The sequence below is a fragment of the Croceifilum oryzae genome (assembly GCF_030814315.1).
Lineage (GTDB): Bacteria > Bacillota > Bacilli > Thermoactinomycetales > Thermoactinomycetaceae > Baia > Baia oryzae.
This window is the reverse complement of the sequence record NZ_JAUSUV010000004.1, coordinates 115,344-230,686: the sequence shown is the minus strand read 5'-3', so window position 1 is coordinate 230,686 and position 115,343 is coordinate 115,344. Positions and strand designations below refer to the sequence as shown.

Genomic DNA, 115,343 nt, shown 5'->3' with positions numbered 1-115,343 from the left:
TCATTGCTCACACGAAAAAATACGACAGGAACCTTTTTCTCCTCATAAACGATGACAATACCACAGTATAAATCCATATGATGCCGGTTCATTTCGATCATTTTAAAAAAATGGGACTGGAATGTATCACCCGATTGGCATACCACTAGCATATCTTGATCAGACAAACATGAACGGATTTTGTTCAGCTCTGTTCCATAATCTTTTTTTATCACACTAATTTGTATATCCAATGCATATCGTTTTATAGACTGAATGGTTAGATCTGTCGTCCATGATTCATGCTTTTCCAGTATGACGATATGCATTACATTCTTCCTTTCTATTTCGGATGGCTAAAATGAGTGTAAGGAGGAATTGAAGTGGCGATTCTAATATATCCCCCTACGATTGATTGGACATGGATGAAACAAAGACCACAACAAATCCTGTCTCAATTTGCTGCGGATGGACACACTGTCTACTACGCAAACCGAACTCAAACAACAGAACCTTTAACAGAAGTAAGACCTCGATTATATGTGGTATCAAACTGGGATGTATGGGTGAATGAGGAATTACCGATTATTCAAAAGGCGAGTCAGGAGCCTATCGGGATCTGGTGTAGCAACCCACTCTTAGCCAAGGATCTCCCTGATCATCTCGTTGACTGGGTTGTATATGATTGTTTGGATGATTTTGCACAGTGGCATCCTTATGAGCCAGAAATGCTTCAGAAAGCAGATGTTATTTTCTGTACCTCTGAGCGGATTTACAAGAGATTCAAGCGAATAAGTGACCTTCCAATCTATTTAGTTCGCAATGGATACGATCCCAGCATGGAACTACATTTACTCCCGGCTACGGCTCCATCATCAAAACCGATTCTAGGTTATATGGGTGCGTGGGCGCCTTGGGTTCATCTTTCGATCTTACAACGCTGTGCACAACTCCCAAATGCTACTGTACAAGTGATTGGACCTGAATTTGGATCCAAATTTGTCTCCCATCCTACTATTCAATTCCTGGATAACATCCCCCATCATCAGCTAAATCAACATATACAACATTTTTCAGTCTGTTTGATTCCTTTTCGGATCAATGCAATCACGTTAGCAACGAATCCCATCAAAGCGTATGAGTACCTAGCCAGTGGGAAACCCGTTATCTCCACCGCACTCCCAGAATGTAGAGGCATGAGTCCTTATATCGATATCGCTGAAAATATGCGGAATTTTGTTGAGTTGGTTGAATGGAGACTGAAGGAGCCCGGGGATGCAGAGTCTCGAATCCAGTATGCATTATCCAATACGTGGGAGCATCGATATTTTGAAATAAAGCAACATCTTCCTAACCATTTCTTATCCTAAATGGGATTGGATCGATTTTTTCAGTTCACTTACACACTTGTCACTCCAAGTTTCGCAGTCTTGTACTTGCTTTCGGATGGATTCCATTTTCTGTTTTCCTGTTTGCAAGAGGAATCGCATCTGCTTTCTTAGTTCAGAATCCGAAATGTCTGCATTGCAACCATATGCATCTAGATTGAAGTACTTTAATAAACTATGAACCTTGCTCATACTGCTTACACATAAAACCGGTACTAAGTTTCGAATGGCTACCAAAGATGGATGTAGTTTAAACGACAACAGAAAATCAAGGTTTTGGATATAAGAATAAGTCGTTTCTAAGTCATACTCTGGCTTTACAATCTCTACTTTACCGGCAGGAGCCAGATCTAAAATCGACTGGCACAATGTTTTGCACGCTTCTGTGTCTGCATAAAGATTATTGGACTGATTTACAACAGGAATACAAACGATTTCATAACCTTCAGTAGCAAGTTCAGCGAGTACAGTTGTTACTTGTTTCATAGGAAAGTTTTCGTAAGCGTGAATACACACACCAATACGATTCTTTGACTTCGATCTATTAATTGGATAGCTGGGCTGCTTATAAGAAAATACAACATCTGGCGCGTGTTGAACATGACGATGGAATTTTAATCTCTTAGCAATTTCAACTGAATTGGGGTCGCGAAAAAAAGTAGCTTTTGCTTTTTGTATGATTTGTCTATATTGCTCTACCTCGTCTGCACTCCACGACGACTCTGGATAGAAATCGACAATCCCGACACCGTATATCCATGTAGGAATTGTGCTTAATTGGGGAGGAAAATAATAGCTATTAAACTTATAGGGAGTAATTAAATCTCCCCCACCAATAATCACTGCATCTATCTGCTCGTGATCTATATACCCCTTATAGCCAAATACTCGGTGTTCATGAAACACCTGTTGAAATGTTTTTAAGAACAACTCATCTCCGAAGTTTCCCAGCCCATAATACCCGCAGATACCGATATTCATAATCTAATCCTCTCTCTACTTATTCAGTTGAAAACAAGTTAGACGAACTTGATCTAGCAACAACGCCTTTTTTGCTGTTGAGCGTAAGTGGAATCGGGTTAGACCATCTTCCATGACCTGCTTTGTCACATCAAAAGAAACCGTTGTCGAAAACGGCTGCGATATGAGAATCGAGGCAATTTCTTTTGTACTAGGACGAGTGTTGTATGTGATCGTATCATGTTGCCATCCTTCAATTGGAGCTGACAAAATGATTTGCCATTCCTCATGTGACTGCGGTTCCAGTGGGAGATCAAACTCCAGATATACTTGCATACTATCTGAAGGAATATGCTTTAATTGGCTTACTCGAAAATAACATTCGTAATGGGTCCCTTTACTTGGGGAGCCTACAAATGCAGGGTCTTTTGCTATATGCAGATTTTCATAATAGGAATTTACTGTATTATGCTGAAGAGGAATATGTGTGGAGGTAGTGTGGATTGATTGCATGATTTTCTGCAACTCATCTGATTTGGAGGAAATCTCTTTTCGTCGTGGAATTAGGATGTGTTCATTTATAACTTCAAATCTCTTTTCCCAGCTATGTTGCTTAGCAAAGCTCATTCTTTTTCTAGAATTTTTTTTCAAATTAACAAGTGCCGTCCGCACTGCTTTTACAAATTGATTGGGTTGATCGGCAATGAGCACATATGGCTTCATCTTTAGTACTTCTGGTAAGGGTGTGGACACAACAGGTTTCCCCGTTGCTAGATATTCATAGGCCTTAACTGGATTTGTACTGTGGGTAATCCGATTGATAGCAAACGGAATGATCCCAACATCGATATAACGCAGATAAAATGGTAACGATTCGTAGCTCTTATGCCCGAGAAAAAACACATTATCTCCTAATTCAGGCTGGTCCGACCGTAGGTTAGGTCCGATAATCACAATTTGTGCCTCAGGCATTTCTCTAGAGAGTGCCTGCATTATTTTTTTATTCACCCAAGGAGCCCATGCGCCTATATATCCAATTCGTGGTCCATCGTGTGGAGGTATTTCTGGTATCTCATGCAATCGAGATTGCTTCTTTACTTGAGCAAAGTGTTCAAATTCACATCCATTTGGCACTAAGTGAATGGGCTGCTTTTGAACCAGCTTTTTCATTTTCTCTTTTAGATGATCAGCGGTACAAACAATAGCATCTGCAAGAGGAGCGTACATTTGTTCTTCCTGCTCCCAATCTGGGAAATCATCCACACAGTCATAGATTAATGTATTGGTTTGAAATAAATTGGAATGTGGAATTTTACGACTCCAAGAAGTCCAGTAAATCGTATCTCTCTTTGAAGGAAGCTGGGGGAGGATTTCATTTAGAAAGAAGTTTGGGTGCTGAACGACAAAGAGGTTTTCTGTTACCTCTTGGACAACAGGACCTTCTACACTCGTTTTATTAAAAAACAAAACAGTATGTCCATTCTTTGCAAATTGCAACATCATATGCTGCGGACGTTGTCTCATATAGGACCAGTTTAACGTGGGAGGATAAATGACTAACCCCAAGTGAACCACCACTTCCTTCAACATTTCTATCAATATATGTATGGAAATAGAAAGTGTTTGTGATAATACACATCTAAACTCAATTTGATGACAAGCATTAGAAAGTGGTAGAATCTATATTTGAAACTCCTTGTAGAAAGAGGTCGACTTCCATGAGTACTTCAGAAACGTACCATGTACTCCTCTATTACAAATATGTAAAAGTGGAAGATCCGGTATCCGTAGCGGACGAGCACCGCGCTCTATGTCAACAATTAGGCTTAAAAGGCCGTATTTTAATCTCACCTGAAGGTATCAACGGGACATGTTCGGGCACCATTGAAGCAACAAACCAATATATAGAAGCCATGAACCAACATCCTCTCTTCTCTGGTATCTTTTTTAAGGCAGACGAGCATGAGGGACATGCCTTTAAGAAGCTATTCGTACGTGCCAAAAAAGAGTTGGTAACGTGGCGATTTGAAAATGATTTTGATCCAAACGAGTTGACCGGTAAGCACTTAAGTCCAGCTGAATTTAAAGAGCATCTCTTGCGTGATGATGTGATCGTCATTGATGGTCGAAATGACTATGAATATGACCTTGGACATTTTCGTGGTGCGATTCGGCCAGGGGTGGAAACCTCTCGTGACTTCCCAGAATGGATTCGTGAAAATCTAAGCCAGTTCAAAGATAAGAAGGTTATTAGCTATTGTACAGGTGGTATTCGCTGTGAGAAACTAACCGGCTTTCTGTTACAAGAAGGCTTCCAAGATGTCTCCCAGTTACATGGTGGTGTCGTGAACTATAGCCAAGACCCTGAGACCAAAGGCGAACTATGGGATGGACAGCTATACGTATTTGATGAGCGAATCTCGGTTCCTGTAAATCATGTAGATCCAACTGTGGTCGGAAAATGCCATCATTGTAAGATACCTGCTGAGACCTATATCAACTGCGAATACGACCTCTGCCATCATCAACACCTTGTCTGCCTGGATTGCGTAGAAACATATAACGGTTATTGCAAAAAGGAATGTGAAGAACAAGACTTGATTCGGAAAGAAGCATAGTTTCTATACCCTACCTAACATTTGACTCTTAGTCAGGTGTTAGGTTTTTTTGTTGCCTAACATTACACATTTGTAATCCGATCGTTATCCATGTGTAAGCCGTTTGTAACTACTTTCTATAGTTCGAACCCCCTTCACTTCAGTATTCTGTTAGAGGAAATTATATTCATATTCTTAACAAGGAGGAACAAGTTATGGAGGTTCTTAGAGTAGATAATCTTACCAAGCAAATTGGTAAAAAAACCATCGTAAATCGTGTACACATGCAGGTGAATGAAGGGGAAGTTTACGGATTTCTCGGGCCAAACGGTGCCGGGAAAACAACTACGATCCGAATGATCGTTGGACTCATTCAGGCTACTGAAGGGAGCGTTCGCATCTGTGGATACGATATTGGAACAGATCGCGAAAAAGCAATGAAGATGGTTGGGGCAATTGTTGAGAATCCAGAAACCTATTCGTATCTCAGTGGCTACAAGAACTTGATTCATTATGCACGACTAGCAGGAATTCCGAACAAAGAAAAACGGATTAAGGAAGTAGTTGAATTCGTCAAACTAACCGATCGCATTCATGACAAGGTGAAGACCTATTCCCTCGGCATGCGCCAACGTTTGGGTTTAGCTCAAGCATTACTCGGAAAGCCAAAGCTCTTAATCTTGGACGAGCCTACCAATGGTCTAGATCCTGAGGGGATTCGAGAATTTAGAGGTTTAGTACGCCAATTAGCTGATCAAGGAACAGCTGTATTTGTTTCTAGCCACATTTTAAAAGAGATGGAAGCAATCTGCGACCGAATCGCCATCATTAAAAATGGTCGAATCGTCACAGAGCAAAATGTCGCGAAGGTATTAGAAGGACAAGGACAAAAGGTCCGGATTAAAGTAGATGACATCAAGCAAGTAGAAACCTTTTTACAACAAAATGAAATTTCGTATCAAGTGGTAGATCACAACACCATGGACATCCCAATGGATGAAAGTGAAGTATCGGAGTTTGTTCGCTTCCTTGCGCTGCAAAATATAAACCTGAGAAGTATCGAAACCGTAAAAGATTCATTAGAAGAGTTGTTCTTTACCTTTACAACAGACGAAGAAGGAGAAAAGAAAAATGCGTGATATTGGAGTTGTTATCCTAAATGAATGTATGAAAATGAGACATCGGTTAAAGATTTGGTTGGTTTTTGGGATGGCTGTGTTGCTTGCAGTTGGCTTTTCATTTTTATCATCATTTGGAGATCAATATAAGGCAAAAGATATAGCTTCTATTCAAAAAGAGGAGCTAACTTATAAAACTAAGGAGCTCGAAAAAATCAAAAAAAACGGAGATTCTGAGGAAATAAAAGAGTTAGAGAAAGCGATCGAAAGAACAAAGCAAGGTATCAATTCTACAGATAATATTTTAAAAGGGAATTGGAAGTCTGCTTTAAAGCTTAAACTTGAGCAAGATAAAGCAGAGCTCAAAAATGCTAAACAAGACAAAAAAACAATACATTCAGCATCAACTAGTAATTTAGAGAAACAGATTGCCTTTAATGAGTATTACGTAAAGCAAGACAAACGACCTTTGCTAACTCATGATGGAGGGGGTTTTTCACTTACTGAGTCAACAGCTTACTCTGCAACAAAGAATACACTTGGTCTTGGATTAACCCTAATCCTACCATTGTTGGTAATTTTGATTATAGCTGATATCGTTTCAGACGAAACGACACGGGGTACGTTAAAGCTACTCTTGATCCGACCTATTTCAAGAACCAAAATCTTATTTGGCAAATGGACTGCAGGCATACTAGCGACCACATTGCTGGCTGTTATCTTTTTTACCGCCGTTCTTTTAACAAACTTTGCTCTATATGGAACATTTGGTGCTCACGCTCCTCAATTTATGGATGTTTCGTATGTAGAACATACTGTGGATCAATACCCATTCTTTGAACCACAGTACAGTCAAGCAACTCTTGTACCCATTTCAGAAGCTTTATTTTATGGCTTCGTGCATACATTGATTGCTTCAATTGCGATTGCGTCTCTGGCATTCTTATTTTCTACTATTTTTGCATCGTCTATGATTAGCACCGCCATCCCTATGGTTATCGTAGTAGCTGGATCTGTTTTACTTCAAATGTCTTTGAAAATCTCTTTCCTTAAATACTTTATCGGTACACACTTAAGTTTTAGTAGTACATGGTTAGAAAGTACCTATGCGAGTATGAGTGATTTTTATCTATTAACAAGATCTAACATAACGATGACCAGTAGCATCATTATTCTCTTGGGATGGACCATCGTCCCTGCTGTTATCGCATTCATCTGCTTCCGTAAAAAAGATATATTAAACGCTTAATCTTCATATAAGAGAAGCATTTCCTTTTACGAACTAGGAAATGCTTCTTTGTTCTTTTGCACAAAAAATGATCTACTTCTCCCCCTCAATTTCTGTTACGCTAAATACATCTATAAATAGTGACTCTATTTGTTGACCTAAACAGACCAACCATAGCATATCCATTTCTTATCCATAACCTAAGGTGATCATATGCCCCCTATCTTTCGTTCTCGAAAACTATCTGAAACAATAAACCAACGCATTTCTCGCTTTCCCGAAGATGTACAAGAATTCTTTCACGAAATGGTCAGCGCAGACCGCTCCCCTTTAACCATTGCTAACTATGCCTACGACTTCACTCTCTTTTTCGATTTCCTGAGCGAGCGAGACCTAGAACTAAAAGACGTGGACAGCCAAACCCTAAAAAGGTTCTTTCGTCACATCGAAAACGGCTACGAACGCAGCGTACTGATAAAAGTAAATGATGAATGGATCGAGCGAAAACATTATCGAGAGAACTCCCGCAGTGGAAAACAGCGCAAACGTGCTTCCCTTCGCTCCCTATTTCGTTATCTAGTAAGAGCTAAGCTACTAGAGCGGGATCCGATGGAAGAGTATGAAGATGCCTCACTCAAAGCTCGCTCAAAGCAAAAAGTACCTGTGTTTCTCACCCCAGAAGAAGCGCTTCGCCTTGTGAGGGCTGTTCAAAGCTATCATGCCAAGAAAAAGAAAAAGAATTGGATGGAACTGAGAGATACTGCTATCCTACTCTTGTTACTAAATACAGGGATGCGGGTATCAGAGCTCATCTCGCTCAACATGAATAGTGTACAGAGCCAAGGAAATCAATACCGTATCGTTGTAATAGGTAAAGGCGGCAAAGAGAGAATGCTGATGCTCAATCGAACCGCTACAGAGGCCCTTCTCGCCTATCTGAATCTACGACCTGTAGATCGAATCTCTACACTCCATGTAGAGGCACTCATCCTAAACAAGAACTTCACCCGAATCAGTCGAAAAGGGATCTCGGAAATATTAAAAAAGTATGTGAAAGAAGCAAAGCTCCCACCCAAAGCAGCAACCATCTCGCCACACAAACTAAGGCATACCTTAGCAACTCTTTTGCTCTCGAACGGGGAAAATCTCCGTGTTGTACAGGAGATTTTAGGACATTCCAATATTCAAACGACACAAATCTATACCCACGTGATTAATACTGAAAAAGATGAAGCATTAGAAAGGTTAGAGAATATGTTTTAATTTCAGATGAAAATAACGAACCTATGTTTGTTCTCATCCCTATTTTCATGTATACTATGGATAATGAAATCAGGAAAAACAAGGGGGACGAGAGTTTTGAACAAGTTATCCTCTCGCCAACAAGCTATTTTAGATTACATACAAAGAGAAGTTCGTGAAAAAGGATATCCACCCTCCGTACGGGAGATCGGTGAAGCTGTAGGACTTGCGTCTAGCTCCACTGTTCACGGTCACCTGTCTAGGCTGGAGAAAAAAGGATTCATACGGCGTGATCCCACAAAGCCACGTGCGATTGAGTTATTGGTGAAGGAAGAGACGGAAGCAATGTCTTCTACTCCCCTTCAGGATACGATTATGATTCCGATACTGGGGAAAGTTACAGCTGGTGACCCTATTACGGCTATCGAAAACATTGATGAATATTATCCATTACCCAAACGCCTAATGAAAAACGTGGATGATCCGTTATTCCTGCTATCCATTCAAGGAAATAGTATGATTAACGCAGGTATTCTCAATGGAGATTACGTGGTCGTGCGCCGGCAGCAAACGGCTAATAATGGTGAGATTGTTGTGGCCATGACGAATGAAGGTGAGGCAACCGTTAAAAGGTTTTACAAAGAATCTGATCACATTCGGCTACAACCCGAAAATGATGAGCTAGAACCGATTCGCCTCCCTCAGGTAACCGTACTCGGAAAAGTGATTAGCTTAATTCGCGAAGTTATGTAACAAACCACTGGTCATCTCTGACCAGTGGTTTGTTTGTTTGAGATATACTAATCTGATAAAACCCCGTGGAATACCACATCAAACTCTGCTTGATTTTTGCTATTTATTCGATAGTTGACAAAATAAGCTGTCACCGTTTTATAGCCACTCCAAGATTGGTTATTTAGATCGACTAGCATTTGATCCACTCGCTGATTCATTGCTGTCCAATCTTGAGATTTACCCTTGGTAGTAGATAACGTGTAGGCTCCACGAAGAGTAAATGTATTGAGATTATAAGACTGATTCGTACGGGTGACAACATTACTCAGATTTCCGATCGATTTGATTTTATTGAACACCTGATTCCGGTCCATATAGGGATGCTGTCTCAAATAGATATCGGATACATGCGGCGTAGGTAGTTGGTCTGTTTGATTGATTAGTTTTTGCATGTAATTTTGGTAGGCTGTATTTAGATTTGGGTCTTGGCTCATCTGATCAATATAACGATCGTATGCGCTTACATCTTTCCGGAAGATTGAATTGTTGAGGTAATCTAACATGGGTAAAAATGTGGTATACATATAGGATTGGAATGCAAAAGCATAGTTATAAAAATCCCACGATCCATACTTTGCATGCAAGGTTTGTGAAACGGTAAAGCGATCTGCTGGATTTTTAGCTAACTGTTTCACAATCGTTTTTCGTGGCTGAACTCCAGTGGTTCGGGTAGATCCTGCGAAAAACTCAGCGCTTCCCTCTTCAAACCAAGTCAACCGTTCTCCCTCGTAGAAAGGACCTTCGCCAAACATGCCAGGAATCGAATATCGCCCTTGAAAATAATGCGTTACTTCATGGCGAAACAATTCCTCTAGAGAATAAACACTTTGTGCGGGTGTTCGCTCATACGTGAAGAAAGTACCTTTTGATTCGATATAAATACCACCGTTATTTGTACTGTATCCATATAACAATCGATTCATTTTATACTCGTCCGGGCTACTATAGATCACAATGGTCAAAATATCATCCGGATTGCCCTTCTCTATCTCAGTGTCTCTTCCGAGTACCCGATGAAACTGCGACTTTACTTCTTTAGATGCCCAGTACAAGCGGAGTACTTTTTCTACCGTCACCTGTCCACCCGTCTTAAATACAACAGATCCATTATCAAATGTGTATGACTTTGGTAAATAATATTGTTTGGCGGTATTTAAAATTTGGTCCAAGTTGAGTTTCGTGCCATCTGCATCTACACTGTTATAAAGATTCTTAATCTGTACAGCGGCAGTTAGATAAGGCTCACTACTTTGTGGATATTTCTTCATGGATGCTGTAATGATCTGGTTTCCTCTGCTTGGTTGACTATGAAATTTTCCCAATCGGCTTACATAATAAATCCCGTTGTTAACCAACCAGGCATTGTCCTTATTAAGATTATTCAGTAGAGCAAACTGGCCCAATTCTTCGATAAACGGATTTATTTTTCCGAACCAAGGCGTTTGATTGGGTGGAACATTTTCTTCATACATGTAGGTGTCTAAATCAAAATCAATGTTGCTCATTAGATTGTAAACAGCATTTCCTTTGGAGTATTGAGGTAGATAGGCATTGATATTTGCTCGATATTGAGAGAGAATCGGAACAGCCATATTTACAGTCTCAACATCGCTTGATGCATTCCCAATCAACATTCCATATGAAGCAATAACCTGATCTTGTGCAGTTGCTCCGAGTGTAAAGTTGGAATTACGGGCGATTGATTTTAACGCTGGCAAGCAACGATCATGAAAAGCACGTTGATCCAAGTAGTTTAACTCTGTGTGGTAGAATCCTAAGAAAAAACCTGACCGTAGCACTTCTACCAAAGTAGGAATGCCGAGATGATTTCCGCTCGTAAACTGCGAGCCCTTTTGACCGAGCGCATCTATAATGGCTTGAACACGTTCTGAGTCGCGATAAAATTGGTACGAGTCTTGGTTAAACTCAAATAGGTCTGGAATTTGGTTCCAAGTTATGGTGCTTAGTAGGTTAATTAAATCATTGTGGTTCAGTGTGATGAGGTAAGACATCGGATAGTCAGCTTGAGCGCGGCTGGTTGGAGCAGTTGATTTTTGAGGTGGGCGTATCGATAAGTCTTGTGTTTTTTGTTGGTGAGTGGCTGTGTGGTCTAATGGTAATTCGGTTACCTCTGGGATCTTCTCCATAGGAGCCTTTTTTTGCGATTGGCTTACCTTTACCTTCCCACTTACAAACTGCCCCCAAGTGCAGTACACAGGAGCGATCATCAACATAAAGGCAATGAATAGTGAGACATAAGCGCGCTTTTTCATTTTAAGTCCCCCTAGAATGTATTAACCTCTATTTTCATTCTAATATTAATTTTCTGATAAGTATATATTATTTGTATATTAAGTTTTTTGTTACCATTAGCTCATCAATAAAAAGCCTTTAGTAAACTAAAGAAGTTTTCCATAATAGCATGATCAAGGCAATTCCCCTTGTGGGACATAATTTGTGTAATTCCTCTTTGTTTAGCTTTTCACCATGTAGGTGAAATTCTGTCATATCTGTAACCCATTTCTGATGGGGTTTAGATACTTTGAAATTACGTGCTAGGATATTAGGGGCAATTTCACCTACTTTTCCTCGATAGGAACAATATTTCTTCATGCGGACTAAACACTTCTCTTTATATTTATCGGGTCGGTTATTTGCTTGAGCCAATAGTAGTAAGTGCTACGAGTGATTCCAGCAATTTTCAACAGAGCTTTTACAGGGTAGTTGAGCCTTAATTCATAATTACTTGAGCTTTGTCTCTGTGATCAATTTTCGCTTGTGATACCTCTTCTGAACTCTGCGCTTGCTTCTGTTGTTCTTTCTTTTTCAAGATTGGACGCCCCCTAGGTTTTGTTTGGAAAGCGTCAATCCCTTGTATTTTGTACAAATGTCTCCATTTATGATTTATGAAACGCTTGGTATCCGTTCTCATTATATCTTGCTATCCACTCTTTAAGTTGAGTAATGTTTACCTGATACTTTTGAGCAACGTCCTTATACGACTCGACTCCGTCGAGATAGGCATGTATAGCTTCTAATATTGTCTCCACTGAATAGAAAAAAACACCTCCAACTGTTGTTTTTTTATCCAACAATTGGGGTGCAGTTCAAGGACAGGTGGTCTTGATTCGAATGGATGATTATCTTTTCATGACAACTTCTCGCTCAATAAACAAAGCTTCTTTATTGGTAGATGGGAAGAATCCTACTTTCACCCCGTAGTCCAGTAGTAAGTGAACGAAAAGTTCATTTGGTTTTGCACATTGAATCTCTGAATCGGCTAAAAAAGCTTGGGTTCGTTCACAATCGATGTAGACTTGTCCGCCGCCTCCTTTTCCGCCCTCCAATTGAGGCATCATGAGCTCGACGGCTTCTTGTTGCTCGGAAGTCAGGGACGAACGGAAGATCCGCTCAAAGAATCTCTCTGGTTCCACTGTTTGGATGTTGTATCCAAAAGATTGGAGGTCTTTGATATAGCTTTCCCCACTTGCTAGAGCCGGATTACATAGATGGAACGTTTCTCCGATGGTCTCCTTAAAGCGAGTTAAGTAAACCAATGCTTGGCTACAATAGTTAATCGGTGTCAAGTCGATATCACTTGTAATCGGTGGAATAGCTCCTAGTATCAGAGTCGCCTTGATAAAGCGATAAAAAGCATTTTGATGAATATTACGCTGGAATTGTCCGGTCTCGGAATGAGCGACGAGATTCCCGACGCGGTGGATCGTCACAGGCAATCCTTTATTACCTGCTTCTTTCACCAAGCGTTCCGCTTCAAATTTACTCTTCACATATACATTCTCAATGTTTTGTCCACGATCAAAATCATGCTCTGTAAAGGACCATTTCGCCGGATCACTTGCCTTATGTCCAACAATACTGAGCGTAGACACATAGTGAAAGCGTGCTTGCCATTGAGTACATAGTTTAATCAAGGATTCTGTGGAACTAACATTCACCGCTTGGAACTGCTGTTCTTCGCCGTAATGTCTGACATCCGCTCCACAATGAATGACGGTATCCACATGAGTTAAACGATGTTTGATCTCATCCGTTATCCCTAAGTCATCGAAACTAAGATCGCCCGACACAGCATGTACACGACTCCCAACTACAGAAGTATCTTGGTTACCAAAGTAAAACTCCATCGTAGATTTCAGTCTGTCCAAACCCTTCGCTTCGTCATCGGCTCGCACCAAGCAATAGACGGTTGCCTCCGTCGCTTGGATCAGGTCATGCAAGATATGAGCCCCTAAGAAGCCGGTCGCTCCAGTTAAGAATACAGCTTGAGGATCTTGTTTTTCTCGTAGCACGATAGAATCTAACTTAGGTCTCTCTATGACTCTTTCTTCCTGTTGATCCTTAGAAACTTCAATAGAAGCTTTAACGTCTACAATTGCTTTTTCAGATTGTTCCCGCTCGATATAGGCAGCCATTGCCTCGACTGTGCGGTAGAGGAAAAAGTCTTGAATAACCAGTATTGGATAGTGCGGTTTCAATTGTAGTAGCGCAGGCATAATTCGTAGAGAGTGCCCTCCAAGTTCAAAGAAATCATCATGGATCCCTACTTGTCCTACTTCTAATACTTCTGACCACACTTGGGCGATTCTCTTCTCAATCTCTGTCGATGGGTACACGATTTCTCGTTTTGATTCCGCTGGCTGATAGGAAAGTAGCTTTTTACGGTCTACTTTGCTACCCGCAGTAATCGGTAATTGATCTAGATGATAGAAATGACTAGGAATCATGTAGTTCGGTAATGTATTGGCAACATACTTCCGCAACTCATCTGCCACCACTACTTCCCCACTACCGGTTGTATAGTATGCAATCAGCTCTCGAACTTGTCCTTTATACGGCGCCAGAACAACTGCTTCTACAATCGAAGGGTGCTGGTGCAACGTAGACTCAATCTCACCTAATTCGATGCGATATCCCCGTACTTTCACCTGATCATCTTTTCGCCCCATATACTCGACGTTCCCACATGGCAGCCAACGCCCTAAGTCACCCGAGCGATATAATCTCGCTTCTGGATCATCAGAGAATGGATGAGGTACAAAAGCGGCTGCTGTTTTCTCTGGTTGATTCCAATAACCGACAGCCAGTCCAATACTCTCGATGTAGATCTCACCTCTTGTCCTAAATGGACAAGGCTGACCATACTGATTCAAAATATGAATCTTTGTATTGTGGATCGGCTTGCCAATCGGGATCACCCGAACATGATCGGCAATCTTACCTTGCACTTTATACCATGTAGCATCGACAGTCGCCTCTGTAGGACCATATGCATTCCAGAGCGTAAAACGGTCCTTCACTTTTTCTTGGAAAGAACGTGCTACCTCTACAGGGAGTGCTTCTCCACCGACCAAAATGTGTCGCATATGACTGAGTCGACAAACATTTTCCTCAGATAAGAAATACACAAACTGCTGAAAAGAGGCTGTTGGAATCGTACATTTACTCGCTTTTACTCGTTCAGAAACGTCAATAAATGCTTCTGGAGACGTTCTTTCCTCCTCTGTCAGCATATGCAATCTCGCACCTGTTAAGAGAGCCGGCAAGGTATCCTCTACCGAAGCATCAAAACTGTACGAAGAAAATTGTAGGCACGTGTCAGCCGAGCTCAAACTAAGAACCGTTTGGTGTTGCAAAATAAGGCTGATCACCCCACGATGTCGTAGAAGGGTCCCTTTTGGCTTTCCAGTTGATCCTGATGTATAGATCATGTAAGCCAAATCATCTGCTGATACCTTACAATCAACCGGCTCTGTGGATTGTCGATCAATCTCCATAATATCAATGATTTCAATGGTTGGCTTCTCAATGAGCGAGCGATAACGTTCACGCGTAATAATTGCTTGCGCCTGGCTATCCTCGATCATATATTTTACACGCTCTTCGGGATAAGCGGGGTCCACTGGGACATAAATCGCACCCGCTTTTAAGATCCCTAGTAGGGAAAGTACCGTATCGATACTGCGTTCTAACAAAATAACCACTTTTTGCTGACTTTGAACTCCTCTGGATTGAAGCAATTGCGCGATCTGATTGGTGCGTTGATCCAACTCCTGATAGGTAATCTCCACATCCCCCATGGATAGGGCAATCGAATCACCATGTTGTTTCACTTGCTCTGTAAACATCTCAGAGAGCGTGATATCCGGAACAACGGCTTGCGTTTGATTCACTTGCTGGAGCCATTTTTCTTCGAATTCCGGCAATAGATAGAGTTGCTCAAATGGAGTGTGACGCTGATCGACGAAACATCGTAACACTTGGAGGAAAGAATCAGTAAACCGTTCAATTGTATCTGCTTTGAAGATATTTGTATTATATTCAAACACAATTTTGAATCCAGTCTCTTCCTCAATTACCGATAGCGAAAGATCGAACTTACTGTTTTGATGATCCTCAAGCGGTACATCGGTATACCACTCTCCCCCGACCTTTTTCGCCTGATACGCAAACATCGTAGAGAAGATTGGAGTACGACTGGAATCCCGTTCCAAATCTAATTTCTCAATGAGCTGATCAAATGGATAGGCTTGGTGTTCAAACGCATCTAAGCATTGCTGTTTCACATACTGGAGCAATTGCTGTAAGTTCGTAATTCCTGCAAACTGAGTACGAATGGCTATCGTATTAACAAAGAATCCTTGAACATTTTCTAACTCTTCCTCATCACGTCCAGCAGTTGGTGTCCCGACAATAATATCGCTTTGTCCAGCTAGATAATGAAGCAACTTTTGATATCCCGTTAATAGCAGCATATACATCGAAACGTTCTCTTCTTGACACATTTCGGCTAATTGGTTAGCTAGTCCCGGTGAAATCTCTCGATGGATGATCGCTCCATCAAATGTTTGAATCTCTGGACGTGGATAATCAGTTGGCAGTTCTAATACAGGCAACGATCCACCTAATTGTTCCAACCAATACTGCTCCTCTTTCTCCCAGCCATGTTCCTTTGCCAGCGCTTGGTGTTCTGCATAATCAACATAGCGAATCGGAAGAGAATATAACTTCGCCGGACGATTTTCCAGCAATGCTTCGTACTGTTCTTTTAGCTCGTGTAAGAAGCGCTCAATACTCCAACCATCGGTAATAATATGATGGAAATTGAAATAAAGCTGATATTGGTTCGAAAGCTGGAACAAAATCACGCGCATAAGCGGACCTGTACTGAGATTAAATGGTTCTTGTTCACTCCAGCGAATATACTCTTTTACTTGCTCTTGTTGGCCTGCCTCATTTACATGTGTAAGATCTTTGACATCCCATGCAAATTGGCTCTGCTCCAAGATCTGCTGTCTTGGCTCTCCGTCTACTTCGACGAAAACCGTACGCAAGCTATCATGACGAATACATAATAACTCAATCGCTTGTTTTAGATATTCGTGATCAATCTTTTCTTGTGTTTGCAAAAGCATCGGAACGTCATAAACACGACTGGATGGATGATATTGATATAAGAACCATAGCCTTTTTTGAGCATGAGAAAGGGCATAAGTCTCTTTTTCTTCGACTCTCGTAATCTTATTTTCTCTTGGATTTGTTTGCGTCTCAATCTTCTGCTCGATGAGCTGTGCCATATCGCATAGAGTGGGCGACAAGAAGATTTCTTTAATCTCCAGCTTCACATCCCACACTCGTTTTATTTGATTCACCACTTGAATCGCAAGTAAGGAGTGTCCACCTAGAGAGAAAAAGTTTGAATCGATACTGATGCTACCCGAATCTCGATTCAATACCGCTCCCCAAATAGCTACTAACTCTTTCTCGATTGCTGTGCGTGGTTCTTTTATCTCTACCACATCTTCTTGAATCTCATAAGATAGAAGCTTTTTGCGATCTACCTTTCCTGTTGGTGATAGAGGCAACTCTTCTAGAGCGATGAAATATCCAGGAATCATATAGCTAGGGAAAGACTCCAACATTTCTTGACGTAATTCCTCTACCTCAACATCTGCTCCACTTACCATCGTATAGTAGGCGACTAATTCACGCACGCTTCCTCGATAGGGTGCAACCACTACCGCTTCCGAAATTGAGCTATGCTGGAGAAGAGCCGATTCAATCTCACCTAATTCAATCCGATAACCCCGTACTTTCACTTGATCGTCTTTCCGACCCATGTATTCGATGTTTCCATCTGTACGGAAGCGTGCTAAGTCACCGGAGCGGTAGATCGTTTTTTCAGGAAATAGAGGATGTGGAACGAAAGCTTCCGCCGTTTTTTCAGGCTGATTTAAGTAACCCGCCGCTAATCCTATACTCTCAATACAAATCTCACCAATAGCTCCAACCGGACAAGCTTGCCCCTGCTCATCTAACAGATAAATTTTTGTATTGTAGAGGGGTTTCCCAATCGGAATATTCGTCTCATGCTTTTCCACCGGCTGATCAATCAAATAAGAAGTAGCTGCGACCGTTGCTTCTGTCGGTCCATATACATTAAAGAGAAACGGACGATCATCCATTTGTTTCTGCCAAGCTCGAACGGCGTCAACTGGTAATGCCTCTCCCCCCACCAATAAATGCTTGAGACTCTTCAGTCCAGCTAACTGTTCCGAAGACAAGACATGCATCAACTGCTGAAACAATGCGGTTGGGAGTAGGACTAATGATGGGTGAATGCGTGTCACTAACTCTATCAAAGTCTCTGGTGAGCGTCGTTCTTCATCCGATAAGAAGTACAATTGTGCGCCATTGAGCAATGCACCAAATGTCTCTCCTACCGAAGCATCGAAGCTAAAGGATGCAAACTGCAACACGATTTCTCCAGCACGGATTCCATGCTCCTGACGATACCATTCCGCTAGATTGATAACCCCACGCTGACCTAGCTGAGTTCCTTTGGGTCTTCCCGTAGAACCTGATGTGTAAATCACATATGCGAAGTCATCTGGTGTAAGATCCAAAGCGAGCGGTTCTGTAGAAACTTCCTTCACCATCTCGATATTGATTGCTTGAATCGAAAGATCGCCGAGTAGAGAAACATACTGGGCATTTGTAATAACTGCGTTTGCTCCACTATCCTCCAACATATATTGAATCCGATCTTGCGGATATTCTGGATCAACAGGAACATAAACCGCTCCTGCTTTCAGAACTCCGAGAAGACTAACCACCGTCTCCATACTCCGATCCAATAAAATGGCTACTTTTTCTTGCATTCCAATACAACTTTTCTTTAATGTCTGAGCCACTTGATTGGAATACAGATCTAACTCTCGGTAGGTCAGCGATTTTTCGCCCATCTTTAAAGCAATCGCATCTGGAAAACGCTCTACTTGTTCTTGAAAGCGTTCCGCAATTGTTACCATCTGAACCTTTACATCCGTAGAGTTAACATGATGCTCTAACGCTTGTTCGAACGTCGTACGCAAGTCTAACATACGAAATGGTAATGATTTCATTTCGTCCCATGCCTTTAACACTTCAAGGAAATATCCCATAAAGCGAGTCATGGTTTCCTCTTTAAACAGACTTGTATTGTATTCAAATCCTACTTCGATTTCTTCTCCCTGCTCACTGACAAACAAGGTCAAGTCAAACTTACTGATATCGAAATCTTCCAGCGGTAATACCTTATACCAATCAGACAAGCGATTATACTGATTCACTTGATAGCTAAACATGACCGTAAAGATCGGCGTGCGACTCGGATCTCGATCAATGCTTAGTCTTTCTACCAAGCGATCAAATGGATAAGACTGATGGTCAAATGCGTCTAAGCACTGTTGCTTCACTTGTTGCAACAACTGTTGTAACGTTTCGATCCCTGCAAACGGAGTCCGAATAGCTAGTGTGTTTACAAAGAATCCCTGTACCACCTCTAACTCAGATCGATCTCTACCCGCAACCGGTGTCCCAACAATAATATCTTGTTGTGCCGATAGATCATGGAGCATCTTTTTATAACTAGCTAGAAAAAGCATGTACATCGATACATTTTCTTGACGACTAATCTCTTTTAGTCGACTTATCCATGTAGCTGGAATGATTTGCTTGACCATCGCACCATCAAATGTTTGAACTTCAGGACGAGGATAATCCATTGGTAGATCTAAGATAGGCAGGGTGCCTTGTAGCTGATCCAACCAATACTGTTCGTCTTCATCTCCATTGGCTTCGCTCATCTCGTGTAATTGCCACTCTGCGTAGTCTACATAACGAATTGATATTGGCTTCAGGTTAGCTGTCCGATTTTCTTTGATCGCGAAAACTTGCTCCTCTAATTCTTGCAAGAAGAGATCCATACTCCAGCCATCCGTAATAATATGATGGAGATTTAGATAGAGATACGCTTCATCTGAACTCAGTTGAAATAGTATGAAGCGAGCCAACGGACCTTCGCTTAAGTCAAATGGAGTTGCATCGTTATCAGCGATATGTGCTTTGATCTTTTGAATTTGCTCTTCACTCGCTAGACCCGTCATATCCTTTGCTTCCCACGCAAAATGACTTTGTGGCAAGATTTTCTGTTTTGGCTCTCCATCTACTTCAATAAACAAGGTGCGTAAACTTTCATGACGCTCGCTTAATGAATCGATAGCTAGTTTTACCGCCTCTGGATCCACAATCCCTTTTAGACGTAAGTGCATCGGAAGATCATACACTCGACTCGATAGATCAAATTTATGCAAGAACCACAGTCTTTTCTGAGCATGGGACAGCTCGTACCATTCCTTTTCGGGTGCTAGTGGGATCAACTTGATTTCATCGTTGCTTCGTTCTTCTTTTACTTTCAATTCTATAATCCTAGCTAAACCCTTCACCGTGGAATGGAGGAAGAATTCTTTCATCTCCACTTTCACAGACCAGCGTTGCCTAATTTGATTCACCACTTGAATAGCAAGTAAGGAATGCCCTCCGATTGAGAAGAAATCTGACTGGATGTGAATACTGTCTGCTTTTCTGGCTAGGACCGAAGCCCAGATTTCCACTAGCTTCTTTTCTACCTCTGTACGCGGCTTTTGAATCGATTCTAACTCTTGCTCCTGCTCTAATTCCAATGGATAAGAGAGTAGCTTCTTCCGATCCAATTTTCCCGTTGGAGAAAGAGGTAATTCAGCTAGAGCCACGAAATATCCTGGAACCATGTAGCTGGGGAGAGATTTCATCACATATTGACGAAGTTCTTCTGAGCTCACTTCAACGCCTGATTTTTTCGTATAGTAGGTAACCAACTCTCGAACATGTCCGTGATAAGGTGCTACAACTGCAGCTTCAGCAATGGCTGGGTGCTGTAACAAAGCTGATTCGATCTCACCAAGCTCAATACGGAATCCACGCACCTTCACTTGGTTATCTTTTCGTCCCATATACTCGATATTTCCGTCCGGTAGCCAGCGAACCAAATCCCCTGTCCGATATAAGACTTCCGAAGGGTCGATTGAAAACGGATGGGGCACAAACGCTTCGGAAGTCTTATCAAGTAGATTCCAGTAACCTACCGCCAGCCCCTTACCACCAATATATAGTTCACCCATTACGCCAATCGGACAAAGCTGTCCATATGCGTTTAAAATATACTTCTTGATATTATGAATAGGTTTTCCAATGGGAACACTTCGATCACTCGCGGCAATATCTTCACATATGTTAAATGCAGTCGTGGTAACAGTAGCTTCAGTCGGACCATAAGAGTTGATCAAGGTGATTCTATCCCCTACTCTTTTCCGAAAGTTACGTGCGACTTCAACAGGTAGTGCTTCTCCACCCACCCAAATTTGTTTCAACTGTAGCCGGTTTAACACTTCTTCCGTTAGATAATGAACAAACTGCTGGAAGAATGCAGTCGGAAAATGAATCTTTGTAGCTTCAAGTCGCTCTGCCACCTCTAAAAGTAACTCAGGAGAACGACGTTCTTCATCTGTCAATAGATGTAACCTTGCTCCATTCAAGAGAGCAGAGAACGTATCTTGCACTGATGTATCGAAGCTGTACGTGGCAAATTGCAATCTACATTGTGAAAGCTGAATATCATATACATTCCGTTCCCACTCGGCGAGATTTAAGACTCCACCGTGTCGTACAAGAACTCCTTTTGGCTTCCCTGTTGAACCAGATGTGTAAATCATATACGCTAAATCATCCGGCTGAGCACTGATCTGTACGGGCTCTACGGAAGCATTTGTGAATTCATTCACATCAATGAAGTGAATGCTCATCTCACCCAGTAATTCTCTATACTCGTTACGTGAAATGACAGCAACAGCCTCACTATTTTGGAGCATGTACTGTATCCGATCTTTGGGATATTCTGTATCAATAGGGACATAAACCGCTCCTGCTTTCAAAATCCCCAGCAAAGAAACAACCGTTTCGATACTGCGCTCTAATAAAATGGCCACTTTTTGACCTTGCGTAATTTTCTTCATCTGTAGGAACTGTGCTACCTGATTTGTCAATTGATCGAGCTGATTGTAAGTAAGTTGTTTTTCGCCCATAGATAAGGCAATGAAATCCCCATAGAGCTTTACTTGTTCACAGAATCGCTCAGGAATTGTCATCTGAGGGTACCAAGCATCTGTTGCATTGACTTGATTGATCAGCTCATGATCCTCTGTTAATAATAAATCGACTTTGGCTATTTCCTCTGCGGCATTCCCTATTAACACACGCAAAATGTGATGATATCGTCGTATCAAATTTTGTACGGAATCCTCCGAGTACAAGTCCTCTTTATAGCTAACTTCAAACCATACACGGTCCTCTTCTCGCAGAAGAAACCAGCTCATATCATTTGGACAGCGATCCTTAGCACCGGAAACCTCATCTACTTCTAAGCCTGATAACCGAACCTTAGGAATATGAACCATATTAAAGGAAGTTGAATAAATAAGGTTCGAAGCATTTCGATCCGGATTTAACTCCATAACTAGTTCATTAAAAGGATATTGCTTATAACGAATCGCATCCTTCACATTCTGGTCCACATGTGCTAGCAATTCCAAAAAAGTCTGCTGACGCGACATCTCCATTTTTACTGGCATGACGTTGACGAAATATCCAAATACATCTTTCATCTCATCCGAACGGAGATTCATCGGCATCCCTACAAAGATATCTTCTTGATTCGTAAATTGAGATAGCAGAACACCGTAGGCTGCTAGCATGACTCGATAAACTGAAGTATTATGATCTCTTGAAAACTCCCTCACCTGCATGAACAACTCAGAATCCATCGGTATCCTTATGTTCTTTCCTTTGTCACTTATCTTTTTCGTCATAAAATCAGCCGGAAAGGTTACATTCACTTCTGGCAAATGAATCTTATTTAGCCAGTATTTCTTAGCCTCTGCATAAAGAGTCGGATCACCTTCTATCTGCTCTACAACCTCTGTACATGAAACAGCTTCAGGTAAATTAATCTTCTTGTTACTGACTATCTGATCGTATATCCACCATAGTTCCCTTAATAGCAATGACATACTGGCACCATCGTAAATAATATGATGAATGACTAAATCGAATAAAAATTCCCGTTCTTCTATCTGGAAAAGCTGTATTCGAAACAAAGGGGGTTCTTGCAGATTCATACTAGCACGCAAAGAATCATCCAATTTCTGGTTTATAAAAACTTCCTTCGCCTCTGACTGATAAGAGCATAAATCGTGAAAAAGAAACGGAAGCTCGATCTCGGAACCAATCACCTGTTTTGGAATCAATCCCGCAGTAGTAAATTTTGCCCGTAGCGCAGAATGTCGTTTTACCACTTCATACAACGCTTTTTTTAATGTAGGTACATGAAGTTCACCATGAATCCGAAAACGAGTAAGTTCACGATAAGGATCTTCTTGTTTGTCTAACTCATGAATCATCCACAATCCCTTTTGGCCACTTGTAGTGGCACAACCACCTAATTCTGACATGGCACTTCTCTCCTTTTAATGTAAAAACATATTAAAATGTGATAAATGTATCCTATAAATAAATTTGCCAGGATACATTCTATCACATTTTAATTTTTTTGTTTGTTATAAAACTGTAAATACATTAAAAAACATAAGTGTTAATTAATAATTATAAATAAAAATTAATTTTTATTTATATAAAGCAGAAGATATGCAACAAATATGCAATAAATATGCAATAAATAGAGATGCTTTATGCCGTTTACTTTAAGGATAATAATTCCAAATCCTAATACAAAAAGGATAGACCTTTAAAATGGACTAGAGTAGTTACCCTGTCACTAGGCCGATAAAGATCATTCGTTCCTCAAATAGCAGCTACACCTGTATTGACACCAACAATCTATCGTGGTATTTTTGTTTTACAAAATTTAATTTTATAAAATATTGATTACAATCAGGAGAGATATCCATAATGAACTTAAAAGAAAAAATCCGCGTGATTCCAGATTTCCCTTCCGAGGGGATTCGTTTTAAGGATATTACTACGTTATTGAAAGATGGCGAAGCGTACCGAGCAGCTATTGAAGAGCTAGCGAAGCATTATAAAGGGATGGAAATCGATCTCGTATTAGGTCCTGAAGCTCGTGGATTCGTCGTTGGAGCCCCTCTTGCACTCGCGCTTGGAGCTGGGTTTGTGCCTGTTCGAAAAAAAGGCAAGCTTCCTGGTGAGATCATTGAGGCAAAATATGATCTGGAATATGGAAAAGATATTTTAACAATGCATAAAGATGCAATTCAGCCAGGCCAAAAGGTTTTGATTGCAGATGACTTGCTAGCTACAGGTGGAACGATTAGTGCAACGCTTGATCTCGTTCGCCAATTGGGCGGAGAGCCTGTTGGGATAGCATTTTGGATTGAGCTAATGTATCTAAATGGTCGTGAGAAGCTAGGGGATATAGCGGTTCATTCTCTTATTAAATATGATTAAAGTTGGCTAGTCAGGAGGACCACGATGAAAACATTATTCACAGAAGCCGTTATTATTGACATGGTAGATGGTACAAGAGCTATTCAAAATGGCAATTTAGCAATTGCAGATGGCGTTATCACATATGTAGGTCCTGCGTTGACAATAGAGGAACATGACCAATACGATGAAGTTGTATCGTGCAAAGGAAAGGCGATCCTACCTGGATTCGTGAATACACATGGTCACCTAGCCATGACGTTATTGCGCGGATATGCAGACGACCTTCCTCTACAACAATGGCTTCAAAATGAAATATGGCCGATAGAAGCAAAAATGAATACGGAACATATATCTGCAGGAACGAATTTAGCAGCACTTGAGATGATTCAAGGTGGAACGACTACCTGTTTAGATATGTACCATGACATGGATGCCGTTGCGAATGTAGTGGAGCAGAGTGGATTACGAGCACGTCTCACACGTAGTTGTTTTGGATTTGGCGATGATGCTCTTCGGAAAAGTAGCTTGGAAGAAGCCACTTCTTTTGCTAGACGATGGAATGGCGCTGCGGACGGTCGAATCACTACGATGATGGCACCCCATTCTCCTTATACATGTGGTCCTGAATTTATTCGCCAGTTTGTAGAAAAGGCAACAGAGCTGGGTATTCCGATTCATACCCATATGTCCGAAACAAAGGCAGAAGTAGAACTAAATATACGCGAGTACGGAGCAAGACCTGTGGAGCACTTAGATAAACTAGGCTTTTTTGATATCCCATCCCTCGTTGCACATGCTGTACATTTAACAGAAGAGGAAATAGCACTCCTTGCAGAAAAAAATGTTAAGATTGCCCATAATCCTGGGAGTAATCTGAAACTAGGTAGTGGCATTGCGCCTATTACTCAGATGATTGCTCACGGAATGCGGCCCAGCTTAGCTACAGATGGGGCAGCCAGTAATAATAATCTAGATTTGTTAGAAGAAATTCAACTAGCCGCACTGATTCATAAAGGACATCTTCAAGACCCGCTAGCTGTTCCTGCAAAAATGGCATTGGCTATGGGAACGGTATATGGCGCAGAAGCGCTATTTTTAGAAAAAGAAATCGGTACACTTGAGATTGGCAAACAAGCTGATTTCATTACTCTCGATCTCACGCAAGCACATATGCAACCTCAGACAGATGTCGTTTCACACATTGTCTACTCTGCTGCGAGATCTGATGTACAAGACGTATATGTTCAAGGAAAACCACTCATGAAGAACCGTGAAATGCTTACTATTGACTCAGAAAAAGTGATTTTCGAAGCGAACCAAGCTTTTGAAAATTTACGGGGATAATAGAAAAAAATCCGACTTTCCACTATGAGTAGTAGAAAGTCGGATTCTTCTTGTTATACTCGATAACCTCTGACTCAACTCTTTTCTCCTAAGAACACTACAAACTTAGGCTTTTCCTATAGGTGAATATGATAAGCATCTCGTATTCTTAGAGAATACAAATAAAGAAAACATTTTTCTATGATTTAGATAGATACTCATTTCTAACAAAAAAGGAAAGATGTTATGCTGTACTTGGAACATACCATTATCGATACTCAGGAAGGTCTTTGTAATCAGTTGATGTCAGTCTTTAGAACAATAGGGGAATCCTTATTTTATAGAGGTATAGGCTTTGATACTTGTGTTATTCTAGGGAAAGCCTACACTAGAACTTCCGTCAACTTTGATTCTCCGCCTTATTTTGCCGAGATTCCAATTGATTTATTTATTGATATGACAGATTTAACAAATGTGCTTAACTCTGTAAATATTCGTCTTATACGATCAAGGGCCGAGGTTATCTCTCCATGTCAAGGTATTATCGAGTGTTGGAGACCACCCTTGAGAGACATGTCTGAGGTAGAACACAGAATTTTAGGTCAGTTTATAGCGCATCATTTTCCTTTCGCCAAAAGAGCCCTTTCGTTAGCTCATTTTATTAGTCAAGTAGTATCTACTGTTCATCCCAAATGGGAAGCAATTCATTATAGAGTAGAAAAAGATCTACTGGTCATGATCCCTCCAGAAGTTTTAGATGTGCATAAAAATAATCAAATGGAAAGCGCTCTTTCCACCATCAGTAGTGTTCAGGATCTGTCTGCTATTTATCTTGCTTGTGGACTTCAAGACCAAGAGTACGATAACGTGGTAGATCAAATCAAACATCACTATCCCCATATAGAAGTATATAATAAAAAACATATTCTAAAGGGTTTCCCAGAAATAGAATTCCAATTTAATTTACTCACTTTAGAAGAACAAGCATTAGTAGATTGGTTGGTTTGTCAAGCAGCTCCCTCGTTTAGCGGATGGTATAATTCCTCGTTTTCGTATTTGGCTGCTTATATACGTCATTATCGCGGAATTTCCTCGACTAACACAAAGCTGGGTCCCGAAACGACTGGGATTTGGGATGTGTGGTTCCCTCGTATATGAATCGAATCTTGCTTCCGTAAAAATGCATCTCTAAGATAATGAAATATTTAGAGATGCATTTTTACGTTCATTCACCTATAATAGATGAAAAATAATCCGAACCATCGTACCCTCTCCAGCTATCGATTCTAACTCTACACCATGATGCAACTTCGTACATACCTCTTTTACTAAATAAAGCCCCATCCCTGTTGATTCGCGATATTTACGCCCATTTTCTCCAGTGAAATAGGGGTCAAATACTCTCTTCTGGTCCCTAATGGGAATTCCAATTCCGTAATCTCGCACCTCTAAGACTAGATTCTTCCCCCTGCGATAGGAAGAAAACTCGATTTTTTCCCCTGTCCCTGCGGAGTAACGAATGGCATTAATCGTTATCTGTCCGATCATGAATGAAAGCCATTTTGCATCTGATTCGACGACGATGCTCTCGTCTATGCTGTTGTTGGGATACACATCATTTCGAATAAAGGATCGTTTGTTATCATGAATCACACTACTTATTAACGAATGTAGAGGAACCTGCTCTACATGAAAATCCTGCTCAAATACATCTAATCGTGACGTATAGAGAATCGTTTCCAACCCTTTTTCCATGCGGTCTGTCTCTTCACGGATACTCTCAAAAATAGGGTCAATTTTCCCCTTCAGCGTTAAGTGAATAACCGATAACGGTGTCTTCATTTGGTGAACCCATTGATTGATAAAGGTAATGTGTTGTTCTTGTTTGCTTTCATATTGACGGATTTGTTCCTGATAAAAGCGATATTGAGTGCGGAGAAGTCTCTGGATTGCTTTTGCGAGTGGTGACCAATTTCGGGTTAAAACAAACTCATCCCAGTTATGAAAAGGACTAGATAGCCTACGATAAATGGATCGATTCGTTAGATAGCGAAAAAAGAGATAGATGGTTAATAGGAACATACCAAAAAAGATGGAATAGAGTGCTGTTAAGTGATTTCGGTACCCATCTAACCAGTAGATGGATAGAATCATAAAGAGCTGGATCGAGTTAAAAATGATGAGGGAGAGATGATCTCGTATAAAAAGTCTCATTGCTCCTGACCACTCTCCCATGTAACGATAATCCGGTACCCTGCCCCTCTTATGGTTTCGAGAGCATTCTCTGCCCCGATTTCCTGCAACTTCTTTCGGAGTCGGTTAATCCATACATTTAAGGTGTTTCCATCAACAAACTGGTGACTGTCCCAAACTGCATCCATCAAATGTTCTCTCCCTACTATCTGGTCTGGGTTCTCCAGAAAAATCTCCAACAAGGCGCCTTCTTTATGGCTTAAATCGATCTCCTGTTCTTTTAACTTCAACTTTAGTGTATCTGGATAATATACTAATCCGGCTAGTTTTAAAGCTCTTCTGTCTCTTTTTTCAGCAAGCCCCATCCGGCGAAAATGATTTTCGATCTTAGCAACAACAATTTCTGGATAAAAGGGCTTTGTGATATAGTCATCTGCCCCATTTTGTAGAGCCATTAGTTGATCCATCTTCTCTTCTCGCGCAGAAATAAAGAGAATAGGACAATTTGAGATAGCACGTATTTGACGACACCAATAAAAACCATCAAAACGTGGGAGGTTTACATCTAATAGGACCAGATCAGCTTCGGCTTCTTGAAACGATTCAAGGATTCGGTCGAAATCGGTTACCACTACTACACGGTAGCCATATTTTTCAATATAGGATTTTAATAATGAACTAATTTTAGGATCGTCTTCTACGATAAAGATGGTATGAATGGGGGATTCCTCCTAACGGGTAAAGCACCTCGGTATCTAGTTTGTACCGAGGTGCTCGCATTTATTTTTAGCGATTTCTGTAGTCTGTTTTTAAGAATGCATGGATTCAACCATCACTTTATCCACTTGTTTTAGATAGAGCATGCGAACGATTAAGAAGTAGATGAACTGTACAACTAGGAAGCCAACAATGGTTATCAGAGAAGCGGGAAGCATATTTTGGTCTTCGATGATATCAGCTATCTGTTTCTTCAGTATTTGCATAACGGATATCGTGATAATTCCTGCAATAACGGTTGGAATGAAGAACAGCATGGCAATCTGAATCGTACATGTTCGTCTCATCTCTCGTGCGCTTAGCCCAATCTTAGAAAGCATATAGTAGATCCGCTGATCCTGATTAAGATCTGTATATAGTTTGAAATAAAGGAAGCTAGCAGTAGCAATTGAGAATACAGCTACCATAAAGATTCCAACAAAACTAAACATGCTACGTGTCTCTTGAATTTTAAGATAAACGCCAGCCCTTGTTTCCGTAATGCCATTAATGCCACGATCCAACTGGAAGAGCTCCTCTAGCTTTTTACTCAGCTTCCCTTCCTTCGAACTGGTGCTAGGGAATCCTTGATTAGACCATTGTGGAATGGAATAGAACGCAGAAAGATGCTCCCTTCCCTCCCCTTTTTTCTTTTTAATTAGATTTCCTTGCAAGCGTTTAAAAGTTTCATCGCTCACAACAACTAATGAATAAACACTGTTCAATCTTTTATCGATTTGTTGTACGATCTTCAAATCGTATTGGGCTAATTCTTGTTCTAGAGATTTGAATTTGGATTGATCTAATTTCGAATCGATGAAGATAGCTTCTCCTGATTGGAGCCTAGTGGAAGCTTTCGCTCCAAATAATGTAGCTACCGCAAGATATTCGGATTCTTTGACTATTTCCAAGTCTAATATATTTAAGTCTTCCTTAGAAATGTAAGGAATAATCGACCGAAAGACTACTTTTTTGTATTTGAGTCCTGCTTTTTCTAGTTCTTGATCGATTTTCTTTGTATTTGATTCCCATTTCGTATACTCGCCTTCAGTGTAAATCTTAAAATCATCAGGTGGATTATTACTATGATTAATGGATAAAGGTGTTTCTTTATACCCATCGCGTGCTTCATAACCTAAAGCATAAACAAAAGTAGCAGCAATAGAAGCCACAGTGATCACAATTGTCACCATAAAGAACATCCTAGCATTATCTCTCAGCTTGAAAGCCATCTCGGAAATCCATAACATTCTTGTCCCTCTCCAGAAGAAGGAGCGACTTCTCTTTAGTAATCGTATTACGTATACACTTAATTGGGTGAAGAAGAAATATATACCTACAATTCCTAAAGACGCAGGCCATAGCAAAGCATCGAACGTATCTATTTTTTTTGTTAGCAAGTAAAAAGCAGTTGTGATGAGGCCGATTGATAATAAAACGAGTAGAATATGAGCTCTTGGTTCTTTTTTGGGTTTATTGGTTCCCATTAACAATTCCAGAGCTTTGGTCTGTCGGACGAAAAATAAAGTGAAGAAAGAAATAACAAGATATAGTAATAGAAAAACACCGACCGTAATTCCAATTGCTGTTATAGGAAAATAAAAGGGGAGTTTTACTTCTATAACCTCGGCTCCATAGAGAAGAAGCAACTTTGCACACGCAAGTCCACAAATAATTCCTGTGACAATAGCGCCCAGACCGATTAAGATATTTTCTAGAAAAATGAGCCGGTTAATCTGCTTCCGTTTTGCTCCTAGGATAGTCAAAGTCCCAAACTCTTTATTTCTCGATTTTAGAAAAGCGCTAATCGAGTAGAGAACGAATAAAAAGGAGAAAACAAATATTACATAAGCAGCGCCTTTCATCATGATTTGAGTTGTTTGACCAAGCTCAGATTTAGTTAGGTTAGGATGATAGATGAGCAAGGCATAGCTAAAGAAAATCATGACTGCAAACGCACTACTTAAGAAGTAAGCGGAGTATGCACGTAGGTTTCGTTTGACATTGTTAAACGCGAATTGACGAAAGTTCATGTGCATTTCCCCCTAACAACGACAACATATCAATGATTTCTTGGAAAAACGTTTGCCGATTCTCTCCTCGATTAATCTGATTAACTAGTTGCCCGTCTTTTATGAAGACTACACGGTGACAGTAACTGGCTGCTTGTGGATCGTGGGTAACGAGCATCGTAGTCGTTTGATCCGTTTGATTGATCGACTCCATCATTTCCATCACGGTACGAGCTGACTTCGAGTCTAGGTTTCCTGTTGGTTCATCGGCTAGTAATAAGGATGGAGAATGGATGATGGCTCTGGCTATGGCGGCACGTTGTCTTTGTCCTCCCGATACCTCATATGTTCGTTTTTTTAATATCTCGCTAATACCGAGCTTCTCTGCTACTTTCTGTAGCTTTTGATTCATTTCGCGAATCCCTCTGGTGTCTAGGGTAAGCGGTAGTACAATATTTTCTGCAATCGTTAAGGTATCTAATAGGTTGAAATCTTGAAAGACAAAACCTAACTCCCGGCGACGAAAGACCGCAAGATCATTTTTCTTCAGAGAAAGAGGATTTTTGGCGTTAATATAAATTTCTCCTGATGTCGGGGTATCAATCGTGGATACCATATTCAGCAAAGTGGTCTTCCCACTCCCGGACGGCCCCATGACTCCGACAAATTCCCCTTTTTCAATCGTTAAGTTAATCTCAGAAAGTGCTTTGTGTGTGACCTTTCCACCACTGTATACTTTGGTTAACCGCTCTACTTTCAATATATCCATTTGTTATGTCCCTTTCTGCTTGTATGTTATGAAAATTAGTCTAGCAGACGGGCTTGGGAGAACAAATTGAATTAGCTTACAAGAAACCTTACAATCGTGTAAGGTTTCTTGTAAGCATTTTACTTTTTATCCAACTTCTAATCGATCACGTGGTTTCAAGTCTTTCCATTTGAAGGAGCGACGTTGGATTAAAATGCTTCCGATTAATGTGAGTGCTAGGAAACCCAATATCGCTATAAAGTAACGAAGCATTTCTTCCGGACGATTGAGGGCGATAATATTACGCAGTCCATTTACTCCATGTGACATGGGAAGGAATCCTGAAATCTTTTGTAGTGGACCTGGGATTAGCTCCGTTGGAAATGTGCCCCCACTTGAGACTAATTGTAAAACCAAGACAACAATGGCTATCAGTCTTCCTGGTCCATCGCCAAATGTGCCAATGAAAAATCCAATAACGGTTATGGACATTAAGGAGATGCAGATTAAAAATAGATAGTACGAAATTCCAAGTTCAATTGGCAAACCAAGTCCATAATGAACAATACTTCCCGTTAAGAGTGCTTGAAAAATTCCGATTGGGTATAAGGATAGGAACTGTCCAAGAGGAACTAAGCCTAATCGATAAGGACCAAACTTCCATCTTTTTTCATTGATCGGGAGAACAAAAAACAGCATGATGGCACCGATCCATAAAGAAAGTGGTAAAAAATAAGGCGCAAGCCCGACTCCGTATTCCCCTACCTGATGAGTACTTTTATCTTCGGTGTCGATTGGATCTGATACGATTTCAGCTAATAGCTTGGAATCTGCCCCAGAGCCAGTTGTGGCTTCGCTAAGCTTTCGGGCTAGTTGTTGATTGCTTTCTGACACTTTCTTCATGTTATCTACAAACTCAGGTAGCTTTTGGTTCAGTTCGTCAAGCCCTTTGGTTAACTGAGAGATGGCATTCTCTAGATCGTTAGCCCCTTTGTGAAACTTTATTAATCCTTGGTATAACTTATCAGTTCCATCGGCTAACGCCCTGATTTTCTCTATATCTTGCTGTAGATCTTGAAATTTTTGAGATATCTTCCCAGCTTGTAGCGGAAATAATCTCTGTATTTCTTGTACACGGTAACCGATCTGTTCCACTTTATCTACTAGTTGCTTGGTTCCATCATTTACTTGTCTGGCACCATCTTCCAGTTGTCCAACGGATTGTTGCAGGGTTCGTGTGCCTGACAAAATTTTATTCGCTCCCGTTGATGCTTTTGCGATCGCCTCTTGAACACGATTGCTACTTTCGTACAGCTTTTTGGTTCCATCTGCAATTTTTTCTGCTGCATCAGCCGCTTTGGTAAGCCCTTCCTTTGATTCATTGATGAGGTCAAAGATGTTTGATATATATTCTTGCGTAAACTTCTTACCAATCCCCGTACTCAGCTCATTTTCAATCCTCATTGCGATCTGCCCAGCAACGTAGTTCTTTCCTTCATTTCGAATGAAGTCCAACTTTGCCTTTTTGGGATTTGAAGTGGAGATGGAGAGGGAGCGTTCTGTGAAATCAGAAGGAATGATAATCGCTAAGAAATATCTGTCTCCTTCCACTCCTTCTTTTGCTTCGCTTCGGTTCACCACATGCCAATTCACATCGATTTTTTCCTTTATTTCATCTACCAACTCATTACCGAGATTTTCCTTCTCTCCTTTGTAGACTCCACCTTGATCTTCGTTCACAAGTGCTACAGGGAGTTGATTTAACGAGCCATACGGATCCCAAAAAGCATATAAATACAGACCACAATAGAGAAGTGGAACGAATAAAATAGCTAGAATCGCTAGTCTCCCTAATCGATTCCTCCATATGCGCTTCCACTCCGCTTGAGCAATATACCAAGAGATCATAGCCGGTCGTCCTCCTTCCGAATGGAAAGGTCAATTTTCGTTTGATACTCGTTCCATACTTCCCGCCGCAATGTGGTCAGAATCAAAATAAGTTTGTCTCGCTGAACAATCGGTTGCAGAATCGAAGAAAATTGAGTCCATTCTTCATCGGTTAACCCAAGCTCGGGGTGGTCTAATAATAAAATCTGAGGCTGATGTACCAACGCCGCAGCGACGGACGCTTTTAATTGATTGACGGGGGATAGATCTACATATCGATCTTTTCGTACACTATCTAAATCCCAATCGTTCATCACTTTTTCGAGGAGCTCTTTTTTCTTCTTGACTCGAAATAAATTTGCTTGTAAAAGAAGCATCTCCTCTACTCGCAGATATGGAATGGGTTCGTAGATACGGTGAATGGAAGCAATCCCGATATGTGCAGGGGAGATTGGCTCTTTTTTATCCTCCTCTACCAGCCAAACAGCCCCTTGCTCAGGTTTTAGGTATCCACCTAACATCAATAGGATTGAAGTACTGGTGATCTGCTTTCCACTATAAATGCTAACGCTCTCTCCTTTTGTAAAAGAGGCGTTCCAGCTCGATATAATTTCGTCTCCATGATTATGCAAAGTTACTTCTTCTATTTGTAAGCTACACATGTCTCCAACACCTAAAGTTTTTTTTTAGTGTTTGTTAAAGACTTGTGAACCATACTCATAAAAAAGAAGCATTTCCTGTTTTCTTAGAACAAGGAAATGCTTCACGTGATTTATTATTTATTTTCTACTACAAAACGTTCAATTCGGTCTAAACCTTCTTGGAGTTGTTTTAGTGAAGTAGAATATGAAATTCGCATGTGATCGTCAGAGCCAAAGCCAGCTCCTGGAACAACTGCGACTAATTCTTTTTCCAATAATGCCGTTGCCCAATCATCCGCTGTTTGGTACATTCCGGATGAATCTAACGCTTGACGAATATTTACATAGGCATAGAATGCTCCTGGAGGTTTTTGGCAAACGAATCCAGGAATCTTGTTTAATCGATCGACTACATAATCTCTTCGCTCTTTAAACGCTTTTTTCATCTCTTCTACAGGCTCTAGAGATCCGTTAAATGCCGCAATCGCCGCATATTGAGCGATGGAAGTAGGGTTTGAGGTGCTATGACTTGCCAAATCGGTCATAGCCGTAATGATGTCTGATGGACCCGCCGCAAATCCGATCCGCCAACCGGTCATCGAGTATGTCTTGGAAACTCCGTTTATGATAACGGTTCGTTTATAAAACTCTTCTCCTAAACTAGCCATACTCACATGATGTAGACTCTCGTCATAAATGAGGTGTTCATAAATTTCATCGGAAACAATTAAGAAATCGTGTTCGATGGCCACTTCTCCGAGTCCGCGTAGCTCATCTGCCGAATACAGCATGCCAGTAGGATTGGAAGGACTATTAATGATAACAGCTTTGGTACGGGATGAGACTGCTTTTTGAAGTTGATCTGGTGTAATCTTAAATTGATTGGCTTCTTCTCCGACGATCACAACTGGTACTCCGCCTGCTAACTTGATTTGTTCAAGATAACTAACCCAATATGGGGATGGGACAATCACTTCATCACCTGGATCTAAAATCACTTGGAACAAATCATATAAAGCATTTTTCGCACCGACTGTAACCGTTACTTGGCTGGTAGTATATGTTAAGTTATTTTCTCGTTGTAACTTCTCTACGATGGCTTTTTTCAACTCAGGAATACCGCTAGAAGGCGTGTACTTTGTCAATCCTTGATCCATTGCTTCTTTTGCCGCATTAATAATATGTGTGGGGGTATTAAAATCTGGTTCTCCAGCCCCTAAACCAATGACATCATGACCTTGTTGCTTTAAAGCTTTTGCCGTTGCTGTGATGGCAAGTGTAGGGGATGGTTCAAGCTGTTGAACTCGTTTTGATAGTTTCATGTACAAACCCTTTCTATCTAGTAAGAATAGAACTACATCACTATCATCATAACATTGTCTAATGAGAAGAGACCAGATTTTTTGCATCCCGTGCAATCATTAATTCTTCGTTCGTAGGCACGACTAAAACATCTATTTTAGACTGTGGAGTACTAATTTTTCGCTCTTCCTTGCGACGAACTGAATTTTCTTCTAAGTTGATCTCAATACCGAGATAAGATAAGCCAGAACATACCTTTTCACGGATCAGAGAAGCATTTTCTCCTACTCCGGCTGTAAAAATAAGGGCATCTGCTCCGTTTATCGCCGCGAAATAACCACCAATCATCTTACGAAGACGATATACATACATCTCAATGGCTAGCTTTGCTTGTGGATTCCCATCAAACATCGCCTCTGTCACTTCCCTCATATCGCCAGACAAACCCGACACTCCTAAGAGACCACTATGTTTATTTAACATGGATTGAACTTCTCCGAGCGTGAGGTCCTCTTTGGCCATCACAAATGGAACAATGGCTGGATCAATATCCCCAGATCTCGTACCCATCATGAGCCCTTCTAGAGGTGTCATTCCCATACTGGTATCTACTGATTTTCCGTATTCAACAGCAGACAAGCTTGCCCCATTGCCGATATGCGCGATGATCAGTTTTAATTCGTCTAGTGGTCGCCCGAGAAATTCTGCTGCTTTTTGAGCTACATATTTATGTGATGTACCGTGAAATCCATAGCGACGTATCCGATGTTTTTGATATAGGACACGTGGGATTGGGTACATAAATGCATAATCAGGCATCGTTTGATGAAATGCAGTATCGAAAACAGCGACGTGGACTGCGTTTGATAATTGAGCTTGAGCCGCATCGATCCCTAATAAATTAGGAGGATTATGTAACGGTGCTAGATCAATTGTTTTTCGAATCGCTTGACGGACCTCGCTTGTAATGACGACAGATTCAGAGAAAAACTCCCCACCGTGAACCACTCGGTGACCGACAGCCGATATTTCATCCGCGCTTTGAATCACTCCATGCTCTTTCGACATGAGTAACGATAATACTTTGTTTAAACCATCGCGATGGTCTAATATCTCAGATGTTAGAACTAATTCCTCTCGATCAGGCGTTTCTTGTTTAATAATCGCGGCATCGGTTCCAATTTTCTCTACGAGACCCGAAGCCAATACTGACTCGTCAGTCATCTCAAACAATTGATATTTTATCGATGAACTTCCACAGTTAATAACGAGTACCTTCATGATACAGAGCCCTCCCCTTCACTCATTCGAATCCCCTCTTGGTCATAACGGAAAAAACCTTCTCCTGTTTTAACACCAAGTTGTTTGGCTCGTACCATTTTCTTTAGTAAAGGAGCTGGGCGAAACTTAGCTTCCCCAAATTCGCGAAATAATTGTTCTAACGCGGCTAATACAGAATCTAATCCAAAGCGATCCGCCATTTCAAAAGGTCCTGCATGGAATTGATAGCCAAGCTTCATGGCACGATCAATTTCTTCTACTGTCGCTACCCCTTCCATTAAGATATTAGTTGCTTCGTTAATCATGAGGACAATCATACGTGTCGTCACAAAACCAGGTGATTCAAATACTTCAACTGCAGACAAGCCCCATTCTGGAAGTAATTTGCGAACAATATTTACTGTTTGGTCGGAAGTTTTAAGTCCTCGAACCACTTCTACAACGGGTATCGTAGGAACGGGATAAACAAAATGTAAACCGATTACCTTATCGGGATGTTGTGTCATGGCAGCAATCTCTGTCAAACTCAATGTGGATGTATTGCTTGCGAACACCACTTCAGGTCTACATTTTTGATCACAAAGGTGATAAATTTCCTTTTTGATTTGGATGTCTTCGTCCACAGACTCGATTACAAAATCTGCGTCTTTTAGAACACTTGGGTCAGTTGAAAAATGCAGATTAGATAAGATAATTTTCTTCTCAGCCTCTGTAATCCCCCACTTAGCTAACTTACGATCAAGACTATGAACCACAGAACGTTTCGCTTGTTCTGCCGCTTGTGGGTCTTTTTCTAAAATAGTAGTCTCAAACCTCTTGGAGGCTAATAATTCTGCGATTCCAGCACCCATCACTCCTCCACCGACTACGACTACTTGTTGAATTTGATCCACGCCATTCCACGCCCTTTCCTATAAAACCGTGTTTTATTGTACCAGCTTTTTTTCCTTCTGGGATAATAATCCTCGAAATTCATCTCCTGATAATGTTTCTTCTTGTAAAAGGATGCGCAAGAACTGTGGGAATAATGAGCGGTATTGTAGTAAATGACTCGTACATTTCTGTTCTAGTTCCTGTAGAATTTGACTAATCTTCGTTTGCAATTGTTCCTTAGGAAGCAGGTTCATGTCGACAATACCTAGATCCGTGAAGCCTGATTCAACAATCGCTTTCGCATATCGATTACATTGTTCATAATCATTTCGAGCTCCTGTTGATTTGTGTCCTAATACAATGGACTCCGCTACTGCGCCAGCTAACCCAATTAAAATCTGGTGCTCTAAATGCTCCTGGGTATACAGATGGCGATCTTCTCCAGGATGATGCCTGACATATCCTAATGCTTGCCCTCTTGGGGACAATGCTACATGAGCAACCGATCCAGGATTGACTACTTCTGCCATTATGGCGTGGCCTAATTCATGAATCGCTACTCTTTCCTTCTCTTCTTCACTGGTTTCACGATCGATCCTCTCACCCATCATCACCTTGTCGATTGCTAACATCAGGTGTTTTTGTGTAACCTCTTTGCTTTTTTCTCGCATTGCATAGATTGCCGCTTCGTTACTCAAACTCTCCAATTGAGCTCCAGAAAAACCGAACGTCTCCTCAGCTACTTTTTCGAGCTGAACATCGTTAGCTAGTGGTTTCGGGTGAGTGTGAAGCTCCAATATTTTCAAACGAGCTGATCGATCTGGTAGATCAACCGTAATAAGACGATCAAATCGTCCAGGGCGCAGTAATGCATCGTCCAATAAATCCTTTCGGTTGGTAGCAGCCATGACTAAGATCTGCACCTCTACATTCGTTGTAATCCCATCCATTTCCGTCAATAACTGATTTAACGTTTGATCGTATTCTCGTTGTTGGGACCCATCTCGTTTTCCACCAATCACATCTATTTCATCTATAAAAAGAATCGCACTCGAAACTCGCGCCTTTTTCGCTGCTTTTTTGGCTCGTTCGAATAATTCTCTGACCCTTTTTGCTCCGACTCCCACATATCGCTCCACAAATTCAGAGCCAGAAGCATGGATGAAAACAGAGTGAGTATAATGTGCTGCCGCTTTAGCGAGAAGGGTTTTACCTGTTCCGGGAGGACCGGATAACAAAATTCCCTTTAAAGGGCGAATCCCGTAATGCTCGGTTTGCTTAGGTTCGATTAAAAAATCGAGCGCTTCTTGAAGCTCTTTTTTGGCATGTGATTGTCCACCGATGTCTTCAAAGCGAGTTTTAGGGATATCTAACGATTGATCCTGTGAATGACTTTGACTCCCTATCCAGGATTGGAGCCAATTCTTTTCTTTAAACAATGGTGCCAATAGAATTCCCAGAAGAACGGTGCCTAAAATCACTAATACAGGAAGTTCTACTCCCAAGTAAGCTAAGAAAAAAAGGACGGCAAAACCAGAACCAAATAGCCATGCTTTGGTGTTAGTCAAGTTTCTTTCCCTCCGGCTGGATTGGAACCATTTCAACAGTAAAACGTTTTCCATCCATAAACGATATATACAAATAGTCTTCGTCAATTCGCGACAAACTATCTATGCCTTTTTCGTGTGCTTCTTTTTCTGTTACCGCTGGGATCTCTCCATATTTCTTATAAGCGATGGCTTCTTGTATATGAAAACGACTTACTTCCCAAGCTTCTTTGGTCAATGCGTTTGGTTGGTTTTTCCAACTTACCTTTAATTTTTTATCGCCGACTATCTTCTGTAATGTACGATTTATTTCTGGATATTTTTGCACGAAAATATCCGCATCTATTATTTTTAATTGGATGGAAACCACATTAGGTTGTACATCGATATCTGTCACTGTTACGAAATTCTCACCCGACTCAAGTACACTATAAATCGGTTTTTGAAGCGTAAGCCAAGTACTAAGTTTCCAAGCTCCAAATAAAACAAAAAGCGTAGCAACACAACTGATCAAAATGGTTTTCCATTGCTTCCTTGGCATCTTTACGCCTCCTTTGTATATCAATATCACATACGAAAGTATATCATATTATTATACAAACCTAAGTATGGAAAGATTGGTAAAGAAAAAGAAAAAGCCCATCATCTGGGCTTTTTACATAAAATGTGTTAATCATAGAGCCTAGCCATCTGGTGATACTACTAGTACATCGCAAGGGAGGTGAAGCAGTGAACGTAAGACAAAGCTCGGACTGGCTTACTGATTTACTGCAAGTTCATCTGTCACCCGATGAACTACAACAAGTAAATACCTTTTTACATGCTGAAACATGGGCATCCCCCTCAGCCCTTCAGCGAAACTGGTGTGACCAAAGGGAAGAACTTCCTTTGCGTTTTCACCTAGAAATCGATATGAAAGTATAAGTTGGTATTATTTTAACAATACATCTCCTGCCTATACCTACCCACCCAAGCAATTCTCCTGCCATCTTCTGGCAGGTTCTTTATCCCCGTAAATTTTCAAAAGCTTGATTCGCTTCAAAAATCACTTTTTCTGAGTCAATTGTAAGCATTTCACGATTTTTCATGAGTGGTTTCCCTTGAACATATACGTCCTGTACATCGGATCTGGTTGCAGAATAGACAATGTGTGAAACGACATCTGTTTGAGGTTGCATATGTGCTTGCGTTAAATCGAGAGTAATAAAATCAGCTTGTTTACCAATCTCAAGTGTCCCGATTTCTTTTTCTAAAAATAGAGCCTCTGCGCCATATACCGTTCCCATTGCTAATGCCGTTTTTGCAGGAACAGCTAGTGGGTCTTGAAGATGTCCTTTATGAATCAGTGCGGCTAGTTGAATTTCTTCTAACAAATCCAGATTATTATTACTGGCCGCCCCATCTGTAGCTAAGCTCGGTCGCATTCCGTGAGCAATCATCTGAGAAATCGGCGCAATGCCGCTACCTAGTTTCAGGTTACTTCCAGGATTGTGAGCAATCTTAACATTCTTTTTCGCAAGGAGTGCTATTTCCTCTTCTGTTAAATGTACAGCATGCGCAACTAAGGATGGGATATCAAAGAAGCCCAGTTTATCTAAATGTTCCACAGGTCTTGCTCCGTACTCGCGGACATTTAGTTCTACTTCTGCCTTTGTTTCGGACATATGAGTATGAATCGGCAGGCCCAGCTCTGTTGCTTTTTCTACAAACTGGCGAATGAAATCAGGACCACATGTATAAGGAGAATGGGGTGCCAACATCGTGGTGATTCGACCGTCCGCAGCACCATTCCAGCGTTTAGCAAACGAAGCCGCTTCCTCTAGTTTACTTTTTCGAAGAGCATCATCACCAAATCCTATACATCCGCGTGTGAGACGTGCCCGTAATCCACTGTGCTCCACTACATTCGCAACGGCATCCATGTTATCGTACATGTCTAAAAAGGTAGTCGTTCCGCCTTGAATCATCTCAAGTGCCGCTAAATGTGCTCCTGCGGATACATGTTCTGCATTCATTTTCCCTTCCATGGGCCATATTTCATTTTCGAGCCATTGTTGCAGAGGAAGGTCGTCTGCATACCCACGTAATAATGTCATGGCCAAGTGACCATGTGTATTCACGAATCCAGGTAGGATCGCCTTCCCTTTGCACGATACAATTTCATCGTATTGGTCATGTTCTTCTAATGATAACGCAGAACCTACATATGTAATAATTCCATCTTCAATTGCCAAGTTGCCATTTTGGATAGGTCTTGCGCCATCCTCCATGGAAATAACAACGGCTTCTGTAAATAATGTTTTCATCATGGTCCCCCTGTGAATTTATATGGATTATTGTCTTTCTACAAAACTTAGTATATCATCCAAACTTTCTCTAGGTCCTTGAACCATAGTTGCAAATAAGTCCCCTTTTTGTTGAATTCGTTCGATCATCATAGGAAGTGTAAATTCTGTCGGTGATGATAAATGGGCTAACTCATCCCATTCTAACGGAGTTGATACGGTTGCGGAAGATCTGGCCCTTGGGGAATAAGGGGCGATCAATGTCTTTTTTGTCCAATGTTGTAGATAATCAACATACACTTTATTCCCGCGATCCTTTACCAATCGCTCTACCGTAATTAAGTTGGGATATCGCTCTGCTAAATATCGTGCAATGAATTGGGTTATTTTCCGAGTCTGATCAAACGTATATCGATTTTCAATAGGAATATAAACTTGGAGTCCAGTAGCTCCCGATGTTTTCGGAAATGCATGTAGTCCTAGTGACTGTAAAATCTGATGAAGTTGTAATGCTGTTTCTTGTACAGGACCAAATTCAGATGTACTCGGGTCTAGGTCAAATACTACTTCTGTTGGTGCATTCATATTCGTAGCATAATGAAAGGATACATGAAATTCCAGACACGCCAAATTGGCTAGCCATGCTAGAGTAGGAAGATTATTTAGGAGAATGTATTCTGTCTCGTCGACCCTCACCGTCTCTACAAAATCAGGCCTCTTTTTGGGGCAATTCTTTTGATAAAAATGCTCTCCATTCACTCCATCCGGATATCGAATAGTAGTTAACAAACGATTTTGTGTATAGGGTAGCAGGTACGGTCCAATTTGTGTGAGATAAAGAAGATAATCCCACTTCGTAATTCCGGCTTGTGGAAACAAAAGTTTATCTGGATTTGAGATATCAATTTCATATCCGTCTATTTGAATCGTTTGTTTGACCTTTTTACCCATAAACGCCTCCACGCATGCCCATTTATCACCGGATTACGTACCAGATTTAGACTCTTGTCATAGTGTAAAACAAGACATCAAACTTAAATGACAAGGAGGTAGTCATATGCCACCACGTCCTCCGTATGCACCTTATCCTCATCCTCATCAACCATTTCGCCCAGGTCCCTATCGTCCAGGTCCGTTTCCCTATCCTCCGGTTCCATTCGCACCTTATCCATTACCTATCCCACCCTTGTTACCACCATTTGTTCCCCCTTATGCCCCATTTTTGCCTCCTATAGTTGTCTTTTAATCTTTTTCTTGGCTTCAAATAGCGAACTTATCGGTTCTGCTATTTGAAGCCAAGACATTTTGCTGAACGCATGGTGCCATCTGGTGTCCATTCTAGAAATTCAATCTCCACTTGCAATACAGGCGGGGTCCATATGACCTCTTCCTGTATTTGCGGAGGTTTCGCTAAAATCGATTTAGGAATAGCGATCTCCCTTGCCCAGTTGGTAATTAACTGCTTTTCTTCTACAGATAATCCGGATGACACTTTTCCGATATAACGGTACTCATTCTCTTTTTTTATCACGATTAATATAGAATATGCTAAATCGGATTTAATACTTACCCCAATGACCGTTCCCGTAATGTATTTCCAGTTTTTATATTTCAACCAAGACGGATGTTTTTCTTCAAGGTGGTAAAGTCCCTCTCTTTCTTTACAAACAATTCCCTCCCAGTTATTTGCTCGTGTTAGCTGAATTAATTCTTCTGATTCATCATACGTGGGGCAAACTTGTATGTATTCTCCGTGATGAAATTCTCTTTCTAATATTTTTTGTCTCTTCCATAGAGGTTGATCGGTTATCCATTTTCCTTGCCAACATAACAGATCAAAAACAATATAATACACAGGATTGGTATGTATGGCTGTTTGTATTCGCCAGGCTTCTTTTAACCGATCCCGTTTCATTACTTGAAAAAAGTCCGGTTTCCCTTCTTTCCATGCTATTATTTCTCCATCTAGTACAATTTTTGTTTGTTTAGCAAACTTGTTTACAATTTCTTGTTTAATTTCTACATAGGTATTGGTTCGATCGTGGCCTTTTTTTGTATACATTTGCACTTGGTTATTTTCAATTTCAGTGATTAATCGGACCCCATCCCACTTCACTTGATACACATAGTCAGGGCTGGGCTTTACTTCTTGAATTAACACAGGCTCCATGGGTCGTATCATTTCATGCACCTCCACCCCTCTTTTTAAACGAGTCTCTATCTTTTTAGTATGGATTTTCTAAATGTATATTATCTACTTTGAAGTTGGCAAAATAAACAACCTCAAAGCCTATCTGAGATGGAAGCGGCAGCTGAGGTTTCTTCATTTCCTGCTGAAATTTCTTGTGCTACTTTTTATTTCTCTTGCCACTCTTGAAAACAGCTAATTTATATTATTTACCAATTATTTCAAGCGAATTTGCTCATCTCAAGTACATAATAAAAAAAATAAAGAACATAATATATTTTGTTTTGAACAAAGGAGGATAAAAATGTGTAATTATCAACAAACACCTGGGACAATACCGTGGAATACTTGGCCACCAATGCCACGATTGTCGTGTCCACCACCACGAATGGCTATGATGCATTGGCCGTGGCCGGGTCCACCATGGTGTTCACCTGATTATGGAATGGCTCAGCGAAATGAGCAGACTTCCCCTGGATTACCTTGGATGATGCCTACGATACCTTGGTCATTACCAAATTTGATGTTGCCACCGTGTTTGCCTGATGGACCGAATTGGCCATGGTGTCCTCAGCCCCCTTCACCTTGGCCTCCTAATTCTTTACCTGACTGGCCACCGATTCCAATGGAAACAAGAGATAAACTTTTAGAGTTTCTTCGTAACGAATTAAAAGATCGGACAATGCCAAGGGCAAACAGTGATTTAGAACTAACTATTAATATGAGTTTTACAATAAGCGAACTACTTCTAAAAGTAGTCAATTCTGAAGAAGGTAAAAGTATTTTAAAAGAGTTGGATGTTCAATTGAAATCTATAACTGATACCAATCCTTCTCTAAGGTATGCTGGAATTATAGCTGGGGTTGCTATTGGTATTATTATTGGTGCTGTAGCTGGAGCTGCTTATGAACATTATCATCACACACATCCTCAATAAAAGGCCGACCTAGCAAGTACAAAGGTCACAGTTTCCATAGAGTAGCTATCAGTCTAAAAAATTCTGTAAATAAAAGCAAGAAGCTGTCCCCAAGTAGGAATCATATTTATTTAGGGAACAGCTTCTTTTTCATGAGAAATGCTGACAGGAGACTCGGGGCTGTACCCGAACATGTTTATATCGATCACCAATTCCATTATTTTGGCAAATTTACGGTTGGTGACACAGTTACTGGTTCTATCCCTCATAAAACACCTTTTTGATGTTTGGGTATATTCTCTTTCTTAGCTTGCTGGCGATGTACTCGCGATATCAAGAACTAAGTTTGTGGCAATCGTTCCCATATTTTTTAGATTCGGTTTTTGAATCTTATCTAAGGTGTCTTGATCACTATGATAGTTTGGATCTTCCCCTACATTAAGAAAGCAACAGGGATACCGAGTGGTTCAAAAGAAGCATGATCGCTTTAGGATTTTCCGGATACAGTATCGTATGTTCCGTTTAGAGGGAGTCTGCGGTGAAAATCATTCAATCAATTCGGAAATAGAGCTCCTGGACAAGAGCTTTGTTCGCGAAAAAAGAAGACAAGCTCCTTTAAAGGCTTGTCTTCTTTTTCTGAATTTGTCGCAATATCTCTTCCTTCAATAAGGGCTGGGGATCTTGCCAATGTGCAGGCTTCATCACCTTACCATCGGATTCTCGATAGCGTGGCTTCCCGTCTTCCCACAACTTCGACATGTTGGCTCGATGAACAATGTCAAATAGCTCACCCGGGTCTACTCCCATCTCCACCAGGGTTCCTAAAGAAAAATATATCAAATCAATCATCGCGTCCGCTTGGTCTTCCAATGTTCGAGACTCAGCAAACTCCTGTAGTTCCTCCTGCATAAAGCCAATTCGTTGTTTCACACGATCTTCAGGAAGTAACTGCGGCTCTTCTGGTGCGGCGAGTCCGAAGGACTTATGCCATGATTTTACTTGTTTCCACGATTCTCTCATGTTTCTCTCACTTCTCTATCTCTACATTTTGATTAACCTTACACTTTGTTAATGTTCTTGAAAGGTAAATCCATATTTTCTACCTATCATGACGGCTATACTAATCCATAATAAATTAATAGAGAGGGTCGTAGCAATGAACATATTTAAAAATAGGATGTATAACAAAATTTAACATGGATTGTGTGGTGATGGAAATGATCATTATTAATATGTTGTCATTGTTGGGGGGAAATTCACTTGAACTTTCGTCAGTTCGCGTTAAATAACGTCAAAAGAAATGCTCGGGCTTACTCAGCATATTTTTTAAGCAGTTCATTTTCAGTGATGATTTTTTTTACCTATGCGATGTTTCTCTTTCATCCTGATATAGCAAAGTCTTCATTAGGACATGATGCCAAACTGATGATGAAAGCAGCCGAATATGTGATCTTTCTCTTTTCCTTTATATTTGTTCTTTACTCAAACAGCGCCTTTTTAAAAGTGAGGAAAAAGGAGTTTGGTCTGTTAACCATTTTAGGTTCAGAAAGTAGCCAGCTAAAGCGCCTGATCTTCCTTGAGAATATGATTATCGGTCTCGCATCCATTATTACAGGAATAGTGTGTGGAATACTTCTTTCGAGGCTTTTTCTCCTCTTTGGAGCTAGTGTTGTAGAGATCGAAGAACTATCGATGTACTTACCATGGAAAGCGATGGGTTTAACAGCAATAGCCTTCTTGGCACTTTTTCTAGTCGTTTCTCTCTTAACTCAGTTCTTTGTCAGACAAAATCAAGTACTTGATCTATTACAAGGAACGAGCAAACCGAAGCCAGAACCAAAAGCATCGATATGGTTGTCTATCCTATCGGTTTCTTCTTTTGTTGGAGCAGCCTACTTAATGACACAAAAAATATCAGAATCGACGGTTCTTTATATCTTTATTCTTGGGATGATCGGAACTTACTTTTTCTTTACACAGCTGAGTGTATGGATTATCCGCTTATTCAAGAAAAATCGTGCCTTCACTTGGCGAGGGACCAATCTGTTATGGGTTTCCGAAATGGCTTATAAAATGAAAGATAATGCGCGGATGTTTTTTATGATCACTATTGTTATCGCAATGTCCTGTTCAGTAATTGGAATTGTTTTATCTGTGGATCAGCAGGGTAAGCGGATACTCAAAGAAGATCCATTTGCACTTACTTATATGGCAAAATCAAAAAAGGATTCGCAAGCGGAAACTAACAAGATTGATCAGGAATTAAAATCGGCTAGTGTAAGTTTTGAAAAAATAGAACTAACCTCTACCAGACCTAAATTTAGAGAAATCGATTCACGCTTTGCTATGATCAAACAGTCTGATTATAAACATCTAGAAAAGTTTCTTCAAATGAAGAAACTTCCTAATCTACAATTAGGGGAAGCATTTGTTATTACCGATAAGCTAAAGAATACAAAGCAGCTCACTCTCGCAAATGGGAAAGAAACTCTCCGAGTGGTTGACCAATTCGAAAAAATAGTCACAAGAGATGTTGCGAATCTCATAATCGTTTCTGATGCAACTTATAATCAGCTTAAGTCATTTATTAAAGAAAAAGAGTCTTTTAGTAAAAAGGAAGAAGATATAAGGACCTTGTATTTTGTTCCAGAATGGTCAAACGCAAAATTACCAGATTCTAATTCACTAGAATTAAATATTGGAAAAAAATTGATTGAATTGACAGAAGGAGCATCAGGGGAAGGTTGGAATGGATTTCTTAGTTCTCGTGCAGTAGATTATGTAGAGTTCAGACAATTTAAGAGTATGATTATTTTTATTGGCGTATTTATTGCATCCATTTTCTCCCTTTCTACTGCTAGCTTTCTGTACTTTAAACTTTATACCGAGTTAAATCAAGATAGACATATCGCTCATGGACTTTCCAAGATCGGCCTAAGTGAGAAAGAAATGAAGCGATCAGCTACTATCCAGATTTCTGTTCTCTTTTTTCTCCCGATGTTGGCTACAGCATTGGAGACAATTATAGGCCTAGAAACTCTAAAAAGCCAACTTTCTCTAGGGGATACATTAATCCCCACTTTGACCGGGATCGGAGCATTTTCCGTTGCACAGTTCGTTTATTTTTTGATCGTTCGGGCTCGCTATCTAAACCAGTTAAAACGAGTAATGGTGTAACATTATCAGCCAGTTTTTTCAAAAGGGGCCCCAACAGAAAATGAGCTTTTCTGTTGGGGCCCTTCTATCTTTTCAGGCTTCATCCATTTTCCATCGATTTCTCGATAGCATGATTATTTTAATTGCTTGTCTGTATAACAAAATATTTAACTGAACGAGTAATCCCAAGTATAGTGGCCCGTTCTTCCACTCCAATATTAAACTTTTTCATCGAATCATCTAGGTATCTTATCATTTTCTCATAGTCATTGGAGCTTATATGAGCAGAATGATTTCTCAAACCGTCCTCCATCCAATGTTCTTTAGAACCCAACATACACGCAAATAGGGAAATTGTAAATCGCTTCACCTTATGAACTGGGCATGATTGAAATGCATGGTTAAGCGATTGGTCTATCAAAACACGGTCGATAAAATCAGAAATAATGGCCCGAATGACTTGAATGCCATATTTATCAAACAAATTGATTCGTTGGTCCCCTAATCCCAGCTTTCATACACCGCCTTCTCCAATCCCCCTAAAAAATGGGATAAGATGTAATTACAGTATATGACAACCAACAATATAGGACAATATCCCCCTATTGTGAAATATTAGTATTTTTCTCTATTTGGAACTCTGTATTTGAATTTTTTACAATGATGTAAAACACGATAAAAAGAAAGCCCCTCGTAGCTCTTTCTTCTCTCAAAAGAGCTACGAGGGGCTTCATGCGAATCCTTTACAAATCTCCAAAATCGAGATTGCTTGCTTTGGTGTAATTGGTTACTTTTTGTTCAAAGAAGTCCGTTTTGGTAGCATTAAGGTTTGAGAAACTTTCTACCCACTTCATTGGATGAGTTTGAATTTCAGGATATAAGACCTCAAATCCTAGGCGGCTCAAGCGTTCATTGGATAAGAATTTAATATACTTCTCCAACACCTCATTGTTAATCCCTTGAATCTCGTTGTTGGTAATATATTTGCCCCACTCAATTTCATGTTCTACTGCTGTTCTCGTCATCTCGCGCAGTTCTTCAACAAACTCTGGCGTAAATAAGTCTGGATTTTCTTTGCGTAGCTCGCGGATCATATTTTGGAATAAAACTACATGAGTCAATTCGTCGCGTTGAATGTACTTGATGATCGTGGCAGTTGCAGTCATCTTTCCTTGTCTCGCTAATGCATAGAAGAAGGAAAATCCACTGTAGAAATAGAGAGACTCTAACAAGAAGTTAGCCATACACGTACGGATAAATTGATGATCCGTTTTTTGATCGACAAACTGTTGATACAAGTCGGCAATAAAGCGATTTCGCTTCATCAGATGTTCATCGTTCCGCCATTCGTCGTAGATGTTCTCCCTTGTCTCAGGAGAGCATACGCTATCTAAAATATAGCTATACGATTGCGCATGGATCTCCTCCTGAAAAGCTTGGACGTTCAGCAAGGAAGAAACTTCGGGTGCCGTCACATATTCATGGATGTTAGGTAGATTCTCTCCTTGAATGGAATCAAGGAAGTTAAGAAACGAAATCGTTTTATCAAAAGCTCGACGTTCAGCTGGACTTAGCTCCTGAAATTCTTTGGCGTCCGAAGCAAGTGGAATCTCTTCTGGAATCCAAAAGTTGTTTAGCATGGTTCGATATAACTTATGAGCCCAATCGTACTTAATACGGTTCCACTCTCTCAGGTTGGTGGTATTCCCGTTAATGAGGCGCTGTGTTCCTCTTTGTCCATCTTCATTAAATATCTTCTTTCGCTCTAGTTGCACGTTTGCGCTCTCCTCTCGTTACGATGAACAACTTACACATTCTTCTACTTCAACAGATTGGTTGCGAATGTAGTAAATTGTTTTTACACCATTTTTCCAAGCATCCATATAAAGCTCTAAAAATTCTTTCGCGTTTGTTTCAGGGGTGATATATAGGTTAAATGATTGAGCTTGATCGATATGGCGCTGTCTCATTCCAGCAGCACGGATGCTCCAGCTCTGATCAATTTTATGCGCTTCTTTATAATACCAAGTTGTCTCTACCGACAAATTAGGAGCTGTTTGTGGAATGGATGCCCCTCGCTTTTCTTCCACGAAAAACTTTGCATACACAGGGTCAATTCCCGCAGTAGAGCCAGCGATCAAGGAAGTCGAGCCAGTTGGAGCAATCGCCATGACCCAAGCATTTCTCATCCCATGCTCGGCCACTTCTCGTCTTAGCTCTTCCCATCTTTCGCTATTATAGCCACGTTTTTCAAAATAGGCTCCTGATTCCCACTCACTTCCAGAGAAAGCCGGATAGAATCCTTTTTCTCTAGCATGTTCCATCGAAGCGCGAATCGCTTGATACGCGATCTCTTCAAACAATCGATCTGCTTCTTCCACATGATCTTCCGATTCCCACATGATTTTCTGTTGGGCTAGATATTGGTGATAACCGCTTGTTCCTAGGCCCACAGCACGATACTTGTGATTCGTAACTTCTGCTTGCTTCACAGGATACATATTTAAATCGATTACATTGTCAAGCATTCTCATCTGTACCGGAATAATTCGGGCAAGATCATCGTAACTATGCACCCTACCTAGGTTAATAGAGGAAAGATTACATACTACGAAATCGCCTGGCTTTTGCTTCGTGACAATGATTCCATCCTCAATCTCTTCACTCATCCACTCTGTCGCAGACATATTTTGGCAGATTTCCGTACAAAGATTAGAGGAGTAAATCATCCCTTTGTGTTTGTTCGGATTGGCTTCGTTCACCAAATCGCGGAAGAAAATGAACGGAGTACCTGTTTCAAAAGCACTTACCATAACTCGTTTCATAATGTCGATCGCAGGAATCTCAATGGAATCAAGGGACGGATGATTTTCACATGCTTGATAACGTTTCTCAAATTCTGCTCCAAAAAAATCTTCAAGCGAATATCCCATCACTTCTCTTACTTCGTGCGGATCAAATAGACTCCATACACCCCGCTGTGCTACACGCTCCATAAATAAATTCGGAACACAAACCCCCGGGAAGATGTCATGCGCCTTTAAACGGTCATCCCCATTGTTTGTTTTTAGATTGAGGAAATCGAGAATATCGGAATGCCACACATCTAAATAAATGGCAAACGCTCCCCTCCGAACCCCTAACTGATCAACCGCCACAGCCGTATTGTTGTAATTTCGAATCCATGGAATAACACCACCTGATGCGCCTTTATGTCCACGAATTTTAGAGCCTTTTGCTCGGACTTTTCCTAAATAAATTCCGACTCCGCCACCGTACTTGGATACTTGAGCGGTTGAAGAGTTTGTTTCATAGATGGACCACAAAGAATCATCCACTGTATCGATAAAACAGGAAGAAAGTTGATGAAGCGGCTTTCCAGCATTAGATAATGTGGGAGTAGCGACTGTTAATTCAAGTCTGGATAAAACCTCATAAAATTTCTCCGCCCATATCACAGGGTTCTGCTCTTTAGAAGCTAAATGCATCGCGATAATCATAAAGCGCTCTTGAGGTAATTCCATTACTTTCTGCTGAAAGTTACGTACTAAATACCGATCTGCAAGAACTTTCAACCCAATATAGTTAAAAAGCTCGTCCCGTTCAGGTTTCATGACAGAAGACAAGTAGGCAATCTCTTCTACACTGTATTTCTCCAATAGATATGTACCGTACAAACCTTCCTCTGTTAAGGAAGTAATGAGGGAATAGAAATCCCCATACTTCTTAGAAGCATCAAATTGACGATTTTCACCCGCTTGTCGATAGAGAAACATCACTAAAAAACGTGCAGCTACAAACTGCCAATCTGGCTCCTCCACACTTGTTTTTTCAACCGCTACTTGAATCAGCAACTGAATTTGCTCTTCTAGCGACATATTTTCTCTTAGTTGTGATCGTGTCTCTTCTTCTAAGCTAGTAAAATCAAGGTGAGTAAAGTCACGTTCCACCTCTGTTAACCAATTTCCAATTTTCAGGTTTACCTCTAACCCCTTTATTTCAATCATACATCCACATCCGATCCATATATAGTGACTATTTGAGTATACCCGACACTATATATTGTGCAAGCCATTTGAGATCGCAAAAAAATAAGTTATGATTCATTATCTCGGAATTTCCAATTTGAAACGCTCAATCTCTCCATGTAGCGCACAATTTTGCGAGTTGACGAGAGTAAAAAAAAGAAACCATTTATATAGTGAACTAGATATCTAGTTATAAGTATTTATTTTATATACAGCACACAAAAAATATTATAAAAATACATGCTCAAGGGCTATCCTAAAGTAGATTTTCTCTTTAAGATAGCCCTTGAGTTTTATCTAAACATGAATAACGATAGTATAGGATAACAACCTAGAAATAATTCTTCATAAGGCAGTGATCATTTTATAAACTCTTGCTCCAGTCGTCCACTTGGCTACCTTCTAAATAACGCTCACAATCTAGTGCTGCCATACAGCCTGTTCCAGCTGCAGTAATTGCCTGACGATAAATATGATCCTGTACATCACCACAAGCAAATACCCCTGGGATATTCGTGCGTGTGGTACCAGGTTGTACTTTAATATAACCTGTTTCATCGGTCGCTAGCTGATCTGGTAAGAAACTTGTATTTGGAGTATGACCAATCGCAACGAAAATTCCATCTGTCTCGATGATCTCTTCCTTGCCTGTTTCGTTATTTTTCACCTTTAAGCCGGTAACACCTTGATCTCCCTTTACTACTTCAAGAGGCGTACAGTTCAGGCTCCATGTGACTTTCTCATTTTCTCTAGCACGATCTTGCATGATCTTTGACGCTCGAAGCTCTTTCCTACGGTGTACCACTCGAACTTCAGAAGCGAATTTTGTTAAGAAGTTCGCTTCCTCCATCGCGGAATCTCCTCCGCCCACTACAATAATTTTTTTACCGCGGAAAAAGAATCCGTCACAAGTAGCACATGTGCTTACACCCATACCAATGCTTTCTTTTTCATTTGGAATGCCTAATAATTTAGCAGAGGCACCTGTCGAGATAATTAATGTTTCGGTCTCCACTACTCGTTCTTCACCAATATGTAATGTAAATGGCTTCTTAGTCAGATCGACTCGACTCACCCATCCGCGTTCAAAACGTGCACCGAAGCGCTCCGCTTGTTTGCGCATATTCTCCATTAGTTCTGGTCCCATAACGCCTTCAGGGAATCCAGGAAAATTTTCAACTTCCGTCGTGGTGGTTAATTGTCCACCTGGCTCTGGTCCCTCGATCACAAGCGGATTCATGTTTGCACGAGCTAGATAAATTGCTGCAGTTAATCCAGATGGACCTGTTCCAAGTACCACTACTTTATTCATTTGAAGCCCTCCATTTTTCATCTAAGTTTCTTAGATTATACTATATATTATTAAAGAATAACTCTAGTTTATCAGTTACAAGCCGTTATGGATAGTCTGACTAACGTATTTCTAGTATGGATTTCCATGCATCGATCATACCATTTAAAAGACACATATTTTCCTAAGAAAAAACCAAACTAAAAAAAATAGTACTTGTTAGGAGAATATCATGTTCAAAATTTATTTTAAACGATTTCGTTGCCATGAAGAAACGGATGAAGTGGGTGAAGATGAACCTTATCTTTTTGCAGCTGCGATTGACTTAGCATCCACTGTTAATATTGCAGGATTCCCAGTCCCACTTCCTGCTTACGAAGTGGTTCGATATGGTCCGTATACAGGTGTAGATGGAGCTGAGACGCACAATGCTGGTAACATCTCTCAATGTTTCTGGGGAATAGATGGTAGGTCCACTCCATTAGACAACCCGGATCAAGTGATTTTTATCTTTGCATTTATGGAAAACGATAACGGTGACGCCGAGGTCTTACGTAATTTGGTCAAAGGCACCATCAGTTCAGCCCTCTTTGGAAGCCTGAGTCTAAGCCGTCCAGATCGGGTTACAAAGCTTGTCAGAGACATAACAGGAGTCCTGAAAACTCCTACATCAGTAGGGCTTAACTTAGACGACGTTATCTCGGTCCAAGAGTTACGTTTTACCCGTGACGAGTTAAATGCTGCAAATCCAGCCGTTTTTGAAAAAAGTGTCCGAGTCCAAGGCGATGGAGGAGATTACACCCTTACTTTTGAAGTCGTTAGAACTTCTCATGACATATTTGGATATATCTTTGGAAAATGGGCGAGTTTGATCAGCTTTCTTGGAGACACATTAGATGTTGAGCTACCAACCTTCGATGGTACTGGACGATTTCAGCGGTTTGTGTGGGGAAATGTTGCATGGCATCCAGAGATAGGGGCATTTTCTGTTCGGGGAGATATTAGTGCTCGCTGGATGCAAATCGGTCGGGAACAGTACGGTTATCCGATTACCGATGAGCTTGGAACTCCAGATGGACGAGGACGATATAACCATTTTCGCGCTTTGCATTTACCAGATAAGCCTGAATCATCCATCTATTGGACACCTGAAACAGGCGCTCAAGAAATTTATGGAGGTATACGAGTCAAGTGGGCTGAACTCGGATGGGAAAGAAGTCCTCTTGGTTACCCTATTAGTCCTGAAGAAGACCGACCTGGTGGAGGACGTATGCAACGGTTTGAACATGGCACGATTCATTGGACACCTGAAGGGGGAGCTGTAGTAGGCTAACCGTATCATTTCTCCCCCAATATATGTGTGCTTTTCCTTGGTTCTAGAAGGAGGAGCACACATTTTTATGTTAGTGGCAAACTCTATGAACAAAATAAAAAAGCCCACAATGGGCTTCATTCGTATTACTTAGCTCTTTTACGATTGGTTAAAATTTGCTTGTAAACAGTAGGACTGAGTCGTTTAAATAGTGAACTTCCGGGAGTGATATTTACTTCGTAGATCCAGATCTTCCCGTTAGGAGTAATGGCTAAATCAACACCAAATTCTCCCCAAGAAGGAAAAGATCTAGAAATTGATTTTACTGATTCTGCGGCAATCTGTTCAAGTTGATTTTGCGTTTCCACAGATTTTTGTTCAGAGTAACCTAGTTTAGAGCGTAATAGCTTAGGAACTAGGATTGTAGTCCCTCCACTAGAACCATTTGTAACGACTCCTAGTGACGGTGCTTGCTTTCCAATTAGCCCCATGCAAGTCCATTTTCCATTCAGACGCATGAAATGAGCTCGAATATCAAAGGCGCGACCGGATTTCATAACACTATTAATTCCTTGTTGGACAAGGTATGTTCTACCTTTCATTTTTCTGGCTAAAATCCGTTTATATGCCGCTTGAATGTCTGAAACAGTCGCTTTCCCTTTTAAATCTCGATCCTTAACGAGGAATTGGCCATTTGCTAGTTTTTCAACCCTTATGACACCTTTTCCTTTGCTAGAATCGTTTGGCTTCACATAAATCAAATCATACTTCTGACACATTTGTTTAAAGGTCTCTAGAGAGAAGCGAAGTGTTTCCGGAAGATGAGAAGCAGTCGCGGAGTTCCGACGAAGTATCCCATAATTGCCAATCTTACTTATCACTTTTCCGTACCCCATAATTCATCCCCTCTTTCTGAGATAGTATAAATTATGCGAAAGGGGATAAAACTCTTGTACACTAGCATATCCCATTGATAGATGGGCTATCTTTTTGATAGTTATCTAGATTTGAAACATAAGCGAAAGAAACCAAAAAAGCCAAGAGAACGAAGAGTGTTTTACATCTTCGTTCTCTTGGCTTTGAACAAGGACTAATGACGTTCCCATTGCTTATGGTGAATTACTTTCTTCTTTACCCGATCCGTTTGAAACTGTTTGGGATCTGTTACAATATTTACTTGAATTTCATCCAGAATTCCATTTCGAATCATAATCCCGATCTCAGGAATTTGATCTTGTATATCAAGTTGGATTTGTTTTTGAATCAAGTCCGTGATAAATGGACTATCAATCCAAACCAACAGCTTATTCTGATCTACCTGGATCCAGATAGTAGCCTTGTCCAGATATCGGAATGCGGCCTCCTCTATATCATAAAAACTAATTTTCTCACCATGCTTCCATTCTGTACCGACTCGTTTTACGAGCGATTGGAAACTAGGAACCATTTTACCTGCTACTTGGATCGGTTTGAAACCACGAACCACATCATAGGTAACAAAACGAACAGCAGGAAATGTTTTTCTTGAAAAGGATGTAAGCGTTAGAATTCGCTCATCTTCCCTCAGTAAATCCACATTCAATCCTACTTCCTCTGCCCTTATTCCTTCCGGTACTAAGTCCTCTACAAAAAGATAACACCCATGCTCATGTGAATAATAGGCAATAGTTCCAATTTCGATAGATCCAACCGTATCCATAATATCTTGTCGATCTATACCCAAACGAGATGCCACTTTTTTCTGCCACTCAGCGCTGGCCACTTCCCCCACTAATATAACCTTTTGTATCCCAAACTGTTCTGGGTGATCTGTAGCCGACAGAATACTTTCTAAAATGGACGGCATGGTGTAAAGACAATCTGGTCGAAATTGTTTTAATAATTTCACATGATCTTGTACAGGCAAATGATACGGAATATCTTCACAGATTAATCCTACGCTTTTAAAAACCTCCATTGCAGTATTTGCAGCATGCCCTGTACCCATATCGGACATAGCTGTTCGAATCGGTTTGTCTCGGAGAAAGCGAGCGTAGATCTGTACTTTTTTATCCAAATACTCTTGATCATCTTCCTTAGAATAGGCAATTTTCTTCCGTTTGTTCGAACTGGTTCCGGAAGTTTGATAGATCTTCCAAGCTGGATTAAAGTCTTGATGATAATAATGTTTTTCAAGCATTTCTCTCGTAATCAAAGGCAATTGGAATAAATTATCCAGCTTCATAGAGGATAGGTAATCCTTATACCATGGAAAATAGTTAATCATTTCATTTATTTTCGTTTGTAACCTCTCTTTTTCAACCATTATAATCACTCACTTTCTATGAAATTTAGTTCAAATCATTATATGAATTTGTGTCAGGGCGAATTCCTTCTGCCGTGAACAATTCTGAACTTGTACATATATTGGAGGAAAGGAGTGAGTTCATTGAAAAGATATTCATTTCGTTTGTCTAGCAAATGGACTAAGACACTAGCTCTATCAAAAAACAATCAGCTTAAAGCTAATATTCCGACAACCGGAATGTGGAGTAAAGAGAATCTCCAAGACTTTTTAACAGCATATCAAATGGTCTATATTAAACCCGACCTAGGTTCACAAGGAAGAGGAATTATTCGAGTTAGCATCAAAGAAGGGAAATACGAAGTACGCTATGAGAAGATCACTCGGATTTTTTCAAATTTCAATCCATTATGTAAGTTCATAAGTAAGTATACAGGCAAAGAAAAATATTTAATTCAACAAGGGATTAACATGTTAACCCATAAAAAATCTTCCTTTGATTTTCGAATTATGGTTCAACATAATCCCAGCAAGCAATGGGAAGTTACGGGCATAGCCGGACGAGTAGGAAATAAAAAATTGGTCGTAACGAACGGAAGTAAAGGAGCTACCATTAAACCCATTGAGACACTCCTAGCACCTTATATTCCTCATGGAAAATTACACCCATATATTCGCCAACTAGAAGCGTTTAGTGTGTCCATCGGAAATCATCTAGAAAAAGTATACCCTAGTATTAGAGAAATCGGGCTTGATATCGCACTCGATTCCGATCTTAAACCCTGGATCTTGGAATTTAACACAAGCCCTGGACTCCATCCTTTCGCAAGATTACCTGATAGACGAGCGCTTTATAAAATGATTCGCTATGGAAAAACCTATGGACGTAACAAGTATCTATATTAAAAAGGCCACCTCTTTTCAAAGGCGGCACAATCGTTTGTTTCAATCTAATGGGGAGGCTACACCGGGCCTGCCCATTTACTTATTTTGTGCTAAAAGTGCCTCCAAAATGAGGGAAACATCCTTCTTAGCATCTGTATTAATCCAATCTGGATTTTTAGATACCAAATCTACCACTTTTCCAATTGAAACGAATCCATTTGCTTTATAAATGGTTCCTAAAATCCAATTCCCTTTTGCATATTCCTCATGCGCGAGGGTGAAATACTTTTTCGCTTGATCCGCATGTTGTAAAATAGTTTTTTCCAACTTAGGATTGATCCACTTACTGTTTTTTACATAATCACATAAGAAATCTACATCCACTTTTGCCACAGGAATCGTGACAACCTGAGCCTTTTCCATATTTCCTACTGAGTCAATGGACCGAAATGACAATGGTTGTGTTTGCTCACCGCTCAAAGATATGGGGGCTGAATACTCCTCCCAATTTTCCTTTCCTTCAAAGCGGTATTCTACTTTCTTCACAGCCGTATCATCCGTTGCTTTTAAAGTAAGAATCGCTTTATTCAAATAGGTTCCTGTCGATAGCTTGGTCCCTTCTACGGAATAAGTAGTGACAGGAGGTTTTACATCAGTAGGCTCGCCTGGTATTGGCTCGACAGGTACACGATTAATTGTGACGGTCTCTGAGTATACAGCGGATTTATCGAGACGAAGGCGCAGGGTAGCAGATCCTGTTGTTGCTTGCTTTATTTTCATAGTAAGGTCGATTTTCGCTTTTCCTGTTGCATCTGCTTTGATATCAAATGGGGCGCTATATCCAAAAGAGTCTGGCCATGTACCATCTGCTTTTTTCAACATGGCTACTTGGGCGCCACCTGCTTGATAAATCCCTAAATCTAAACCAGATAGCGTCTGACCAGGTGTTAAGTGATCTACAGTAACTCTCAGCCCAAATTCTTCACCATCAGGTAAGACGGATTGGTGAGTAAGGGTATAAACAGGTTGAGGGGTAGGTGCTTGTGATGAACCGTAAGATCCGGGTTTAAAAGTACTCGAATCCCACCATTTATAACCTGCTTCAGGCGCTGCCCAAGGTTCTGCTTGAGGCTCAGTCGAAGCTGCTGGTTCTTCCATCGGCAGTGTAGGTGTTGGTTGATCTAATTGAAGCCCCTCTACTTGATCAAAGCTAGTATATGTTTCTTTTTTAGCCAACCAACTAACTGTATTCACTAGCAATTTCGCATCATCTTGCTCTTTAAAGCCATCATAGGTGGTCTTCTTTTTTCCATTTTCCTCACGAAGATATTTGGGAGTAATATCTTCAACTGGTGAAGAATCACCGATAAAAGCAGCTTTACCTTGCCCTTTTTTCGCGACCGCCATATAAGGACCTTCTGCTACTCCACCACCCATATAGACTCCTTGGTCAACTGCGGGCGCCCATTTAACATTCGTGGTTGGTAGATATACAAGACCTTTTGCTTTTTTAGGGTCTGTAATCATCAACGTAGATCCAGCATGCATCGCTACATTTGAAACACCTGATGTAATTCCAAAGCTCTGCTCAGGAGCTACAACATGGTTAGCGGTTACATCTCCAATTGCATTATATCGGAAGCGGATACCAAACTGCTCGTTAAGCCAGTCCGTACTTGTGACATCCTTCATCGCTTCTGAATTTTTCTCCTCGTCACTCATCCCCTTTGTTGGATTTCCATATGCTCCACGTCGATAGCCATTCATTACTTCAGAACCATCCCAGCGGTTCTTATTGCGATCTGCATTGTAGTGATCCCCAATAAAGAAAATACTGCCGCCTTGCTCCACATATTGTTTCATAGCAGCTTGCTCAGTCTGTTTATATGGGATATTTGCTTCACCAATAACCAGTACATCATATCCCTTTAGATCATTAAGTGTAATCGGAGTTTTCTTTCGCAGTTCTTTTACATAGAAGCCATCAGTAGCAAGTCCATTTGCAAAATCAGAGAAACCACCATCGATTACCCAGTCAGCGGCACCAGCAGTTTGTCCATGGGTATTATCAAACAACACCTTTTTCCCGGCATTCCCATTTACAACCTTTGGATTAATAAACGGAGCTGGATCAGTTGGACCCTCTGCGTGAACAGGTGTTTCATTCCAAAAATAGAGTGGAATCGATACTGTCACGATTGCAAACGAAAGGACAAGCTTTGAAGATTTCCTCAACAAGCTGAACATAGTACTCCTCCTAAAATTAGAAAAATTATGATTACACATTCCCCTTAGATCGAAACAAACAATCCTATCATAACATGAAATCAAACACTTAACACGAAATTGTAAATAATTTTATACTTTGTATATCTAAAATTTACACTTTATAAATTAATAGCACTCATTGCGAAAAAACCTCCATTGTTATGAGCAAATGGAGGTTTTTTCGCAATCATTAAAGCGCTTCTGTAGCATATTTGATTTCTTGTTCAAGATTTTTCATATGATGTTCTGTGGTCTGCTCATCCCAATCTAATTGTTCTTTCATGTATTGTAAGACAATCTCTTTCCATTCTCTAACCCATGCGATATCAAATAATAAACTACCTGTTCTACGAATAAAGAAGTCAACTAGAGTAGCTACCATTTCATATTCCATTCCGTATACAAGCGCTCCATATACTTCTGTAGAAAGATGATATTTCTTTGCCTCTTGAGCGCCTTTGTTTATGATTTCATAAACTTGATCGATATTACTACCATAGCGATTAGCTAGACGTGATGCTTCTTCTCTAGACAAGCCTATTTGAACCCCTAGCTCTATTTTTCCTTCAATCACTGCTTTATAGCCGTTAGAACCTCCTAGATCTCCGCCAGAAAGAACCATCTTCTCTGTATGACAATCTTTAAAGTTTCTTCCTTCTTCTTTTTCAAGCTCAGAGCCAACTAAATCAACCACTCGTTCAGCCATTTTACGATATCCAGTCAACTTTCCACCCGCAATCGTAATCAACCCTGACTCAGAATGGAAGATCTCATCTTTTCGAGAAATTTCAGATGGAGATTTTCCTTCTTCATGGATGAGAGGTCTAACTCCTGCCCAACTTGATTCTACATCCTCTGCTGTCAAACCAACGGAAGGGAACATGTGATTGGTTGCCGCGATAATGTAGTCACGATCTTCTTTTGTCATCCTAGGATGCGTAAGATCTGCATGGAAATCAGTGTCTGTTGTTCCGATATAGGTCTTACCATCACGTGGAATCGCAAAAACCATACGTTTGTCATGAGTATCAAAATAAACAGCTTGACTAAGTGGGAATCTCTTTTGATCTACGACAATGTGTACACCTTTTGTCCAATGCAGGTACTTCCCTTTTTTAGAACCATCTTGTTCACGCAATTCATCTACCCATGGGCCTGTAGCATTTACAATCTTTTTAGCATAGATGTCGAACTTCTTATTTGTTAGTAAGTCAATCGCTTTCACACCGACTAACTTGCCATTGTCATAAATAAGACCTTCTGCTTTTACATAGTTAAATGCTTTCGCACCGTATTCAGATGCTTTCTTCATTACTTCTAATGTAAGCCTTGAATCATCAGTGCGATACTCTACATAGTATCCAGAACCCTTTAGATTTTCATCACGGAGAAGCGGTTCTTTTTCGCGAGTTTGCTCTAGATTTAGCATTTGACGACGTTCGTTTCTTTTTACACCCGCTAATAAATCGTAGATCCAAATCCCAATCGAACTAGCTAGCTTACCGTAGGTTCCACCTTTTACGATCGGTAAGAGCATCCATTCAGGCTTGGTAACATGCGGTGCGTTTTCATACACAATCGCACGTTCTGTGCCTGTCTCTGCAACAATTCCAAATTCCAGTTGTTTCAGATAACGTAGCCCGCCATGAACCAGCTTGGTAGAACGGCTTGATGTTCCTGCTGCGAAATCTTGCATTTCAATTAACACTGTGTTTAATCCTCGTGATTGAGCATCCAGCGCAATCCCGGCACCTGTAATTCCACCACCAATTACTAATAAATCGACCTTCTCTGAGGATACCTCTTGTAATTCTTTTGTACGCCCGTTAACAGAAAAAACAGTACTCATCCTCAACTACCTCCCTTTTTCTCAAAAAGGAAAAACCACACTACCCTAACACATTGTGTTAGGGTGATGTGGTTGATCTCCTCGTCTCATCCATTTATTAACTTGTTCAATTCGTTCCGAAATTATTTAAATGTACGGGTAGAGCTTACAGCTTTTACCCAACCATTATACAGCGCGTCACGAGTTTTGTCATCCATATCAGATTCATAATCACGATCAACGTTCCAGTTTTCAGCAATTTCTTGCTTGTCTTTCCAGAATCCAACGGCAATCCCCGCGAGATAAGCAGCACCTAGCGCAGTTGTTTCTAGAACAACAGGTCGCTCAACTGGCACACCTAGGATATCACTTTGGAACTGCATTAAGAAGTTATTTGCAGTTGCTCCACCATCTACACGTAGTTTCTTCAATTCAATAGAAGAATCCGCTTCCATGGATGCTAATACATCTTTGGTTTGATAAGCAAGTGACTCTAGAGTTGCTCTTACTAAATGAGATTGATTGGTTCCTCTTGTTAAACCGAAGATTGCACCTCTTGCATCACTATCCCAATACGGAGTGCCAAGACCTACAAAAGCTGGTACTACGTATACGCCATCTGTAGAATCTACACGCGCGGCAAGTTCTTCTGTGTCACTTGCTGATTTGATCAATTGTAAGCCATCACGTAGCCATTGGATCGCAGAACCAGCCACGAAGATACTACCTTCTAATGCATATTCTACTTTGCCATCAATACCCCAAGCGATGGTTGTTAATAGACCGTGCTGAGAGCGAACCGCTTGCTCCCCTGTGTTCATTAGCATGAAACAACCAGTTCCGTAAGTGTTTTTCGCCATTCCTGGTTCAAAACAAGCTTGTCCGAATAGAGCTGCTTGCTGATCTCCAGCAATCCCTGCAATCGCGATCTCTTCGCCAAAGAACAAGGACTTCTCGGTCACTGTATATACTTCGGAGGAAGAACGAACTTCTGGAAGCATAGACTTCGGAACCGTTAAGATTTCAAGTAATTCATCATCCCACTGCAAATCATAGATATTGTACATAAGTGTACGAGAAGCGTTTGTATAGTCTGTTACATGTGCCTTGCGACCTGATAACTTCCATACTAACCAAGTATCAATCGTTCCAAATAATAGGTCGCCGTTTTCTGCTTTTTCTCTCGCACCTTCTACATTGTCCAAAATCCATTTTACTTTGGTTCCAGAGAAGTAAGCGTCAATTAGCAAACCTGTTTTATTGCGGAATAACTCATCATGACCTGCTGCTTTTAGCTCTTCGCAAATACCAGCTGTTTGTCTAGATTGCCATACAATCGCGTTGTAAACTGGCTCCCCAGTATTCTTATCCCAAACAACTGCGGTTTCTCTTTGGTTTGTAATCCCAATCGCAGCTACTTCATGCGCGGAAACAGGATGCTTAGCTAGGACTTCAGAGATAACGCTTTGTACAGATCCCCATATCTCCATCGCGTCGTGCTCAACCCAACCAGCTTGTGGAAAGATTTGTGTAAACTCCTTCTGCGCACTACCTAAAATCTTACCTTCTTTATCAAATAAGATCGCTCTAGAGCTTGTAGTTCCTTGGTCAATGGATAACACATATTTCTTTTCCAATACAAACACCTCATTTATCTGTATTTTAAGGGATGACTAGGCGTACTTTCTATTAAAGGACTGCTCCATATGCAACCGCTGCCAAGATTGCTCCGACAATCGGTCCAAGTACTGGAATCCATGCATATCCCCAATCAGAAGATCCTTTACCTGCGATTGGTAGAATCGCATGAGCAATACGAGGTCCTAAATCACGTGCTGGGTTAATTGCATATCCAGTTGTTCCACCGAGTGACATACCGATCGAAACGATTAAAAATGCTACCGCCATCGTTTGCAGTCCATCTGCAAAGACTAGGCCTTTTGCTCCAAATGCTAGTAGTACGAAAACAAGAACGAATGTACCAATTGCTTCACTTATAAAGTTAGCAAACGGACTTCTGATAGCAGGACCTGTAGAGAATACTGCTAATTTATCTGCCGGACTTTGTGTTTCCTTCCAGTGTGGCAAGTAATGCAACCATACAAGAACGGCTCCTAAAATAGCTCCAATCATTTGAGCTGCAATCATCGAGCCCACTTTTGCCCATGCTAGCTTTCCAGCTACTGCAAAACCAATTGTTAGAGCAGGATTTAGATAAGCCCCACTGTAGTGACCTACCATGTAAGCTGCCAGCATTACGGCAAATCCCCAACCAAACGTAATTACGATCCAGCCCGAATTTTGGGCTTTCGATTTGTTTAAGACTACTCCCGCTACTACCCCGTTTCCTAAAAGGACTAGAAGCATGGTACCGATTAATTCTGCTACAAAAATAGACATTTGAGATGCCTCCCTAGTATTTGGTAGTGATGAGATGAATGAAAAAGACAAATTATTTAAACATCAGAACGAAAGAAAAAAGACCCACTAAAAAACCCTTCACCCTTCTTCATTCAGAAGCAGAAGACTTTCCGTGACTCTCCTCATCTCATCACTACTACTATTAACTTGTGAAAACGATTTCATGGACTTATGATAAATGATTATCATGTCGATGACAAGCCTTTATTTAGAATTTTATTTTCCAAAGTTTCTCACTTGACGTTGTCGCCGCAACAGCACCTGCTTGAATCGCTTGCCTAACTTCGTCTTCTGTCCGAATTAGCCCCCCTGCTAATGCGGGTATACCTGTATGTTCCACAACTTCACGGATAATATGTGGCATAATTCCAGGTAAAACTTCAACAAAGTCAGGTTTAAACGATTCAAGTAAACGATAACTTGTATTTAAAGCATGAGCATCCAAGAGAAAAACCCGCTGAATCGCGATCAGTGATTTCTTTTTGGCAACACTTACAACAGGGGTCCGAGTTGAAATAAGTCCAGCAGGTCGAATGGTTTGACAAATAAACTCAGCAGCGTACTCATCACTACGCAATCCCTGCACTAAATCCACATGCAACAATACTTTTTTCTTATGTTGATTCGCTAAATTCATTAATGCTTGCAATTGAGCAACATGACTATCAAGGAGAATAATATATTCAAAGTTCGTCTTCATCAGTCTCTCAAATTGCTTAATATTCTTCGCAGCAGGAAGAATTTTTTGGTTTTTAAAGTGATGATTCATCATTTCCTCCGAAATTTATAGATATATTCATAATTTCGCCTATGTAATAGGATAAAATACATCATTTCTGTACGAAATTGATTTTCTTTTTTGTTTGTTAAACAAACTAGTTTTAATATATTTGTATAAAATGACCATTCATTTTCATGGTATCATATCTACATATAAAACAGATTTCCTGAAAGGAATTAAAGAGATGGAAATAGGTCATAAATTAGACAACCGATATGAGCTGGTGGAACAGATTGGTGGCGGTGGAATGGCCACTGTATACAAAGCGATTGATTTAGTATTAGAACGTTTTGTTGCTGTAAAAATCTTAAATCACTCGTTGTTAGATGATCAAGTATTTGTAAATCGCTTTGTTTTCGAGGCGCGTGCCACCGCCAAACTCTCACATCCACATGTGGTTAAGGTGTTTGATGCTGGAGTAGACGATCAAAATTACTATATAGTAATGGAACATGTGGAAGGACAAACATTAAAACAATACATCTCTCAGCATGGTCCTCTAGAGGAAACGGAAGCTGTACATATTATGAGACAAATTTGCCTTGGACTTGCCCATGCCCATAATCAAGGAATCATCCATAGAGATATTAAACCCCAAAACATTATCTACTCTACTGAGGATGCTACCTATAAAGTGGCAGACTTCGGAATATCTCGTGTTATGCAAGAGACAAACTCCTTTACACAAACAGGGAAAGTAGTTGGCTCTGTTCATTATATGTCACCGGAGCAAATTACTGAGCAACCAGTCAGCTTTGCCACTGATCTATATTCATTAGGAGTTGTATTCTTCGAACTCCTAGCAGGACGACCTCCTTATCGTGCTAAAGAAATGGTTATGGTTGCTCTCCAACATATTAATGACCCAGTCCCAGATCTCAAAAAATACAATGCTGTTATTTCTGATAGAAGCATTCAAGTTATCACGAAATTACTTGATAAAAATCCAGACAACCGATATCAAAGCATAGGGGATCTACTAGATGAATTAGATGGCCTATTGCCTACTGGGCATCAAAAACTACAAACTAGGGACCTTCGATCTCCAAAAAAACTGAAGAAATATGATCGTAAGTGGTTTACATTTCTTCTTTTTCTGTTAGGAATCATCATTATTGGCATTATCGTGATAATTGGATACTCATCGTTCTCAAACCAAGCATCAACGCCACAAAAAAAAGAACAACCATCCACTAATCATCCAGTGAACACAGAAGATCAAAAAATACCCAGGTGGAAAAAAGAAGAACCTAAGTATTTTATAAATGACGTATTCCTAAAGCACTCTGTAACAGGATCGAATGGGAATTATACTGTAAAATTAAAGATATCTCAAAAGCTAGCTCGTCCAGCCATCTACTACAATGTATATGTAGTTGGAAAAACTACCTCGGATATAATTATTACTCGGAAAAAGGTCCCTATTCAATTGAAATCAAACACAAAAGATACCGATATAACATTTTCAGTTAATATATCCAAATCTCAAATTCCTCCAGAGGGCATTTTTAAAATTGAGATTTTTTGGTTAGATGATGAAAATGATTACCGTAGAGACCGAATCGAAAACTTGTTAGAGAAGTTTTAGAGGATAACAAAGCCAATTCATTTTCATCAGAATTGGCTTTTGTTTTTTGGTTTCCTACTCGATCACAGGAATAGACCAATCGATTGGATTCATTTGATTTTCTTGTAAAAAGCGGTTGATATGGGAAAATGGCTTAGATCCAAAAAAGCCGCCTCTTGCCGATAATGGACTTGGATGAACAGATTCTAAAATCAGATGATGTTGCCCGGTAATCAGCTTCTTTTTTGTTTGAGCAGGTTTCCCCCATAATACAAACACAACTGGTTGCTCTCGCTCATTACATTTTTGGATAACAGCATCCGTAAATCGTTCCCAGCCCATTTTCTTATGTGCGAGTGGCGTACTTTCTCTCACTGTTAAAATCGTATTCAATAAAAGAACTCCTTGACGCGCCCACGACTCTAAGTACCCGTGATTCGGAGCGGAAATGCCTAGATCTGATTCGAGTTCCTTATAAATATTTTTTAACGAAGGAGGCGTCTTAATCCCAGGTTGAACCGAAAAGCTTAAACCATGAGCTTGTCCAGCTCCGTGATATGGATCTTGACCTAAAATGATGACCTTGGTGTCAGCAAACGAAGTAAGCTGAAAAGCGGAAAATAAATCTTCCTCCTTAGGATATATAGTAGATGTCTTTCTCTCTTCCTCTACTTTCGAGAGCAATTGCGTGAATTCATCATTATGTATAACATCAGCTAATACTTGATCCCAATCATTTTCAAAATATATTTTCATTAATATAATCTCTCTTTTCTATGCTGTCATATATATTCATAATAAATCGAACAAGTGTTTCTGTAAATAGAGAAACTGCATCCATAAGAAGGATACAGCTTCTCGCTTGTTATTTTTTAGATGGACATGATTTTCCAATCACAGAGTAAGGACAAGCCGCTTTATCTGCTAGATAGAGAACAGCCGCTTTATTACGAGATGTTTCTTTGGCAATTGCCTCGTCAGGAGGATAAAATCCTGGGAAAGAGCTTTTTGGGTACATTTCAAAAGTAAAAGCAAATATCTTATGAGCCCCATAAGCCCAGTCTGTCATCTCTCCATCCGCTATATACAACTCACTTGATTGTTGCGGAGTATATCCATTTGTACCAGCCATTGCTTTCGCCATGGTTTCAAATACATTGTGATCATCTTGCGTCATATCGCTTGGAACCTCAGCATACGTGTAGCCGTATGGATACAAAATAAGCTCACTATACGTATGGAACGTAATCAATGCCTTGATTTGTTGCTTTCCACCTACTACTCGACTGTTGATAAAGTCACGCATTGCCGCAGTCTCAGGAGCAGAAAACGCTGATGGTCCGCGATACGTTTCACTTGATTTAGATCCACTAGATCCTCCGCAACAACCCCATTTGTAGCCGTAGTTCCGATTCAAATCCGTTCCCACATAAGAGCTTCCAGAATTGGGCTGACGGTTTTTGCGCCAATAGTTATAGCTACCCGTGGCAATATCATACTCTCCACCATCTGGATTCACATTGAAAACAATATAGATCTCACGTCCATTTACAAGGTCTGTAATTTGCTTGTTGCTTCCATATTCCTTCGTAAATAGGTCAAGTGTATACAATGCCATCTCAACCGTTAGATGCTCTCTTGCATGATGCAGGGAAGTATAAAGTACTTCAGGTTCATTTTCATCTGTTCGTACATTGTCACTAATTTTTACTGCCCATAACTCTCTGCCTTGATAGGAACGACCAATGCTAAGTTTCTGCACGATATTAGGATAGGCGAGTGCCGCAGCGTCGATTTTAGCAACCATTTCATTGTAATTGTGATAGCCTGAATCAGATGAGGGAAAATCCTCTGGATAGAAATTTACTTCTTCTTTCACAGTAAATCCTTTTTGCTTGATGCTTTTTATCTCTTGAGGGGTCGCCACTACTTTTACATAATCAGCACCCACCTCTTCAATCGCAACACCTGTAGAAGATACAGCTGTTCGTTGCTCCTTCGTTTTCACATTGGATACCTTGTAAAACTTTGTTCCCAATTCAAAAGTAGTTGGGCTTTTACTTTGGCTGAAACCAAGTACCGGAAAACAGGCAACGATCAACACAACAATGGACACTAGGGAAAGCCATTTTTTATTCATGCTATACACCCTCCTCATTATTTTGAATAAAAACTGTTGATACCAGAAGACTTCTCCCCCTTCTTTACATATTCGACATAAAACATAAACAACCTTTCGAAAAATAACAATAATCTGATAATTAATGGAATTATTATTCTGTATGGACAAAAAAAAGAACAGCTCGATACAAAGCGATCGGCTGTTCTGTTATTAGACAAGCTGTACTATTTAGGCAGAAAACTGCTCTTCCTCTGTTGACCCTGATAAAGCAGTAGTCGACGAGGTGCCTCCCGAAATAACCATTGAAACCTCATCAAAATAACCTGTTCCTACCTCACGTTGATGGCGCGTTGCGGAATAACCTAGCCGTTCTGCTGCAAATTCCTCCTCTTGTAATTCAGAGTAAGCCGCCATACCCTGTTCGCTATACCCTTTTGCTAATTGGAACATACTATGGTTCAAGCTATGGAAGCCTGCGAGTGTAACAAACTGGAATTTATAACCCATATTACCAAGCTCCTCTTGAAACTTCGCAATCGTAGCATCATCTAATTTTTTCTTCCAGTTAAAAGATGGAGAACAATTGTATGCTAGGAATTTCCCAGGGAATTTCGCATGAATTGCCTCTGCAAACTGTCTAGCTTCTTCTAGATTCGGCTCTGAAGTCTCACACCAGATCAAATCCGCGTAAGGCGCATATGCAAGCCCCCGAGAAATAGCCGTTTGTAGACCTGGGCGAATTCGGAAAAATCCTTCTGGAGTACGCTCTCCCGTTAAGAACTCTGCATCACGAGGGTCAATATCGCTGGTTAACAACTCTGCCGCATTTGCATCTGTACGTGCAATGATAATAGTCGGTACACCCATAACATCCGCCGCTAAACGTGCTGATACTAAATTACGAACTGCATGTGCTGTCGGGATCAGTACCTTACCACCTAGATGACCACATTTCTTTTCAGATGCCAATTGATCTTCAAAATGAACGCCCGCCGCACCTGCTTCAATCATGCCTTTCATTAATTCAAATACATTTAGCGGTCCTCCAAAACCTGCTTCTGCATCCGCTACAATCGGCGCAAACCAATACCGCTCACTTTTTCCCTCTACATGCTCTACTTGGTCAGCACGTTGCAATGCTTGATTGATGCGTTTGACAACGGAAGGAACCGAGTTGGCCGGATATAAGCTTTGATCTGGATACATATGGCCAGATAAGTTTGCATCCGCCGCTACTTGCCATCCACTTAAATAGATCGCCTTTAAACCGGCTTTCACTTGTTGAACAGCCTGATTCCCAGTTAGTGCACCCAGTGCACGGACAAATGGGTCCTGATGCATAAGCTCCCATAAGCGTTCAGCGCCTTTCTGTGCAAGCGTATGCTCGATCACTAGCGATCCACGAAGTTTTAGTACCTCTTCCGCCTGATAGGGACGCACAATTCCATTCCAACGAGGATTTAATTCCCACTCTTGTTTAAGTAATGTAAGTTGATCTTGAAATGTCACGATCATCCACTCCTTTTTATCATTAGGTTAAAATGTCATAAGCCGGTATCGTTAAGAACTCTTCAAACTCATCTTTACGTGTAAGCTCCGAAAACAACTGAGTTGCTTCTTGAAAACGACTTTGGATATATCGCTCTTCGCCTATTTCCACTTTTAACTTCAGCAACTCTTCCTGGAGTAGATCTTGAAATAACTCAGCTGTTACTTTTCGACCATCTTCAAGCACACCTTTTTCATGACGAATCCACTGCCAAACTTGTGCTCTCGAGATTTCAGCAGTTGCAACATCTTCCATCAAATAATTAAGAGCTACCGCTCCAAAACCTCGCAACCACGCTTCTAGATATTGAACACCCACTCGAATATTCATGCGTAACCCTTCTTCGGTGATCGTACCTTCAGGCACAGCAAGTAAATCACTAGCGGAAACTTCTACATCAGGTCGCTGTTTGGAGGTTTGATTTGGAGCTGGCATTATTCGGTCAAATACTTCCATCGCAATGGGAACTAAAGCGGGATGAGCCACCCATGTTCCATCATGTCCGTCAGATGCTTCTCTTTCTTTATCGACTTTTACCTTATCCATCGCTTCTTGATGTAGCTCTGGATTTCCCTTAACAGGAATTTGCGCCGCCATTCCACCAATCGCAGGAGCATTTCTTCGATGGCACGTTTTCACCGTTAATAAGGTATAAGCCCTCATAAAAGGAACCGTCATCGTAACCTGAGATCTATCTGGTAGGACGACTTCGGGTTGCTTGGATAACTTCTTAATGTAGCTGAAGATATAATCCCATCTTCCACAATTCAATCCAGCTGAATGCTCCCGTAATTCATATAAAATCTCATCCATTTCAAATGCAGCCAAAATCGTTTCAATTAACACAGTTGCTTTAATCGTGCCTTGTGGAATCTTCATATAATCTTGAGCAAATACAAATACATCATTCCAAAGCCTAGCCTCCAGATGACTTTCCAACTTAGGTAAGTAAAAATAAGGACCCGTACCGCGTGCGAGCAATTCTTGAGCGTTATGATAAAAATAAAGTCCAAAATCAAATAAACTAGCAGGGATTGGTTTTTCATCAACAAGAAAATGCTTTTCATCAAGGTGCCATCCTCGCGGACGTACGAGCAAAACAGCCGTTTTTTCCTTCAATCTATACTCTTTGCCAACCTCATTTACAAAATCAATCTGACGACGAATCGCATCTCGAAGATGGATCTGCCCTTGTATGCAGTTCTCCCAACTCGGGGAATTCGAATCTTCCAGATCCGCCATGAAGACTTTGGCTCCAGAATTAAGCGCATTGATAACCATCTTCCGATCACTCGCGGGTCCCGTAATCTCGACACGGCGATCTAGCAAATCCTCGGGTAACGAAGCGATGGTCCAATCACTTTCCCGAATACTTTGGGTTTCAGGTAGAAAATCGGGCAGAACTCCTTGATCCATTTCTGTCTGACGGCCTATCCTGTTATACATCAGTTCATCCCTGCGTTGTCTGAAACATTTTGCTAACTCCACAAGAAATGAAATAGCACTTGGAGTTAAGATCTGATGCCCCGATTCACTACACTCCCCTAAAATCGTTACTTTATCTGGAACCAAAAACTCTTGATTCAACTAAACTCCCCCTCTATCCAACAAAGAACTTACTGTTGTATAACAATATTGCCTTTTTCATAATCTATACTAACACAGTTTTCTGTTATATAACAATATGTATTTTGAAAATTATTTGTTACCTTATTTTTGTAAAAATGTGATAACTAGCTGTTTTTTGTTTTCTTCTGTTTTTCGCACCAGAACTCTTGATGATAGGCTCTAAGCCACCAAGTTAAGTCGACCTTCCTCCTATTTCCATCATCTTTGGTGTAGCGAAGCTCAACATGGATGACTTGAGGGGGATGCAACACAACCGTCTTTGGAACTTACTAATGCGATATAGGGAATGTTTATTTGTTCCTTCTCTTTTGTTAGCTGAATAATGCCAATATGTTTATTCATGACAAGAGAGGTGTTTACTTTTAATTTCACAGGAACTACCACCGTCTCATGTGCAGGTATTGTGATAGAATCAGGCATGTGAACTGTTGCTTTTCCCTCTAATAATTGATTTTTCGTAGTGAAAGTCTGAGTTAGATTGGATACATTTTTGATCTTTAAGTGTTGTGTAATGGTTTGGGTCCCAGTATGAGACTTTAAGAGCTCAAAGCTCAGATTGTTCATTAATGGTAGTATCTCTGCCTTCAAAGCTTTATCGATATCTACTAGTCCCGATCCTTGCGCTAGGGGGGTTACAATCCGGTTCTGTCGATCCTCAATCAGTCTAGCTGTACTCGTTAAGGCTGCGCGGATTTCAGCGGGAGACCAGTCTGGATGTTTTTGCTTTATTAATGCTATGGCTCCAGTTATATTTGGAGCTGCCATACTAGTTCCTGTCATCATAGCGTATCCCTTTTTAGTAATTTGGATATCCCAGCCTATAGGAGTATTGGTTACGTTCCGTGGAAATGTACTTTCAATATTTACTCCGGGAGCAGAGATATCCGGCTTAATTTGCTATGACTCTACGGTAGGACCATGAGAACTGCTGAAATATATTCGTTCTTCACTATCATGTGAAATAGTAATAATTTTTTGTTCTTTGGCTGCTTTCTCTAGTATTTGTATTTCTTTCTTTGTAATTATAGATAGAGGGATCTTAAAGGCGGGAGCTTTGTTTTTATTGTTTGATTGAATACCTTGCTTCTCTGATCGGTCGTCTTCATCTGCAACAAGCATTGCTACTACCTCTTTTTTGTGAAGTTCCTGTAATAGAGCTTCATTCATGTTATTCACATTATCCAATATCACTATTTTATTTTTTAGATCCTCTTTTTGAATAGCCTCTAAAGTTAGAGCTGATAAATCCACAATCGGATATTTCCCTGGTTTGGGTGCCGGAGAGTATATTCCTCTGTACTGAATGTCTTGTTGTATACCAGGGGCACTGAGTAAAATTTGGCTAATTCCCCGTTGTTTTAAATTTCCTACGCTAATCACCTCAGGTGCACTGGACAAATAATTTACTGTCCATAAGTCAGGTCCACTATTTCCATTCGCAACAACGACAGGAATACTTTTATTGATTGCTCTTTGAGCTGCTTGACGTGCATCCTCTTCTCCTTCCATTGATATATTGATTACTTGAGCCCCATCGGCGATTGCCCGATCAATTGCTTTCGGAATACTTTTCCCATCCCCTACACGATAAACTAAAAGTGAGACATCTGGAGCTGTCTTCTTAACAATCCCGGCTACATGAGTTCCGTGTCCATTCGTATCTTGTGGGTCGTGGTCGTTCTCTATGAAATCATATCCTTTTAGATAATTTTTCTTTAAATCAGGATGCTCTCGATCAATTCCAGAATCAATTATCGCTACCTTTACCCCTTTTCCTGTATATTGTTGAGGTATAGATGTATTTTTTACTTCAGCATGACTATAAGAGCTCATACAAGTTACTGTCATTATGAAACTAAGAGATGCAATAATACTTTTTTTCATTGTTATAATCATTCCTTTCGCTTCGCTCAAGGTACAAAATGAGATAAACTCGCTTTATTTGAGCAAATTTTATATTATTCTAAATGGTTCTGGTGCGAAAAACAGAAGAAAACAAAAAAACAGCTAGTTATCCTCCATGAAAGGAAGCCTAATCTCCCAGATTGAAAAGGTTCTGTATGAAATTTACTTCTTCAGAGACAGAGGGACTAGAGATTGAATCAGAAAGTAGGTAGTTCGAAAGGATTGTAACCCCATCATGAACCGCATTTTCCTTTTGATAAATCGGTGATCCTGTTCGATCCGGTTATTTCAAATGCTCAATCGCGGGAGGGTTCGCCTTATTTCCATCGATTACAATAACACGTGGAATCGGATTGTGAGGAGAGAGTAAAGCTTTATGAAAGCATCGTTTGGCTGCTTTGTGATCTCACTTTCTACTCAAGAGGAAGTTCACTGTGTTTCCTGCGGAATCAACTGAACGGTATAGATAAACCCACTCCCCTTCTACCTTCAAATAGGTCTCATCAACTCTCCATGATCCATTCGTAAGCTTTAAAAATCGACGGAGTCGCTTTTCTAACTCTGGTCCGTATTCATGTACCCATCTCATGATTGTGGTATGAGAGATCGATAAGCCCCTCTCGTCCATCATTTCAGATAGATTTCGTAAGCTTTTCCCATATTGATTGGCTCCTCTAAAATCGTAATTTCTTTATGTTTATGACTACATTCACCAATTTACAGGAATAAAACCTTACATACTATAGATTTATCTTAACGGAGTCTTACTCTTATGTAAGGACAAATAATTTAAGTACATCTATAAGTATAAGTCGCGAGAGGAAGTCAAGAGTGTCTTCCCTCCTGGACCTTGTCTTGTGTCGGGGCTGTCCCATTATCCGATCTAATTTCCAGTATTTTACGAAGTGGCGGCAAAATAGCCGCTCCCTACCGCTACCCCTAGAATTGATCCAGCTAGGCAAGTAAATAATCGAATTTTCGGACTTCAAAGAGCAGAATGACTCTCATAATGAGACGAAACTGATCATGTTGCAAAAGGGAAAACAAGAAGTTGCGGATATTTCTTTCCATTTAGATCTTGATGATGTTCGCTCCCTCTACCCCTATATAAAACAAACCTACCCATCGAGAGAGGGCAGGTTTGATGATCTTACTTTACAGCAGTAAAATCCGAAATAGAATGATTTTGTGCAAAGTTGGTGAGCTCAAATCCATAGAGGAAGTTCTGATCCTTTTGTAATGCTTGCCACTGGAGACTTAATACTTTCCCAGCAGTAAACTCTTTACCGTCTACCATCCCACGCTGATTGGTTTTCTGGTCAATGGTTGGATATAATGGGATGATCTTATCTCCCTCTTTCACTTTACGAAGGTTCCGATCAGGCACACCTGTTTTCGGATCAACCCCACCCCATGCACCTAAAACGTCATACGTATTCGCTTGCTTGTTGTGGAGGACGACTAACTCCATTTTTTCACCATTTACCTTAACTGGTATTACATAAGTCGCTTGCTGAGCTGTCTGATTGGTGACGAACATTGGGACCATCTGTCCAGATAACATCGGCCAATCTTGATTCCACTGTCCTTTGATGATACCTGTTTTCTCGTCCAACTTCACATGATTCTGGTCTGTACCGAGAACACGAATTTTACTGGTAGATCCTGCTTCATATTGTCCTACAATCCCTTTCACATTTACCAATGAAGAAGCATCTTCAGGGCTTACTTTCACTTCAAAACCTGTAGTGTCTTGATTCATCATAGATTTTTTTAGAGATAGTTTCTCCGATTTGATGCCCTTTTCCTTGCCCAACAATCGATCCACATACCCCTTGATAAACTGTTCGTATGATTCGGAGAAGTTATTTTCATCGTACTTCACAGCATTGGATCTAAAGCTCGGACGATCCTTTGATGGAAAGTAGATTGATAATCCATTTGCCCGCGGATTCCCCAAGCTATTGATGTTATAAATCACTGATTTTTTGACTGAACTGATTAATTCCTTTGATTCTGTAGGGTACAGAGAAGATAATTCATCCGCTAAATCAGCAACATCCACCATATCTGAACTCCTTTGGCCGTAATCTTCTGACCGAAAGCGAGCTTTTGCAATAGCCTTCAAACCTTCTTCATTATTAGCTTACAAATGTGTAATCCATCTGTTATGGAGTTCGATAGAATCAACTCGTCTATGGTGTAAAAATAGAAGAAAATGAAACAATAAGACAGACATAGACAAGGATTAAAATAATTGTGTTAGAACTGAGAAAAGTATGCAAAATCTACAAAGGTGCCGATCAACAAGAGGTTTTTTAAATGTACTTTCATTACTAGGAGGAGCCAGATATGACATTTAAACAGTTTGCCTTGCGCAATGTACAACGAAATCTCTCCTCCTATTTGGTTTTTTTTATGACAAGTACCATTTCAGTTATGGTCTTTTTTATCTTTTCAGTCGCCTACTTTCATCCTGATATGGATATATCAGATAGTTCAAGGAACTTAACCGAAATATTAGCGATGATCTTACCTTATCAATATGGATGTTCGTTACTATTTATTTTGTACTCATTTGGAACGTTTCTCCATAGACGGTGGGGAGAGTTTGGTCTACTCCGCCTGCTAGGCATAGCGGATTCGCAGTTTATCAAACTGATGTTTTTTGAAAATGTCCTGATTGGCTTCATTTCCATCATCTCTGGAATCCTACTAGGACTTCTTTTTGCAAAGTATTTCTTTTTCGTCATATCCATGATATTTCAGTTCCGTTTAGAATTTAGTTTATCTGCTATTCCAATTGTGTTAACTTTTTTCGCGTTCATCAGCTTATTTATTTTGGTATCAATCCTGTCTCCATTTTTGGTTCGCTCCCAAAACATCCACAGCCTATTATCCAAAAGTCGAAAACAAAATCGTCAATCAAAGGCTTCTCTTCTATCAGCAATATGTGGCATTACCATTACTCTACTTATGTATGGGTTGTTAGTGTATGCAATCCAGAACCAGAATGAATTGAAAGAAGGTAAGTTTACAGAGTGGCTAATGTACTCAGGCTACGATATCAAAATAGTCTTTGTTATTCTGACAGGTGTTACCTATCTCCTCTTCTCTCAAATAAGTACGATAGGTATTATGTTATTAAAACGGAATTCGCCTTTTTATTTTTATAAGACAAACCTGCTCTGGGTCTCCAACCTAGCTCATCAAGCGAAGCATAACGCCCGAAACTTATTCATATCTACAGTGTTAATCACGATTTCCTTAGCCTTTACAGCAAATCTGTATACAAGCTATCTATATACAGCTGAGCAAATACTGAAGGAATCTTTGGTTCCGATCTCTTATCTATCGTATCCTCAAGATCAAAATCTAAAAGAAAATATAAATTATATTGATACGTATCTTGAAAAAAATGGATATGAATATGAAAAAACCCAGATTCCGCTTCTCGCTTTGAATACGCTACCCATGATGCCCGGGGAAGGAGAAGTGACGATAGCACTCCTATCCAACTCCAGCTTCAATCAGTTGGCTCACTTTCTAGGTAGGAAACCCATATCTCTTGAAGAAAATGATTCCCTAGAATTGGTTTGGGAAGGTTTAGGAGTAAACCCACCTTCTACATTTCAAAAAAAAGAAATGGAAGTAGAAGGAAGAAAACTAAACATAATTGGAACAGATGACACACCCTATTTTAAATATGTAGCACACACTTATTATGTAGTAAGTGATGAGCTTTATCGCGAAATAAAATCAATCTATCCAACATACATCCTTGTAGAGTATCAGATTCCAAACTGGACTCGACTGGGGGACTTTAGTACTCAAATCACAAAACGATTTAACGAAGGACCTAGGCAAGTAATGACTGCAGCTAATCATTTTCAAAGAGAGCTCATACACAATAAAACCTTCTTCTTCATTGGCTCCTTTATTAGTACAGTCTTCTTCATCGCAGCAATTAGTTTCCTCTACTTCCGCTTGTTTGCAAACATTCAAGGGGAAAGGGAAAAGTATCGAAACTTAACCAAGATCGGTCTTAAAAGAAAAGAGATCAAGCGAATGATCACGCGTCAGTTAGCCATTTTCTTCTTCGTTCCCTTTATTATCGCTTCTGTCCATACTTATATGGTTCTCATTTTCTTGAACAAAGAAAACGTTGAGTGGGCTCCATTTTATAAGATCCTTCAGGTCATTACCATCTTTGGAGTGATCCAAATTCTCTATTTCATCTGGATTCGCTCAAAGTATATTCGTACGATCTTTCGCTACTTGGATCACGGGAAAATTTGACTTGGGCTGGATGATCCACATCCTACTCTTATAGCATTCATCTACTTCCATCATATTGAATGCGTAAATTAGCAAAGAAAGCATTTCCTGATTATTAGGAAATGCTTTCTTTTATAGCGCCTTCTTAAAGCCTAAACCTGCTGCTACATCTTACAAAATAGTAAGTTTTGATTAAGGTAAATCCATGGTACACAGTTCTTTCTTTATTTACATTTATACATACTCGGTTAAAAACAAGGAGAGATTCTCACATGAAAAAATGGACCAATATAGCGATTGCAGGCTCGATTTTATCAAGTATCACACTTTCCTCCATCCCGTTGCATGCCGCCGATGCAAAGGAAAAACCAAATCAGATGGACAAGCCCCAATATCAGATTGACGCTAAGCTGGATCAGAATCAACATAGCATTCAAGCAAGTGAAACGGTGTCATTTAAAAATAAATACACCCAAAATCTGAATGATTTAGTCTTTCATCTATATCCTGATTCATACAACAAACTAGAAACCATGAGTAATATGCACGCGAAGCCAAGTACTCCAGAAATGCTTGCAGAAATAAAAAAGCGATACCCAAATATTACGGAAAAGGATTTCTTAGGCGATATTGAAATCAAAAGTGTCACCATTCAAGGAAAAAAAGTCTCGTATACGCAAGATAAACAAGTACTCAAGATCCAATTATCTACACCTATACAACCGAATCAACGCGTTGATGTAAAAATTGATTTCACAGTTAAGATTCCTTTTGGATTTCAACGAATGAACCACAGAGATGGTTTTTACGCTCTTACCAAATGGTATCCGATTCTCTCGATGTATGATCCAAAGGCACAGAAATGGGACGAAAAGCCGTATCATCCAGATGGTGAATCCGATTACAGTGATTTCTCCGATTATAAAATGAAGCTTACTGTTCCAAAAGAAATGACCGTCGCAGCTACAGGAACAGAAACGGAAACAATCCAGCAGAATGAAAAGATCGTTCAAGTAGATGCTCCTAATGTGAGAGAATTTGTTTTCTTCGCGAGCCCTCACTATACAAAGGAAACTCGAAAAATAGCAGGTATTACGGTGAGTAGCTACTATGATAAAAGAAATCCTCAGAGTAAAGAAATCGCATTGAATGGATTAAAGGATGTAGAAAAAGCGATTCCCTTTTTCAATCAAAAAGTTGGACAGTACGCGTACCCGGAATTTGACATTATGGAGACTCGTGTTGGGGGTGTAGATATGGAATACCCAACGATTATCCAAATGGGGGAATATTCAAACGAAGGGGCAAATATGTCCCTGGTTCATGAACTTGCCCATCAATGGTTCTACGGCATGATTGGAAACAATCCCTATAATGACCCTGCATTAGATGAGAGTTTTACTACCTTTGCCGATATGTATTTTAATGAATATGATACGAAAGGGAAGTATGGATTTAAAACACATCTATCTAATAGTAAGCAGGCAATAAAAGAAATGCCCGGAGCCATCAATCGTCCATTGGATCAATATCCTTCTACCAGTGACTATAGCCAATATGTGTATGAAAAAGGATATATTGCTTTAATTGATTTATATTATAAAGTCGGAGAGAAAAAGTTTGATCAGATCATGAAGACGTACTTTGCTCAAAACAAATTTACCAATGCTACTTTTGCTCATTTCTTTGATGCAGTTAATAAAGTAGCAGGCAAAGAGGTTAGAGATTATATGGAGAAAGCATTCACGAAACCTGATTATCATCCTACACACCTCTTACAGCCGAAAAAAGAGTCAGAACAAGAGGCGAAGTAATATAGAAGCCATGCGGATTCTACAGCAGAGAATTTGCGGGCAGAATATTCAGCTAGGAGTTTTGATTTCTTTTTCTGAACTATCTTTCTCTGACTACTCCACTATCCGTGCTTTTACTAAAATTTTCTGGAGGTAGTGGCGGGTTCTTTCCTCTTTCTGCTTCTGGGTCCGTGTACGTATTTATTTGAATCGTCCCGCTGCTGATGGTAATTCGAATCACCATTGGCTTGTTGTAATTATTTTTAAAGCTGAAATCAGGTCCTCCCCATGAGACAGTTGCATCTCTACCTGGTGGCACATATGGAACTTCTTTACTGTGAGAAATTCGGCGAGTAATTTGCGCCTTGGCTTTCTGTTCAGACTCTACACTTTCGGTAGCCTCTTCCTTCAAATCTTTTCTAGAGAATCCCTTTTCCTGTCGGAACTACGGGCAACGTAATAAACTTCTCTATTTTCAATTCTACAGGTCCATCTACTCGCCTAACAGTATTAACTAATCCTTTCTTATTCAATGCCTCCGCAGTAGTCTTGGATAGGAATAAAACTTTTTTATCAAATATTTCGATAACGCCTAATTTTTCTGCTACTGCTATCACGTTATGGGATTCGTTTAGCTGGTGATATCTTGTGCACAAATTGTTTTATCTTACAATTTAGCTTACATAAATGTAAGATTTCGATAATCCCATTGGTTCTACAATCTAGAGTCTATGCGTAATGTAATGGGGTCTTAATTGTGTCACAAAATTCGACACAAATATAAATTTGGAGATGGTGTAATGAAGGTGGTAGAAAAAATAAAGAAGGAATGGTTTTCCAATGTAAGAGGAGATACGCTTGCTGGAATCTTAGTAGCATTAGCACTCATTCCAGAAGCGATTGCTTTTTCTATCATAGCTGGCGTAGACCCGATGGTTGGATTATACGCGTCCTTTTGTATTGCGGTTATCATTTCGTTTGTTGGAGGACGCCCAGGAATGATTTCAGCGGCAACGGGAGCGATGGCATTGCTTATGGTCCCGTTAGTCAAAGAATACGGGCTAAACTATTTATTAGCAGCAACTATCTTGACAGGTGTTATCCAAATCCTATTTGGGGTCTTTAAAGTAGCCAAGGTGATGAAGTTTATTCCACGTGCTGTCATGATTGGATTTGTCAATGCATTAGCCATCTTAATCTTTATGGCTCAAGTTCCTCACTTTATAGGTATTTCTAACATGACTTATCTTTTTGTTGCGATTACATTGCTCATCATATATATCATCCCACAGTTTATAAAGTCCATTCCCTCACCACTTATTGCGATCATTCTCCTCACAACCGTTTCGATTTTTAGTGATTTGGACTTACGAACCATTGGGGATTTGGGTTCTATGAAGCAATCTTTGCCTACCTTTTTTATCCCTGATGTTCCTTTCAACTTAGATACATTGGCCATCATTTTCCCCTACTCTCTCGCTCTATCCATTGTAGGATTATTAGAAACACTACTAACTGCATCGATTGTAGATGATATGACAAATACAGATAGTAATAAAAATAGAGAATCTCGTGGGCAAGGGATAGCGAACATCATTACAGGTTTCTTTAGTGGTATGGCTGGATGTGCAATGATTGGTCAATCTGTGATTAATGTGAAATCTGGAGGACGTAGTAGACTTTCGATCCTTGTTGCTGGTCTAGGCTTAATGTTTCTCATTATTGTGCTAGGTGATATCGTGATACAAATTCCGATGGCTGTTCTCGTAGGAGTGATGATTATGGTATCAATTGGAGCTTTTGACTGGAATTCTTTTTCCTATTTGAAGAAAGCTCCGAAAAGCGATTCAATCGTCATGTTAGTGACGGTCATGATTGTAGTGTATACACATGACTTGTCCAAAGGGGTTATCGCAGGAGTTATTTTAAGTGCGATATTTTTTGTGTCTAACATCTCTAAGATGAACGTAATGAAGCAGCAATCTGATACGAATATCCAATATACGACTGAAGGACAACTCTTTTTTGCTTCTGTTGAAAACTTCTTGAAGTCATTTGATCTTACTGTACAACATTCACAAATCGTAATCGACTTCACCCATTCACAAGTCTGGGATGATTCTGCAGTAGGTGCCATTGATAAAGTAGTCATCAAGCTTCGAGAAAATCAGAATACCGTGGAGATCCGAAACTTGAATGTATCTAGTAAAAGGCTATACGACAAGTTGGCCGTCTCAAACCATGCAAACCTGAAGTAGAATGCAGTATGCTTAATCCCTTATTTGTTTTTGAATCTTAATAAACCCGGCCAAATGTTGGCTGGGTTTTAAATTTCTCACAATTGATCCTACTCTATTTCCTCCAAAAAGTGGAGCAGTCTGCCTTATCTACTATGTTAAACTCGATTATCTTCTCTATTAAGGAGAAATCAATTGGATCATCCCATCGAATTCGTACTAATTGCTTAGTATGTTCATAGCCAGCACGTATAATTTCGCCTGAGAAACGATCAATTACTACCTTTTCCGGTGAAAACGAAAAATGATGTTTAGCCACACTAAAACCGATAATAAATGTACCGTGATCGGTAAACATAGGCTGGTTCCACGCAATTTTAGGCACTAGATTAGGGAATTTTTCCATTACCCAAGCCAACACTTCTTCTAATCGGGTCCGATTTTGTTGATTCTCAATAGCAGCTAAATAATCTGAAAACGTTTCCATTGTATCCTCCTAAGTAAAATACATGTTCAAAAAGCATCTGGTTTCTTATCTTCTAATTTCTATCGTAATGTTCGAAAATATGCATTATCAGGTCAAAAACCGAATTAATCCTGATTATACAGTCGAATTATGATATGATTCTGTAGAATGTCTATAAAACAGGACAAAGTGAGGTGACAACTTGCAAGCTGTCTATGAATCAACAAAACTTCCCATGGTAGAAGTATTTCAAACGGTTGAAGGAGAAGGAATGCGCGCTGGCTTTCCGACTGTTTTCGTTCGTGTATTCAACTGCAATTTACGTTGCACTTGGTGTGATACATCCTATAGCTATGCGCCCAGTACACCCGAATATCTTGCTACGATTTCAGAAATCCTAGAACAAGTAAAACAGTATCCAGCGAAACACATTTGCCTGACTGGCGGAGAACCGCTTATGCATGGACAAAAGTCATTATTTCTTCTTCAAGCGCTGGCGGAGCTAGATCATATTGTTGACATACACATTGAGACCAATGGGGCAATCGATCTAATCCCTTTTCACGAATGGCGGCAAAACCATCCACAAGGACATAAAGTTCGATTCGTCATGGATTACAAATTACCTGCTAGTGGCGAGTCTGAAAAAATGAATCTTCTTAATTTTGATCTCCTCCAAGCTGACGACGAAATCAAGTTTGTCATTGGGAATGAGGTGGATTTCCATTCAGCCCTGATCATCGCGAAGCAACATATCAAGCAAGGCATCCCGATGTTTAGCCCTGTATGGGAATCAATGCCTCCACATCGTCTAGTTGAATTAATGCTAGAACATCAACTCACTGACATCAAATTAAACTTACAAATTCATAAAGTCATCTGGGATCCAAACCAGCGTGGCGTATAACACGGAGGCCTTTTATGAAAAAAAAAGCAGTTGTTGTTTTAAGCGGTGGTCTAGACAGTACCACTTGTATGGGAATTGCCGAGCAACAGGGGTATGAATTATATCCGATTACCTTCTTCTACAATCAACTTCATCAACGTGAAGTGGAGCAAGCAAAATGGGTCGCTGCTCATTACGGAGTAAGCCAAAGCCATAAAATAGTGAATCTCTCTTATCTGGGGCAACTCGGGGGCAGTGCCTTAACTGACTCATCCATCCAAGTTCCTACAACAGGGGTTGATGAAGATGAAATTCCAGCCACTTATGTACCCGCTCGAAATCTCATTTTTTTATCGATGGCTACTGCCTATGCGGAAGTAATCGGCGCTAATAAAATATTCGTTGGAGTTAGCGCTGTAGACTATAGTGGATATCCAGACTGTAGACCTGAGTTTATCCAATCGATGTCCGAAACAATCAATTTAGCTACTAAAATGGGCGTAACCGCCGACTCGGAAGATCGCCTCTCCATAGAAAGCCCTCTCATTCATCTGACCAAAGGGGAAACCGTGAAATGGGGACTGGAATTGGGTGTTCCTTATCATCTTACTACCTCTTGTTATCAAGGTTCTGAAGAGGCATGTGGGGTTTGTGATAGCTGTCTTCTTCGCTTAAAAGGCTTTGCTGATAACGATGCTAAGGATCCGATTCCCTATGCACAGCAGGTTTTGAGGTGAGCTTATGCACGGTAAATACACTTTAACCAAACATTTTTGGATCTCTTGCGCACATAGTGTGCCTGGTGCTGGCAAATGTGAAAGAATTCACGGTCATAACTACAAAGTTACTTTTTGTGTAGATGGAACCGAACTGGATGAAAGTCAGATGCTGATCGATTTTCGTCAAGTCAAACATGTAATCGAAAAAAAATATGACCATCATCTACTAAATGATTTTCCAGAGTTTAATCCCAAAGTAGGTGGAGCTGCGCCATCAACCGAAAAAGTGGCAGAAATCTTTTTCGTTGCGATTGACCAACTTTGTGAGCAAAAATCGAACCAACCAACCCTTCGCTGGGTAGAAGTACAAGAAACCAATGAAGCATTTGTTCGTTTCGAACGGGCTTAATTAACGCACTGAGATGAGGACAATATAATGGCTCAACATGATCTAGATTTACAATTACTCGGGCAAAAAACAAACTATCACTTCGAATATAACCCGGATGTACTGGAGTCATTCGATAATCGGCATCCTGACACTGACTACTTTGTGAAATTTAATACTCCTGAGTTTACCAGTCTGTGTCCGATTACCAACCAACCTGACTTTGCAACACTCTACATTAGCTATGTACCTGATCAGAAGTTAGTGGAAAGTAAATCGCTAAAGCTATATCTTTTTAGCTTCCGAAATCATGGTGACTTTCATGAAAACTGTATTGTGGTCATCATGAAAGATCTGATCAAGCTACTTGATCCCAAGTACATCGAAGTTTGGGGCAAGTTTCTACCGCGCGGTGGAGTCAGCATTGATCCATATGCAAACTTCGGAAAGCCTGGTACTCGCTGGGAAACAATTGCCGAGCAGCGCCTTGCACAACATGATCTCTATCCTGAGACCATTACCAACCGATAAAAACGAAAAAACCTAGTGATCTATGTGATCGCTAGGTTTTTTTCAAGCTTATATAAGTCATCATATTTGATCTCTTTTACTCGATAAACTGGTTCTGCTTCCTGCCTTGAACATAATGCAGTCGATATCATGCAGTCCTTCTTGGGAGGAAACGTATAGAAATGATACTCACCATCAAATTCTTTGTGGTGATCGAGAGGCACGGTAAAAGATAGCGGCCTCATCGAAAAGCCTTTGCCCTCTGCCTTCATAACTGCCTCTTTTCTCGTCCAAACCCAGTAAAAATGCTGAAGCTTAGTTTCAAGGTCATCTGGCTTTTTAACAAATGCTTGCTCTTCTTCTTGAAATACGAGATGCATTACTTCCAAGTGATCTTTGACTGTGTTTTCAACATCAATCCCAACTTCCCCCACTCGTGTTATTGCACAAGCTACGAGCCCATCTGTATGAGTCAAGTTAAAATAGATCTGCTTCTTTTCTTGCAAGTTTGGGGTTAGATATAGCTTCCCATATTCATTTTCTTGAAACTTTATATTGGCCGCCGATTCTAACTCCAAATATTGACCTAACAACCCTTTCAACAATATTCTTCCTAATAGGAACTCCTTTTTCTTATGATCAACTAGATAAGAATGTAGTTTTTCTTCTTCTTTTTGATCTAAAATAGCTGTAAACGGGCTTAATTCATCAGAGTGCATAGCGGAAGGAATCGTGATCCAATAAATTTCTACAATGTTTTTATTCATTCATTCATTCGATCCTTTGATTTTTGTATTCATTATATCAGCATAAATACGGTTCTTGCTATACTCCCATGAATTCCCGTAGCTTACTCATATCCGTTAAATCCTGATTACACGCCTGACTATCGAGACACATATAGTTTCCCGATACCAATTCATGGCTTCGTTTGGTCGTTACCAGTCCAATCTGGTTTCCCGCTCGACTTTGGTTACATAAACAGCAGAAGCTACTCTTATTTCCGGGAAGGGGCGTATATCGACAAGCAAGGCCATAGAATTCTCCCTCTTCATAGTAAACAAGGTAGAGAGACTGGGTTCCTACATCCCGCCAACCCAAATATCCGAAAGTAAAATCATCCATGTTTTCAAAATCGGGTATATTCATCTTCTTAACTTTCGGAAATAGTTTTCGAATCTGGCTTGATGTAACCATTGGAAATTTTTCTACGTAGGGAGATAGTAGCTTCATGAAATCATTCACTTCATCCTGCCCGCGAAATCTGCTTACATTTTGAAACAAATCCTTAACCTCAGGATTCAAACGATGAATCACTTCTCCGATCTTTATCTCCACTGCTTCTTCAATCGCTCGTAATGTCCGAAAATCACCCACAAAATAAACCGTTTGAATGAGGTGATGTAACTGCTGACGAATGAAATTGCGTTCATAAGGTTTGAGTAATTCCACTTATGTATACTCCCTTCTCAAACATGCAAAACGACTATGCCAAAATAATATTTTAACTATATACCCTTTTTTATACAATTGAAACAACGTTTCAAATCAGGAGAGTTTATCTTTAAAATAATGAAAAACCCTTCTTGTTATTAATCTAATATAATAAAAAGAAGAGTTTTGTTATGTCAAAGATCTATACTTGAGCTTCTTCCTCCACGAGCTGTCCACCAATTGATAGAACCAGCAAACGTAATCCCTCACAATCACTAGTGGCCCGATGACTTGGAGTGTATTCAATTTCTTTCTGCCCCAACGCCCGTGTTAGAGAAACAAAGCGCTCATCCCGATGTAACTGCTTATACATTTTCATCACACACCGCGGATCGTAGCTAATCAGTGGCAATTGATACTTTTTACAAGTCCTACGAATCATCATGATATCTGCATCAGAGGCATACATTAAAACAGTCTTCCCTTGAATAATGCTACCTACTTCCGGCCAAATTTCAGACCATGCTGGAGCGTCTTGTACCATTTCATCTGTAATACCATGGATATCCGTAGTCCGCTTTGGAATAGGCTGAGAAGGCTTCACAAGTGATTCGAATAAAATCGTTCCTGTTGCGTCTGTGATACCAATCTCAATAATTTCGTCCTCCCGTCCACCTCCTGTAGACTCTGTATCCAGCACCAACCAATCCCGTTTTAAATACCATTTCCGAAACAATTGTTTGCTCTGTTCAAATTCCTTTTCCATCTCTTTACATTTTTTCTCATAACATATAGGACAAAGATTCACTTCTTCCATCCGTGCACGTTTCTTACAGCGTTTACATCTTTGAATTTTTGGCTCGTTTTGTGTTTGATTTTGTTTCATATGAGTAAATTTCCCCTTGTGCACAATCCGAAACGAAATGTTTATAAGTTTATATGTATATTCCCTTACTACTATATCCTAATAGCCCTCATAGGGCAAAAGACTAAACTGCTAAACTAGAAACTGGCCTCATGATGAATGATTTGAGGATATGACGCTAGTGAACAACCTTCTTCTTAAAGTGTCCTCCCCTTACCTCATGAATATTGCCAACGGCCAAAAAAGCTTGTGGATCTATATTTTCTACAATTTCCTTTAGCTTGACTTCTTCGAGGCGCGTCACCACACAAAAGAGTACCTTTTTATATTCTCCTGTGTATCCACCTTCCCCGCTTAAATAAGTAACCCCTCTGCCAAGGTGTTTCAAGATGCAATTCCCTAGTTTTTCCGGTTCCTCACTCATAATCCAAACGAGCTTGGTTTCATCAAACCCCTCGATTACAACGTCGAGGAGCTTAAATACGATGAAATAAGCTATAAAAGAATACATAGCACGCTCCCAACCGAACAAAAAGCCAGCACTTCCCAAAATAAACAAGTTAAAAAACAAAACAATTTGCCCCACAGAGAAGGGAGTCCTCTTATTAAAAAGGATCGCGAGAATCTCAGTTCCATCAAGAGATCCGCCATATCGAATGACAAGCCCAACTCCAATCCCTACGATGATCCCACCAAAAATAGATGCCAATAGCGGATCATGTGTGAGAGGAGGGAGCGAGTGAAGGGAATAAGTGCCGATCGACATAACTGCTACACCAAACATAGTGGAAAATGCAAACGTCTTTCCAATCTGCTTGTACCCTAAGAAAAAGAAGGGGAGATTCAATATAAATAAAAGAATGCCCAACTTCAGACCTGTTAAATAAGAGAGAATCATAGAAATGCCAACAATCCCCCCATCAATTACCTGATTGGGGAGCAAAAAAATTTCTAATCCGACGGCAGCTAACATAGCTCCCAGTAAAATGACCAAAACACGTTTTAAGAGATGTCTCTTTGTCAACTTACTATGACCTGTTTTTTCCAACTGAGGGGGTACTATTTCCAACGGATTTAACTCCTTTAAACATATATCACTTGTAAGGTATTTGGATAGTATCCCCCTTTATGGGTTGGTTATGTTTTAAAAATAAGACATAGGCATTTTTTGTCGTTTTGATGTCGCTTTCACCTAGATTGAACTAAAATTTGGTAACTTTTTTCCACCTCTTCATATGTATATATCATATAATAGGCAAATGAAGGAGATGAACAGATTGGACTATATATCCAACATGTATCCATATCTAAACATCCAGATGGCAAGCCATATAGAGAAGCAAATGGTTCAGAATATCCTTAGAGGAATTAAAAGATCAGCTGCTGCCATCCACTTTTACCAAAATCTAGCCAAAGCAGCACCAGATCAAAAGCAACAAAATAAAATCTTACAGGCAGCAAAAAAAGAAAGAGAACTATGGAGAGAATTTACTCAGTTGTATATCGATCTTACAGGTAGACATCCTGTTTATGAAGCAAAGAGAATATCCTTTCTCACATACCAAGGCGGGGTCAAAAGAGCTGTTGAAATCGCAATGAAGGATTACGAAGAATATCGAAATAGTTATGCATCCACTCTATACCTACCATGTCAAGAATTGTTCCTGAAAGCTTGTCAAAATGAAGCAGATCAAGCCAATCTTTTTCATGCTTTATCGCTAATTAAAGAGAGAGTTATGGATTTAAAAGACTATGGAAAAAGGCCCTTTGTTATAAACATAGATAATGCGACAGAAAAAAATGAGAACTTCCGTACTGTATTATGGACAGGCAATCATTTGCAGGTTGTGTTGATGAGTATCGACGTTGGAGATGACATAGGTTTGGAAGTGCATCCTGACGTTGATCAGTTCTTACGAATTGAAGACGGAGAAGCGTTGGTTCAAATGGGGAACCGAAAGGATAAATTGGATTTCGAAATAGAAGCCTATGAAGATTACGCTATCATGGTACCTGCTGGTACTTGGCACAATATTACTAACACAGGGAATAAATCACTTAAACTATACAGTATCTATGCTCCCCCAGAACATCCTTTTGGTACAGTAGAAAAACAAAAAACTAGCCATCAAAGTTCAGACAATGAAAACTAGGTCAAGTATAAAAAGCAGTAGATATCCAATCCTTATCAGGATACAGAATCTACTGCTTTCTTGTTTATATTACTATTTTCTTAGGAAATAACACCTAACTCTTTTCCTACCTTTTCAAAGGCATCCAGTGCTTTTTGAAGATCTTCTTTGGTTTGACTAGCTGTTACAATCGTCCGTACACGCGCTTTCCCTTTTTGGACAGTCGGGAAAGCGATTCCTTGAGCGTATACACCTTCTTCAAATAAGGCATCCGAAAACTTCATCGTGAGGGTATCATCACCGATAATCACTGGAGTAACTGGGGTTTCACTATGACCTGTATTAAAGCCTAATTGAGAAAGACCCTCTTTAAAGAAGCGTGCATTATCCCAAAGGCGTTCCATAATTTCAGGTTCTTCGAGCAAAACGTTGACTGCTTCCAAACAAGCGGCTGTTACTGCTGGTGGATGCGAAGTACTAAATAAGAACGGGCGAGCACGTTGAATCAAATATTCACGTAATACTTTAGGCCCTGCTACATAACCGCCCAAGACACCAATTGCCTTGGATAAGGTACCGATTTGAATATGCACACGGCCATTTAGATCAAAATGATCCACTGTACCACGACCATTGCGACCCAAGACACCACTCGCATGAGCATCATCTACCATGACAATGGCATTATATTTCTCTGCAAGTTCCACAATTTGTGGAAGCGGAGCAATGTTGCCATCCATGCTAAATACGCCATCTGTTACAATCAAGCGCATCCGTGCAGATTGTGTTTCTTGCAGTGCTTTCTCCAAATCTTCCATATCCACATGCTTATAGATTCGGCGTCCTGCTTTCGTGAGCCGAATGCCATCGATAATGCTGGCATGGTTTAGCTCGTCACTAATCACTACATCTTCAGCAGATAAAATCGTTGCCACAACCCCAACATTGGCGGTAAATCCAGATTGGAATACCAGTGATGCCTCTGTATGTTTGAATTCAGCTAATTTACGTTCGAATTCCTCATGAAGTGAAAATGTACCTGCGATGGTACGAACAGAGCCTGTACCAGCACCAAATTTTTCAACTGCCTCAATCGCAGCCTTACGCAAACGAGGATGGGTCGTTAGACCTAGATAGTTATTCGATGAAAGCTGAATGACTTCTTTTCCACGAATCACAACCCGAGCTCCTTGCTCTGATTCGATTTCCGTAAGCGGACGATACAAGCCTGCATCTTTCCAGCTTTGAATTTCCTCTTCCAGATGTGCAAATGGGTTCATGCTTACACCTCTTCTGTTATCGTTTTATCTATTTCATTATAGAGAAAAAACAACTTTACCACTACGTCCACTTTTCATTAGTTCAAATCCTTCTTCAAAATCATCTAAAGATAGGCGGTGTGTAATAAGTGGCTTCAAGTCTACAGCTCCTGACTCTAAGAAAGAAGCAGTTTGTTGCCATGTCTCATACATGCGTCGTCCTGTGATCCCTTTTACTGTGATTCCTTTAAAAACGATGTCATTGGTTATATCTAATTCAATCGGACGAGTCGGTAAACTGAGGATGGAGATTCTCCCTCCTTGAGTTAGCATCTCAAATGCCTGTTTCATCGCGATCGGATGTCCAGACATCTCCAAAGCTACTTCGACACCCTCGCCTCGCGTTATGGCTTGGATGGCTTTTACTGGATCTTCTTTATGAGAGCGAATAATATGGGTAGCACCCATCTGTTCAGCAAGATTCAAACGATATTCATTTACATCTAACGCAATTACTTTAGAAGCACCAGCAGCTTTTGCAACCGCCGCCGCCATAATGCCAATTGGACCGCATCCTACTACAGCAACACTACGCCCAGCTATCTCTCCTGATAAGACCGTATGAACAGCATTTCCCATCGGTTCCATTAGTGAAGCAATTTCAAATGGAAGGCTTGGATCATTCACCCATAAATTAGATGCCGGAAGGGCAACATATTTAGTAAAGCATCCATCTCTATCTACCCCGATAATTTGAGTGTTAAGACACACATGGTAATCGTTTCGGCGACAAGCCGCACAGTGTCCACATACGATATGGGTTTCAGCGGAAACATGATCCCCTACTTGTAAATTGGAAACGTTTTCACCAACTGCTACTACAACTCCACCCAATTCATGACCAAAGACATAAGGTGGTTTAATCCGGCTCTGTGCCCATTCATCCCATGTATAAATATGGACATCTGTTCCACAGATACTGGAAGATTTTACTTCAATTAATGCTTCATCTGGCCCAATGGTTGGGATCGGTACTTCACGTAATTGTGCCCCTTCACCTCGGTGATGTTTAACAAGAGCGCGCATAGTTCCCTCCATGACGGACACTCCTTTCCTTTTCCTAGTTCGGTTATATATAAGATCATGAATCATTATAAATGATTTGAGACCATAAAGGTAGTAGCAACATGTCCTTTTAGAACGGACAAAACTCATTGATTGACCCAGTCAGGACCCACTTGATATAATGAATTTCGTTATTCGAAAGATGAATAGTAGTTTCCTATATACCAAAACAAATACGTTGGAGGAATTACCTTGAAAAGGACAAATAAACTGGTCCTTCTAGCCATGGCACTTGGTATTTTAATGGCATCGCTAGATAATACGATCACCTCTGCTGCAATTAATGCCGTCATCGAGGATATTGGCGGATTTGACCGAGTAAGCTGGGTGTTTACCGCCTATGTGCTCGCTTCTACCAGTACCATGTTAGTTTTCGGCAAAATGTCTGATATCTTTGGCCGAAAATTACTATACTTAATTGGGATTGGGCTGTTTCTCACTGGATCTATCCTATGTGGGTTCTCTCAAAACATTGATCAATTAATTTGGTCACGTGTCCTTCAAGGGATTGGTGCTGGGTCCCTCATGCCCATTAGCTTTACCATTATCTTTTCGTTGTTCTCTGATCCGAAAGAAGCATCCAAGCTCACTGGTGTATTTGCCGGGATCTTCGGACTATCTTCCGTAGCAGGGCCACAGCTTGGAACATGGATCTCCTCTTCTTTGGATTGGCGTTGGTGTTTCTTTGTAAACGTGCCCGTTGGCATCTTAGCTTTTGTCATTTTACTATTTGCCCTGCAAGAATCTCGCTCGCAGGTACGACCTAAGATTGATTACTTTGGAACTGTCTTTATTATTATTACAACTGTTTCATTTATGTTGGGAGTAGAATGGGGCGGAAAAGAGTATGCGTGGGGGTCTTGGCAGATTATTGGTTTATTTGCCCTCTCGGTGATATTTGGAATCGCCTTTATCATGACCGAGAAGAGGGCTTCCGAACCGATCTTGCCACTACACCTATTTAAAAACAAAGTAGTACGTGGAACCAGTCTCATGTGTCTGTGCCAAGGTGCTATTCTATTTGCCGCGATTACCTATCTACCTATCTTTGCAGTGGCTGTACTCGGAAAAACAAACTCCAACAGCCTACTCACTCCTATGATGTTTTCCTTGATGGTGGGAGCTAGTGTAGCAGGTATCCTGCAAAGTAAGGTATCGTTCCGTACTTTATCGACGATCTCGATGGTATCTGCTATCGGAATTAGTATTGCGTTAACTATGCTGTCCCATACTGCATCTTGGACCACTGTAACGATTCTGATGATCATATTAGGTGCCTTTGCACTCGGACCATTGATGAGTACTGCTCAAAATGCTATTGCGGCCAATGTAGAGCCTCGTTATCTAGGTATCACTAGTTCGATTATCGGTTTCTGGCGCAATATTGGTGGTGTATTAGGAGCTTCCATCATGGCAACGATCGTCAATAATCAACTTCAACATAAAATACAAGATGGTGCAACCAAATTAGGCATCCCAGCAGATAAAGTGGATCAATTAGCAAATCCAGAAATTCTTATGCACTCTGGTGGGCAAGTCCCTCCGCAAATTCAACAGTTTCTACGTGATGCTCTCGAACTTGCTATTAATAACGGCTTTTATCTCGCAGTCATCTTCTCGATCGTCGGGCTAGTTGCGGCGATTAGTGTCGGTAAAGGTAATTTTGTAGAAGCTCGCTTTAAAAAACAAAATGAAGCGGTCATGGCTACAGCAACAACAAATAAGGACGAATAGTTCTAGTCATAACAAAAAAGGATTCTCTCCTCTCTAAGTAGCATAAGAGGAAAGAATCCTTTTTTGTTATGCGGCTGGTTGCTCTTTTTCATGTATATCTTTCATTTTGGTTTGTTCAGCAAACTAGTCTGATAATATATAAATATGATTTATCCCGATTTTTGGCAAATATCCACAAAAAAGGACCTCGAGCTTTTTTCGAGATCCTTTTTTGTCTATATGATGAAGAAAAATAAGGACATAAGATCTTTTACGCGAATTCAGCCATAAGACGGTCAAATTGCTCTTCTGAAATATTGAGATCTTGTTTTGCCAAACCTTCTTCTTTAAAGCCTTTAATCATCGCTTCATATGGTGGACGCTCTTTGTTTTGATAAAGAATACCGGTTACCAAACCATCGTGCTCCATCAATGTTTGCATAGCTTGTGCTCGGTTCGCATTATCGTATCCCTCTAGAGTATCTAGGTTTACGATATTCTGCTTAAACCATTCGTAGGTATTAATCTTGTTATATGTTACACAAGGGCTATACACGTTGATTAAGCTAAAGCCTTTATGCTTCAATCCTTCTTCAATCACGTGAGTAAGTTGTTTCAAATCACTGGAGAATGATTGTGCTACAAAGCCAGCATTTAAAGATAGTGCCAACTCCAATGGAGAAATCGCTTGTTCAATCGATCCTTGAGGCGTACTCTTGGTCTGGAATCCTTGTGCACTACGTGGAGAAGTTTGTCCTTTTGTCAAACCATAGATTTGGTTATCCATTACGACATAGGTAACGTCCACATTACGACGAATCGCATGTACCGTATGACCCATACCAATAGCAAAACCATCACCATCTCCACCGGATGCTACGACTGTTAAGTCACGGTTTGCTAATTTTAGCCCTTGGGCAATGGGTAATGCACGACCGTGTACTCCGTGTAAGCCATATGCATTTACATAACCAGAGATTCGACCCGAACAACCGATTCCGGAAACGATTGCTACCTCTTCTGGCTCCAAACCTACATTAGCAAACGCGCGTTGCATAGCTGCGAGTACTGAGAAGTCCCCGCAACCTGGACACCAGTTGGGCTTCACTTTGTTGCGGAAATCTTTAAATGTTGCCATGAACTAACAGCTCCTTACATGCGTTTGTAATTTCAGCTGGGTAAAATGGATTTCCATCATACTTACCATAGAATTCGATTTTCTCAGCCATTCCTACATTCATCTTAATTAAGGAGGTCAATTGACCTGTTGCATTGTTCTCAACGACGAGAACCTTTTTCGCATTCTTCATTTGCTCTGCCAATAAATCAGTTGGGAAAGGCATTAGCTGACGCACATGTGCTTGGTTCACTTTTAAACCATCTAGTTCAAGACGTTCTCTCGCCTCAGCGATGGTACCTTTGGTTGAGTTAAAGCCAATTACCAGAAGATCTGCTTCTTCATGAGGTGCATCAACCGCTACAGGATTGGTATAGCCAATATCTTGGCTAAGCTTCCCTAAACGTTTATCCATCATGTTAATCCGGTTTTCAGCACTTTCAGAAGGACGACCTGTCTCACTGTGCTCAACACCTGTAACGTGATGAATACCATTTTTGGTACCTGGAAGCGTACGACGAGAAATGCCATCTTCCGTAAGCTCGTAGCGTGGGAACAATTCTGAGTCACCCAATTGCGGAAGATCTGCATCAAACGGAAGTAGTTTTCCGCGGTCGATTTGAACTCGATCATAGGATAGCGGATCAACTGTTTGCTTTCCAAGCGATACCGCTAGATCAGTTAGGATAATAACGGGACATTGATACTTCTCAGCCATGTTGAATGCTTCAATCGTATCGTAGAAACACTCTTCAGCAGAGCTTGGAGCGATTACGATTTTAGGGATCTCTCCGTGAGTGCTATAAAGCATAGAAAGCACATCGGATTGTTCTTGCTTAGTTGGTAGACCCGTACTTGGACCACCACGTTGAGTATCCACGATCACACACGGGGTTTCTGTCATACCAGCAAGTCCGATTGCTTCTGTCATCAAAGAAAGTCCTGGACCAGCAGAAGCTGTTAGCGCACGCACACCACCATAGTTCGCACCGATGGTCATGGTAATCGCTGCTAATTCATCTTCTGTTTGAACAACCGTTCCACCAAACTCAGGAAGTTTCCGAATCAGATATTCCATAATTTCAGATGATGGAGTAATTGGGTATGCAGCCATCAAACGAGCACCAGCCGCAACAGCTCCAAATGCAATCGCATCGTTACCGATCATGTAAAGACGCTTTTGACCGTCAGAGACTGCTAATTCAAAATCAGGAAGGTCATCAATTGTAAGTTCTTTCACATAGTCACGGCCACGTTCAATCGCTTCCATGTTCTTATCAACGACTTTTTGTCCTTTTTTCAAGAAGCGTCCTTCGATTACCTCACGGAACGCAGCAAGTGGCAGTCCGAGTAGAGCTGTCGAAGCACCTACCGCCACCATATTTTTCATCTGAGCCATGCCAACTTCTTCAGCGATTTTCGTGAATGGTACCGCTAATAAGTGAGCTGTGATACCTTCAGGCAATGTAGGATCAAACTTTTCATCTGCCAAGATGACGCCGTTTTTGATTAACTCATGTGCATTAAGATCGATCGTTTCTTGGTCAAATGCAACCAAAATATCGAGGTCATCGGCGATCGAACCGATTGGATCGGTACTCATACGAAGCTTAGTATTCGAATGTCCACCTTTAATCCGAGAAGAAAAGTGGCGATACGCATATAGATGATAACCTTGTCGGTTTAATGCAGTCGAAAGAATCTCACCGGCACTGTCAATCCCTTCACCTTGCTGTCCGCCCACTTTCCACGAAAGCTGCTTAATCATGAACTCATCTCCTTTAAACTCCCAAACAAAACGATTACAATATATTGTATATGTTAGATTTCTAGATCGGCTCTTCACAAACGAAAAGATACAGTCCATTTTTGTGGTGAGTCGTCTAACGCATTTTCATTTATCATTCTAGACCTGCCCACCTGAAAAAGCAACCGTTTCCCTTCCAAAATTGTTCACATTCTGTTTCATTGTACCAATAACCTGCTAAAATTAATTCATATATACGTATATTTATACAATATGTTATGAAAACGCTTTACTATAGAATACATAACTTCTTTTCCATGCCCATTTTTCTACTAAATCAGATGGATAATATTGCAATAGCATGTGGATGAATTGAGTGTACTGTTTTGCCGTTTCTAAACCGGTTACTTTTTCCTCAATTCCATCAAAATCAGAACCAAACATGATATGATCCGCCCCTCCCAGTTCACAAATATGTTCAATATGCCGTATGACATGGCTTATATTTGACTCGTTTGAGGGTTGATGAACAAAATATGGGACAAACGTCACACCAATCATACCTTCCTTCTGAATCAATGCTCGAATTTGATCATCCTCTAAGTTTCGGACATGCGGACATAAGGCGCGTGTATTGGAGTGACTCGCCATCACTGCTAAGTCAGTGTACTCCATCACATCCCAAAAACTTCGAATGGAGAGATGGGATACATCGCAAATCATTTTTAGTTTTTTCATCTCTTCCAAAACTTGGTGTCCAAATCGAGTAATCCCTCCATTGCGTACCTCTTGAACCCCATCTGCTACTTCATTTGCATAGTTCCACGTAAGACCCATGGAACGCACCCCTAGACGATGAAATAATCGCAAATAGGCAATCTCCCCTTGAAGCGCGTCTGCACCTTCTAGAGATAAGATTGCCCCCATCTGAGCATGGTCATCTATTTCACGAACTACTCGTAAACGATCCAATTCTTCCCGGTTTGTAATCAAAACCATCTTCGATTGATCCTGAAGCACCTTTTGATAAAAAATATCTATTTGCTGAGCAGCCGCTAAAAACCGTTGCCCTACTGGAATTCGAGGTGGGACAAAAACAGCAAAGTTTTGTATGAAGCCATTCGCAGAGCATAAACCATGATATGAAACATCTAACGTCGAATTTTCCTCATAGAAATCATGTTCATCCGGAGAATTCCATAATTTTAATAGCACATCACAATGTCCGTCTATAATCCACATATGTACTAACTCCTCCTATACAAATGTGACTCCATAAAAAATAAAACCTGTCTATTTTGATAATAAACAGGTCTTTACCACAAGTTATATACAAAATCTGAGTTTTAGCGAGGTTCTACAATTAGTTTGATCGCCGTACGCTCTTCTCCATCGATTACGATGTCTGTAAATGCTGGAACGCATATGAGATCAATCCCACTAGGCGCCACAAATCCTCGTGCAATCGCAACAGCTTTTACTGCTTGATTAAGTGCACCCGCTCCAATAGCTTGCATTTCCGCTTGACCGCGTTCACGCAAAACACCAGCGAGTGCGCCTGCTACAGAATTCGGGTTGGATTTTGCTGAAACTTTTAATACTTCCATGACTGTACCTCCTCGATGGTTATGAGTGAGTCCACTCCTAATATATTCGACTAAGTTTTAAAAATTCCTTCTTAAAAATGTAGATAGAAATGAAAAATCAGAAAGAATTTTATTCGAAAACTACCGAAGACATTATTGAAACCATGGTGTGTCTTCGTCAATTCGAATCCTTTTAATTCGTCTAGCCTTTTTAGTCGAAGTATCAAAATCAAGAAGAACAGCATTTAACTGAAACCTACCATCAGCCACTTCGAAACGAACGGGTAATTGAGTGAGATAACGACGAATAACTAACTCGCGTTCCATTCCAATAATTCCATCATAAGGGCCCACCATTCCCACATCTGTTAAATAGGCTGTACCTTTAGGAAGGATTCGTTCATCTGCTGTTTGTACATGTGTATGCGTGCCAATCACCGCAGATGCCTTTCCATCTACAAACCACGCAAAAGATTGTTTCTCCGAGGTAGTTTCAGCATGAAAATCGACCAAAATATAGTGTCCAGCAGATATTTGTTTGTACATTTTTTCAAAACTTTTCATCGGGCAGTCCAAAGTGAGCGGAGACATAAAACTACGTCCCATCAGATTCATAACCGTAACTTTCCCTTTCGGAGTCGAAAGAGTGGTAAAGCCTTTACCAGGTGTTCCTTCAGGATAGTTAGCAGGTCGTACTAGATGTTCCTCTTCTTCGATAAAATCAAAGATCTCAGACTGTCCCCATGTATGATTGCCTAATGTTAAACAATGCACCCCGAGTGATCGAAACTCTCGAACGATCTCTTTCGTGACCCCTCTCCCGTTATTCGCTGCGTTTTCCGCATTTACAACGATCACATCAGGTTGATATGCGCTTTTTAACTGTGGTACGTACGTTTGGAGAGTTTGTCGACCAAGCCGGCCCACGATATCTCCTATCATTAAAATTCTCATAAATTTAATATTTCCTCCAACCTCATGTAAAAATGGACTTAAAAAAAATAAAGCGGCGTTCCAGCCACTTTATTTTGCATACTCTACTGATCTTGTTTCACGGATTACCGTCACCTTGATTTGCCCTGGGTAGTCCAGTTGACTCTCAATCTGCTTCGTAATCTCACGTGCAAGACGACTTGCCTCTACGTCATCCACTTCTTCTGGTCGGACAATGATACGACATTCACGTCCTGCTTGAATAGCATACGATTTTTCGACACCTTCAAACGACTCACAGATCTCTTCTAGTTTCTCTAGTCGCTTGATATAAGCTTCTAACGTCTCACGGCGTGCTCCAGGACGAGCTGCCGATAGTGCATCAGCCGCACGTACTAACACAGCAATTACACTTTCAGCCTCACAATCGCCATGATGGGAAGCAATACTATTGATCACGACTGGATGTTCACTGTACTTCTTGGCTAATTCTACACCAATTTCTACATGAGAACCTTCCACTTCATGGTCAATTGCTTTCCCGATATCATGCAAGAGACCTGCACGTTTCGCTAAATGAATATCTTCACCTAGTTCGGCTGCTAGCAATCCACAGAGATGTGCCACTTCCATCGAATGTTTCAAGACATTTTGTCCATAACTTGTACGGAATTTCAATCGACCTACAATCTTGATCAAATCTGGGTGGATTCCATGAACACCCGTCTCAAAAGTAGCTTGCTCTCCGTATTCTCGAATGCGTTCATCCACGTCGCGGCGGGATTTCTCCACCATCTCTTCAATGCGAGCTGGATGGATTCGACCATCCGCTACGAGTTTTTCGAGTGCAACTCGAGCTACTTCACGACGAATTGGATCAAAACCAGACAGAATAACCGCTTCAGGCGTATCATCAATAATGAGGTCAATACCCGTCAATGTTTCTAAAGTACGGATATTACGCCCTTCACGACCAATGATTCGTCCCTTCATCTCGTCATTCGGTAAGGTAACCACAGACACTGTTGTTTCCGCCACATGATCTGCAGCACAACGCTGGATACAAAGAGATAAGATATTACGAGCGCGCTTATCTCCTTCTTCTAGAGCTTGTTGCTCCATATCCTTCACGATTTGAGCTGTTTCATGACGCATCTCGTTCTCTACTCTAGTTAGGATCAACTGTCTTGCTTCGTCTGTAGTCAAATTAGAAATCCGTTCCATCTCACGAACTTGTTTTTGATAAAGATCTTCGATTTGCTCTACTCGTGCTTCTAGTTGGCGTTCCTTACTCGCTTGAGCTTCCTCACGACGCTCTACACCATGTTGTTTTCGTTCGAGTGTTTCTTCTTTCTGTGCAAGACGCCGTTCAAAGCGTTGTAATTCGTTTCGTTGTTCACGAATTTCTTTTTCTACATCCATCCGAAGTTGGTGGGCTTCATCCCGTGCCTCAAAAATCTTTTCTTTTTTGGCTGCTTCCGCATTTTGATGCGCCTTTTCAACAATTGCCTGCGCTTCTTTCTCAGCACTTCCAATGCGAGCTTCCGCAGTCATTTTCCGAATCCAGTAGCCTACTCCAAACCCTGCTAATAGTGAGGCTAAAAGCAGAATGATGGATTCCAATTGCATCCGCTTTCACCTCCTCTTTTCTTTTATTAAAAAACAAGACCGATTCATTTCGGTCCATTAAGCTCGTCCCTTTGTTGTTTGCTCTTTACCAAGTTAGGCTGGATACCCAGCAAATTGATCGTTTCATATGCATCATCATAGGAACTCTTGGAACCACATGCATCTTTTTCAAAGTCATTCCTCTGAAAAAGATATAACTTGATTTTAGTATTTATAAATTACCATTGTCAAGGAGAGGTAAGAAGGACTAGCTCCGACTTCCCTCCATTTAGTCGTACTTCATAGACTTGGTCGGCAGATTCGGTCAAATCACTATTATGGGTAACAAGGATAATTTGTCTCCCATATGTTTGTGAAATGAGTTGAAGAAATTGAACCATGGGAACGACATAGTCCTTACTTACATGTTTGCCAGGTTCATCTAAAATTAACGGTCCTTCCACACGAGGTTGAATGGTAGTAATGAGTGCAATTCGCAAAGCAAGAGAAATAATATCAACAATTCCTCCCCCGCGTGAGTCTTGAGGTTTGTTTTTTACCTGCATTCCATCCCAATCGGTTACAACAAAAAACTCCGCACTTGGATTTTTGCCAGCTTCCGACAATTCAATGACAAAAGAAAATGCGGGGCCAAATACCATTTGTAGTGCCCTTGTTACCAATAACTCTAGTTGTGCTTTTGCTTGTTGTCTAGCGTAATCAGAAGCTTTTTGGAACAGAATTCGAACTTGATCGAGTAATTCTTTTTCCTCTTGATAAAGCTGCCAATCCTTTTCCACTTCATGAAGCTGTTCTAAAAGAAGGTCTTGTTTCCCTTTCCTTTCAGACCACTCTGTTTCGTATTTCCCTACTATTTTCTCCAGAGCTTCTAGAGAGAAATCTGTATCCATCTAAGCCAGCTCCTTAGGCAGGAGATCATTTACTTCCTGGATTCCTCTTTGAATCTCTCTCTCTAGACGTCCTATCTCCTCTTCTAGCTCTTCCGGTTTTACCCCTAACTGCTCTAACTCGTTTAACAATTCCGCCTCTTGCTTCTCTAGATTCTCTAATTTCCCCTCTGCCCGTGTTCTCTGCTCTCTAGCCGCTTCAATTCGGACCTTTAGCTCTTTCATCTTATCTTCCAGTTGTAGCATATACATCGCCTCCTAATTCGCTCATTAGATGTTCCAGTACATCCCCATGAATTTGGGAACCACATGTTGGACACTTCTTATTTACTTGAAGTAACCTTACGTATTCTTCAGTTAAATGTTTAATCTCTTCTTCTTGATCTTTGCAATATTTTCGACCTTTCATCACTCTCTGATGAAGGTAAACGTATTTTGATTGTTGTTCGCGATATAATTCCATTTGCGTTTTGTGTGTTTCCAATTTAGGTAATAAAACCCGATAGACCCGATCAATCGCCTCTGTTTTTGTTAAAACGGCTAGTTGCTGCTGTTTTTGAGAGTAAACAGATTGATAGATTTTCCATCTGTGGTCCAGTTGAGCCTTTTTCTCATTTTCATGAATCATCTGCTGAAAGCGTTCTGCGGCTTCTCCAAGATTCTGGTTCCTCTGTAAAACCTGTAACGTTTGTGCTTGTTCGGATCTTACACTCTCGTAGTTATGATATAGACGGAAAAGCAGTTTGAATCGAATAGACAAATCCATAAGCTGGGCCAAACGTGCTTCTGCCTCTGGGGATTTTTCAAGATGGATAAGTTGTTGCTGGCACTGGCGTTTTTCACTTTGATGATTCTTCCACCTAGTTAATCTTTGTTGTAGTTGTATCTGCTGAAAAGCCATCATCTCTAACTCTGCTTTTTTCATCTCAGCATAAGGGAGCTGTGATAAAGACTCTAGTACTCCAGCCCAATACGCCTGTTCCTGTTTCATCTCTGTATAGAGATGAGCTGTCTTTCGAAGTTGCTGGAGCCTATGTTGTAATTCTTTGATTCTAGCAATCTTCTTCTTACTCTCATCTAGTTGGCGACGCAAATCTACTAGATTCTCATAGGGCTTCAACTGTTCCAATAGGGATTGCTTGTTTCGCTCTGTTCTTCTTCCTTCTTCTAAAACCAACTTTTTGTCACTATTTGCCTGTTTTAAAGCTACATCAATGATCTGAGCACCACTGATAAAGCCTAACATTTTTGCCTTTGTTCCAGGAGATTCAGAAAGCAGAAAAGGCCCTTCTAATTGGCTACCAAACTGAAGAAGAATCTCTTGCGCAACATCTAGTTTCACAGGTGTCATCTGATGAATTTCTGTGATTTCATGTGGAACTTCTGAACCAAACCCTTCAAAAATCATCTCTTGTTCATCCGGCTTACGTAAGAGATATCGATTAATCGAGCCGGTACTACGGATCCGTTCAATCTCCGTTCCATCGTCCATCGTAAGAGTTACTTGACATTTGGTTGTTCCTGTCCGAATATAATCAGCCCCACGAGGAACATTAAACAACACCCAACGAAGCGCTCGTAAAATAGCACTCTTTCCATTATCAGATGCACCTACAAACACGTTTAAACCAGGAGAGAGTTGTACGACCGTATGCTCATGAGATTGAAAGTTATGGATCTCTAGCTTCCGAAATTGTTTCACGCTCCCTCTCCTCCCCGCATCTCTTTTGCTTTACTAATTCTTCGTAAGGCATCCAACCTTACCTGTTCCTGAATTTGATCGTTCTCCGCAATCGTTTCAATAATCGTATCCACATTTAATGTCTTTAACTCCAACGCAGCATCTACTTGTCTCGTAAACTCCGCCCAGCGCTCTTCCTGATACCGTGCTTTTTCAATATGACTCCGATCTAGGATCTCCTCACCTGATTGTGCAGAAGTGAGTGGGATCACGGTAACATCAACACAGTCTGTTAGTGTAAGCAATACCACTTGAGGGATTCGTCGCATCTCAGATAAATGATTATTTACCCTTGCAATCGCCCCTGGGTTTAACACATATCTTCCTTCCCGATGCTGAACCGGAAATCCTGCATGATAATGCCCTGTCAAAACAACATCCACATCGCTGTCTAACTCCCATAATTGAGAAATCAACGTATGAGCCACACTATCGGGCAACGGTCGATCAACCAACATACTATGCACCATATGAATACAAAAATGAGCATCCATCTCATTTTTGACCGCATAATCAAGGGTAATGTCGCGTTTATCTAAATCATAATGGAAAGGCTGGCCACTAAGTTGTACCACGATGCCATCTTTCTCTAGTTTGATACGATTTCCTTCGTGCACCAGTTGCAATGTTCCAAACGCATCCAACAATCCTAGCATCGTACGTGGAAGCGTAATCGGATTATGAGCATATACATCGTGATTTCCTGCAATCGCATAGACTGGCACTCCAAAGCCTCGAAACAAACTGGCAAAATCCCCCACCACCGCTGGAGATAGATTAGGATGATCAAATACATCTCCACCATGTAATACATAATCTACTTGATGTACACTGGCAAGTTCGATAATCTCTTCCATTTTTCTACGGATTGTGGATGGAAAATCATCCTTCCGACTTCGGGGTGAATTCCCGCGAATGTGGGTATCCGTAAAATAGAGTATCTTCACAAACGATCCCCCTTTTCGTAACGATGAATGGACCGAAAATGTTTTAAAATCGGGTAGACAATATCTGCAGAAAAACCACGTCTCATTAGGTATTGCCCTAGTTTCCGTTCTACTTTTGGCCAAAGGTCGTCTTGGATACGAGAATAGCGCCTCTCGGCAAGGGTCATTGCCAGTTGGCGCTCTTCATCTTGTTCAATGTAGGATAGTGCCTTGTCAATCCAATGATCCGCCACACCTTTTTGCTTTAATTCTTGACGTAGTCGAGTAGACCCCAAGCCCTTCAGTCTCTGCCGTTCCTCGACCCACGCTACAGCATACTGACCGTCATTGAGGTAACCTTGCTGCACCAATTCTTCTGTAACTGCTTGGATATGCTCAAGAGAAAATCCTTTTTCTAGGAGGTGTTGGTGAACTTGGTAAACCGTACGTGGACGAAAGCCTATATACTTAAAGGCGATTTGACGAGCACGATTCTGTTCCTCAGCAAGCAACCAGTGCTGGCAATCAGCTTCACCTACATCCATCCCTTTATGTAGTCGGAATTTGACTAACACATCCTCGTGGATAGAGAGCGCAAACTCTCCATCCACATAAATGTGATAGCGTCTGCCCAATGCCGATTCCTTTTCGATCCGGGTGATATTCGAACTCACTTTCTTCACCCGCCCTTTTTTTAATCTTCTTGGTCAAGACCTGCTGCTAGAGCTGCCGTTATAATCGGATCAGAATCTACTTGTTCTTTTGCTTTACGACCACGCGGCTCACTTTTTTCCTCTACTGCCGGAGCTGGTACCTGTGCAAGTGGTAACTCATAATGGGTACGAATTCGATTTTCGATCTCGATAAATAATGCAGGGTTCTCTTTTAAGAATAACTTTGCATTTTCACGACCTTGTCCTAAACGTTCCCCTTCAAAGGAGTACCAAGCACCACTCTTATTCACAATATCTAATTCGGTAGCAATATCCAGCGCACTACCTTCACGAGAAATTCCTTCTCCGAACATAATATCTACTTCAGCCGTTTTAAATGGAGGAGCTACTTTGTTTTTTACTACTTTAATCTTCGTACGGTTTCCTACCATGTCCGTACCTTGCTTAATTGTTTCAGCACGACGCACTTCGAGCCGAACACTCGAGTAGAACTTTAACGCACGACCGCCTGGAGTAACCTCAGGATTTCCAAACATAACTCCTACTTTTTCACGAATCTGGTTAATAAAGATCGCGATGGTCTTCGATTTATTAATCGCTCCAGAAAGTTTACGAAGTGCTTGTGACATCAACCGAGCTTGAAGACCTACATGAGAATCTCCCATCTCCCCTTCAATCTCTGCCTTCGGAACCAGTGCTGCTACGGAGTCGATTACAATCACGTCGACAGCTCCACTACGAACGAGCGCTTCCGCAATTTCCAAAGCTTGCTCCCCTGTATCTGGTTGAGATAAGAGCATCTCAGAAATATTTACACCTAGCTTTTGAGCATAAGCTGGATCTAGTGCATGTTCCGCGTCAATAAATGCAGCTTGTCCACCCATTTTCTGTACTTCTGCAATCGCGTGCAAAGCAACCGTCGTCTTACCTGAAGATTCTGGGCCGTATACTTCAATAATTCTTCCACGAGGGAATCCACCAATTCCCAGTGCAATATCTAATGCGAGGGCTCCAGTTGAAGCTGTCTCCACTTGGGGAACTGATTCTTCACCCATGCGCATAACGGAACCTTTTCCGAATTGTTTTTCAATTTGTCTAAGTGCGATTTCTAAAGCCTGACGACGATCTGACAATGCACCCACTCCTCTAGTCCATTTATGTACTAGTATTATCATACCTTGTTTTTCATTTACTGCCAATACTATTTTACGAACATCCATTCGTTTTTTGTTTTCTGTTTGGCTATGGTACATTGGTAGAAGGAAAAACCGACATCGCATGGGAGGCTATTATCTTGAATCAAGACGCAATGAAAGAAGCCATTTTGGATGAATTAGAAAACGTACTCGATCCAGAGCTTCATATCGACATCGTAAATCTCGGACTGATCTACAATCTGGACATCGATGACAAACAAAAAGTTACCGTCACGATGACACTAACTGCAATGGGATGCCCTCTCTCTGCCACTATCCACGGCATGGTCACCGAAGCAGTTATGAAAGTCAACAATGTCCAAGATGTAGAAGTAAACATCGTCTATGATCCTCCTTGGGACAAAAGCCGCATGTCTCGCTATGCAAAGATTGCTCTTGGGATTGCAGACTAGGCGTTGCGATTCATCAAAAATGCCATATTCACCCATAAAAAAGAACCATCTTATTTGGATGGTTCTTTTTTATGCTTATCCTCTAGGCGGGGCTGTACGTGTAGTAGGGGGAGTACTCGTACGCGGACGAGCAGGTTCCATATTGACACGCGCACCGTTGATTTTAGATTGACGAAGTGCTTCATAAACAAATGGAGCTACATCTTCTGGCACTTCTACGAATGAGAAGCGGTCATAGATATTAATTCGTCCAACCTGGCGTAAGGCAATTCCTGCATGATCCGCAATAGCTTGTGCCAACTCTTGCGGACGCATATTTACATTACGTCCCACATTGATAAAGAACCGAACCATACCTGGTGACGCGCCCGTTTCTCCAAAATTGTACCCTGCATCAGGACCTTTGGAGAATCTCTCTGAGAAGGACAGATAAAGCGCAGCTGCTGCTACCTTCTCTGCGGAGTACTTCTCTCTCAATTGCCCTAACATCTCTTCGAATAGGCTAAGATCTGTCTCCGCTTGGATCACTTCTCCGATTTGGGTCATCCAAGTCTGTTGTTGTTTGGTAGCAATCTCTTCTAGAGTAGGAAGCTCTTTTGATTTCAAACGGTTACCCGTTTCCTCTTCAATCGTACGTAATTGCTTCATCTCACGTGGGGTTACGAGAGTTAAAGCAACACCCGCGCGACCTGCACGGCCCGTACGACCAATTCGGTGTACATAGCTCTCTACATCTTGCGGAATGTCAAAGTTAATCACGTGAGTTACACTGCCCACATCAATTCCACGTGCAGCTACATCGGTAGCAACAAGTAATTCAATCTCACTATTACGGAAAGCGCTCATCACACGATCCCGTTGGTATTGTTGGAGATCTCCATGTAGCCCTCCAGATAGATAGCCACGTGCCTGAAGTGCTTCTGCTAGCTCATCTACGCCTTTTTTCGTGCGACAGAAGACAATTCCTAAATTTACTTCCTCACTATCTAAAATTCGACAAAGCGCGTCTATTTTATGATTCTCAAGTACCCGATAGTATACTTGCTTGATCATAGGTACACTCACATCGCCCCGATTAATCGTAATATACCGTGGCTTGCGCATATACTTATTTGCTAACTGACGAATAGCAGGAGGCATCGTAGCTGAGAAGAGGAGAAGCTGGCGATCTGTCGGTACAAATCGTAACACCGATTCAATATCCTCGATGAAACCCATATCTAGCATCTCATCTGCTTCATCTAGTACAATCACCTCAATTGCGTCCACCTTGAGTGTTCCACGACGCAAATGATCTAGTAGTCTTCCTGGAGTACCAATGACGACATGAACGCCTTGCTCCAATGCTTTTACTTGTCGTCCGATAGATTGTCCACCATAGATTGGAAGTGTTTTAATCCGACCTGGCCGACCGATACGCCGTAATTCTTCTGACACCTGAATCGCTAATTCCCGAGTAGGGGTAAGGATAATGCTCTGCACTTGATTCACTTGCGTTTGAATTCGATCTAATATCGGAATCCCAAAAGCCGCAGTTTTACCAGTTCCAGTCTGTGCCTGACCGATCACATCTTCCCCACGTAATACAGCGGGAATACATTCGATTTGAATCGGAGACGGCTCTTCAAAGCCAATATCGTAAATTCCTTTTAAAATATCTGGCTGTAATCCAAATTCATCAAAACTCTTCGTCATGTTGTAAAATCACCCTTTTTTTAATCTCTGCCATAGATGGAATAGAGCATATTTTGCTGCTAGTAACTGCACTCGTTTGCGTTGCCCTCTAATCATATGACGATAGACCTCAGTCTTACCATTTTTCTCAGCAATCGCAATCCAAACCTCTCCAACTGGTTTTCCTTCCGCAGGCGTTGGCCCCGCAAGTCCTGTCACGCTGATGGCAAAATCACTCTGGAATTGATCCCTTGTGTGCTCTGCCATCTCAATCGCTGTTTCTCTACTAATCGCACCGTATTTTTGAAGCGTATCTGCTGAAACCTTCGTCATATACTCTTTGACTTCATTGGTATACGTAACGACACCGCCAAGCACAGCTTGACTGGAGCCAGGTATAGTGGTTAGTAGATAAGTAAGGAGGCCGCCCGTACAACTCTCTGCCATCGATACGGTCTGCTCCCGCTCCTGCATAATAGATAAAACTACTTCTTCCAAAGTCTCTTTTTTCTCACTAAAACAAAAATCTCCTACACGATGGAGGATTTCTTGTCGAATCAGTTCGATTTTTGCCTTCGCCTCTCTCGTTGACTCGGCCTCTACTGTAATTCGCAAAACAACTCCCGCTTCTTCAGCATATGTCGCGATAGATGCAGATGTTTCTGATTGGATCAAATCCTTTAGTTGGTCTTCTAATAAAGATTCTCCAATTCCAAAAAACGAAAGCGGATGAGATACAATAACTCTTCGATTTGGGATGAGGGAAAGAATAAATTCACGAATCTGTCCTTCAAACATAGGGCGCATTTCACCTGGAGGACCTGGCAAAAGAATATACGTAACCCCTTTTGAAGTAACAGCAAGACCTGGAGCAGTACCTCTAGAGTTTAAAAAAACAGTCCCATTCGGAAATGCATATGTTTGTTTCAAGTTGTTCTCTGTCATGGGGATTGAGCGACCAGCAAACGCAGACTGCAATGCTTCAAACGCCTCTTGATCTTGGACCAACTCAACACCTAGAAACTCAGCCAATGTTTCCTTTGTCAAATCGTCTAGCGTTGGACCTAGCCCACCACAAACAATGACTAACTCAGAACGAGACTGGGCAAGTTGAAATGTTTGGTACAGTCGATCACGATCATCATCTACTGAAGTATGGAAATGAACCGGTATCCCCAATACGGAACATTCCTGTGATAGAAAGTTAGAATGGGTATCTACGGTATATCCCATTAACAATTCTGTTCCAACGGTAATGACTTCCGCCTTCATGAGCGAGTCTCCTCTTTACTGTTTCGAGTTTGAAGTGGTAAGTGAAACAAATTTCCTATTTTTATAGAAATAATCGACTCCTGATATAACTGTAATCATCACTGCCAGCCATTTCGCTATAAAGGCAAACGGAATAGAATACTCAGCAAACGGAATATTGTTTAACATCAGTGCCACGATTGCCACGATTTGAATGATGGTCTTCGCTTTCCCCAATGCGCTAGCAGCGATAACTTTCCCTTCTACTGCTCCAATTAAACGCAATCCTGTAACAGCAAACTCTCGACTAATAATGACAATAGCCATCCATGCCTCTAATCGATTCATCTCTACGAGTGAAATGAGTGCGGCGGTAATTAATAGTTTATCTGCTAGAGGATCAAGAAATTTCCCGAGATTGGTTACTATTTTATTCTTTCGAGCTATATAGCCATCTAAACCATCTGTAACAGCCGCTAGAACAAATACCAATGTCGCAATCAATTCACTCACTGTTATCGTGACTTGACCAAATTGTATCGATCCAAGATCAAAACGAACAAGTAAAAAGATCATGACCACGGGAACAAGAAAAATACGTGCCATTGTTATCTTATTGGCTACGTTCACTGTGATCTACCTCCTGGACAATCCATTGATTTGGTTCTTGGAGGAAATCCTCTCAATGATCCCTTGTGTGGAAGAAACGAACAGGATTGCGACTGAATGATACGCAGGTATGTATTTCATGTGTGATCAATTCTTCCAAGTATGTAGTAGATAGCAGATAATCCTTCCGTAAGTATAAACTATGCAAAAGTAAGGTGTCAAAAGCTTGCCCATAAAAAGCTCTTCTTTTTACGAATCTTTATTCAACTAAGAAAAAATCGATATGATTGCGCGCTTTTCGTATTGGATGTATCAATTTGAACTCCATTTACTTTTAATTGAACTTGATCAGGCTTGTCCATAGTTACATACAATTCTTTCGTATCTTCTATCTTTTCTACATTGTTTGCTACAAGTTTTCCCTCTTTTAACAATGTACCTTTCGATGAACCACGATACACCTTAAAAGAAGCATTACTTTTGGTTGAGAGAGAAACCTCAACTTTGCTTACATTACCTAATCGATATTGATCACCAGCATCTTTTCCTTCAGAATGAGGTTGTAATTCTATTTTTGGTCTACTCGGATTGCTTTTACCTGCTTCCGTTTCAGTCTGGACAGGTTTGGAAGTAGTCACTTGACTAGATGAACTGCCCTTGAAAGCATAGAAACCAACTGGAATAGCCAAAGCCACAAGCGTTACACCCAACCACCCGAACCAAGGAACTGGTTTCTTTTTTATCTTTCGAGCATGTTTTTTTCTTCTACTTTCGAACTGACTTGAGGTTTGTTGCGGTGATGTTTGCTGCTCCATATCTACCATAGCTCCGAAGATGTCCTCCCATCTACTCTCCATTCTGATGTCAGTATATCCTAGGAAAAACAAAAGAAAAAGCCTGTTAAAAGGCTTTTTCAGGAACATTGTTTTAACCATTTTATTATTTTTTAACTAAAAAGGTAAGGTCTTTAACTGGATTTACTTTATTAATGGATACATTTCCATTTGCCATAATCTCTACATCATCTGGTTTGGCGATGGAAATGGTTAGCTTATTAGCATCTCCAGAAAACGTATATAAAACGTCTGTTTTAGGATATTTGGTGCTCAAAACAAACGCAGGTTTAATGTCTTTACCCGCTGCATCTTTTAATACAATCTGTCCACTCGTAGAAGTGCCTTGCTTTAATTTGAAAGAGAGCTTCACTTGGTTCCCCTTTGAAACATAATAAGTTCCGGCTCCTGATTTTTCGATCTCAACCGGACCCGATTCAGTTGCAGGCGGTGTACTAGGAGTGGATTCCTTTGCTTCACTCTCTGGTTTCGGTGTTTGTTCAGTAGTAGTTGGTTTAGGAGTATCGGTTTTCTTGGCATCATCTCTACCAGAAAAAGCATATATCAACACTCCAACCACTAACACTAAGAGTCCAGCAGCTCCCGCAATCCAATACCATTTCACAGGAAAATCAACTTTCCAATTAGACTTAGAACTACGACTTGTTTTCATTGCACTACGACTTAATGTTTTGAGAGATTCTACATCTTGTGAGTAGCGCGAGTCGTGTTTTTCATCACGTGAAGAGCCAAATTTCTCACGACGAGTCATGATAGTATCAGAGAGCGGAACCAAACCTGTCTCCATTTTACGGCTTATGTCCAATTTCGGATCGGTTTGATTCGTTGAGTCAAATCGAGCAGTACGTTCAAACCTAGGATCACGTCTCGTTTCTAGGCGAGAGGTCGATTCCATCTTTTTCGATCCAGATCCAGGCATAGTAGGCGATAAATTCGTGGTGCCCAGCTTGTGATCTAACCCTTGGTCCTTTATCATTTCGAACGGTACCGTTTCCTGCCCAACTTGGTCTACCTTTGGATTCGGCATAGGAGGAACCACGGTTGATGGTGTTTGGATTACTTCCTCAGAACGAACCTTGTGATCTTTAGCAATCGTCATAGATTGCTCCCGCAAAGTACGACTAGGTCGATTCACTACTGAATTCTCTAATGCCTTTATCCGTTGTGTTTGTGCCGGATTAAAGGGTGGCATCGTCTGAGTTTTTCCAGGATCAAACGGTGGATTGGTAACCGATACACTCTGAGTCTGGTCAATTGCACGTAGTTTCTGTGTTTGAGCAGTCCGATCCATTACAGGTGTCGTATGTACTTGTGTGTTAACGCTCGGCTTCGCAATCGTAAGTGCTGTTTGAACTTTAATACGATTGGAACTTGCAGGCTTCTGGATTGTCGTCTGACTCAAGGAAAAATGACCCGTTTGCTGTCCCACAGCAGGCATAACAGCAGTATTTTGTTGAACTCCATACCGCACAGCCTGCTCTTCTTTTCGATAGTGACGCAAAATATGATGAGGTTCTACCTTGACTTGATTGGCATAAGAACGCAGATAGGTCCTCACATAAAAAGGGCTCGGTAGTTTGTCAAAGTCACCATTTTCAATCGCTATAAGAAAAGGTTTTTGGATCTTTGTTTTTTCTTGTAATTGGTCGAGGGACAGTCCTATCGACTCCCGGGCCTGTCGAAGATAATGTCCAATCTCTTCAGACATCCCAGTCACCTCCCAAAAGGTTTACAAAACAAATGCTACATGATAAGTACGAGAAGCTATTTTGTTCTTCAACCCGACTGTTTGTTATTTCAAAAAATACGCATAAATTTGATACAAGCATATCAAAATACATATGCTCTGTCAAAAAAGCTCTCTTAGCAAGAGCCAGAACGGTTTTAAGTCTTATGTATCTAAGCACTAGTTAGCCGCAAATAAAGAACATAAAGAGCTGCAATCGCAAGAATAGCTGCCCAAAATAGTAAAAATTTCGTGTAAAACGTGAATTTCTTTTTCGATTTCCCTTTGCGCTCTTTCGAACGGGATCCTAAACTCGGTACAAGTTCGTTCCCTTCTACGGATCGTTTTTGACGATCGTTACGTGATAAGCTTTTCAAATTTTGTAAAGCCTCAAGCTCCTTAGAACGAGGAATTTGTTTAGTCGAAGGTTGCACAGAACGCTCTGTTGGTGCCACTACAGGTAATTTGCTTGATTGACTTAATCGCTCCGTTCTCTCCTGTTCTCGGCGTCTCGTGAGACGATTAGGTGGAATGGTAGTGGCAGCCTGTTCCTGTTCCGCCTCTTGCAAATGATTTTCAATTCGTTTTACATCCCAGCGAACCGTATTCCCAAATGAACGAGTAGTAGCAAGCTCTTTCTCTGGTTGCCAGCGATTTTCATTGGCTGCTACTGCCGTACTTTGCTCCGACATGCTCGATAATCGTTGGTTACGGGGTCTTTCAGGCATAACTGAGACATTTTGTCTGGAATTTTCTTTTGCAGCTTGTGTATGCCTCACTTGATGCAATAATTGATGTGGATCCAGACCTACAGATAGTGCGTATGTGCGAATATAGGACCTTACATATATGGAACCTGGCAACAGGTTGAATTGACCATTTTCAATTGCTGATAAATATTGCTTTTGAATTTTAGTATGGGCTTCTAATTCTTCTAAACTAATGCCAAGGGATTCACGAGTGCTTCTAAGTTGTTGTCCTACTCCCATTATGGTCACCTCCCTGAGCTATTATTGGTTTCTCTTTAGGAAGCTTCTTTCCCTTCAGAACCTCACTAAAACATGGAATGACGTTCCTCAAACAAATCGTAAACAATCTCTTCATCAGGATGATTTCTAAGCTCAATCATATAGTTGAAATCTTCTAGTCGATACTCTGAGTTTCTGACAAAGATATCAGGATGTTCAATAACCTTTGTCGTCTCCATCCGCATCACTTCTCGAAGCAAACAAACATGCTCTTCTGAGAAACGGCGTGTGGAAACAATGCCATCTATTATGTAAACATGATCAGTCGAAAGTTCATTCGCGGCTAACTGTGTGCGAATCGTTTGTCGTAAGAGTGTTGATGATAGAAATGACCACCGTTTATTGGCACATACACTGGATGCCACAATGGATTCTGTCTTTCCAACACGTGGCATTCCTCGAATTCCAATAAGTTGATGCCCTTTTTTCTTCATTTGTTCGGCTAGAAGATCTACTAAAATACCGATTTCATCTCTAATAAATCGGTACGTCTTAATATCATCGCTAGAGAGTTCAACATACTTTCCATGCCTCACTGCAAGGCGATCGGTCACATTAGGCTTTCGCAAAGCAGTTACATGAATATGATCCATTCGATGTAAGATTTGGCTTAAAGCCTCTATTTTTTCAGGTTTACTTGTGCGCAGGATCAGACCACGACGATCATTGGTTACCCCGTTAATGGTCACAATATTAATCTTTAACATCCCGAGTAGTGACGCCAAATCCCCTAACAAACCAGGGCGGTTTTTATTTTTGTGAATTTGATATTCCAGATACCATTCGTGATCTTCCATTTCACACCTCATTCTCTCATATTTCTCGATCCAAAATACGAGTGGTAACGAATGTTTTTTACAGTATAGCACATCCATGTTTCGGAACGAAGGAAGATTCGTGACTAATTCCTAACATAAAAGGTGTTGTCAGTTAAAAATAAAATAAAACAAGCCTTAACTACGAGACTTGTTTTATTTACTAAGTATATGATTATTGTTTACCGTCACTTACCATCTTCACCATGAGCTCTGCCATCATTTTTTGTTCTTCTGGTCCAGCTACTTTCCATAAATCACGTAACAACATCTCTTGTTCATTTTGAGGCTGAACATCTTTTGCTAGATAATCTCCCAATTCATAGGCAATATCTTGAATCGAGTTATCATCCATCCCTAAGCCTTTCGCTTGACCTACACGTTCGGATAGAAAACCTTTCCATTGTTGAAAATCGTCAAGAACTGACATGTTAGATCACCTCCTACAGAGTAATATGATCTAACATCAGAAAAATTATGTATACCAACCACCATTTACATGAATAACCTGACCTGTTATATATCCACTCTCAGGCTCACATAAATGACTAATAAGCCCTGCTACCTCTTCTGGTTTCCCTAACCGACCCATTGGGATTTCCTCCGCCAACTCTGTTTGTTCCTTATCCGCTAATTGCACGGATAATAATGGGGTCTTAATTGCCCCGGGAGCCACTGCATTTACTGTAATATGGGACCTAGCTAACTCTTTTGCGAGTGACTTCGTTAATCCTTGAATGGCTCCTTTGGCAGCTGAATAAATCACTTCACCCGCTCCACCTGTTTCTCCCCAGATTGAAGATAGTAAAATGATACGCCCCTGTTTTTGTTCGATCATCTTAGGGATCGCAGATTGAATCATCTGAACCGCTCCCCGGACATGTGTATCCATTAACTCATTATACTGTTCCATGGTCACATCCTGAAGTAGACCAACCTGAGTGCCCCCTGCAGCGTGAATCACGATGGTTGGTGCTCCTAATGTCCAACAAATTTGCTGATAGCAACTTCGTACCGATTCTGCCTGCTTTACATCCAAATGAAACCTCTCAGCCTGACTTCCTACTTCCCGGCATTTTCTTACAATCTCTTCTGCCCGCTCAGGTGACCGCTGAAAACAAACTGCCACTTTAGCACCTAGCTCGGCCACTCGAATCGCGATGGCACCGCCAATCCCCCCACTAGCTCCTGATATCCATACAACCTGTCCTTCTAATGACTTCACACATCATCCCTCCACTCCTACTCGTATAAAAAGTCGTGCCTGCAAGGTAGCGGCACGACCACATTATTTAAACAGTAGGTTTCGTCAATTGTTCCAATGGACGTACAGTGGAGACCGCAAATCTCGCAAAGTCAATATGCTCTCTCATTCGACTGTTGACATCCTCTAGCGTAATCGATTCTAACGTTGGAATCATCTGAAATAGATCAGAGTCGTGAAAACGATAACTCGTAAATTGGTTCGCAATCCACTCAACTGAATTAAGTGAACGCAAAACACTTCCGATTTTCTTTTTCTTTACTAACTCAAACTCCTCAGCAGAGATTCCCTTTTTTACTTTCTGAGGAAATAGTTCTTCAATACGGGCTACAAGTTCATCTG

The 115,343-nt window shown here is 40.7% G+C and carries 93 protein-coding genes and 3 pseudogenes (2 of these 96 cut by a window edge); 25 read left to right on the top strand and 71 right to left on the bottom strand.

Going from position 1 to position 115,343, the window contains the following annotated elements:
• Window positions 1-308, bottom strand: the beginning of a protein-coding gene (locus J2Z48_RS05800; protein ID WP_307251703.1) for a glycosyltransferase family 2 protein. Its footprint begins 922 nt before the window's first position; the window shows 308 of its 1,230 coding nt (coding positions 1-308); the start codon lies at window positions 306-308; its stop codon lies off the left edge, out of view.
• A gap of 54 nt (window positions 309-362) precedes the next feature.
• On the opposite strand from J2Z48_RS05800, the gene J2Z48_RS05795 reads away from it, so the two are divergent.
• On the top strand, window positions 363-1,349 hold the full coding sequence (locus J2Z48_RS05795) for a glycosyltransferase family protein (RefSeq protein WP_307251701.1): 987 nt from the start codon (window positions 363-365) through the stop codon (window positions 1,347-1,349).
• Here the strand turns inward: J2Z48_RS05795 and J2Z48_RS05790 are convergent.
• Window positions 1,341-2,348, bottom strand: a complete 1,008-nt coding sequence (locus J2Z48_RS05790; RefSeq protein ID WP_307251700.1) for a polysaccharide pyruvyl transferase family protein — start codon at window positions 2,346-2,348, stop codon at window positions 1,341-1,343. The two genes, J2Z48_RS05795 and J2Z48_RS05790, sit on opposite strands and share 9 nt — an antisense overlap.
• A gap of 15 nt (window positions 2,349-2,363) precedes the next feature.
• Complete coding sequence (locus J2Z48_RS05785) at window positions 2,364-3,893, bottom strand: glycosyltransferase (RefSeq protein WP_307251698.1); 1,530 nt, start codon at window positions 3,891-3,893, stop codon at window positions 2,364-2,366.
• Window positions 3,894-4,045: 152 nt separating this feature from the next.
• Between J2Z48_RS05785 and trhO the strand changes: the two genes are divergently transcribed.
• The 5 genes from trhO to lexA all read left to right on the top strand — a co-directional run bounded on the left by trhO (window position 4,046) and on the right by lexA (window position 9,265).
• Window positions 4,046-4,945, top strand: coding sequence for an oxygen-dependent tRNA uridine(34) hydroxylase TrhO (gene trhO / locus J2Z48_RS05780; RefSeq protein WP_307251697.1), 900 nt, complete (start codon window positions 4,046-4,048; stop codon window positions 4,943-4,945).
• 194 nt (window positions 4,946-5,139) lie between these two features.
• Window positions 5,140-6,063, top strand: a complete 924-nt coding sequence (locus J2Z48_RS05775) for an ABC transporter ATP-binding protein (RefSeq protein WP_307251695.1) — start codon at window positions 5,140-5,142, stop codon at window positions 6,061-6,063.
• Entirely contained in the window at window positions 6,056-7,291 is a 1,236-nt protein-coding gene (locus J2Z48_RS05770) for a DUF2705 family protein (protein ID WP_307251694.1), read from the top strand. The genes J2Z48_RS05775 and J2Z48_RS05770 overlap by 8 nt, the downstream gene beginning before the upstream one ends.
• A 192-nt stretch (window positions 7,292-7,483) precedes the next feature.
• Window positions 7,484-8,533, top strand: coding sequence for a tyrosine-type recombinase/integrase (locus tag J2Z48_RS05765; protein WP_307251691.1), 1,050 nt, complete (start codon window positions 7,484-7,486; stop codon window positions 8,531-8,533).
• Window positions 8,534-8,629: 96 nt separating this feature from the next.
• A complete protein-coding gene (gene lexA / locus J2Z48_RS05760; RefSeq protein WP_307251690.1) occupies window positions 8,630-9,265 on the top strand; it encodes a transcriptional repressor LexA in 636 nt (211 codons plus the stop codon).
• Window positions 9,266-9,312: 47 nt separating this feature from the next.
• Here the strand turns inward: lexA and J2Z48_RS05755 are convergent, their stop codons facing one another.
• From J2Z48_RS05755 to J2Z48_RS05745, 4 genes and pseudogenes are all read right to left on the bottom strand, one after another.
• Window positions 9,313-11,580 (bottom strand): collagenase, encoded by a 2,268-nt coding sequence (locus tag J2Z48_RS05755; RefSeq protein WP_307251688.1) that lies wholly within the window; start codon window positions 11,578-11,580, stop codon window positions 9,313-9,315.
• A 202-nt stretch (window positions 11,581-11,782) separates the two neighbouring features.
• Window positions 11,783-12,062, bottom strand: a pseudogene (locus J2Z48_RS15795) (IS3 family transposase); the annotation flags it as partial.
• Between the two features lie 142 nt (window positions 12,063-12,204).
• Window positions 12,205-12,357, bottom strand: a complete 153-nt coding sequence (locus tag J2Z48_RS15725; protein ID WP_370872884.1) for a helix-turn-helix domain-containing protein — start codon at window positions 12,355-12,357, stop codon at window positions 12,205-12,207.
• A gap of 90 nt (window positions 12,358-12,447) precedes the next feature.
• On the bottom strand, window positions 12,448-23,193 hold the full coding sequence (locus tag J2Z48_RS05745) for a non-ribosomal peptide synthetase (protein ID WP_307251687.1): 10,746 nt from the start codon (window positions 23,191-23,193) through the stop codon (window positions 12,448-12,450).
• A gap of 457 nt (window positions 23,194-23,650) precedes the next feature.
• On the opposite strand from J2Z48_RS05745, the gene J2Z48_RS05740 reads away from it, so the two are divergent.
• The 3 genes from J2Z48_RS05740 to J2Z48_RS05730 all read left to right on the top strand — a co-directional run bounded on the left by J2Z48_RS05740 (window position 23,651) and on the right by J2Z48_RS05730 (window position 26,629).
• Window positions 23,651-24,166, top strand: a complete 516-nt coding sequence (locus tag J2Z48_RS05740) for an adenine phosphoribosyltransferase (protein WP_307251686.1) — start codon at window positions 23,651-23,653, stop codon at window positions 24,164-24,166.
• 24 nt (window positions 24,167-24,190) lie between these two features.
• A complete protein-coding gene (locus tag J2Z48_RS05735) occupies window positions 24,191-25,492 on the top strand; it encodes an amidohydrolase (RefSeq protein WP_307251685.1) in 1,302 nt (433 codons plus the stop codon).
• A 543-nt stretch (window positions 25,493-26,035) separates the two neighbouring features.
• Window positions 26,036-26,629 carry an O-fucosyltransferase family protein gene (locus J2Z48_RS05730; RefSeq protein WP_307251683.1) on the top strand — a complete coding sequence of 198 codons (594 nt, stop codon included), beginning with the start codon at window positions 26,036-26,038 and terminating at the stop codon, window positions 26,627-26,629.
• A gap of 75 nt (window positions 26,630-26,704) precedes the next feature.
• Here the strand turns inward: J2Z48_RS05730 and J2Z48_RS05725 are convergent, their stop codons facing one another.
• The 11 genes from J2Z48_RS05725 to J2Z48_RS05675 all read right to left on the bottom strand — a co-directional run bounded on the left by J2Z48_RS05725 (window position 26,705) and on the right by J2Z48_RS05675 (window position 39,252).
• Window positions 26,705-27,685, bottom strand: coding sequence for a sensor histidine kinase (locus J2Z48_RS05725; RefSeq protein WP_307251682.1), 981 nt, complete (start codon window positions 27,683-27,685; stop codon window positions 26,705-26,707).
• Window positions 27,682-28,383 carry a response regulator transcription factor gene (locus J2Z48_RS05720; protein ID WP_307251804.1) on the bottom strand — a complete coding sequence of 234 codons (702 nt, stop codon included), beginning with the start codon at window positions 28,381-28,383 and terminating at the stop codon, window positions 27,682-27,684. The genes J2Z48_RS05725 and J2Z48_RS05720 overlap by 4 nt, the downstream gene beginning before the upstream one ends.
• A 90-nt stretch (window positions 28,384-28,473) precedes the next feature.
• A complete protein-coding gene (locus J2Z48_RS05715; RefSeq protein ID WP_307251680.1) occupies window positions 28,474-30,453 on the bottom strand; it encodes an FtsX-like permease family protein in 1,980 nt (659 codons plus the stop codon).
• Window positions 30,428-31,201 (bottom strand): ABC transporter ATP-binding protein, encoded by a 774-nt coding sequence (locus J2Z48_RS05710; protein WP_307251679.1) that lies wholly within the window; start codon window positions 31,199-31,201, stop codon window positions 30,428-30,430. Before J2Z48_RS05710 ends, J2Z48_RS05715 begins: the two co-directional genes overlap by 26 nt.
• 126 nt (window positions 31,202-31,327) lie before the next feature.
• The gene (locus J2Z48_RS05705) at window positions 31,328-33,088 is read right to left on the bottom strand and encodes a YhgE/Pip family protein (RefSeq protein ID WP_307251677.1); all 1,761 of its coding nucleotides are present in this window, start codon (window positions 33,086-33,088) and stop codon (window positions 31,328-31,330) included.
• Complete coding sequence (locus J2Z48_RS05700; protein ID WP_307251676.1) at window positions 33,085-33,729, bottom strand: ATP-binding cassette domain-containing protein; 645 nt, start codon at window positions 33,727-33,729, stop codon at window positions 33,085-33,087. The genes J2Z48_RS05705 and J2Z48_RS05700 overlap by 4 nt, the downstream gene beginning before the upstream one ends.
• Window positions 33,730-33,842: 113 nt before the next feature.
• On the bottom strand, window positions 33,843-35,030 hold the full coding sequence (locus J2Z48_RS05695; RefSeq protein ID WP_307251675.1) for a pyridoxal phosphate-dependent aminotransferase: 1,188 nt from the start codon (window positions 35,028-35,030) through the stop codon (window positions 33,843-33,845).
• 58 nt (window positions 35,031-35,088) lie between these two features.
• Window positions 35,089-36,291: an acetate/propionate family kinase gene (locus tag J2Z48_RS05690; protein WP_307251674.1), complete on the bottom strand. Its 1,203-nt coding sequence runs from the start codon at window positions 36,289-36,291 to the stop codon at window positions 35,089-35,091.
• Window positions 36,288-37,184: a 3-hydroxyacyl-CoA dehydrogenase family protein gene (locus J2Z48_RS05685; RefSeq protein ID WP_307251673.1), complete on the bottom strand. Its 897-nt coding sequence runs from the start codon at window positions 37,182-37,184 to the stop codon at window positions 36,288-36,290. Before J2Z48_RS05685 ends, J2Z48_RS05690 begins: the two co-directional genes overlap by 4 nt.
• 33 nt (window positions 37,185-37,217) lie before the next feature.
• Window positions 37,218-38,786 (bottom strand): AAA family ATPase, encoded by a 1,569-nt coding sequence (locus J2Z48_RS05680; RefSeq protein ID WP_307251672.1) that lies wholly within the window; start codon window positions 38,784-38,786, stop codon window positions 37,218-37,220.
• Window positions 38,725-39,252, bottom strand: a complete 528-nt coding sequence (locus J2Z48_RS05675; RefSeq protein WP_307251671.1) for a hypothetical protein — start codon at window positions 39,250-39,252, stop codon at window positions 38,725-38,727. Before J2Z48_RS05675 ends, J2Z48_RS05680 begins: the two co-directional genes overlap by 62 nt.
• Window positions 39,253-39,440: 188 nt before the next feature.
• On the opposite strand from J2Z48_RS05675, the gene J2Z48_RS05670 reads away from it, so the two are divergent.
• Window positions 39,441-39,635, top strand: a complete 195-nt coding sequence (locus J2Z48_RS05670; protein ID WP_131848945.1) for a hypothetical protein — start codon at window positions 39,441-39,443, stop codon at window positions 39,633-39,635.
• 80 nt (window positions 39,636-39,715) lie between these two features.
• Here J2Z48_RS05670 and J2Z48_RS05665 read toward each other — a convergent pair whose 3' ends face one another.
• The 4 genes from J2Z48_RS05665 to J2Z48_RS05650 form a co-directional block, all read right to left on the bottom strand.
• Complete coding sequence (locus J2Z48_RS05665) at window positions 39,716-41,020, bottom strand: amidohydrolase family protein (RefSeq protein WP_307251670.1); 1,305 nt, start codon at window positions 41,018-41,020, stop codon at window positions 39,716-39,718.
• A 24-nt stretch (window positions 41,021-41,044) separates the two neighbouring features.
• Window positions 41,045-41,947: a non-homologous end-joining DNA ligase gene (gene ligD / locus J2Z48_RS05660; RefSeq protein WP_307251669.1), complete on the bottom strand. Its 903-nt coding sequence runs from the start codon at window positions 41,945-41,947 to the stop codon at window positions 41,045-41,047.
• A gap of 83 nt (window positions 41,948-42,030) precedes the next feature.
• Entirely contained in the window at window positions 42,031-42,168 is a 138-nt protein-coding gene (locus J2Z48_RS05655; RefSeq protein ID WP_307251668.1) for a hypothetical protein, read from the bottom strand.
• A gap of 113 nt (window positions 42,169-42,281) precedes the next feature.
• Complete coding sequence (locus J2Z48_RS05650; RefSeq protein ID WP_307251667.1) at window positions 42,282-43,178, bottom strand: ATP-dependent DNA ligase; 897 nt, start codon at window positions 43,176-43,178, stop codon at window positions 42,282-42,284.
• A 493-nt stretch (window positions 43,179-43,671) separates the two neighbouring features.
• Here J2Z48_RS05650 and J2Z48_RS05645 point away from each other — a divergent pair, with 493 nt between their 5' ends.
• On the top strand, window positions 43,672-44,121 hold the full coding sequence (locus tag J2Z48_RS05645; protein ID WP_307251665.1) for a hypothetical protein: 450 nt from the start codon (window positions 43,672-43,674) through the stop codon (window positions 44,119-44,121).
• A gap of 594 nt (window positions 44,122-44,715) precedes the next feature.
• Here the strand turns inward: J2Z48_RS05645 and J2Z48_RS05640 are convergent.
• Window positions 44,716-45,120, bottom strand: a complete 405-nt coding sequence (locus J2Z48_RS05640) for a pyrophosphohydrolase domain-containing protein (RefSeq protein WP_307251663.1) — start codon at window positions 45,118-45,120, stop codon at window positions 44,716-44,718.
• A 240-nt stretch (window positions 45,121-45,360) separates the two neighbouring features.
• Between J2Z48_RS05640 and J2Z48_RS05635 the strand changes: the two genes are divergently transcribed.
• On the top strand, window positions 45,361-47,277 hold the full coding sequence (locus tag J2Z48_RS05635) for an FtsX-like permease family protein (protein ID WP_307251661.1): 1,917 nt from the start codon (window positions 45,361-45,363) through the stop codon (window positions 47,275-47,277).
• 722 nt (window positions 47,278-47,999) lie between these two features.
• Here J2Z48_RS05635 and J2Z48_RS05630 read toward each other — a convergent pair.
• From J2Z48_RS05630 to trxB, 3 genes are all read right to left on the bottom strand, one after another.
• On the bottom strand, window positions 48,000-49,031 hold the full coding sequence (locus J2Z48_RS05630; RefSeq protein WP_307251659.1) for a ribonucleotide-diphosphate reductase subunit beta: 1,032 nt from the start codon (window positions 49,029-49,031) through the stop codon (window positions 48,000-48,002).
• Between the two features lie 18 nt (window positions 49,032-49,049).
• Complete coding sequence (locus J2Z48_RS05625) at window positions 49,050-51,263, bottom strand: ribonucleoside-diphosphate reductase subunit alpha (protein ID WP_307251658.1); 2,214 nt, start codon at window positions 51,261-51,263, stop codon at window positions 49,050-49,052.
• Between the two features lie 385 nt (window positions 51,264-51,648).
• Complete coding sequence (gene trxB, locus J2Z48_RS05620) at window positions 51,649-52,596, bottom strand: thioredoxin-disulfide reductase (protein WP_307251657.1); 948 nt, start codon at window positions 52,594-52,596, stop codon at window positions 51,649-51,651.
• A gap of 211 nt (window positions 52,597-52,807) precedes the next feature.
• Here trxB and J2Z48_RS05615 point away from each other — a divergent pair, with 211 nt between their 5' ends.
• On the top strand, window positions 52,808-53,908 hold the full coding sequence (locus J2Z48_RS05615; protein WP_307251656.1) for an LGFP repeat-containing protein: 1,101 nt from the start codon (window positions 52,808-52,810) through the stop codon (window positions 53,906-53,908).
• 125 nt (window positions 53,909-54,033) lie between these two features.
• Here the strand turns inward: J2Z48_RS05615 and J2Z48_RS05610 are convergent, their stop codons facing one another.
• Window positions 54,034-54,783, bottom strand: a complete 750-nt coding sequence (locus J2Z48_RS05610; RefSeq protein ID WP_307251654.1) for a YheC/YheD family protein — start codon at window positions 54,781-54,783, stop codon at window positions 54,034-54,036.
• A 194-nt stretch (window positions 54,784-54,977) separates the two neighbouring features.
• Window positions 54,978-56,192 carry a phenylacetate--CoA ligase family protein gene (locus tag J2Z48_RS05605; RefSeq protein WP_307251653.1) on the bottom strand — a complete coding sequence of 405 codons (1,215 nt, stop codon included), beginning with the start codon at window positions 56,190-56,192 and terminating at the stop codon, window positions 54,978-54,980.
• A 123-nt stretch (window positions 56,193-56,315) separates the two neighbouring features.
• On the opposite strand from J2Z48_RS05605, the gene J2Z48_RS05600 reads away from it, so the two are divergent.
• A complete protein-coding gene (locus tag J2Z48_RS05600) occupies window positions 56,316-57,077 on the top strand; it encodes a YheC/YheD family protein (protein ID WP_307251651.1) in 762 nt (253 codons plus the stop codon).
• A gap of 75 nt (window positions 57,078-57,152) precedes the next feature.
• Here J2Z48_RS05600 and J2Z48_RS05595 read toward each other — a convergent pair whose 3' ends face one another.
• The 5 genes from J2Z48_RS05595 to J2Z48_RS05575 all read right to left on the bottom strand — a co-directional run bounded on the left by J2Z48_RS05595 (window position 57,153) and on the right by J2Z48_RS05575 (window position 64,342).
• Window positions 57,153-59,303 (bottom strand): OmpL47-type beta-barrel domain-containing protein, encoded by a 2,151-nt coding sequence (locus tag J2Z48_RS05595; protein ID WP_307251650.1) that lies wholly within the window; start codon window positions 59,301-59,303, stop codon window positions 57,153-57,155.
• 211 nt (window positions 59,304-59,514) lie between these two features.
• Window positions 59,515-61,173, bottom strand: a complete 1,659-nt coding sequence (locus J2Z48_RS05590) for a glycerol-3-phosphate dehydrogenase/oxidase (protein ID WP_307251647.1) — start codon at window positions 61,171-61,173, stop codon at window positions 59,515-59,517.
• A 122-nt stretch (window positions 61,174-61,295) separates the two neighbouring features.
• Window positions 61,296-62,789 (bottom strand): glycerol kinase GlpK, encoded by a 1,494-nt coding sequence (glpK, locus tag J2Z48_RS05585; RefSeq protein WP_307251645.1) that lies wholly within the window; start codon window positions 62,787-62,789, stop codon window positions 61,296-61,298.
• A gap of 52 nt (window positions 62,790-62,841) precedes the next feature.
• A complete protein-coding gene (locus tag J2Z48_RS05580; RefSeq protein WP_307251643.1) occupies window positions 62,842-63,552 on the bottom strand; it encodes an MIP/aquaporin family protein in 711 nt (236 codons plus the stop codon).
• Between the two features lie 229 nt (window positions 63,553-63,781).
• Window positions 63,782-64,342, bottom strand: a complete 561-nt coding sequence (locus J2Z48_RS05575) for a glycerol-3-phosphate responsive antiterminator (protein ID WP_307251803.1) — start codon at window positions 64,340-64,342, stop codon at window positions 63,782-63,784.
• Window positions 64,343-64,538: 196 nt separating this feature from the next.
• Between J2Z48_RS05575 and J2Z48_RS05570 the strand changes: the two genes are divergently transcribed.
• A complete protein-coding gene (locus J2Z48_RS05570) occupies window positions 64,539-65,942 on the top strand; it encodes a protein kinase domain-containing protein (RefSeq protein ID WP_307251641.1) in 1,404 nt (467 codons plus the stop codon).
• A 54-nt stretch (window positions 65,943-65,996) separates the two neighbouring features.
• On the opposite strand, the gene J2Z48_RS05565 is transcribed toward J2Z48_RS05570, so the two are convergent.
• The 7 genes and pseudogenes from J2Z48_RS05565 to J2Z48_RS05535 form a co-directional block, all read right to left on the bottom strand.
• Window positions 65,997-66,677 (bottom strand): uracil-DNA glycosylase, encoded by a 681-nt coding sequence (locus tag J2Z48_RS05565; RefSeq protein WP_307251639.1) that lies wholly within the window; start codon window positions 66,675-66,677, stop codon window positions 65,997-65,999.
• Window positions 66,678-66,786: 109 nt separating this feature from the next.
• Entirely contained in the window at window positions 66,787-68,061 is a 1,275-nt protein-coding gene (locus tag J2Z48_RS05560) for a M14 family metallopeptidase (RefSeq protein WP_307251638.1), read from the bottom strand.
• A 210-nt stretch (window positions 68,062-68,271) separates the two neighbouring features.
• Window positions 68,272-69,552, bottom strand: a complete 1,281-nt coding sequence (gene aceA / locus J2Z48_RS05555) for an isocitrate lyase (RefSeq protein ID WP_370872883.1) — start codon at window positions 69,550-69,552, stop codon at window positions 68,272-68,274.
• Between the two features lie 22 nt (window positions 69,553-69,574).
• Window positions 69,575-71,179 (bottom strand): malate synthase A, encoded by a 1,605-nt coding sequence (aceB, locus tag J2Z48_RS05550; protein ID WP_370872882.1) that lies wholly within the window; start codon window positions 71,177-71,179, stop codon window positions 69,575-69,577.
• Between the two features lie 261 nt (window positions 71,180-71,440).
• Window positions 71,441-73,054: pseudogene (locus J2Z48_RS05545) on the bottom strand (S8 family peptidase).
• Window positions 73,055-73,288: 234 nt separating this feature from the next.
• Window positions 73,289-73,790, bottom strand: a pseudogene (locus J2Z48_RS05540) (IS6 family transposase); the annotation flags it as partial.
• Window positions 73,791-74,276: 486 nt separating this feature from the next.
• The gene (locus tag J2Z48_RS05535; protein WP_307251634.1) at window positions 74,277-75,194 is read right to left on the bottom strand and encodes a hypothetical protein; all 918 of its coding nucleotides are present in this window, start codon (window positions 75,192-75,194) and stop codon (window positions 74,277-74,279) included.
• Between the two features lie 284 nt (window positions 75,195-75,478).
• On the opposite strand from J2Z48_RS05535, the gene J2Z48_RS05530 reads away from it, so the two are divergent.
• Together J2Z48_RS05530 and J2Z48_RS05525 are read left to right on the top strand one after the other, a co-directional pair.
• Window positions 75,479-77,425, top strand: a complete 1,947-nt coding sequence (locus J2Z48_RS05530) for an ABC transporter permease (protein ID WP_307251632.1) — start codon at window positions 75,479-75,481, stop codon at window positions 77,423-77,425.
• A 251-nt stretch (window positions 77,426-77,676) separates the two neighbouring features.
• The gene (locus tag J2Z48_RS05525; protein ID WP_307251631.1) at window positions 77,677-79,218 is read left to right on the top strand and encodes a M1 family metallopeptidase; all 1,542 of its coding nucleotides are present in this window, start codon (window positions 77,677-77,679) and stop codon (window positions 79,216-79,218) included.
• A gap of 79 nt (window positions 79,219-79,297) precedes the next feature.
• Here the strand turns inward: J2Z48_RS05525 and J2Z48_RS05520 are convergent, their stop codons facing one another.
• On the bottom strand, window positions 79,298-79,609 hold the full coding sequence (locus tag J2Z48_RS05520) for a VanW family protein (protein ID WP_370872881.1): 312 nt from the start codon (window positions 79,607-79,609) through the stop codon (window positions 79,298-79,300).
• 7 nt (window positions 79,610-79,616) lie between these two features.
• The gene (locus tag J2Z48_RS05515) at window positions 79,617-79,853 is read right to left on the bottom strand and encodes a hypothetical protein (protein ID WP_307251630.1); all 237 of its coding nucleotides are present in this window, start codon (window positions 79,851-79,853) and stop codon (window positions 79,617-79,619) included.
• Window positions 79,854-80,003: 150 nt separating this feature from the next.
• Here J2Z48_RS05515 and J2Z48_RS05510 point away from each other — a divergent pair, with 150 nt between their 5' ends.
• Complete coding sequence (locus tag J2Z48_RS05510) at window positions 80,004-81,455, top strand: SulP family inorganic anion transporter (protein WP_307251799.1); 1,452 nt, start codon at window positions 80,004-80,006, stop codon at window positions 81,453-81,455.
• A 94-nt stretch (window positions 81,456-81,549) separates the two neighbouring features.
• Here J2Z48_RS05510 and J2Z48_RS05505 read toward each other — a convergent pair whose 3' ends face one another.
• Window positions 81,550-81,921, bottom strand: a complete 372-nt coding sequence (locus J2Z48_RS05505; protein WP_307251628.1) for an iron chaperone — start codon at window positions 81,919-81,921, stop codon at window positions 81,550-81,552.
• A 181-nt stretch (window positions 81,922-82,102) separates the two neighbouring features.
• Here J2Z48_RS05505 and J2Z48_RS05500 point away from each other — a divergent pair, with 181 nt between their 5' ends.
• The 4 genes from J2Z48_RS05500 to queF are packed head-to-tail and all read left to right on the top strand — an operon-like array spanning window position 82,103 to window position 84,424.
• On the top strand, window positions 82,103-82,807 hold the full coding sequence (locus J2Z48_RS05500; RefSeq protein ID WP_307251626.1) for a radical SAM protein: 705 nt from the start codon (window positions 82,103-82,105) through the stop codon (window positions 82,805-82,807).
• A 14-nt stretch (window positions 82,808-82,821) separates the two neighbouring features.
• Window positions 82,822-83,523, top strand: coding sequence for a 7-cyano-7-deazaguanine synthase QueC (gene queC, locus J2Z48_RS05495; protein ID WP_307251625.1), 702 nt, complete (start codon window positions 82,822-82,824; stop codon window positions 83,521-83,523).
• A gap of 4 nt (window positions 83,524-83,527) precedes the next feature.
• On the top strand, window positions 83,528-83,914 hold the full coding sequence (locus J2Z48_RS05490; RefSeq protein ID WP_307251623.1) for a 6-pyruvoyl trahydropterin synthase family protein: 387 nt from the start codon (window positions 83,528-83,530) through the stop codon (window positions 83,912-83,914).
• Window positions 83,915-83,941: 27 nt separating this feature from the next.
• Complete coding sequence (gene queF / locus J2Z48_RS05485; RefSeq protein ID WP_307251622.1) at window positions 83,942-84,424, top strand: preQ(1) synthase; 483 nt, start codon at window positions 83,942-83,944, stop codon at window positions 84,422-84,424.
• A gap of 20 nt (window positions 84,425-84,444) precedes the next feature.
• Here queF and J2Z48_RS05480 read toward each other — a convergent pair whose 3' ends face one another.
• The 4 genes from J2Z48_RS05480 to J2Z48_RS05465 form a co-directional block, all read right to left on the bottom strand.
• On the bottom strand, window positions 84,445-85,170 hold the full coding sequence (locus tag J2Z48_RS05480) for a 4'-phosphopantetheinyl transferase family protein (RefSeq protein ID WP_307251621.1): 726 nt from the start codon (window positions 85,168-85,170) through the stop codon (window positions 84,445-84,447).
• 58 nt (window positions 85,171-85,228) lie between these two features.
• Window positions 85,229-85,855 (bottom strand): FusB/FusC family EF-G-binding protein, encoded by a 627-nt coding sequence (locus tag J2Z48_RS05475; protein ID WP_307251620.1) that lies wholly within the window; start codon window positions 85,853-85,855, stop codon window positions 85,229-85,231.
• Window positions 85,856-86,039: 184 nt separating this feature from the next.
• Window positions 86,040-86,723, bottom strand: a complete 684-nt coding sequence (locus tag J2Z48_RS05470; protein ID WP_307251618.1) for a 3'-5' exonuclease — start codon at window positions 86,721-86,723, stop codon at window positions 86,040-86,042.
• 157 nt (window positions 86,724-86,880) lie between these two features.
• On the bottom strand, window positions 86,881-87,765 hold the full coding sequence (locus J2Z48_RS05465) for a YitT family protein (protein WP_307251798.1): 885 nt from the start codon (window positions 87,763-87,765) through the stop codon (window positions 86,881-86,883).
• A 280-nt stretch (window positions 87,766-88,045) separates the two neighbouring features.
• Between J2Z48_RS05465 and J2Z48_RS05460 the strand changes: the two genes are divergently transcribed.
• Window positions 88,046-88,855, top strand: a complete 810-nt coding sequence (locus J2Z48_RS05460; protein ID WP_307251617.1) for a cupin domain-containing protein — start codon at window positions 88,046-88,048, stop codon at window positions 88,853-88,855.
• A gap of 80 nt (window positions 88,856-88,935) precedes the next feature.
• On the opposite strand, the gene J2Z48_RS05455 is transcribed toward J2Z48_RS05460, so the two are convergent.
• Window positions 88,936-90,114 (bottom strand): glycine C-acetyltransferase, encoded by a 1,179-nt coding sequence (locus J2Z48_RS05455; protein ID WP_307251615.1) that lies wholly within the window; start codon window positions 90,112-90,114, stop codon window positions 88,936-88,938.
• A gap of 36 nt (window positions 90,115-90,150) precedes the next feature.
• A complete protein-coding gene (gene tdh / locus J2Z48_RS05450; RefSeq protein WP_307251613.1) occupies window positions 90,151-91,191 on the bottom strand; it encodes an L-threonine 3-dehydrogenase in 1,041 nt (346 codons plus the stop codon).
• A gap of 219 nt (window positions 91,192-91,410) precedes the next feature.
• On the opposite strand from tdh, the gene J2Z48_RS05445 reads away from it, so the two are divergent.
• Window positions 91,411-92,952 carry a DHA2 family efflux MFS transporter permease subunit gene (locus J2Z48_RS05445; RefSeq protein WP_307251612.1) on the top strand — a complete coding sequence of 514 codons (1,542 nt, stop codon included), beginning with the start codon at window positions 91,411-91,413 and terminating at the stop codon, window positions 92,950-92,952.
• Window positions 92,953-93,202: 250 nt separating this feature from the next.
• On the opposite strand, the gene J2Z48_RS05440 is transcribed toward J2Z48_RS05445, so the two are convergent.
• The 12 genes from J2Z48_RS05440 to recA all read right to left on the bottom strand — a co-directional run bounded on the left by J2Z48_RS05440 (window position 93,203) and on the right by recA (window position 105,304).
• Window positions 93,203-94,069 (bottom strand): 2-oxoacid:ferredoxin oxidoreductase subunit beta, encoded by an 867-nt coding sequence (locus J2Z48_RS05440; protein WP_307251610.1) that lies wholly within the window; start codon window positions 94,067-94,069, stop codon window positions 93,203-93,205.
• Window positions 94,056-95,816, bottom strand: a complete 1,761-nt coding sequence (locus J2Z48_RS05435; RefSeq protein ID WP_307251609.1) for a 2-oxoacid:acceptor oxidoreductase subunit alpha — start codon at window positions 95,814-95,816, stop codon at window positions 94,056-94,058. The genes J2Z48_RS05440 and J2Z48_RS05435 overlap by 14 nt, the downstream gene beginning before the upstream one ends.
• A gap of 255 nt (window positions 95,817-96,071) precedes the next feature.
• Window positions 96,072-97,037 (bottom strand): dipeptidase, encoded by a 966-nt coding sequence (locus tag J2Z48_RS05430; protein ID WP_307251608.1) that lies wholly within the window; start codon window positions 97,035-97,037, stop codon window positions 96,072-96,074.
• 104 nt (window positions 97,038-97,141) lie between these two features.
• The gene (locus J2Z48_RS05425) at window positions 97,142-97,402 is read right to left on the bottom strand and encodes a stage V sporulation protein S (RefSeq protein WP_072332452.1); all 261 of its coding nucleotides are present in this window, start codon (window positions 97,400-97,402) and stop codon (window positions 97,142-97,144) included.
• 132 nt (window positions 97,403-97,534) lie between these two features.
• Window positions 97,535-98,335: a TIGR00282 family metallophosphoesterase gene (locus tag J2Z48_RS05420; RefSeq protein ID WP_307251607.1), complete on the bottom strand. Its 801-nt coding sequence runs from the start codon at window positions 98,333-98,335 to the stop codon at window positions 97,535-97,537.
• A gap of 69 nt (window positions 98,336-98,404) precedes the next feature.
• Entirely contained in the window at window positions 98,405-99,943 is a 1,539-nt protein-coding gene (gene rny, locus J2Z48_RS05415) for a ribonuclease Y (RefSeq protein WP_307251606.1), read from the bottom strand.
• Between the two features lie 227 nt (window positions 99,944-100,170).
• On the bottom strand, window positions 100,171-100,833 hold the full coding sequence (locus J2Z48_RS05410) for an ATP-binding protein (RefSeq protein ID WP_307251604.1): 663 nt from the start codon (window positions 100,831-100,833) through the stop codon (window positions 100,171-100,173).
• Window positions 100,834-101,076, bottom strand: coding sequence for a hypothetical protein (locus J2Z48_RS05405; RefSeq protein WP_307251603.1), 243 nt, complete (start codon window positions 101,074-101,076; stop codon window positions 100,834-100,836).
• Window positions 101,057-102,532, bottom strand: coding sequence for an AAA family ATPase (locus J2Z48_RS05400; RefSeq protein WP_307251602.1), 1,476 nt, complete (start codon window positions 102,530-102,532; stop codon window positions 101,057-101,059). Before J2Z48_RS05400 ends, J2Z48_RS05405 begins: the two co-directional genes overlap by 20 nt.
• Window positions 102,529-103,518, bottom strand: coding sequence for a metallophosphoesterase family protein (locus J2Z48_RS05395; RefSeq protein ID WP_307251601.1), 990 nt, complete (start codon window positions 103,516-103,518; stop codon window positions 102,529-102,531). The genes J2Z48_RS05400 and J2Z48_RS05395 overlap by 4 nt, the downstream gene beginning before the upstream one ends.
• On the bottom strand, window positions 103,515-104,171 hold the full coding sequence (locus tag J2Z48_RS05390) for a RecX family transcriptional regulator (RefSeq protein WP_307251600.1): 657 nt from the start codon (window positions 104,169-104,171) through the stop codon (window positions 103,515-103,517). The genes J2Z48_RS05395 and J2Z48_RS05390 overlap by 4 nt, the downstream gene beginning before the upstream one ends.
• 20 nt (window positions 104,172-104,191) lie before the next feature.
• On the bottom strand, window positions 104,192-105,304 hold the full coding sequence (gene recA, locus J2Z48_RS05385; RefSeq protein ID WP_307251599.1) for a recombinase RecA: 1,113 nt from the start codon (window positions 105,302-105,304) through the stop codon (window positions 104,192-104,194).
• Window positions 105,305-105,480: 176 nt separating this feature from the next.
• Between recA and J2Z48_RS05380 the strand changes: the two genes are divergently transcribed.
• Window positions 105,481-105,780, top strand: a complete 300-nt coding sequence (locus tag J2Z48_RS05380; protein ID WP_307251797.1) for a metal-sulfur cluster assembly factor — start codon at window positions 105,481-105,483, stop codon at window positions 105,778-105,780.
• Window positions 105,781-105,855: 75 nt separating this feature from the next.
• Here J2Z48_RS05380 and J2Z48_RS05375 read toward each other — a convergent pair whose 3' ends face one another.
• The 10 genes from J2Z48_RS05375 to yfmH form a co-directional block, all read right to left on the bottom strand.
• Window positions 105,856-107,475, bottom strand: coding sequence for a DEAD/DEAH box helicase (locus J2Z48_RS05375; RefSeq protein WP_307251598.1), 1,620 nt, complete (start codon window positions 107,473-107,475; stop codon window positions 105,856-105,858).
• 9 nt (window positions 107,476-107,484) lie between these two features.
• Window positions 107,485-108,726: a competence/damage-inducible protein A gene (locus tag J2Z48_RS05370; protein ID WP_307251597.1), complete on the bottom strand. Its 1,242-nt coding sequence runs from the start codon at window positions 108,724-108,726 to the stop codon at window positions 107,485-107,487.
• Between the two features lie 15 nt (window positions 108,727-108,741).
• Window positions 108,742-109,335, bottom strand: a complete 594-nt coding sequence (gene pgsA / locus J2Z48_RS05365; RefSeq protein WP_307251596.1) for a CDP-diacylglycerol--glycerol-3-phosphate 3-phosphatidyltransferase — start codon at window positions 109,333-109,335, stop codon at window positions 108,742-108,744.
• Between the two features lie 242 nt (window positions 109,336-109,577).
• Window positions 109,578-110,171: a hypothetical protein gene (locus J2Z48_RS05360; RefSeq protein WP_307251595.1), complete on the bottom strand. Its 594-nt coding sequence runs from the start codon at window positions 110,169-110,171 to the stop codon at window positions 109,578-109,580.
• 82 nt (window positions 110,172-110,253) lie between these two features.
• Window positions 110,254-111,876, bottom strand: coding sequence for a helix-turn-helix domain-containing protein (locus J2Z48_RS05355; protein ID WP_307251594.1), 1,623 nt, complete (start codon window positions 111,874-111,876; stop codon window positions 110,254-110,256).
• Window positions 111,877-112,067: 191 nt separating this feature from the next.
• A complete protein-coding gene (locus tag J2Z48_RS05350) occupies window positions 112,068-112,883 on the bottom strand; it encodes a helix-turn-helix domain-containing protein (RefSeq protein WP_307251593.1) in 816 nt (271 codons plus the stop codon).
• Window positions 112,884-112,948: 65 nt separating this feature from the next.
• On the bottom strand, window positions 112,949-113,719 hold the full coding sequence (locus tag J2Z48_RS05345; RefSeq protein WP_307251591.1) for a DUF3388 domain-containing protein: 771 nt from the start codon (window positions 113,717-113,719) through the stop codon (window positions 112,949-112,951).
• Window positions 113,720-113,912: 193 nt separating this feature from the next.
• The gene (locus tag J2Z48_RS05340) at window positions 113,913-114,167 is read right to left on the bottom strand and encodes a DUF3243 domain-containing protein (protein WP_307251590.1); all 255 of its coding nucleotides are present in this window, start codon (window positions 114,165-114,167) and stop codon (window positions 113,913-113,915) included.
• 45 nt (window positions 114,168-114,212) lie between these two features.
• The gene (ymfI, locus tag J2Z48_RS05335) at window positions 114,213-114,962 is read right to left on the bottom strand and encodes an elongation factor P 5-aminopentanone reductase (RefSeq protein WP_307251588.1); all 750 of its coding nucleotides are present in this window, start codon (window positions 114,960-114,962) and stop codon (window positions 114,213-114,215) included.
• A gap of 67 nt (window positions 114,963-115,029) precedes the next feature.
• A protein-coding gene (gene yfmH, locus J2Z48_RS05330) for an EF-P 5-aminopentanol modification-associated protein YfmH (protein ID WP_307251586.1) crosses the window boundary here: on the bottom strand, window positions 115,030-115,343 show its final stretch. 1,000 nt of this gene lie beyond the right edge of the window; 314 of the gene's 1,314 nt are visible here — the last part of the coding sequence; its start codon lies off the right edge, out of view; it ends in the stop codon at window positions 115,030-115,032.

Bases quoted from the DNA above. Each gene is read 5' to 3' on its own strand.
- J2Z48_RS05790 (WP_307251700.1), bottom strand. From the start codon at position 2,348: ATGAATATCGGTATCTGCGGGTATTATGGGCTGGGAAACTTCGGAGAT.
- trhO (WP_307251697.1), top strand. From the start codon at position 4,046: ATGAGTACTTCAGAAACGTACCATGTACTCCTCTATTACAAATATGTA.
- J2Z48_RS05775 (WP_307251695.1), top strand. From the start codon at position 5,140: ATGGAGGTTCTTAGAGTAGATAATCTTACCAAGCAAATTGGTAAAAAA.
- J2Z48_RS05770 (WP_307251694.1), top strand. From the start codon at position 6,056: ATGCGTGATATTGGAGTTGTTATCCTAAATGAATGTATGAAAATGAGA.
- J2Z48_RS05765 (WP_307251691.1), top strand. From the start codon at position 7,484: ATGCCCCCTATCTTTCGTTCTCGAAAACTATCTGAAACAATAAACCAA.
- J2Z48_RS05755 (WP_307251688.1), bottom strand. From the start codon at position 11,580: ATGAAAAAGCGCGCTTATGTCTCACTATTCATTGCCTTTATGTTGATG.
- J2Z48_RS05745 (WP_307251687.1), bottom strand. From the start codon at position 23,193: ATGTCAGAATTAGGTGGTTGTGCCACTACAAGTGGCCAAAAGGGATTG.
- J2Z48_RS05740 (WP_307251686.1), top strand. From the start codon at position 23,651: ATGAACTTAAAAGAAAAAATCCGCGTGATTCCAGATTTCCCTTCCGAG.
- J2Z48_RS05735 (WP_307251685.1), top strand. From the start codon at position 24,191: ATGAAAACATTATTCACAGAAGCCGTTATTATTGACATGGTAGATGGT.
- J2Z48_RS05725 (WP_307251682.1), bottom strand. From the start codon at position 27,685: ATGAGACTTTTTATACGAGATCATCTCTCCCTCATCATTTTTAACTCG.
- J2Z48_RS05715 (WP_307251680.1), bottom strand. From the start codon at position 30,453: ATGAACTTTCGTCAATTCGCGTTTAACAATGTCAAACGAAACCTACGT.
- J2Z48_RS05710 (WP_307251679.1), bottom strand. From the start codon at position 31,201: ATGGATATATTGAAAGTAGAGCGGTTAACCAAAGTATACAGTGGTGGA.
- J2Z48_RS05705 (WP_307251677.1), bottom strand. From the start codon at position 33,088: ATGATCTCTTGGTATATTGCTCAAGCGGAGTGGAAGCGCATATGGAGG.
- J2Z48_RS05700 (WP_307251676.1), bottom strand. From the start codon at position 33,729: ATGTGTAGCTTACAAATAGAAGAAGTAACTTTGCATAATCATGGAGAC.
- J2Z48_RS05695 (WP_307251675.1), bottom strand. From the start codon at position 35,030: ATGAAACTATCAAAACGAGTTCAACAGCTTGAACCATCCCCTACACTT.
- J2Z48_RS05690 (WP_307251674.1), bottom strand. From the start codon at position 36,291: ATGAAGGTACTCGTTATTAACTGTGGAAGTTCATCGATAAAATATCAA.
- J2Z48_RS05680 (WP_307251672.1), bottom strand. From the start codon at position 38,786: ATGGAAAACGTTTTACTGTTGAAATGGTTCCAATCCAGCCGGAGGGAA.
- J2Z48_RS05675 (WP_307251671.1), bottom strand. From the start codon at position 39,252: ATGCCAAGGAAGCAATGGAAAACCATTTTGATCAGTTGTGTTGCTACG.
- J2Z48_RS05665 (WP_307251670.1), bottom strand. From the start codon at position 41,020: ATGATGAAAACATTATTTACAGAAGCCGTTGTTATTTCCATGGAGGAT.
- ligD (WP_307251669.1), bottom strand. From the start codon at position 41,947: ATGGGTAAAAAGGTCAAACAAACGATTCAAATAGACGGATATGAAATT.
- J2Z48_RS05655 (WP_307251668.1), bottom strand. From the start codon at position 42,168: ATGGATAAGGTGCGAATGGAACCGGAGGATAGGGAAACGGACCTGGAC.
- J2Z48_RS05650 (WP_307251667.1), bottom strand. From the start codon at position 43,178: ATGATACGACCCATGGAGCCTGTGTTAATTCAAGAAGTAAAGCCCAGC.
- J2Z48_RS05645 (WP_307251665.1), top strand. From the start codon at position 43,672: ATGATGCCTACGATACCTTGGTCATTACCAAATTTGATGTTGCCACCG.
- J2Z48_RS05640 (WP_307251663.1), bottom strand. From the start codon at position 45,120: ATGAGAGAATCGTGGAAACAAGTAAAATCATGGCATAAGTCCTTCGGA.
- J2Z48_RS05625 (WP_307251658.1), bottom strand. From the start codon at position 51,263: ATGATTGAAATAAAGGGGTTAGAGGTAAACCTGAAAATTGGAAATTGG.
- trxB (WP_307251657.1), bottom strand. From the start codon at position 52,596: ATGAATAAAGTAGTGGTACTTGGAACAGGTCCATCTGGATTAACTGCA.
- J2Z48_RS05615 (WP_307251656.1), top strand. From the start codon at position 52,808: ATGTTCAAAATTTATTTTAAACGATTTCGTTGCCATGAAGAAACGGAT.
- J2Z48_RS05610 (WP_307251654.1), bottom strand. From the start codon at position 54,783: ATGGGGTACGGAAAAGTGATAAGTAAGATTGGCAATTATGGGATACTT.
- J2Z48_RS05605 (WP_307251653.1), bottom strand. From the start codon at position 56,192: ATGGTTGAAAAAGAGAGGTTACAAACGAAAATAAATGAAATGATTAAC.
- J2Z48_RS05595 (WP_307251650.1), bottom strand. From the start codon at position 59,303: ATGTTCAGCTTGTTGAGGAAATCTTCAAAGCTTGTCCTTTCGTTTGCA.
- J2Z48_RS05590 (WP_307251647.1), bottom strand. From the start codon at position 61,173: ATGAGTACTGTTTTTTCTGTTAACGGGCGTACAAAAGAATTACAAGAG.
- J2Z48_RS05580 (WP_307251643.1), bottom strand. From the start codon at position 63,552: ATGTCTATTTTTGTAGCAGAATTAATCGGTACCATGCTTCTAGTCCTT.
- J2Z48_RS05575 (WP_307251803.1), bottom strand. From the start codon at position 64,342: ATGAATCATCACTTTAAAAACCAAAAAATTCTTCCTGCTGCGAAGAAT.
- J2Z48_RS05570 (WP_307251641.1), top strand. From the start codon at position 64,539: ATGGAAATAGGTCATAAATTAGACAACCGATATGAGCTGGTGGAACAG.
- J2Z48_RS05565 (WP_307251639.1), bottom strand. From the start codon at position 66,677: ATGAAAATATATTTTGAAAATGATTGGGATCAAGTATTAGCTGATGTT.
- J2Z48_RS05560 (WP_307251638.1), bottom strand. From the start codon at position 68,061: ATGAATAAAAAATGGCTTTCCCTAGTGTCCATTGTTGTGTTGATCGTT.
- J2Z48_RS05535 (WP_307251634.1), bottom strand. From the start codon at position 75,194: ATGGTGGATGTTGCTGATTTAGCGGATGAATTATCTTCTCTGTACCCT.
- J2Z48_RS05530 (WP_307251632.1), top strand. From the start codon at position 75,479: ATGACATTTAAACAGTTTGCCTTGCGCAATGTACAACGAAATCTCTCC.
- J2Z48_RS05525 (WP_307251631.1), top strand. From the start codon at position 77,677: ATGAAAAAATGGACCAATATAGCGATTGCAGGCTCGATTTTATCAAGT.
- J2Z48_RS05505 (WP_307251628.1), bottom strand. From the start codon at position 81,921: ATGGAAACGTTTTCAGATTATTTAGCTGCTATTGAGAATCAACAAAAT.
- queC (WP_307251625.1), top strand. From the start codon at position 82,822: ATGAAAAAAAAAGCAGTTGTTGTTTTAAGCGGTGGTCTAGACAGTACC.
- J2Z48_RS05490 (WP_307251623.1), top strand. From the start codon at position 83,528: ATGCACGGTAAATACACTTTAACCAAACATTTTTGGATCTCTTGCGCA.
- queF (WP_307251622.1), top strand. From the start codon at position 83,942: ATGGCTCAACATGATCTAGATTTACAATTACTCGGGCAAAAAACAAAC.
- J2Z48_RS05480 (WP_307251621.1), bottom strand. From the start codon at position 85,170: ATGAATAAAAACATTGTAGAAATTTATTGGATCACGATTCCTTCCGCT.
- J2Z48_RS05470 (WP_307251618.1), bottom strand. From the start codon at position 86,723: ATGAAACAAAATCAAACACAAAACGAGCCAAAAATTCAAAGATGTAAA.
- J2Z48_RS05460 (WP_307251617.1), top strand. From the start codon at position 88,046: ATGGTTCAGAATATCCTTAGAGGAATTAAAAGATCAGCTGCTGCCATC.
- J2Z48_RS05455 (WP_307251615.1), bottom strand. From the start codon at position 90,114: ATGAACCCATTTGCACATCTGGAAGAGGAAATTCAAAGCTGGAAAGAT.
- tdh (WP_307251613.1), bottom strand. From the start codon at position 91,191: ATGGAGGGAACTATGCGCGCTCTTGTTAAACATCACCGAGGTGAAGGG.
- J2Z48_RS05440 (WP_307251610.1), bottom strand. From the start codon at position 94,069: ATGGCAACATTTAAAGATTTCCGCAACAAAGTGAAGCCCAACTGGTGT.
- J2Z48_RS05435 (WP_307251609.1), bottom strand. From the start codon at position 95,816: ATGATTAAGCAGCTTTCGTGGAAAGTGGGCGGACAGCAAGGTGAAGGG.
- J2Z48_RS05430 (WP_307251608.1), bottom strand. From the start codon at position 97,037: ATGTGGATTATAGACGGACATTGTGATGTGCTATTAAAATTATGGAAT.
- J2Z48_RS05425 (WP_072332452.1), bottom strand. From the start codon at position 97,402: ATGGAAGTATTAAAAGTTTCAGCAAAATCCAACCCGAATTCTGTAGCA.
- J2Z48_RS05420 (WP_307251607.1), bottom strand. From the start codon at position 98,335: ATGAGAATTTTAATGATAGGAGATATCGTGGGCCGGCTTGGTCGACAA.
- rny (WP_307251606.1), bottom strand. From the start codon at position 99,943: ATGCAATTGGAATCCATCATTCTGCTTTTAGCCTCACTATTAGCAGGG.
- J2Z48_RS05410 (WP_307251604.1), bottom strand. From the start codon at position 100,833: ATGGATACAGATTTCTCTCTAGAAGCTCTGGAGAAAATAGTAGGGAAA.
- J2Z48_RS05405 (WP_307251603.1), bottom strand. From the start codon at position 101,076: ATGCTACAACTGGAAGATAAGATGAAAGAGCTAAAGGTCCGAATTGAA.
- J2Z48_RS05380 (WP_307251797.1), top strand. From the start codon at position 105,481: ATGAAAGAAGCCATTTTGGATGAATTAGAAAACGTACTCGATCCAGAG.
- J2Z48_RS05375 (WP_307251598.1), bottom strand. From the start codon at position 107,475: ATGACGAAGAGTTTTGATGAATTTGGATTACAGCCAGATATTTTAAAA.
- J2Z48_RS05370 (WP_307251597.1), bottom strand. From the start codon at position 108,726: ATGAAGGCGGAAGTCATTACCGTTGGAACAGAATTGTTAATGGGATAT.
- J2Z48_RS05360 (WP_307251595.1), bottom strand. From the start codon at position 110,171: ATGGAGAGTAGATGGGAGGACATCTTCGGAGCTATGGTAGATATGGAG.
- J2Z48_RS05355 (WP_307251594.1), bottom strand. From the start codon at position 111,876: ATGTCTGAAGAGATTGGACATTATCTTCGACAGGCCCGGGAGTCGATA.
- J2Z48_RS05350 (WP_307251593.1), bottom strand. From the start codon at position 112,883: ATGGGAGTAGGACAACAACTTAGAAGCACTCGTGAATCCCTTGGCATT.
- J2Z48_RS05345 (WP_307251591.1), bottom strand. From the start codon at position 113,719: ATGGAAGATCACGAATGGTATCTGGAATATCAAATTCACAAAAATAAA.
- J2Z48_RS05340 (WP_307251590.1), bottom strand. From the start codon at position 114,167: ATGTCAGTTCTTGACGATTTTCAACAATGGAAAGGTTTTCTATCCGAA.